This window comes from Spirillospora sp. NPDC029432 (genome assembly GCF_040703975.1).
In the GTDB taxonomy this organism is placed as follows: domain Bacteria; phylum Actinomycetota; class Actinomycetes; order Streptosporangiales; family Streptosporangiaceae; genus Spirillospora.
The window spans coordinates 1-110206 of sequence record NZ_JBEZWH010000018.1; the positions used below are offsets into that span (position 1 = coordinate 1).

The 110206-nt window shown below is 73.3% G+C and carries 114 protein-coding genes and 1 tRNA gene (1 of these 115 cut by a window edge); 44 read left to right on the forward strand and 71 right to left on the reverse strand.

Going from position 1 to position 110206, the window contains the following annotated elements:
- Positions 1-103 precede the first annotated feature (103 nt).
- The 19 genes from AB0881_RS16695 to AB0881_RS16785 form a co-directional block, all read right to left on the reverse strand.
- Complete coding sequence (locus AB0881_RS16695) at positions 104-748, reverse strand: ATP/GTP-binding protein (RefSeq protein ID WP_366617787.1); 645 nt, start codon at positions 746-748, stop codon at positions 104-106.
- Positions 729-1112, reverse strand: a complete 384-nt coding sequence (locus AB0881_RS16700) for a DUF742 domain-containing protein (RefSeq protein WP_366617788.1) — start codon at positions 1110-1112, stop codon at positions 729-731. The genes AB0881_RS16695 and AB0881_RS16700 overlap by 20 nt, the downstream gene beginning before the upstream one ends.
- 6 nt (positions 1113-1118) lie before the next feature.
- A complete protein-coding gene (locus AB0881_RS16705; protein WP_366617789.1) occupies positions 1119-1532 on the reverse strand; it encodes a roadblock/LC7 domain-containing protein in 414 nt (137 codons plus the stop codon).
- On the reverse strand, positions 1529-4237 hold the full coding sequence (locus AB0881_RS16710) for a nitrate- and nitrite sensing domain-containing protein (RefSeq protein ID WP_366617790.1): 2709 nt from the start codon (positions 4235-4237) through the stop codon (positions 1529-1531). Before AB0881_RS16710 ends, AB0881_RS16705 begins: the two co-directional genes overlap by 4 nt.
- 82 nt (positions 4238-4319) lie before the next feature.
- Positions 4320-4667, reverse strand: coding sequence for a hypothetical protein (locus AB0881_RS16715; protein WP_366617791.1), 348 nt, complete (start codon positions 4665-4667; stop codon positions 4320-4322).
- Positions 4668-4818: 151 nt separating this feature from the next.
- Positions 4819-5289, reverse strand: coding sequence for an ATP-binding protein (locus AB0881_RS16720; protein ID WP_366617792.1), 471 nt, complete (start codon positions 5287-5289; stop codon positions 4819-4821).
- Between the two features lie 168 nt (positions 5290-5457).
- Complete coding sequence (locus AB0881_RS16725) at positions 5458-6039, reverse strand: PadR family transcriptional regulator (protein ID WP_366617793.1); 582 nt, start codon at positions 6037-6039, stop codon at positions 5458-5460.
- A 229-nt stretch (positions 6040-6268) separates the two neighbouring features.
- Complete coding sequence (locus AB0881_RS16730) at positions 6269-8125, reverse strand: fatty acyl-AMP ligase (RefSeq protein WP_366617794.1); 1857 nt, start codon at positions 8123-8125, stop codon at positions 6269-6271.
- Positions 8122-9891 carry an acyl-CoA dehydrogenase gene (locus AB0881_RS16735; protein WP_366617795.1) on the reverse strand — a complete coding sequence of 590 codons (1770 nt, stop codon included), beginning with the start codon at positions 9889-9891 and terminating at the stop codon, positions 8122-8124. The genes AB0881_RS16730 and AB0881_RS16735 overlap by 4 nt, the downstream gene beginning before the upstream one ends.
- 115 nt (positions 9892-10006) lie before the next feature.
- The gene (locus AB0881_RS16740; protein WP_366617796.1) at positions 10007-10411 is read right to left on the reverse strand and encodes a nuclear transport factor 2 family protein; all 405 of its coding nucleotides are present in this window, start codon (positions 10409-10411) and stop codon (positions 10007-10009) included.
- Positions 10408-11517 (reverse strand): SGNH/GDSL hydrolase family protein, encoded by a 1110-nt coding sequence (locus AB0881_RS16745; RefSeq protein ID WP_366617797.1) that lies wholly within the window; start codon positions 11515-11517, stop codon positions 10408-10410. The genes AB0881_RS16740 and AB0881_RS16745 overlap by 4 nt, the downstream gene beginning before the upstream one ends.
- Positions 11518-11657: 140 nt before the next feature.
- Positions 11658-12272: an SGNH/GDSL hydrolase family protein gene (locus tag AB0881_RS16750; protein ID WP_366617798.1), complete on the reverse strand. Its 615-nt coding sequence runs from the start codon at positions 12270-12272 to the stop codon at positions 11658-11660.
- Positions 12272-12490 (reverse strand): acyl carrier protein, encoded by a 219-nt coding sequence (locus AB0881_RS16755; protein WP_366617799.1) that lies wholly within the window; start codon positions 12488-12490, stop codon positions 12272-12274. The genes AB0881_RS16750 and AB0881_RS16755 overlap by 1 nt, the downstream gene beginning before the upstream one ends.
- Positions 12491-13133: 643 nt before the next feature.
- Positions 13134-13751: a TetR family transcriptional regulator gene (locus AB0881_RS16760; RefSeq protein ID WP_366617929.1), complete on the reverse strand. Its 618-nt coding sequence runs from the start codon at positions 13749-13751 to the stop codon at positions 13134-13136.
- A gap of 2 nt (positions 13752-13753) precedes the next feature.
- Positions 13754-14071, reverse strand: a complete 318-nt coding sequence (locus tag AB0881_RS16765; RefSeq protein WP_366617800.1) for a fatty acid desaturase — start codon at positions 14069-14071, stop codon at positions 13754-13756.
- 45 nt (positions 14072-14116) lie between these two features.
- A complete protein-coding gene (locus AB0881_RS16770; RefSeq protein WP_366617801.1) occupies positions 14117-15586 on the reverse strand; it encodes an NAD(P)/FAD-dependent oxidoreductase in 1470 nt (489 codons plus the stop codon).
- Between the two features lie 172 nt (positions 15587-15758).
- Positions 15759-16322 carry a hypothetical protein gene (locus AB0881_RS16775; RefSeq protein WP_366617802.1) on the reverse strand — a complete coding sequence of 188 codons (564 nt, stop codon included), beginning with the start codon at positions 16320-16322 and terminating at the stop codon, positions 15759-15761.
- A gap of 53 nt (positions 16323-16375) precedes the next feature.
- Entirely contained in the window at positions 16376-16987 is a 612-nt protein-coding gene (locus tag AB0881_RS16780; protein WP_366617803.1) for an NAD(P)H-binding protein, read from the reverse strand.
- Between the two features lie 14 nt (positions 16988-17001).
- A complete protein-coding gene (locus AB0881_RS16785) occupies positions 17002-18213 on the reverse strand; it encodes an MFS transporter (RefSeq protein WP_366617804.1) in 1212 nt (403 codons plus the stop codon).
- Between the two features lie 80 nt (positions 18214-18293).
- Between AB0881_RS16785 and AB0881_RS16790 the strand changes: the two genes are divergently transcribed.
- Complete coding sequence (locus AB0881_RS16790) at positions 18294-19205, forward strand: LysR family transcriptional regulator (protein ID WP_366617805.1); 912 nt, start codon at positions 18294-18296, stop codon at positions 19203-19205.
- Here AB0881_RS16790 and AB0881_RS16795 read toward each other — a convergent pair.
- From AB0881_RS16795 to AB0881_RS16805, 3 genes are read right to left on the reverse strand one after another with little or no spacing between them, the layout of a single operon-like run.
- Entirely contained in the window at positions 19171-20325 is a 1155-nt protein-coding gene (locus AB0881_RS16795) for an acyl-CoA dehydrogenase family protein (RefSeq protein WP_366617806.1), read from the reverse strand. The genes AB0881_RS16790 and AB0881_RS16795 overlap by 35 nt on opposite strands.
- 26 nt (positions 20326-20351) lie before the next feature.
- Positions 20352-21203: a MaoC family dehydratase N-terminal domain-containing protein gene (locus AB0881_RS16800; protein ID WP_366617807.1), complete on the reverse strand. Its 852-nt coding sequence runs from the start codon at positions 21201-21203 to the stop codon at positions 20352-20354.
- On the reverse strand, positions 21200-22435 hold the full coding sequence (locus tag AB0881_RS16805) for a CoA transferase (RefSeq protein WP_366617808.1): 1236 nt from the start codon (positions 22433-22435) through the stop codon (positions 21200-21202). The genes AB0881_RS16800 and AB0881_RS16805 overlap by 4 nt, the downstream gene beginning before the upstream one ends.
- Before the next feature lie 19 nt (positions 22436-22454).
- Between AB0881_RS16805 and AB0881_RS16810 the strand changes: the two genes are divergently transcribed.
- The 6 genes from AB0881_RS16810 to AB0881_RS16835 all read left to right on the forward strand — a co-directional run bounded on the left by AB0881_RS16810 (position 22455) and on the right by AB0881_RS16835 (position 28427).
- Positions 22455-23159, forward strand: a complete 705-nt coding sequence (locus AB0881_RS16810; protein ID WP_366617809.1) for a GntR family transcriptional regulator — start codon at positions 22455-22457, stop codon at positions 23157-23159.
- A gap of 169 nt (positions 23160-23328) precedes the next feature.
- Entirely contained in the window at positions 23329-23907 is a 579-nt protein-coding gene (locus AB0881_RS16815) for an ATP-binding protein (RefSeq protein WP_366617810.1), read from the forward strand.
- Positions 23908-23918: 11 nt separating this feature from the next.
- Positions 23919-24731, forward strand: coding sequence for an SAM-dependent methyltransferase (locus AB0881_RS16820; RefSeq protein WP_366617811.1), 813 nt, complete (start codon positions 23919-23921; stop codon positions 24729-24731).
- A 209-nt stretch (positions 24732-24940) separates the two neighbouring features.
- On the forward strand, positions 24941-25921 hold the full coding sequence (locus tag AB0881_RS16825) for a hypothetical protein (protein WP_366617812.1): 981 nt from the start codon (positions 24941-24943) through the stop codon (positions 25919-25921).
- A 28-nt stretch (positions 25922-25949) separates the two neighbouring features.
- The gene (locus AB0881_RS16830; RefSeq protein ID WP_366617813.1) at positions 25950-26753 is read left to right on the forward strand and encodes a class I SAM-dependent methyltransferase; all 804 of its coding nucleotides are present in this window, start codon (positions 25950-25952) and stop codon (positions 26751-26753) included.
- Positions 26754-26879: 126 nt separating this feature from the next.
- Positions 26880-28427, forward strand: coding sequence for an AMP-binding protein (locus tag AB0881_RS16835; RefSeq protein WP_366617814.1), 1548 nt, complete (start codon positions 26880-26882; stop codon positions 28425-28427).
- A gap of 31 nt (positions 28428-28458) precedes the next feature.
- On the opposite strand, the gene AB0881_RS16840 is transcribed toward AB0881_RS16835, so the two are convergent.
- The gene (locus tag AB0881_RS16840; protein ID WP_366617815.1) at positions 28459-29727 is read right to left on the reverse strand and encodes an acyl-CoA dehydrogenase family protein; all 1269 of its coding nucleotides are present in this window, start codon (positions 29725-29727) and stop codon (positions 28459-28461) included.
- Positions 29728-29915: 188 nt separating this feature from the next.
- Between AB0881_RS16840 and AB0881_RS16845 the strand changes: the two genes are divergently transcribed.
- Positions 29916-30725, forward strand: a complete 810-nt coding sequence (locus AB0881_RS16845) for an MBL fold metallo-hydrolase (protein WP_366617816.1) — start codon at positions 29916-29918, stop codon at positions 30723-30725.
- A gap of 28 nt (positions 30726-30753) precedes the next feature.
- Here the strand turns inward: AB0881_RS16845 and AB0881_RS16850 are convergent, their stop codons facing one another.
- The 3 genes from AB0881_RS16850 to AB0881_RS16860 all read right to left on the reverse strand — a co-directional run bounded on the left by AB0881_RS16850 (position 30754) and on the right by AB0881_RS16860 (position 33309).
- Complete coding sequence (locus AB0881_RS16850) at positions 30754-31314, reverse strand: hemerythrin domain-containing protein (protein WP_366617817.1); 561 nt, start codon at positions 31312-31314, stop codon at positions 30754-30756.
- Positions 31315-31498: 184 nt separating this feature from the next.
- A complete protein-coding gene (locus tag AB0881_RS16855) occupies positions 31499-31726 on the reverse strand; it encodes a hypothetical protein (RefSeq protein WP_366617818.1) in 228 nt (75 codons plus the stop codon).
- 152 nt (positions 31727-31878) lie between these two features.
- Positions 31879-33309 (reverse strand): prolyl oligopeptidase family serine peptidase, encoded by a 1431-nt coding sequence (locus tag AB0881_RS16860; protein ID WP_366617819.1) that lies wholly within the window; start codon positions 33307-33309, stop codon positions 31879-31881.
- A 79-nt stretch (positions 33310-33388) separates the two neighbouring features.
- Between AB0881_RS16860 and AB0881_RS16865 the strand changes: the two genes are divergently transcribed.
- Positions 33389-33982: a helix-turn-helix domain-containing protein gene (locus AB0881_RS16865; protein ID WP_366617820.1), complete on the forward strand. Its 594-nt coding sequence runs from the start codon at positions 33389-33391 to the stop codon at positions 33980-33982.
- Positions 33983-34003: 21 nt separating this feature from the next.
- Here AB0881_RS16865 and AB0881_RS16870 read toward each other — a convergent pair whose 3' ends face one another.
- On the reverse strand, positions 34004-35548 hold the full coding sequence (locus tag AB0881_RS16870; RefSeq protein WP_366617821.1) for a BBE domain-containing protein: 1545 nt from the start codon (positions 35546-35548) through the stop codon (positions 34004-34006).
- 197 nt (positions 35549-35745) lie between these two features.
- Between AB0881_RS16870 and AB0881_RS16875 the strand changes: the two genes are divergently transcribed.
- The 3 genes from AB0881_RS16875 (at position 35746) to AB0881_RS16885 (ending at position 40336) form a co-directional block, all read left to right on the forward strand.
- Complete coding sequence (locus tag AB0881_RS16875; protein ID WP_366617822.1) at positions 35746-36138, forward strand: nuclear transport factor 2 family protein; 393 nt, start codon at positions 35746-35748, stop codon at positions 36136-36138.
- Between the two features lie 34 nt (positions 36139-36172).
- Entirely contained in the window at positions 36173-39361 is a 3189-nt protein-coding gene (locus tag AB0881_RS16880) for a DUF4132 domain-containing protein (protein WP_366617823.1), read from the forward strand.
- 156 nt (positions 39362-39517) lie between these two features.
- Positions 39518-40336 carry a peptidoglycan recognition family protein gene (locus AB0881_RS16885; protein WP_366617824.1) on the forward strand — a complete coding sequence of 273 codons (819 nt, stop codon included), beginning with the start codon at positions 39518-39520 and terminating at the stop codon, positions 40334-40336.
- Between the two features lie 3 nt (positions 40337-40339).
- On the opposite strand, the gene AB0881_RS16890 is transcribed toward AB0881_RS16885, so the two are convergent.
- Complete coding sequence (locus tag AB0881_RS16890; protein WP_366617825.1) at positions 40340-41845, reverse strand: FAD-dependent oxidoreductase; 1506 nt, start codon at positions 41843-41845, stop codon at positions 40340-40342.
- 105 nt (positions 41846-41950) lie between these two features.
- On the opposite strand from AB0881_RS16890, the gene AB0881_RS16895 reads away from it, so the two are divergent.
- Positions 41951-43087 carry a glutamate--cysteine ligase gene (locus AB0881_RS16895; RefSeq protein ID WP_366617826.1) on the forward strand — a complete coding sequence of 379 codons (1137 nt, stop codon included), beginning with the start codon at positions 41951-41953 and terminating at the stop codon, positions 43085-43087.
- A complete protein-coding gene (locus tag AB0881_RS16900; RefSeq protein ID WP_366617827.1) occupies positions 43084-44061 on the forward strand; it encodes an iron-containing redox enzyme family protein in 978 nt (325 codons plus the stop codon). The genes AB0881_RS16895 and AB0881_RS16900 overlap by 4 nt, the downstream gene beginning before the upstream one ends.
- On the opposite strand, the gene AB0881_RS16905 is transcribed toward AB0881_RS16900, so the two are convergent.
- The 3 genes from AB0881_RS16905 to AB0881_RS16915 all read right to left on the reverse strand — a co-directional run bounded on the left by AB0881_RS16905 (position 44058) and on the right by AB0881_RS16915 (position 45600).
- Positions 44058-44252, reverse strand: coding sequence for a CDGSH iron-sulfur domain-containing protein (locus tag AB0881_RS16905; RefSeq protein ID WP_366617828.1), 195 nt, complete (start codon positions 44250-44252; stop codon positions 44058-44060). The two genes, AB0881_RS16900 and AB0881_RS16905, sit on opposite strands and share 4 nt — an antisense overlap.
- Positions 44236-44907 (reverse strand): HemK2/MTQ2 family protein methyltransferase, encoded by a 672-nt coding sequence (locus tag AB0881_RS16910; protein WP_366617829.1) that lies wholly within the window; start codon positions 44905-44907, stop codon positions 44236-44238. The genes AB0881_RS16905 and AB0881_RS16910 overlap by 17 nt, the downstream gene beginning before the upstream one ends.
- A gap of 75 nt (positions 44908-44982) precedes the next feature.
- Positions 44983-45600 carry a TetR/AcrR family transcriptional regulator gene (locus AB0881_RS16915; protein WP_366617830.1) on the reverse strand — a complete coding sequence of 206 codons (618 nt, stop codon included), beginning with the start codon at positions 45598-45600 and terminating at the stop codon, positions 44983-44985.
- Between the two features lie 92 nt (positions 45601-45692).
- Here AB0881_RS16915 and AB0881_RS16920 point away from each other — a divergent pair, with 92 nt between their 5' ends.
- Positions 45693-46592, forward strand: coding sequence for an oxygenase MpaB family protein (locus tag AB0881_RS16920; protein WP_366617831.1), 900 nt, complete (start codon positions 45693-45695; stop codon positions 46590-46592).
- Between the two features lies 1 nt (position 46593).
- On the opposite strand, the gene mgrA is transcribed toward AB0881_RS16920, so the two are convergent.
- A complete protein-coding gene (gene mgrA, locus AB0881_RS16925) occupies positions 46594-47619 on the reverse strand; it encodes an L-glyceraldehyde 3-phosphate reductase (RefSeq protein WP_366617832.1) in 1026 nt (341 codons plus the stop codon).
- Between the two features lie 12 nt (positions 47620-47631).
- Positions 47632-49020, reverse strand: coding sequence for a PLP-dependent aminotransferase family protein (locus AB0881_RS16930; protein ID WP_366617833.1), 1389 nt, complete (start codon positions 49018-49020; stop codon positions 47632-47634).
- Positions 49021-49315: 295 nt separating this feature from the next.
- Between AB0881_RS16930 and AB0881_RS16935 the strand changes: the two genes are divergently transcribed.
- Both AB0881_RS16935 and AB0881_RS16940 read left to right on the forward strand, forming a co-directional pair.
- The gene (locus AB0881_RS16935; RefSeq protein ID WP_366617834.1) at positions 49316-50683 is read left to right on the forward strand and encodes an MFS transporter; all 1368 of its coding nucleotides are present in this window, start codon (positions 49316-49318) and stop codon (positions 50681-50683) included.
- Between the two features lie 152 nt (positions 50684-50835).
- Entirely contained in the window at positions 50836-51474 is a 639-nt protein-coding gene (locus AB0881_RS16940) for a VTT domain-containing protein (protein WP_366617835.1), read from the forward strand.
- On the opposite strand, the gene AB0881_RS16945 is transcribed toward AB0881_RS16940, so the two are convergent.
- From AB0881_RS16945 to AB0881_RS16965, 5 genes are all read right to left on the reverse strand, one after another.
- Positions 51471-51644, reverse strand: a complete 174-nt coding sequence (locus AB0881_RS16945) for a hypothetical protein (RefSeq protein ID WP_366617836.1) — start codon at positions 51642-51644, stop codon at positions 51471-51473. The genes AB0881_RS16940 and AB0881_RS16945 overlap by 4 nt on opposite strands.
- A gap of 66 nt (positions 51645-51710) precedes the next feature.
- On the reverse strand, positions 51711-52934 hold the full coding sequence (locus AB0881_RS16950; RefSeq protein ID WP_366617837.1) for an ABC transporter permease: 1224 nt from the start codon (positions 52932-52934) through the stop codon (positions 51711-51713).
- A complete protein-coding gene (locus tag AB0881_RS16955; RefSeq protein ID WP_366617838.1) occupies positions 52934-53623 on the reverse strand; it encodes an ABC transporter ATP-binding protein in 690 nt (229 codons plus the stop codon). The genes AB0881_RS16950 and AB0881_RS16955 overlap by 1 nt, the downstream gene beginning before the upstream one ends.
- A complete protein-coding gene (locus tag AB0881_RS16960) occupies positions 53620-54759 on the reverse strand; it encodes a peptidoglycan-binding protein (RefSeq protein ID WP_366617839.1) in 1140 nt (379 codons plus the stop codon). Before AB0881_RS16960 ends, AB0881_RS16955 begins: the two co-directional genes overlap by 4 nt.
- A gap of 5 nt (positions 54760-54764) precedes the next feature.
- Positions 54765-55316, reverse strand: coding sequence for a hypothetical protein (locus tag AB0881_RS16965; protein WP_366617840.1), 552 nt, complete (start codon positions 55314-55316; stop codon positions 54765-54767).
- Positions 55317-55497: 181 nt separating this feature from the next.
- Here AB0881_RS16965 and AB0881_RS16970 point away from each other — a divergent pair, with 181 nt between their 5' ends.
- Positions 55498-56154 (forward strand): response regulator transcription factor, encoded by a 657-nt coding sequence (locus AB0881_RS16970; RefSeq protein ID WP_366617841.1) that lies wholly within the window; start codon positions 55498-55500, stop codon positions 56152-56154.
- Positions 56151-57401: a HAMP domain-containing sensor histidine kinase gene (locus tag AB0881_RS16975; RefSeq protein ID WP_366617842.1), complete on the forward strand. Its 1251-nt coding sequence runs from the start codon at positions 56151-56153 to the stop codon at positions 57399-57401. The genes AB0881_RS16970 and AB0881_RS16975 overlap by 4 nt, the downstream gene beginning before the upstream one ends.
- Positions 57402-57450: 49 nt before the next feature.
- Here AB0881_RS16975 and AB0881_RS16980 read toward each other — a convergent pair whose 3' ends face one another.
- Together AB0881_RS16980 and AB0881_RS16985 are read right to left on the reverse strand one after the other, a co-directional pair.
- The gene (locus AB0881_RS16980; protein ID WP_366617843.1) at positions 57451-58389 is read right to left on the reverse strand and encodes a permease prefix domain 1-containing protein; all 939 of its coding nucleotides are present in this window, start codon (positions 58387-58389) and stop codon (positions 57451-57453) included.
- Complete coding sequence (locus AB0881_RS16985) at positions 58389-58724, reverse strand: helix-turn-helix transcriptional regulator (RefSeq protein ID WP_366617844.1); 336 nt, start codon at positions 58722-58724, stop codon at positions 58389-58391. Before AB0881_RS16985 ends, AB0881_RS16980 begins: the two co-directional genes overlap by 1 nt.
- A 127-nt stretch (positions 58725-58851) precedes the next feature.
- On the opposite strand from AB0881_RS16985, the gene AB0881_RS16990 reads away from it, so the two are divergent.
- Positions 58852-59310 carry a hypothetical protein gene (locus AB0881_RS16990; protein WP_366617845.1) on the forward strand — a complete coding sequence of 153 codons (459 nt, stop codon included), beginning with the start codon at positions 58852-58854 and terminating at the stop codon, positions 59308-59310.
- Here the strand turns inward: AB0881_RS16990 and AB0881_RS16995 are convergent.
- Complete coding sequence (locus AB0881_RS16995) at positions 59307-59996, reverse strand: enoyl-CoA hydratase-related protein (protein ID WP_366617846.1); 690 nt, start codon at positions 59994-59996, stop codon at positions 59307-59309. The genes AB0881_RS16990 and AB0881_RS16995 overlap by 4 nt on opposite strands.
- 53 nt (positions 59997-60049) lie before the next feature.
- Here AB0881_RS16995 and AB0881_RS17000 point away from each other — a divergent pair, with 53 nt between their 5' ends.
- On the forward strand, positions 60050-60643 hold the full coding sequence (locus AB0881_RS17000) for a TetR/AcrR family transcriptional regulator (RefSeq protein ID WP_366617847.1): 594 nt from the start codon (positions 60050-60052) through the stop codon (positions 60641-60643).
- Between the two features lie 2 nt (positions 60644-60645).
- On the opposite strand, the gene AB0881_RS17005 is transcribed toward AB0881_RS17000, so the two are convergent.
- The 4 genes from AB0881_RS17005 to AB0881_RS17020 form a co-directional block, all read right to left on the reverse strand.
- Positions 60646-61110 (reverse strand): hypothetical protein, encoded by a 465-nt coding sequence (locus tag AB0881_RS17005; protein WP_366617848.1) that lies wholly within the window; start codon positions 61108-61110, stop codon positions 60646-60648.
- Between the two features lie 46 nt (positions 61111-61156).
- Entirely contained in the window at positions 61157-61336 is a 180-nt protein-coding gene (locus tag AB0881_RS17010) for a DUF397 domain-containing protein (RefSeq protein WP_366617849.1), read from the reverse strand.
- A gap of 222 nt (positions 61337-61558) precedes the next feature.
- Positions 61559-61738 carry a DUF397 domain-containing protein gene (locus AB0881_RS17015; RefSeq protein WP_366617850.1) on the reverse strand — a complete coding sequence of 60 codons (180 nt, stop codon included), beginning with the start codon at positions 61736-61738 and terminating at the stop codon, positions 61559-61561.
- On the reverse strand, positions 61735-62541 hold the full coding sequence (locus tag AB0881_RS17020; RefSeq protein WP_366617851.1) for a helix-turn-helix transcriptional regulator: 807 nt from the start codon (positions 62539-62541) through the stop codon (positions 61735-61737). The genes AB0881_RS17015 and AB0881_RS17020 overlap by 4 nt, the downstream gene beginning before the upstream one ends.
- A gap of 111 nt (positions 62542-62652) precedes the next feature.
- Here AB0881_RS17020 and AB0881_RS17025 point away from each other — a divergent pair, with 111 nt between their 5' ends.
- On the forward strand, positions 62653-63039 hold the full coding sequence (locus AB0881_RS17025; protein WP_366617852.1) for an ATP-binding protein: 387 nt from the start codon (positions 62653-62655) through the stop codon (positions 63037-63039).
- A 32-nt stretch (positions 63040-63071) separates the two neighbouring features.
- Here AB0881_RS17025 and AB0881_RS17030 read toward each other — a convergent pair whose 3' ends face one another.
- Positions 63072-63962 (reverse strand): NAD(P)H-binding protein, encoded by an 891-nt coding sequence (locus AB0881_RS17030; RefSeq protein ID WP_366617853.1) that lies wholly within the window; start codon positions 63960-63962, stop codon positions 63072-63074.
- Between the two features lie 122 nt (positions 63963-64084).
- Here AB0881_RS17030 and AB0881_RS17035 point away from each other — a divergent pair, with 122 nt between their 5' ends.
- Complete coding sequence (locus AB0881_RS17035) at positions 64085-65311, forward strand: histidinol-phosphate transaminase (RefSeq protein WP_366617854.1); 1227 nt, start codon at positions 64085-64087, stop codon at positions 65309-65311.
- Here AB0881_RS17035 and AB0881_RS17040 read toward each other — a convergent pair.
- A complete protein-coding gene (locus AB0881_RS17040) occupies positions 65255-66178 on the reverse strand; it encodes a PrsW family glutamic-type intramembrane protease (RefSeq protein ID WP_366617855.1) in 924 nt (307 codons plus the stop codon). The genes AB0881_RS17035 and AB0881_RS17040 overlap by 57 nt on opposite strands.
- A gap of 105 nt (positions 66179-66283) precedes the next feature.
- Entirely contained in the window at positions 66284-66622 is a 339-nt protein-coding gene (locus AB0881_RS17045) for a helix-turn-helix domain-containing protein (protein WP_366617856.1), read from the reverse strand.
- Positions 66623-66679: 57 nt separating this feature from the next.
- On the opposite strand from AB0881_RS17045, the gene AB0881_RS17050 reads away from it, so the two are divergent.
- The 3 genes from AB0881_RS17050 (at position 66680) to AB0881_RS17060 (ending at position 69309) form a co-directional block, all read left to right on the forward strand.
- On the forward strand, positions 66680-67435 hold the full coding sequence (locus AB0881_RS17050; RefSeq protein ID WP_366617857.1) for an SDR family oxidoreductase: 756 nt from the start codon (positions 66680-66682) through the stop codon (positions 67433-67435).
- 94 nt (positions 67436-67529) lie between these two features.
- Positions 67530-68096: a peptidoglycan-binding domain-containing protein gene (locus tag AB0881_RS17055; protein WP_366617858.1), complete on the forward strand. Its 567-nt coding sequence runs from the start codon at positions 67530-67532 to the stop codon at positions 68094-68096.
- A 208-nt stretch (positions 68097-68304) separates the two neighbouring features.
- Positions 68305-69309 (forward strand): NlpC/P60 family protein, encoded by a 1005-nt coding sequence (locus AB0881_RS17060; RefSeq protein WP_366617859.1) that lies wholly within the window; start codon positions 68305-68307, stop codon positions 69307-69309.
- A gap of 64 nt (positions 69310-69373) precedes the next feature.
- Here AB0881_RS17060 and AB0881_RS17065 read toward each other — a convergent pair whose 3' ends face one another.
- On the reverse strand, positions 69374-70126 hold the full coding sequence (locus tag AB0881_RS17065; RefSeq protein WP_366617860.1) for an alternative oxidase: 753 nt from the start codon (positions 70124-70126) through the stop codon (positions 69374-69376).
- Positions 70127-70463: 337 nt separating this feature from the next.
- Here AB0881_RS17065 and AB0881_RS17070 point away from each other — a divergent pair, with 337 nt between their 5' ends.
- The 5 genes from AB0881_RS17070 to AB0881_RS17090 are packed head-to-tail and all read left to right on the forward strand — an operon-like array spanning position 70464 to position 76194.
- The gene (locus AB0881_RS17070; protein WP_366617861.1) at positions 70464-72122 is read left to right on the forward strand and encodes an AMP-binding protein; all 1659 of its coding nucleotides are present in this window, start codon (positions 70464-70466) and stop codon (positions 72120-72122) included.
- Positions 72119-73366 (forward strand): acyl-CoA dehydrogenase family protein, encoded by a 1248-nt coding sequence (locus AB0881_RS17075; RefSeq protein ID WP_366617862.1) that lies wholly within the window; start codon positions 72119-72121, stop codon positions 73364-73366. The genes AB0881_RS17070 and AB0881_RS17075 overlap by 4 nt, the downstream gene beginning before the upstream one ends.
- Positions 73367-73375: 9 nt before the next feature.
- A complete protein-coding gene (locus AB0881_RS17080; RefSeq protein ID WP_366617863.1) occupies positions 73376-74146 on the forward strand; it encodes an enoyl-CoA hydratase/isomerase family protein in 771 nt (256 codons plus the stop codon).
- A gap of 24 nt (positions 74147-74170) precedes the next feature.
- Complete coding sequence (locus AB0881_RS17085) at positions 74171-75109, forward strand: VOC family protein (RefSeq protein ID WP_366617864.1); 939 nt, start codon at positions 74171-74173, stop codon at positions 75107-75109.
- Positions 75100-76194 (forward strand): acyl-CoA dehydrogenase family protein, encoded by a 1095-nt coding sequence (locus tag AB0881_RS17090; RefSeq protein WP_366617865.1) that lies wholly within the window; start codon positions 75100-75102, stop codon positions 76192-76194. Before AB0881_RS17085 ends, AB0881_RS17090 begins: the two co-directional genes overlap by 10 nt.
- A gap of 51 nt (positions 76195-76245) precedes the next feature.
- On the opposite strand, the gene AB0881_RS17095 is transcribed toward AB0881_RS17090, so the two are convergent.
- Positions 76246-77052 (reverse strand): SDR family oxidoreductase, encoded by an 807-nt coding sequence (locus tag AB0881_RS17095; protein WP_366617866.1) that lies wholly within the window; start codon positions 77050-77052, stop codon positions 76246-76248.
- A gap of 340 nt (positions 77053-77392) precedes the next feature.
- Between AB0881_RS17095 and AB0881_RS17100 the strand changes: the two genes are divergently transcribed.
- The 4 genes from AB0881_RS17100 to AB0881_RS17115 all read left to right on the forward strand — a co-directional run bounded on the left by AB0881_RS17100 (position 77393) and on the right by AB0881_RS17115 (position 83291).
- The gene (locus AB0881_RS17100) at positions 77393-78544 is read left to right on the forward strand and encodes an ROK family transcriptional regulator (RefSeq protein ID WP_366617867.1); all 1152 of its coding nucleotides are present in this window, start codon (positions 77393-77395) and stop codon (positions 78542-78544) included.
- A 190-nt stretch (positions 78545-78734) separates the two neighbouring features.
- Entirely contained in the window at positions 78735-80153 is a 1419-nt protein-coding gene (locus AB0881_RS17105; protein WP_366617868.1) for a glycogen debranching protein, read from the forward strand.
- Between the two features lie 127 nt (positions 80154-80280).
- Positions 80281-81807, forward strand: coding sequence for a hypothetical protein (locus AB0881_RS17110; RefSeq protein WP_366617869.1), 1527 nt, complete (start codon positions 80281-80283; stop codon positions 81805-81807).
- Positions 81804-83291, forward strand: a complete 1488-nt coding sequence (locus AB0881_RS17115) for a hypothetical protein (RefSeq protein WP_366617870.1) — start codon at positions 81804-81806, stop codon at positions 83289-83291. Before AB0881_RS17110 ends, AB0881_RS17115 begins: the two co-directional genes overlap by 4 nt.
- On the opposite strand, the gene AB0881_RS17120 is transcribed toward AB0881_RS17115, so the two are convergent.
- Positions 83255-83773, reverse strand: coding sequence for a hypothetical protein (locus tag AB0881_RS17120; RefSeq protein ID WP_366617871.1), 519 nt, complete (start codon positions 83771-83773; stop codon positions 83255-83257). The two genes, AB0881_RS17115 and AB0881_RS17120, sit on opposite strands and share 37 nt — an antisense overlap.
- A 172-nt stretch (positions 83774-83945) precedes the next feature.
- On the opposite strand from AB0881_RS17120, the gene AB0881_RS17125 reads away from it, so the two are divergent.
- The gene (locus AB0881_RS17125) at positions 83946-84437 is read left to right on the forward strand and encodes a flavin reductase family protein (RefSeq protein ID WP_366617872.1); all 492 of its coding nucleotides are present in this window, start codon (positions 83946-83948) and stop codon (positions 84435-84437) included.
- On the opposite strand, the gene AB0881_RS17130 is transcribed toward AB0881_RS17125, so the two are convergent.
- On the reverse strand, positions 84388-85203 hold the full coding sequence (locus tag AB0881_RS17130; protein ID WP_366617873.1) for an SDR family NAD(P)-dependent oxidoreductase: 816 nt from the start codon (positions 85201-85203) through the stop codon (positions 84388-84390). The genes AB0881_RS17125 and AB0881_RS17130 overlap by 50 nt on opposite strands.
- Positions 85204-85335: 132 nt before the next feature.
- On the opposite strand from AB0881_RS17130, the gene AB0881_RS17135 reads away from it, so the two are divergent.
- Positions 85336-86196, forward strand: coding sequence for a helix-turn-helix transcriptional regulator (locus tag AB0881_RS17135; protein ID WP_366617874.1), 861 nt, complete (start codon positions 85336-85338; stop codon positions 86194-86196).
- 74 nt (positions 86197-86270) lie between these two features.
- On the forward strand, positions 86271-86858 hold the full coding sequence (locus AB0881_RS17140; RefSeq protein WP_366617875.1) for a dihydrofolate reductase family protein: 588 nt from the start codon (positions 86271-86273) through the stop codon (positions 86856-86858).
- Between the two features lie 55 nt (positions 86859-86913).
- On the opposite strand, the gene AB0881_RS17145 is transcribed toward AB0881_RS17140, so the two are convergent.
- On the reverse strand, positions 86914-87861 hold the full coding sequence (locus AB0881_RS17145; RefSeq protein ID WP_366617876.1) for an AsnC family transcriptional regulator: 948 nt from the start codon (positions 87859-87861) through the stop codon (positions 86914-86916).
- Positions 87862-87946: 85 nt separating this feature from the next.
- Here AB0881_RS17145 and AB0881_RS17150 point away from each other — a divergent pair, with 85 nt between their 5' ends.
- From AB0881_RS17150 to AB0881_RS17160, 3 genes are read left to right on the forward strand one after another with little or no spacing between them, the layout of a single operon-like run.
- Positions 87947-88807 carry a VOC family protein gene (locus AB0881_RS17150; RefSeq protein ID WP_366617877.1) on the forward strand — a complete coding sequence of 287 codons (861 nt, stop codon included), beginning with the start codon at positions 87947-87949 and terminating at the stop codon, positions 88805-88807.
- On the forward strand, positions 88804-90102 hold the full coding sequence (locus AB0881_RS17155; RefSeq protein WP_366617878.1) for a carboxylesterase family protein: 1299 nt from the start codon (positions 88804-88806) through the stop codon (positions 90100-90102). The genes AB0881_RS17150 and AB0881_RS17155 overlap by 4 nt, the downstream gene beginning before the upstream one ends.
- 10 nt (positions 90103-90112) lie before the next feature.
- Entirely contained in the window at positions 90113-90253 is a 141-nt protein-coding gene (locus AB0881_RS17160) for a hypothetical protein (protein WP_366617879.1), read from the forward strand.
- A 35-nt stretch (positions 90254-90288) separates the two neighbouring features.
- Here AB0881_RS17160 and AB0881_RS17165 read toward each other — a convergent pair whose 3' ends face one another.
- From AB0881_RS17165 to AB0881_RS17180, 4 genes are all read right to left on the reverse strand, one after another.
- Positions 90289-90717: a hypothetical protein gene (locus tag AB0881_RS17165; protein ID WP_366617880.1), complete on the reverse strand. Its 429-nt coding sequence runs from the start codon at positions 90715-90717 to the stop codon at positions 90289-90291.
- A 9-nt stretch (positions 90718-90726) separates the two neighbouring features.
- Positions 90727-92598 (reverse strand): potassium transporter TrkA, encoded by a 1872-nt coding sequence (locus AB0881_RS17170; RefSeq protein ID WP_366617881.1) that lies wholly within the window; start codon positions 92596-92598, stop codon positions 90727-90729.
- Positions 92599-92675: 77 nt separating this feature from the next.
- Positions 92676-93263 (reverse strand): TMEM165/GDT1 family protein, encoded by a 588-nt coding sequence (locus AB0881_RS17175; RefSeq protein WP_366617882.1) that lies wholly within the window; start codon positions 93261-93263, stop codon positions 92676-92678.
- A 298-nt stretch (positions 93264-93561) separates the two neighbouring features.
- The gene (locus AB0881_RS17180) at positions 93562-94032 is read right to left on the reverse strand and encodes a DoxX family protein (RefSeq protein WP_366617883.1); all 471 of its coding nucleotides are present in this window, start codon (positions 94030-94032) and stop codon (positions 93562-93564) included.
- Positions 94033-94166: 134 nt separating this feature from the next.
- Here AB0881_RS17180 and AB0881_RS17185 point away from each other — a divergent pair, with 134 nt between their 5' ends.
- Positions 94167-95135, forward strand: coding sequence for a nucleoside hydrolase (locus tag AB0881_RS17185; RefSeq protein WP_366617884.1), 969 nt, complete (start codon positions 94167-94169; stop codon positions 95133-95135).
- A 56-nt stretch (positions 95136-95191) separates the two neighbouring features.
- Here AB0881_RS17185 and AB0881_RS17190 read toward each other — a convergent pair whose 3' ends face one another.
- The 12 genes from AB0881_RS17190 to AB0881_RS17245 form a co-directional block, all read right to left on the reverse strand.
- The gene (locus AB0881_RS17190; RefSeq protein WP_366617885.1) at positions 95192-96097 is read right to left on the reverse strand and encodes a PfkB family carbohydrate kinase; all 906 of its coding nucleotides are present in this window, start codon (positions 96095-96097) and stop codon (positions 95192-95194) included.
- Complete coding sequence (locus AB0881_RS17195) at positions 96094-97050, reverse strand: pseudouridine-5'-phosphate glycosidase (protein ID WP_366617886.1); 957 nt, start codon at positions 97048-97050, stop codon at positions 96094-96096. The genes AB0881_RS17190 and AB0881_RS17195 overlap by 4 nt, the downstream gene beginning before the upstream one ends.
- A 104-nt stretch (positions 97051-97154) precedes the next feature.
- A complete protein-coding gene (locus AB0881_RS17200) occupies positions 97155-98177 on the reverse strand; it encodes a LacI family DNA-binding transcriptional regulator (RefSeq protein ID WP_366617887.1) in 1023 nt (340 codons plus the stop codon).
- Between the two features lie 144 nt (positions 98178-98321).
- Positions 98322-99818, reverse strand: coding sequence for an SPFH domain-containing protein (locus AB0881_RS17205; RefSeq protein ID WP_366617888.1), 1497 nt, complete (start codon positions 99816-99818; stop codon positions 98322-98324).
- Positions 99819-99859: 41 nt separating this feature from the next.
- A complete protein-coding gene (locus tag AB0881_RS17210) occupies positions 99860-101131 on the reverse strand; it encodes an ADP-ribosylglycohydrolase family protein (protein WP_366617889.1) in 1272 nt (423 codons plus the stop codon).
- 25 nt (positions 101132-101156) lie between these two features.
- On the reverse strand, positions 101157-101972 hold the full coding sequence (locus AB0881_RS17215; protein ID WP_366617890.1) for an SAM-dependent methyltransferase: 816 nt from the start codon (positions 101970-101972) through the stop codon (positions 101157-101159).
- 100 nt (positions 101973-102072) lie between these two features.
- Complete coding sequence (locus AB0881_RS17220; RefSeq protein ID WP_366617891.1) at positions 102073-104397, reverse strand: transcriptional regulator; 2325 nt, start codon at positions 104395-104397, stop codon at positions 102073-102075.
- A 1-nt stretch (position 104398) separates the two neighbouring features.
- Positions 104399-104470, reverse strand: a tRNA-Trp gene (locus tag AB0881_RS17225).
- A 58-nt stretch (positions 104471-104528) separates the two neighbouring features.
- Positions 104529-105557, reverse strand: coding sequence for a YihY/virulence factor BrkB family protein (locus AB0881_RS17230; protein ID WP_366617892.1), 1029 nt, complete (start codon positions 105555-105557; stop codon positions 104529-104531).
- Between the two features lie 18 nt (positions 105558-105575).
- A complete protein-coding gene (locus AB0881_RS17235; protein ID WP_366617893.1) occupies positions 105576-105890 on the reverse strand; it encodes a DUF4235 domain-containing protein in 315 nt (104 codons plus the stop codon).
- Positions 105887-106822 carry a DUF3618 domain-containing protein gene (locus AB0881_RS17240; protein WP_366617894.1) on the reverse strand — a complete coding sequence of 312 codons (936 nt, stop codon included), beginning with the start codon at positions 106820-106822 and terminating at the stop codon, positions 105887-105889. Before AB0881_RS17240 ends, AB0881_RS17235 begins: the two co-directional genes overlap by 4 nt.
- Positions 106819-107352: a phage holin family protein gene (locus tag AB0881_RS17245; RefSeq protein ID WP_366617895.1), complete on the reverse strand. Its 534-nt coding sequence runs from the start codon at positions 107350-107352 to the stop codon at positions 106819-106821. Before AB0881_RS17245 ends, AB0881_RS17240 begins: the two co-directional genes overlap by 4 nt.
- A 212-nt stretch (positions 107353-107564) precedes the next feature.
- On the opposite strand from AB0881_RS17245, the gene AB0881_RS17250 reads away from it, so the two are divergent.
- Positions 107565-108329 carry a L,D-transpeptidase gene (locus tag AB0881_RS17250; protein ID WP_366617896.1) on the forward strand — a complete coding sequence of 255 codons (765 nt, stop codon included), beginning with the start codon at positions 107565-107567 and terminating at the stop codon, positions 108327-108329.
- A gap of 45 nt (positions 108330-108374) precedes the next feature.
- A complete protein-coding gene (locus AB0881_RS17255) occupies positions 108375-109115 on the forward strand; it encodes a hypothetical protein (RefSeq protein ID WP_366617897.1) in 741 nt (246 codons plus the stop codon).
- Between the two features lie 65 nt (positions 109116-109180).
- Here AB0881_RS17255 and AB0881_RS17260 read toward each other — a convergent pair whose 3' ends face one another.
- On the reverse strand, positions 109181-109825 hold the full coding sequence (locus tag AB0881_RS17260; RefSeq protein ID WP_366617898.1) for a TetR/AcrR family transcriptional regulator: 645 nt from the start codon (positions 109823-109825) through the stop codon (positions 109181-109183).
- Positions 109822-110206: the end of an SDR family oxidoreductase gene (locus tag AB0881_RS17265; protein ID WP_366617899.1), read on the reverse strand. The gene runs 389 nt beyond the window's last position; only the last 385 of its 774 coding nucleotides appear in the window; its start codon lies off the right edge, out of view — the gene reads right to left on this strand; its stop codon occupies positions 109822-109824. Before AB0881_RS17265 ends, AB0881_RS17260 begins: the two co-directional genes overlap by 4 nt.

Genomic DNA, 110206 nt, shown 5'->3' on the forward strand with positions numbered 1-110206 from the left:
CTCGTCCCAGGAACCAAAGCACGCGCCGCCGTGCATCAACCCCAAGAAGCGACGTGGACGCAAGAGCCGCACGGACCGGCGGATCCAGACTGGCCTGGCGAGGTCAGCCGACCGGTACGCCGCCCCCGCTCCCGCTGTGCTGCGACGCCGAACGCAGCGCGTGCTCCACCAGGCTGACCAGGACCTCCTTCGCCGACCCCGGCCGCCGCGCGTCGCACAGGATCACCGGCACCTGCGGGTCGACGTCCAGCGCCGTCCGGATCTCCGGCTGGTCGTACCGGTCGGCGCCGTCGAAGCAGTTCACCGCGATCACGAACGGCGTGCCGCGCCGCTCGAAGTAGTCGATCGAGGCGAAGCTCCCCGTCAGCCGCCGCGTGTCGGCCAGCACCACCGCGCCCAGCGCGCCGCGCGACAGCTCGTTCCACATGAACCAGAACCGCTCCTGGCCCGGCGTGCCGAACAGGTAGATCGCCACGCCGTCGCGCAGGGTGATGCGGCCGAAGTCCATCGCCACCGTCGTCGTCGACTTGGCCTCCACCCCGCCGAGGTCGTCGACGCCGACGCTCGCGTGCGTGAGCGACTCCTCGGTGCGGAGCGGGCGGATCTCGCTGACCGCGCCCACCAGCGTGGTCTTCCCGACCCCGAAGCCGCCGGCCACCAGGATCTTCAGCGCCACCCGCGGGCCGTCCGGCCGTGCCTCGTCCGGATGGTACGGGTCGTCGTGGGGTTCAGAGCGCACGGAGCTCATCGAGCACCCTCCTGAGCAGGTTCTGGTCGACCTGGGCGGTCGGCGGGGTCCACTGCTGCACGGCGACCAGGCCCTGGTCGAGCAGGTCCCCGGCGAGCACCCGGATCACGCCCAGCGGAAGGCCCGAGTCCGAGGCCAGATCCGCGATGGTGTGCGGCCGCCGGCACAGCGCCAGCAGGCGGCGTTGCTCGCGCGACAGCCGCATGCGCTCTTCGGGAGCGCGGCCGGTCGCCACGATGATGGCCACGATGTCGAGCGGTTCCCCGACCGGGCGGGTCCGGCCACGGGTCATCGCGTAGGGGCGGACGATGGGCCCGGCGGCCTCGTCGATCCACCGCTCCCTGCGCGAACCGTGCGCTTCCATCCCGGTTCACCCTGATCCCGGTCCGCCCGGTCTGAGGCCCGTCGACAACTGCCGGTGGACGCGCTTGACGAGCATCGTCATCTCGTACGCGACGAGGCCCGCGTTCGCGCCCACCCCGCTCAGCAGGGCCAGGCAGCTGTTCTCCCCCGCCGGCACCACGAAGAACAGGCCCTTCTCCATCTCGACGATCGTCTGCCGTATCTCGCCGGACTCCAGATGGGGCTGCGCCCCGATCGCCAGGCTGTGGAAACCGGCCGCCAGCGCGGCCAGGTACTCCCCGTCCTCGCGCCCGATGTCCCGGGACGACCCCATGACCAGGCCGTCGCGCGACAGCACGACCACCTTGAGCACGTCGGGGACCCGGTCCACCAGATCGTCCAGAAGCCAGCCCAGTTCGGCGGTCACTCCCGGCTGGGTCATGACTTTCTCCAATCTCTTCCGTTGTTCCCCGACGGTCCTTCGTCCTCGTCACGGCCGCGCAGCCAGCCCGCCTGCAGCGAGGCGAACAGGTCGCGCGACGCCTCCGCCGAACGGTCCTCGAACGGCGGGCGCGGCGGCTCGGACGGGGTCGCGGCCGCGGGGGGCGGCGGGGCCGCGTTGCGCAGCTCGGGGGCCAGGTTGGCCTGCCGTACGCGGCGCGGCAGCGGGGCGCGGGGGCGCGATCCGGGCGGTCCGGCCGTGCCGGGCGGCGGCTCCGCGGCCACCGGCGGCGGCTGCGGGCGCCGCACGTCGACCGGCGGCAGCGACTCGATCGGCGGCGCGGCGGGTCCGCCGGCCTCCGGAACCGGCGCCGACAGCGTCGCGTCGTTCCCCGGCGCGGCCGGCGGGCCGCCCGTGCCCGGCTCGGCGGCGGGGTTGCGCCACACCTCGGCCTCGATCGTCCTGGCCGGCCGCGACCACTGGCTCCGCTCGGCGGGCGTCGAGATCACCGGGGTGCGCTCCTGCGCGCCGTTCCCGTTCCCGTTGCCGTTGGCCTTGCCGTTGCCGTTGGCGCCGTTGGCCGCCGCGCCGGCGACCGCCTCGTCCTCGGGCTGGTTGACGTCCACGATCAGCTTGCGCGGTACGAGCACCACCGCGCTGACGCCGCCGTACAGCGACGGCTGCAGCGCCACCTTGATCCCGTGCCGGGCGGCCAGCCGGCCCACCACGAACAGGCCCAGCCGGTCGCTGTCGGCCAGATCGAACTCCGGCGGGCGGGCGAGCCGCTCGTTCAGCGCGGCCATCTCGGCCGGGTCCAGCCCGATCCCGCGGTCCACGATGTCGACCGCGAACCCGTTGGCGCCCATCTCGCCCCGCACCAGCACCTCGGTCGGCGGCGGCGAGAACACCGTGGCGTTCTCGATCAGCTCGGCCAGCAGGTGGATGACGTCGGCGACCACCTCGCCGATCAGCGCGGACTGGGCGGACACCACCACGACCTCGACCCGGGTGTAGTCCTCCACCTCCGCGACCGCCGCGCGCAGCACGTCGTCCACGTGCACCGGACGGCTCCAGCCCCGGCCCGGGGACGCCCCGGACAGGATGACCAGGCCCTCCGCGTGCCGCCGCATGCGGGTCGTCAGATGGTCGAGCCGGAACAGGTCCTCCAGCGCCTTGGGGTCGGACGTGCCGCGCTCCATCTCGTCCAGCATGTTCAGCTGCCGGTGCAGCAGCGACTGGCTGCGCCACGCCACGTTCAGGAACACCCGGCTGATGCCCTTGCGCAGGTGCGCCTCGCTGACCGCCGTCTCCAGCGCCGTCCGCTGCACCCGCGTGAACGCGTCGCCTACCCGGCCCACCTCGGTCGTCCGTCCGATGATCAACGGCGGCGCCTCGGCCTGCACGTCGACCTCCTCACCGCGCCGCAGCCGGGCCACCACCCCCGGCAGCCGGTCCTCGGCCAGCCGCAGCGCCGCCCGCTGGAGCCCGCGCAGCTCGCGCGACAGGCTCCGCGCCGCCAGCAGCGACAGCGTGATCGACGCGACCACCGCGAGCAGCCCGAACCCGCCCGCGACCGCGAGCCGCGTCACGACCCGCTCCCCGATCGGCTTGGCCAGCTCGTTCAGCGCCAGACTCGACTGCGTCACCGCCTGCCCCCACGCCTGCTCCAGGCGCGGCAGCGTCGCCGGCCAGTCAGCGGCCGCGGCGGGCAGCCGGTTGTCGTCGGCCCCGGCGATCGCCGTCTCCATCTGGCGGAACTGCTTGTACGCGGGCGTCGCGGCCACCTTGGCCAGCGGCGCGCGCACGTCCGCGCTCAGGTCGGACATGCCGACGTCGAACTCGCGGCGCCCGAGGGCGACCGACTGCACGAACGCGCGGTGCTCGGCCTCGGTCATCTGGCCGTTCTTCGCCAGCGCGGCCGTGACGATCGCGTCCTCGCGCAGCACGAACGCGCGGGCGTTGCCCAGCTGGATCAGCGCGCGGCCCTGCTGGAAGATGTCCAGGTCGTTGACGATCACCAGGCCGCTGAAGACGCGCACGATGGAGTCGAGCGTGAGGCTGTAGCCGTCGATGATGTCCAGGGTCTGGACGTCGCCGGAGTCGACCGCGGCGCGCAGCTTCGGCACCCGGTCGAGCAGCTTGATCGCCTCGTCGAGCCGCTCCAGGCTCTTGGGGTCGGCCGCCTCCTTGGCCTCGGGCGACAGCGCCGAGGTGCGGAACGCCGCCTGCACGCCGTCCACCCGCGCCCGCTGCGCGGCGAGCTTCTGCCGCTCGCCGGCGTTGCCGCCGGCCTGCTCGCGGGTGCTCAGCGCGACCACGCTGAGCTGCCGTTCGGTCTGCAGCTGGTTCACCAGGTAGAGGCCGGGCAGCGTGATCTTCTCGTAGGCGCTGGTGTAGTCGTACTTGTCGAGCGCCGGGCCGAGGCTGCTGCCGGCCGCGAACGCCCACAGGCCGATCAGCGACATCAGCGGGACGAGCAGCAGCGCCGTGATGCGCAGGCGTATCGGGCGGCGCCGGGGGTTCTTCGCCGGCGCCGTCTCCGGCGGGGGCGGGTTCTTCCGCGGCGGCTCCTGCCGCGCCTGCTCCTGCGCGGAACGCGGCTTCGCCTGGTGCGCCTTGTGCGGAACGGCCTTCTTCGCGGTCTTCATGTGGGCCTGGTGGGCGGCGGCTTGGCGGGCCGCGACCTCGCGGCGTCGGGCGGCCATCAGATCACGTCCTCGGGTAGGTGCGGTTCGCCGGTGGCGTTGCCCGCCCGCTCCGCCTCCGCCCTGCGGCGGGCGGCGACTCTCACGGCAGGTCTTCCTCGCCCGGCGATCTCGTGGCCAGGTGCCGCAAGCGCTTGGAGATCAGTACGACAGCTTCGGCGTGCCCCCGCCTGGCCTGCTCCCGCGTCGTGTACTGCCCGATGTCGGCGTGAGTCGTCATATCGGAGACGATGGTCTGCCATAGCAGGGGCCTTCCGTTCGAAGCCAATCCTTGGTCGATCACGGTGAACCAGGTGGAGACGACCACCACTTCGCTGCCCACGTAGATGACGTCCTGCGCGAGCAGGCGTCCCCGTATGTCGAGCAGCAGCCGCTGCGCCTCGTCGGATGTCGCGGGTCGCCCGTCTGCTCGGTACCAGTCAACGGTCATCGGATTCCCCTCGGCGCCGGTCGGAGATCAGGGGATGGGGAAAGTGGATGGGGAAGTGGACGGGGAAGATCGGGCGGATTCGGGCATGCGTGGACCGGCGGCGCCGGCCGTCGGGCCGGGCCGCCCTCGCCGCCGGGGCGGCGGGGGACGGTCAGGAGTGGAGGATCCCGGGGGACGGCCAGGCCATCAGCTCGCACCACACGGACTTGCCGGAGTCGGTCCGGTCGATGCCGTGCCGGTCGGCGATGGCGGCGACCAGGAACCAGCCGCGGCCGGTCTCGTCCAGCAGGTCCACGCGGCGCAGGCTCGGCGTGACCGGGCTCGGGTCGTGCACTTCGATCCGCAGGCAGGTGCCGCGGCGCAGGACGACCAGGCGCAGCGGGTCGCCGGCCGGAGCGTGCCGTACGGCGTTGGTCACCAGCTCCGAGACCAGGATCTCGGCGTCGTCGCGGACGTGCGGAACGCCGCGGGCGCCGGTGAGGGTGCGCACGAAGGCCCGGGCCCGCGGAACGGACTCGTGCGCGGCGGGCAGGGTCAGCTCGCCCAGCTGTTCGCCGGTGGGGACGGCGGTCAGGACCGCGGCCTCACCCGGCCTGTCGATGAAGTGATGTTCGGCCGACATGGTTGTCGTCTCCTCGGCTGAGGTGCGGCGGCGCGGATCCGGCGCGCGCGGGGCGCCGGAACGAGGGGGCCGCCGGGAGGTGTGCCGCTGCCGCGTGCGCTTGCGGCGGCAAGGAGGTCGGTGACAGGGAGTCGGGGAAGGGGGGAAGCCGGGAGGGGAAGAGCGGAGTCATGCGGACTCCTGGTCCTCGGCCTGGAGGGCCGCGCGTTCGCGCAGCACCTGTGCCGTGCGCGTGTAGCAGTCGTAGTTCTCGTATTCGAACCGACGTCCGCGCAAACAGGTGAGGTAGGGGCCGATGGGGCTGCCGTACCGGAGGAAGGTCTCCTCGTCGAGATCTCCCCGGAGCCGCTTCAGCGTGTGCTCGAAGTGCTCCACCTTGGCCTTGGCCGCCTGGGCGCGCTCTTCGAGCTGCGCGATGACGTCCTCCGCGGGAACGTGCTCGACCACCTGCAGCATGACCAGCAGGTCCTCGCGGATGATCCCGGGCTTGGCGGGGAGGGTCGCGAAGCGCTCCAGCTCCTCCAGCCCCGCCGGCGTGACGGTGAAGACACGCTTGTTGGGACGGTCGTGCTGGATGACCTGGCGGCCGGCGATGAGCCCCTCCTTCTCCAGGCGGGTCAGCTCGGTGTAGAGCTGCTGGGGCACGGCGTGCCAGAAGTTCGAGACCGCGATGTCGAAGATCTTGGCCAGCTGGTAGCCGCTGTACTCACCGTCGAGCAGTGCCGCGAGAACGGCGTGCCGTAGCGCCATCGGTCGCACTCTCCCTGCCGGAATCCTTCGTCCGGCGTCCCGGGTAGTGCAAGAGCTTACTAGTCAATGGCGTGACTAGTAAGAGAGTTTCGGGATTCTCTTGAAAAAGGGCAAGATCCACCAAACCGGCGGCGCCCGCGCACGTTGACCGCCCGTTGCCCGTACACGGCGGCGGGGCCGCCCGTACGTGCTGTACGGACGGCCCCGCGGCCGCGGTTCGGACGGTGCCTCAGACGCCCGCCCGTTCGAGCGCGGCGATGTCGGGTTCGAGATCGACGGCCAGCCGCTTGATCCGCCCCTCCAGGAAGTCCTGCCTGGTCAGGCGGCGCTGGATCTTCCCGCTGGTGGTGCGCCGCACCGCCCCGCGGCCGGACAGCACCACGCTGAGGGCCGGCAGCCCGAACGTCCGCGCGACCACGTCGCGGGTGTGCGCGGCGAGCTCGGGCAGCCCCATCTCCTTCACCGCGGCCGGGATCACCTCCTGCACGATGATCACCTGCTCGCGGCCGCGGTCCGGCGGCAGCGCCAGCGAGAAGGCGGCGGACGTGCGGGCGGCCGGATGGGCGGCGCGGGCGGCCTCCTCCAGGTCGTGGGCGTAGATGTTGTGCCCGTTGACGATGATGAGGTCCTTGATCCGGCCGGTGACGTACACCTCCCCGCCGGAGAGGAAGCCCAGGTCGCCGGTGCGCAGGTACGGTCCGTACCCCTCGGCCGTCACGGCCTGGAAGATCTCCCGCGTCTCGGCGGGCCGCTTCCAGTACCCCTGGGCGACGCTGCCGCCGGCGACCCAGATCTCGCCGATCCGGCCGTCCGGCAGCGGCTCGCGGGTGACGGGGTCGACGACGCGCACGTCGAGGGTGACCGGCCGGCCGCTGCTCACCAGCCGGCGCGCGCCCCGCCCCTCGAAACCGTCGCCCGTGCCCGTGCCGGTGCCCGTGCCCGAGAGCGGGGCCGCGGCGGCGGCGCCGCCGGCCGGGACGGCCTCGTTCCGGGTCAGCGCCGTGTAGTCGAACTCGCGGATCACCGGTCCCGTGCCGAGCGGCGCGCCGGAGATCAGCAGCGTCGTCTCGGCCATGCCGTAGCACGGCATCCAGATCTCGCGGCGGAACCCGGCCGGGCCGAAGCGCTCGACCATCCGGTCCAGCGTTCCCGCCAGGACCGGCTCGGCCCCGTTCTTGACGGTGAGCAGGGACGACAGGTCGAGGCCCGCCACCTGCTCGTCGGTGACGCGCCGCAGCAGCAGCTCGTACCCGAAGTTCGGGCCCACGATGATGGTCGCCCGGTGCCTCCCGACCAGCTCCAGCCACAGCGCCGGCCGCTTGATGAACGTGATCGGCGACATCAGCACGTACCGGCCCGCCATGTAGAGCGGGTGCAGGATCTGCCCGACCAGCCCCATGTCGTGGTAGTGCGGGACCCAGCCGATCCCCACGCTGTGCGCGCCGCCCTCGATCCGCGCGTTGATCTCCTGCGCGTTGCGGAGCAGGTTGCCGTGGGAGACGACGACGCCCTTCGGGTCGCTCGTCGAGCCCGACGTGTACTGGAGGAACGCCGTCGCGGACGGGTCGTACGCGGGCATCGTCCAGGCGTCGGGGTCGGCGGTAACGTCGGTGTCGGTGGCCAGGCAGCGGACCGTCCCGGACAGGCCGGACGCCGCGACCCACGTTTCGAGCATCTCGCGGTGGGCGGTGTCGGTGAGTATCCAGCGGATGCCGGCGTCGTCGATGATGCGCCGGGTGCGCTCCGCGCGGCCCGCGTCCAGGTCGGGGAACGGGGCGGGGACGGCGATGACGCGGGCGTACAGGCAGCCGACGAACGCGGTGATGAAGTCCAGGCCCTCGGGGTAGAGGAGCAGGACGGCCTCGTCCCGTACGCCGAGGCCGTGCAGGTGGCCGGCCAGGGCGCGGGCGCCGCGGTCGAGGTCGGCGAGGCCGAGGTCCTCCTCGCGGTACGCGCGGCCGGGGCCGCGCACCTCGGACACGAACGTGAAGCCGCGGGTGTTGCCGTACTCGCGGACGTTGTCGCGGACGATCTGCACGAAGCCGCGCTCGGCGGCGGTGGCAGCGGTGGCGGTGGCGGCGGTCATCGTCCCGGCCTCTCTATCGACTGGTCGCCGTCGGCGAGTTCGACGAGGGAGAACCAGCGGCCCTCGTCGAAGCAGCGGAACATCACGCTCTCCAGGGAGGGCAGGTACTCCTCCGACAGGCCCGTGTCGGGCTGGGCGCGTTCGAGCAGGCGCTCCAGGCAGAGCACCAGCCAGGCGCCGTCGGCGAACGAGCCGCCGAATTCGGCGTGGTTGTGGATCCAGGTGAGCATGACCGACACCATCGCGTGGAGTTCGCAGTACCTCTTGGCGCGCCGGAGGGCGGCCGCCGAGGTGGTGTCCTCGGGGTCGGCGCGCACGCCGGCGAACAGTTCCGAGCGCAGGTCGCCGATGCGCGACACGAGCCCGGCCAGGTCGGCGGCCACGTCGGGGGCCGCGAAGACGCGGGCCGTGGACAGCAGCGTCTCGACGGTCGTGTCGAAGCGGCGGCCGATCTCGTCGTGGCCCTCGTTGGTGAGCTGGAGCCGGCGCCCGTCGGGCTCCCAGACCGGCGGGGTACGGGTCCAGGAGAACAGCTCGTCCAGCAGCTCGTCGGCCGGCTCCTGCGCGGGCGGATCGACGATCAGGAACGGCAGCTGCGCGGCGACGTTCGCGAGGTTGACGTGGGTCGTCCCCTCGAAGATGCTCGCGATCGCGTGGTCGCGCTGGAGCTTCTGGAACACCCCGTGCGCCACGCCCTCGCGCAGGTAGCCGCGCGCGGCGAGGACGGCGCCGATGCTCGCCACGACCTCCTCCCCCATGACGGGGACGAAGTACTTGACCATGGACGACCACAGGCTGAGCCGCCCGGGCGCGACGGTCAGGGCGCGCGCGACCGGCACGGCCGTGCACTCGGCGATCAGCAGGTCCAGGTGCGCCTTGACGAGATGGTCGCGGATGACCGGGATCTGGTAGATGCCCGCCCCGTACAGGGTGCGCTCGTGCGAGTACTCCATCCCGATCCGCACGACCGCGTCCATCGTGCCGATCGACAGGGCCGCGATGGCGGTACGGGTGATCTGCAGGGTCTTGAGCGTCTGGACGAGCCCGGCGCCGCGGCGCCCGACCACGGTGTCGGCCGGCAGCAGCGCCCGGTCGAACGCGATGCCGCTCAGGTCGTGGCCGCGCAGCCCGAGCGTGCGCACGGGCGGCAGCGTCGTGAACGTGTCGGGGTCCAGCTCCTCCTTGTCGACCAGGAGCAGCGAGAAGTCCCGCGCCCCGGTCTTGGCGTAGGTGGTGACGAACCGGCCGCGGGTGGCGTTGCCGACCGGCCACTTGGTGCCCGACAGGACCAGCACGTCCTCGTCGCCGGCGGCCGCGGACTCGCACGACATCACGTCGCTGCCGTGGTCGGCCTCGGACACCGCGAAGCAGGCCAGGTCGCCGCGCAGGATCCCGTCGGCGACGGCCTTCTGCTGCCGGCCGTCGCCCCACATCCAGACCGGGTTGACGGCGAGCAGGCCCGACCCGTACATCACGGCGATCGTCAGGCTGCGCCGGGAGATGCCGCGGGTGACGAAGAACAGCTCCTCCAGCGTGGCGAGGCGGCCGCCCAGCTGGGTCGGCACGAGGTACTCCTGGAACCCCCAGGCCCGGACGGTCTCGACGGCGCCACGGGGCAGCTCGTCGCGCTCCTCGGCCTCGACGATGTCCCGGTACGAGAAGGGGCCGGCGCCGTCGTCCATCGGGTCGCCGAGGTAGGCGTCCAGGTCGGCGGCGATCCGATGGGCAGGGGACAGCTCTGCGCGCGGGGACACTTCGCTTCTCATCGTTCGCTTCCTCTTCACGGCCTTGGCGGCCTCTGGTCCTGCTGGGCAGGGCGCCGCGGGGCGCCCGCCGGTGTGTGCTCGGCGGTTCCCTCGTCCTGTCCCCCGGTTCGCGTCCTCAGGCGGGTGCCGCGAGCTCCTCCATCCGCCGGCCGACCACCCGGGCGAGCGTCATCGCCGCGGGCAGCGGCCGGACCATCACCGTCAGGTCGGCGACCAGCCCGGCGTCGTTGAACGTGATCAGATCGACTCCCTGGACGGCCTTGCCCATGACCCGGGCGCCGAAGACGAGCGCCTGGGCCGGTGGGCCGGTGCGGGCTCGGCCGGCCAGATCGTGGGTGTAGTGGAAGTCCTCGAACGTCTCCAGGAGGACGCCCAGCAGCGTGGTGACCGCGTCCCGGCCCTGGTAGGGCTTCGGCATGACGGGGCTGCGGAACTCGACGGCGGGGTCGAGCACCCGGGTGATGGCGGCCAGGTCCTTGGCCTCCACGGCGGCGCGGAACGTTCCGGTTACGTCGGTCATGCCGGCCTCTTCCTCTGCGCCTTCCGCACGCCCTTCGGAGTGATCGGCAGCCCCACCGCGATTGGGATCCCGGGCACGGGGACGTTGACGGGCTCCCGGAACGCGATCGACCGGACGGTCGTGGACACCACGGCCGCGGGCGCCGCCGGCGCGGGCTCCGGCGCGGCGGGCGCCGGGGCGGTGCGCACGGGTTCCGGCGCGGCGGGCGCGGCCGGCATCGGCGTGACGGGGTTCGGGACCACGCGGGCCGGGGCCGGCACGGGCTCGGGCACGGCGGGCACGGCGGGTGCCGCCGGGACCGGGGCGGCCGGGGCAGGGACCGGGCGGAGGGGGCGGCGGGGACGGGGCCGGGCCGGGACGGCGGGGGCCGCGGGGGCCGGGGTCACGGGGACGGGGACCGGGGGGCGGACGGCGGCGGCGAGGCCGTCCGCCCAGATGCGGTAGCCGTCCGGCGAGGGGTGCAGGCCGTCGGCGGCGAACAGGGCGCGGTCGCCCGCCATCGCGGGGTCCATCGGCACGTGGATCGCGCCGTTGGCGCGCGCGACCTCGCGCGCGATGCGGTCCATCGCGCGGGCCCGGGCGGCCATCACCCGGCGCAGCGGCTGCGGCAGCACGGGGAACCGCTCCACCGGCGGCATCCCGGCGACCAGCAGCTCGGCGCGGCGGAACCGGCGGCGCAGCGCGGCGACCAGCTCGGACAGGTCGGCCTCCCAGACCTCCAGCGGGCGGCGCCGGATCAGGTCGTTGATCCCCACGGTCACCACGACCACGTCCGGGGTCTCGCCGTTCAGGGCCGGAGTCAGCGAGGGGACGACGTCGCGGATGACGCGGCGGGCGGTGGCGCCGTTGCGGCCGGTGACCGTCCAGGCCACGCTGCGGCGCAGCCGCTCGCGCAGGGCGCGGGCGAGGAAGCCGGGCAGCGCCTCGGCGTGCCAGGACGCGCCGACGCCGACGGCGGTGGACTCGCCGATCACGACGACCCGCAGGTGGGGGCCGCGGCCGGTCACGGTGCCGCGGTCGGCGCCGGTCGCGGGGTCGAGGCGCGGGGTGCGGCGCGCCGTGCGGCGGGCCTGGAGCAGGAGTATCGGCCCGAGCGCGGCCGTCATGGCCGCCTGCGAGAAGCCGGAGCGGGATTCAGTGCGGGATCCGGTGGGGGGTTCGATGCGGGATTCGGTAGGGGAGTCGGCTAAGGAGAGCGATCTCTTCATCTGTGCCCCAGACAGTGGTCATCCCGGGCCGGGCCGGGCTATCCCGATGCTGGTATCGCCTGCTCACCGAGCAGGTCCCTGACGATTTCCGTGATCACTTCGGCGACATGGGCATGACCCACCGAGTTGAGATGGATCCCGTCGGAACTCCACAGCGACGGGTCCTCCACGGCGGCCACCGCGGCGGGTTCGAGAAATGTCAGGCCGAATGCCTGCGCGTTGTCCCGGAGCTCCTCGTTGAACTCCCCGATCCGCTGCAGAATCCGTCCTTTCCTGAAGTTCGAGATGATGGTGCGCTCCAACAGCGGCGGGTGCGGGACGGGTGCCGCGACGGCCTGCGCGCCGGCGGCCGCGGCCCAGCCGAACCACTCCTTGACCAGGCCGCCGATCCGGGTCCGGTCGAAGCCGTTCAGCGCGTCGTTCATGCCGCAGTTCAGCAGCGCCAGCCGGGGCCGCAGGCCCTCGACGCGGGGCAGCTGGCCGCCGATGACGTCGGCCATCGTCGCCCCCGGGCCCGCGACGTTGACGACGCTCCCGCGCGGCCAGCGCAGGTTGGCCGCCAGCCGCCCGGCCCAGCCGTTCCAGCCGCCGGCCGGGGCGGGGTCGTCGCGCCCCTCGGCCAGGCTGTCGCCGAACACCACCACGGGGTCCATCAGGCGACCAGTTCCAGCAGGTAGTCGGTGAGGGTGTCGACGGTCCCCCGGCGGCGGGCCTCCGCCACGTCGACCTCCACCTGGAGGTGGTCCTCGATGTCGCTGACGATGCTGATGGCGTAGACCGAGTCGACCCCGTACCGGGCCAGCTCGACCCGCGGGTCGATGCCCTCGGCCGGCTTGTCCAGGTAGAAGGCCACCTGGTCAATCAGCCACATCCTGAGCTCATCCCGGGAAATCATTTGCGCATTTTCCATCGCCTTTACCCTTCTGCTAGGGTGATCTTTCTTCCTGGTGCGACTTCCTGGCCCTTCGTGATTTCCCCGATCGGCCAAACGCATTGAAGGTAACAGCCGGGGCACGGACCGGTCACGGCGGCGGCACGTGAACTATCGGAAACAACTGTATTTCAGACTCATAACGTAAAATCAGACACCCCTGAATGGGACAGTTCAGCCCGCGCCTGATCACGTACATAATGACGGCCGGCCGCCGGCGAGCAAAAACCGGCGCATTTATGGCGGCGCCGGTGATTTTTTCCCGGAGTGCCCCGCCACCTCGCGCGACGCGGGCCCGCCCATGAGAGAACCCGGCAAATCGGACACCCCTGGGGCGCGGGCGACAGCCGCGAGACGGCGCGCGGCCGGGGTATTTGGGACAGGGTTGGTGGGCTTTGTACGAATGACATCCGATACCCGGTGGTATGCACCCACACACGCATCGTCAGCGCCAGATCACCAGGGGCGACGCTCGGCGCGCATCGGACCGATCCCGGCTACCGGACCGCAGTGGCTTTCGTGAATGCGGTCACGACACAACCGCCCAGCCCCGCACGCCCGATTCCCCGCGTCCTGTCCCGTCCTACGTGTCGCGCCCGCCAGGCGGTTCATTCCCGGCGAAGGCGTCCCACAGCAGCGCCGCCGGCTCCGCCACCCCGAACAGCGCCTCCACCCGTGAACGGTCGCCGTCCAGATGCGTGAGGGTCTGCACGCCGAGGAAGAGCGCGACCGCCGCCGACCCCAGCTCGCGCGCCGGGAGCACGTCCTCCAGCGTCGTCCCGGCGACCAGCCGCCGGGCGGCCTCGGCGGCGAAGTCCACCCACGGCTCCACCTGCTCCAGCAGCTCCGCGCGCAGCCGCGGCGACGTGGACGCCGCCGCGAACAGCTCCTGGACGGCGGCGACGTGGCCGTGCTCCGCGATGTCCTCGGCGTACAGCTCCCGCAGCCGCGCGAGCAGCTCGGCGGCGCCGGTGCAGGACCCCAGCGCCTCCCGGTACGCCTCCATCCGCAGCCGGCTCGTGTGCCGCAGCGCGGCCAGCAGCAGGTCCTCCAGGTCCTCGTAGTGGTAGTAGATCACCCCCGGCGCGAACCCGCCGGTACGGGCGATCGACCGCGCGGTGGTGCCGCCGTGCCCCTCGGTGGCCAGCGTCCGGACGGCCGCCCGCAGCAGCCGTTCCCTGGCCTCCTCGCGCCGGGCCATCGTCACGGCACCCGGCGCGGCCGCACCCCGGCGGCGGCGAGGTAAGGGCCCGGCCGCTGGCGCGCCGGCCGGGCCAGGTGGTGGCTGGGCACCCGGGGGTAGAGGTGGTGTTCCAAGTGGTACGTCAGCTCCAGGAAGACGGCGGGAACGGTGCGCACCCGCAGCGTGTGCGTCCGCGTGAGCGGGGTGTCCCCATAGTGCCGGTGCGGCAGGTGCACGGTCAGCAGTGGATACATCCGGCTGCCCACCGTCATCATCGTGGCGTACGCGAGCGGTCCCCGCCAGAACGGCCCGCCCGCCGCCACGGCCGCGAACGGCACCGCCGCCTCCGGCCTCGGCGGGTTCGGCGGCACGGGAGTCCGTGGTCATCGGCGGGCCGCCTTCTTCAGGGCGGCCTCGGCGACGACGCGGCTGCCGAGGGCGCAGGCGACCGTGCCGAGGCCGGGCCAGGTGGAGTCGCCGGCCAGCCAGAGGCCGGGAACGCCGAGGGTGTGCGGGACGGCGTTCTGGTTGGCGTTGCCGGGTGTCTGGCGGGCGCCGCCGACGGCGCCGCGCGGGCGGAACGCGAAGCGCTCGTACGAGCGCGGCGTCCCCACCTGGCACACCCGGGCGCGCTCGCCGAGGTCCGGATGCACGCGGCGGGCGAGTTCGACGAGGCGGCCGCCGATCGCGCGCTTGCGCTCCTCGTACGCGGCGGGCGGGAGGTCCTCCCACCCGGCGAGGCCGGTGTGCGTCGAGATCATCACGGCGCGGTGGCCGGGCGGCGCGCTCTCGGTGTCGCCGGGCGCGGAGACCGAGACGAACATGTTGTTGCCCTCGCCCAGGGGTCGCCGGTAGTCCTCCAGCAGCTGATGGTGGGTGAACTCCTGCCCGGCCACCTCCTCCTCGGGGACGCCGAGGAAGACGACGATCGCGCCGCCCAGGTCCCTGTCGTCGCGCTCGACGTAGGGGGCGAGGCGTGGCGTCAGCGCCGGTACGACGCGGGCGGTCGTGGCGGCGGGCAGCGCGCTCACGACCTGCTCGGCGTGGACGACGCCGCGCTGCGTGTGCACCTCGAACGCGCCGTCCCGGCCGGTGACGCGCCGGACCTGGCAGCCGGTCCGCAGTTCCCCGCCCATGCCCCGGTAGTGGGCGGTGAAGCGGCGCCAGAAGCCGCGCATCCCGCCCTCCGCGCGGGTGAGCCCGGCGCCGCGGATCGTGATCCCGAGGGCGGCGTTGATGTACGGGGCGCGGTCGACCGTGCTGTGCACGGTGTCCTCCACCAGCATCGACAGCAGGCCGGTGAGGGGCGCGTCGCCGCGCAGGCCGTGCCGGGCGAGGGCGTCCCCGAGCGTGCTGTTCAGGTGCCGTACGAGCGGCAGGTTGCGCGGCCCGAGCGCCTTCAGGTCGTGGACGGCGTCGGCGGGCCGGCGCAGCGGCAGCCGGACCCCGGCGCGGCTCGCGTTCCAGAACACGTGCGCGACGCGGTCGAGCTCGGCCCAGAAGGCGCGGTGGCGCGGGGTGTCGCCGAAGGCGCGCAGGCGCTCGCGGTGCCAGGCGTCCGGATCCCGGTGCAGGGTCACCCGGCGGTCGGGAAGCCAGGCGACGTAGCCGGGCAGCGCCTCGCCGGGGACGGGGTCCATGCCGATGGCGTCGAGCAGCTCGGCGCCGACGCCGCCCGGCTCGAAGTCGACCATCGTCGTCGCGCCCACGTCGAACGAGAAGCCGCGCCGCCGGTAGTACCCGGCACAGCCGCCCACGTGCCCGTGCGCCTCGACGACGACCGTGGACACGCCCGCCGCCTGGAGGCGCGCCGCGGTCGCCATCCCGGCCAGGCCCCCGCCCAGCACCGCCACCCGGCACGACAGGGGGAAGCGGGGGCTCCGCGTTCGCCGCGGTTCCTGAACCTCTGTTCTGAACATAGGTTCAAAACTCGGGCGGCGCCCTGCCCCCGGGCAACGGCCGGGCCACATGCGGCCAGGAAGGTTTAGCCGGGGTCTAGCGGGGTTTGGCGGGATCTAGCGGGATCTAGCGAGGTTGGCCCGGCTCGACGTGCTGGAGGAGGCCCCAGACGAAGTGCGCGAGGTACGCCGTTCCGTTCACGGAGAACTCGGCGTGCCACCGGCTCGGGACCTCCCCGGCGAAGTGCTTCACGCCGTCGAAGAGGCGGTCCATGTCCCCCACGACGTACGACCACGGCTCCAGCTCGCCGCCCGCCCGCGGCGGCTCCGGGACGGGGACGCCCTCGGCCCGGACCAGCCACTCCTGCAGGACGATCCCGTTCAGGCCGGTCACCGCCTCGTACAGCAGGCCGGGCCAGAGGGTGAGGGGCCACCGCGCCACCGTCGCCTCGACGTCGCCGGCGCGCCGGACCTCCTCGTCCAGCGGCGGGCCGAGCACCGCCGCCAGCCGCCGCCGGCCGCCGGGGAAACCGGGCGAGCGGACCATGCGCTGCCACCGGGCGTTCACCTCGCGCATCTCCGTCCGGGACGAGCCCAGCCCGGCCGCGGCCGCCTCCACCAGGTCCGGCCGGTAGTCGGCCATCCGCCGGAGCAGGACGAGCTGGAACTCCCGCCGCGCGAATCCCTTCATCCCCCACCTCTACCACCGCCTACCAGGTACCACCGCCTACCGGGTACCACCGCCTACCAGCCGACCGTGAAGCGCGTGCGCGTGTGCTTGGGGCGCTCGGCCTCGTCGAGGAGCGCGACGGCGAAGTCCTCCATGGAGATGGCGGACACGCCGCCGGCGTCCACGACCAGCTCGTCGGCGCCCAGCCGGTAGCGGCCGGTGCGGTTGCCGGGCTCGATCAGCGCGGGCGGGCTCGCGTACGTCCAGTCCACGGCGGTCTCGGCGCGGCACGCGCCGAGCTGGCCGGCGCAGGCGAGCGCGATGGGACGCCACGCGGCGGGGAAATCGGGGCCGTCCACCACCCGCAGGCCGGTGGCGGGATCGGTGAGGGTCGCGGCGCCGCCGACCAGCAGCAGCCGGACGCCGGTGCGCCGCAGCCCGGCCAGCAGGGTCCGGGTGGTGGCGACGAGTTCGGGTTCGCTGCCGGGGGCGGGACGGGTCGCGCTGATGACGAGGTCCTGCCCCGCGCTAAGCGCGATGACGTCGCCGATGTCGGAGGCGTCGCCGGTACGGGCGCCGGGGGCGGGCCGCCTGGTGACGGGTGTGACGTCGTGGCCGCGGGACAGGGCCTCGGTGACGATCCTGCCGCCGATGGCGCCGGCCGCTCCGAAGACGGTGATGCGCATTGGTCGCGTTCCTTTCAGCGGGTGCGGGCGCGTTCGAGGGCCCATTCGAGGACCCAGAGGACGAACGTTCCGGTGGCGAGGGAGCCGCCGAGGACGCTGACGCCGGTCCAGCCCGCGCTCACCCAGAGGATCGAGGTGAGGGCCGAGCCGGCGGCGCCGCCGGCGAAGAACGCGGTCATGAACGCGGAGTTCAGCCGGTTGCGGATCTCCGGGCGCAGCGCGTACAGGACGTTCTGGTTGGCGTTGAGGACGGTCTGCTGCGCCACGTTCAGGACGAGGACGCCGGCCACCAGCCACCACAGGGACGCGCCGCCCGCGCCGATGGCGATCCAGGACAGGGCGAGGGCGGCGGTGCCGGCGCCGGTGAGCCACCGCACGTACCCGCGGTCGGCCAGCCGCCCGGCGGCGAGGGTGGACAGCGCGCCCGCGATCCCGACCAGGCCGAACAGCCCGATCGCGAACTCCGACCAGCCGTACCTTCCGGCGAGCAGGAACGTCACGGCCGTCCAGAGCACGTTGAACGAGGCCAGCGAGAGCGCGCCGATCCCGGCCCGCCGGCGCAGCAGCGGCTCGTGCCGGAACAGGGCGAACGTGGAGCGCAGCAGCGCCGGGTACGAGAGCCCGGCCGGGGTGTGCAGCGGCGGCAGGTGGCGCCAGAGGAGGGCGGCGACGGCGACCATCAGGACGGCGTTGACCCAGTAGATCGTCCGCCAGCCGCCGAGTTCGGACAGCGCACCGGAGGCGGTGCGGGCCAGCAGGCCGCCCAGGAGCAGGCCGGTCATCACGGTGCCGACGACGCGGCCGCGCTGCTCGGGGGAGGCGAGGGTGACCGCGTACGGGACGACGACCTGCGCCGCGACCGAGGTCAGCGCGGTGAGGGCCGTTCCGGCGAGCAGGACGGTGCCGTTGGGGGCGGCCGCGGTCAGCACGAGGAAGCCCGCCGTGGCGCCGAAGAGCGTGACCGCGAGGCGGCGGCGCTCCACCAGGTCGCCGAGCGGGACGAGCAGCATCAGGCCGAGCGCGTAGCCGACCTGGGCGGCCGTGACGACCAGCGCGGCCATCGTCGTGCCGAGGCGCAGCTCGCGGCCGATCAGGTCGAGGAGCGGCTGGGCGAAGTAGTTGCCGGCGACCGACAGGCCGGTCGCGACGGACATGAGGAGCAGCAGCCCGCGGCCGAGCCCGGGCTCGGCGGCCTTCTCGCGGGGCCGTTCGAGTGTGATCGTCATGGCTTCGAGCCTGGCCGGGAACGATCGATGAGTCCAACACATGTTTGTCATCGGATCGATCGTGGATAAAGATGGATCGCGTGGACCTGCAGCAGATGCGTTACGTGGTGGCGGTGGCCGAGCTCGGGAACTTCACCAGGGCCGCCGAGAAGTGCCTGGTCGTCCAGTCGGCGCTGAGCCACCAGATCGCCCGGCTGGAGCGGGAGCTGGGCGCCCGGCTGTTCGACCGGACGAGCCGGCGGGTGCGGCTGACGCCGGCCGGGGAGGCGTTCCTGCCCGCCGCGCGGCAGGCGCTGGAGGCCGCCGACCGGGCCCGCGCCGAGGTGGCCGCGGCGGCCGGCGAGATCCGCGGCCGGCTGGCGATCGGCACGATCCCGACGGTCGCGGCCGTAGACCTGCCGGCGGCTATGAAGGAGTTCCACGACCGCCACCCCCGCGTGCGGATCACGCTCAAGGTCGGCGGCAGCGAGATCCTGGCCGAGGAGGTGGCGCAGGGCGCGCTGGACGTGGCGTTCCTCGGGCTGCCGCGGGACGCGCGCCCGAAGGGCGTGTGCGGCCACGAGCTGGCGCGCGGCGAGCTGGTCGCCGTCGTCCCGCCGGAGCATCCGCTCGCCGCCGAGACCCGGGTGGGCCTGGCGCGGCTGGCCGAGGAGGTCTTCGTCGACTTCCCGGCCGGCTCGGCCGGACGCCTCCAGTCGGACGAGGCGTTCGCGGCGGCCGGGCTGCGCCGCGAGGTCGCGTTCGAGGTGACCATGGTCGACTTCCTGGCCCGGATGGTCCGGGCCGGGCTCGGTGTCGCGATGCTGCCCGCCGCGTTCGTCGGGAAGGTCCCCGACCTGCGGGTGCTGCGGGTCGACGAGGCCCCCGCGCGGGTGGAGCACCTGGTGTGGAGCCGGTTCCGGCCGTCGCCGGCGGCCGGGGCGTTCCTGGACGGGCTCGGCGTCCCCCGCGGCGCCGCTACGGAAGGCCGCCGCGCGCGACCAGCCGGCTGACGATCACGTTGCGCTGGATCTCGTTGGTGCCCTCGCCGACGATCATCAGCGGGGCGTCCCGGAAGTAGCGCTCCACGTCGAACTCCGTCGAGTAGCCGTACCCGCCGTGGATCCGGACGGCGTCCAGCGCGATCTCCATGGCGGTCTCGGACGCGAACAGCTTCGCCATCCCGGCCTCCAGGTCGGCGCGCTCGCCGCTGTCGTACCGTTCCGCCGCGTGCAGCAGCAGCCGGCGCGCCGCGGTGAGCTTGGTGGCCATGTCGGCGAGGTAGTGGCCGATGCTCTGGTGCTTCCAGATCGGCTTGCCGAAGCTCTCCCGCTCCTGCGCGTACCGGAACGCGTCGTCGAACGCGGCGCGGCCCACGCCGGTGGCGCGGGCGGCGACCTGGATCCGGCCGATCTCCAGGCCCTTCATCATCTGCGCGAACCCCCGGCCCTCCTCCGCGCCGAGCAGCGCCGAGGCCGGCACCCGGCAGTCGTCGAACGACAGCTCGCAGCTCTCCACGCCCTTGTAGCCGAGCTTGGGCAGGTCGCGGGAGACGGTGAAGCCCGGCACCTTCTCCACCAGCAGGATGCTGATCCCGGCGTGGGCGGGCACCGCGTCCGGGTCGGTCTTGCACAGCAGCGCGACCAGGTCGGAGCGGCGGGCGTTGGTGATCCACGTCTTGGAGCCGTTGATCACGTACCCGGCGCCGTCGCGGCGGGCCACCGTGCGCAGCGCCTGGAGGTCGGAGCCGCCGCCGGGCTCGGTCAGCGCCATCGTCGCGCGGATCTCGCCGGTCGCCATCCGCGGCAGGTAGTGCCGCTTCTGCTCCTCGGTCCCGAACGCCAGCAGCAGCTTGGACACCACGGAATGGCCGCCCATCGCCCCGGCCAGGCTCATCCAGCCGCGCGCCAGCTCCTCGGCGACGAGCGCGTAGCACGGCGTCGACACCGCCGCCTCGCCGTACGGCTCGGGGATCGCCAGCCCGAAGACGCCCATCGCCTTCATCCGCTCGATCAGCGCCTCCGGGTACGCGTCGGCGTGCTCCAGCTCCCGGACGACCGGCCGCACGTCGCGGTCGACGAACTCGCGGACGGTCTCGACGATCGCGGCCTCTTCGGGGCTCAACTCGTACATGCCTCTGTCCCCTCTGTCGCTTGCCTTCACGGCGCGAACTCCGCCCGCGCGTCGGCGCGGACCGTACCGGCGGCGTCCACGACCGCCAGCCGGGCTCCCGCGTCCTCGGGCTCTCCGGTCACCAGCACCGGCTCCCCCGCGAACACCGGCCGCCGGAAGCGGTAGGCCAGCGCGGACACGCGGCGCTCCGGCGCGTGCGCGCGGGGCAGCTCGGCCATCAGGACGGCCAGCAGCGGCCCGTGCACGACCAGGCCGGGATAGTTCTCCACGTCCCGCGCGTACGGCAGGTCGTAGTGGATGCGGTGCGCGTTCGCGGTGACGGCGCTGAACCGGAACAGCAGCGCGGGGTCCGCCCGCAACGGCAGCCGCCAAGGGGCTCGGGAGACCGGCTCCTCCTGGACGACCTCGTGCGAGGCCGTACCGCCGCCTCCGGACCGGTAGACGAGATCCTGCTCCTCGCTCAGGCACAGCTCGCCGCGCTGGCGGATCTCGTTCCGCACGGTCACGAACAGCAGCTCGCCCGAACGCCCCTGCTTCACCTTCACCCCGGCGAGCGACGACGTGCGGACCGCGTCCGCGCCCACCTCCAGCGGCGCGTCCACCCGCAGCCGCCCCCCGGCGAACATGCGCGTGCGGGACGGGATCGGCGGCAGGAAGTGCCCGTCCGCCGGGTGCCCGTCGGCGCCAAGCCCGGACTGCGCGGGCCAGTCGAGAAAGTACAGCCAGTGCCACAGCGGCGGCAGCGGATCGCCGGCGGCGGGCGCGACGCCCGGCCCGTCCAGGATCCCCGCCAGCCGCGCCGCCGGTGCCGGCGCGATGGTCTCGGACACGGTCAGCTCGCCCGGCCGCCAATCGGCCACATGGTCCGCCAGGCTCACCGGTCCCCCCGTTCCCCGACCACGCCGCGCCCGCGCAGGTCGGCCAGCTCTCCCGCCGGCAGCGCCAGCAGCTCGCCCAGCACCTCGTCGGTGTGCTCGCCCAGGACGGGCGCCGGGCGGGGCACGTCCTGCCGGCCGTCGAAGAGCAGCGGCGGGCCGGGCGCCAGGTGCGCTCCCGCGCCCGGCTGGTCGAGCACCCCCATCAGCGGGTCGGAGCGCAGCGCCGCGGCGCCGTCCGCGACCAGCTCGCCGAGGCCGCCGTAACGCCCGTGCAGCACGGACGTGTCCTTGAGGTCGCGTTCGATCTCCGCGTGCGTCCGGGCCGCGAACCACGGGGCCAGCACCCCGGCGAGGGGCTCGCGGTGCGCGTAGCGGTCGCCCGCGCGGCGGAAGTCGGCGCCGTACGCCCGTTCCAGCGCCGCCACGACCTCGCCGAGACCGGTCACCGCGACCAGGTCGCGCCAGTGCCGCCCCGACAGCGTGACGACCATGACGCGCCGCCCGTCCGCGGTGCCGAAGTCGCGGCCGAAGTCGCCGAACAGGTCGTTGCCCAGGCGCGGCCGCGGCTCCTCGCGCAGCTGCGCCTCGGCCAGGTAGCCGAGATTGCCCAGGGTCGCGAGCGCCACGTCGCGCAGCGCGACCTCGACCCGCCGGCCCTCCCCGGTACGCGCGCGGTGCCGCTCCGCGGCGAGCAGGCCGACCGCGACGTACAGGCCGCACGCGACGTCCCACACGGGAAGCGCGTGGTTGACCGGCCCGTCGTGGTCCTCCGGGCCGGTCAGGTACGGCAGGCCCAGCTCGGCGTTCACCGTGTAGTCGACCGCGTTGCGGCCGTCGCGGTGCCCGAGCAGCCGCAGGTGGATCAGGTCGGGGCGGTCCGCCCGCAGCTCCTCGTACGAGAGGCCCGCGCGCGGCGCCGCGTTCGTCAGCACGATGCCGCCCTGCCCGCCCTGGCCGCCCGTCGCCGCGATCAGCCGGGCGACGATCGCGCGGCCCTCCGGGGAGCGGAGGTCGGCCGTGACCGAGCGCTTGCCCTTGTTCAGGCCCGCCCAGTAGAGGCTCGTGCCGGACGGGGCGAGCGGCCACCGGCCGATGTCGGGGCCGCCGCCGGACTGGTCGACCCGGATCACGTCGGCGCCGAGCTGCGCGAGCGTCATCCCGCCCAGCGGCGAGGCGACGAAGCTGGACAGCTCGATGACGCGCATCCCGGCCAGCGGAAGATCGGAGCTCATCCGCTGTATTCTATAGAATATGGACGATCGCGACCAGGCCGGGGCCGTCCCGGGGCTCGGAGCGGGGCACCAGCTCAGCGAGCGCGTCGCCGCGCACGTACGCGAGGCGATCATGGCGGGCGAGCTGCGCGCGCCCGCCTACGTGCGCACCGAGCACCTGGCCGCCGAGCTGGGAGTGAGCGCCACGCCGGTACGCGAGGCGCTGATGATCCTGCACAGCGAGGGCGCGGTGCGCTGGGAGCCGCGCCGCGGATTCCGCGTGCTGCCGCTGACCAGGCAGGACGTCGAGGACCTGTTCGGCGTGCAGGCCTACATCGCGGGCGAGCTGGCGGCGCGCGCGGCTCACTGCCTCCCGGCCGCCGAGATCGAGCGGCTCCAGCAGGTCCAGCACGAGCTGGAGGCGGCGGCCCGCGACCGCGACGCCGGCCGGGTCGACCGGCTCAACCACGAGATCCACCGCACGATCAACCGGTCGTCCGGCTCGGCCCGGATGGCCACCCTCCTCGGCCTGACCGTGCACTACGTGCCGCTGCGCTTCTTCGGCACGATCGAGGGGTGGGCGGAGGCGTCCGCGCACGACCACTCGGCCGTCTTCGACGCGCTCGCCGCGCGCGACCCCGAGGCCGCCCGGGTAGCCATGTCCGGCCACATCCGGCACATCGGCGCGCTCCTGGTCCGCCACCTGGAGAGTCGCGGCGTGCTCGCCGCCGCACCGGCCCCCTGAGAGCGGCTTTCCGCAGGTCACCGCAGGACGTTTGCACGCATGCAAGGCATGGTGACTCGCCCCGCGCCGCTGCGTAAGAGTGGCTGTCGTGCGGGCGTGGCCGGGTCGCCACCCGGCGTGCCCGCGCGTGGCCCGTCATCTCTGTCCGACTCCCCAGGGTGCGAGGCGCATGTTCGGATACAGCCCTGCCCGGATACGCGACACCGCCGTCGCCATGGACTCGCTCGACGCCTGGCCCGGCACGCCGCCGTTCCGCGCGCGGCGCGCGGCCGAGCCGTCGCTGGAGCTCGGCACGGCCGGCGCCCACCGCCCGGACGCGGCCGGCGGCCTGCTGGGCGAGATCGACCTGGCCTCCACGCCCGCGGCGGTGCGGCCCGCCCGCTCGTACATCCGGGCGCTGGTGGTCGAGTGCTGCGAGGCGAGCGCCACCCTCCTCGACGACCTGGAACTGCTCACCAGCGAGGCCGTGACCAACTGCGTGGTGCACGCCCTCCCCCGGCCGGACGGCACGGTCCGGCTCCGCGCGCTGCGGACCGGCCCGTACGTGCGGGTGGAGGTCACCGACGGCGGCTCGCTGCCCGGCGGCCGGCCGGGCGGCGGCGGCCACCGCGGCACCGGCGACGCGCCGGCCGTGAGCGGCCGCGGGCTCTACCTGATCCAGGCGCTGGCCCGCGACTACGGCACCTACCACGACACCGGCGGAACGACCACGTTCTGGTTCCGGGTCGCCGTCGACGGGATCCGGTAGGGGCCGCCACGGTGGGGATCGTGCTGGGCATCGGCGGCCGGGACGCGTCCCGCGCCGGCGCCGGCCCGTCCGGGGACGCCCGGCCCAGCGCCGCCCGCGTGTACGACTACCACCTCGGCGGCAAGGACAACTACGCCGCCGACCGCGACCTGGCCGAGCGGGCGGTCCGCCGCGCCCCCGTCATCTCCCGGCTCGTGCGGGCCAACCGCGCGTTCCTGCGCCGGGTCTGCCTGCTGCTGGCCGCCGAGGACGGCATCCGGCAGTTCGTCGACATCGGCTGCGGCCTGCCGGCGCGCGACAACGTGGACGACGTCGTCCGCCGCGCCGACCCGTCCTGCCGGGTGGCGTACGTCGACAACGACCCGATGGTGGTCAGCCACGCCCGGGCGCTGCTGGCCGCGGGCGGCCGCTGCGGCGCGTTCGAGGCCGACCTGCGCGATCCCGGCGCGCTGCTGGCGACGCCGGGACTGCGGCGGCTGATCGACTTCCACCGGCCGGTGGGGGTGCTGCTGTTCGGCGTGCTGCACTTCGTCACCGACGCCGAGGACCCGGCCGCGGTCTTCGCGGAACTGCTGGCGGGACTGCCGCCGGGCAGCCGGGTAGCGGTCTCCCATGCCGAGCGGACGCCGGCGCTGGAGGCGGTGGCCGCGCTGTACCGGGACGCCGGCATCCCGTTCACCCCGCGGAGCGCGGCCGAGCTGGACGAGATCACGCGGGGGCTCCGCCCGGCCGGGCCGCCGCTCGGGCTCGCCGTCGCCGGCGGCCGGCCCGTGCTCGGCGCCTCCGTCCCGCTGCTCGGCCGCATCGGCCGGACGCCCGGATGAGCCACCGCGCCGCCGCGGCCGCGTGCACCGCCCGCCGGTGCGCACGCCGGCGGAAGGAACGGAACGGGCGATTGCACCGTTGCGCCGTGACGCGCCCGATTCCCCGGATACGATCGGACATCCGGAAAGGGCCATCAGCAGGGCGACTCATGACAGCGGACAGCGAGCCGAAGTCTCTCTCGGAAATCACCAAGGACCTCGGGCTGAACATGTCCGATGTCGCGATGTTCTCCGGGCTGGACGAGAGCACGGTCTCCCGGCTCTGGGACAACACCGGCTGGCTCGACCGCATCAGCGGGAGGTCGCTGCAGAGCCTTATGTCGTCGGTTCCGGGAATCGCCGAATACTTCATGGCGCATTCGCTCCGGAAACGGCGCGACTCGCTGGTGGCCGGCCTGGAGTCGGCGGGCCTGACCGTCGATCTGGACGCCCTGGAAGGCTCCCCCGTCACCCGGCAGCACCTGCTCAACGCCCTGGAGGCCGCGCTGCACATCATGCGCGGCGACGCGGGGCAGAAGGTCTCGTCCTACCTCGCCCGCTTCTGGGGGCGCGAGCCGGACCGCGCGCTGGAGGCCCTCTACGCCGCCGAGGGCGGCCTGCTCAAGGAGCCGCGCAAGCTCCTGGACGCGTCGGTCGACCTCGCTCCCCGGCTCGACCGCAAGACGTACTCGTTCCATTCGATCCTGGCCCTCAACATCCTCACCCACCAGGTCAGCAAGGTGACCGGCACGCCGGGCGCCGAGCTGGCGGGACGGCCCGCCGGGCGGCAGAGCGCGTTCATGATGCGCGGGGTGGTGATGGGCGCCCTCATCGGCTCCAACGACGTCGAGCTGGCCGAGCGGTACCGGCGCGAGCTCGACCGGACGCCGATGTACACGGCGCTGGAGGAATGGTCGTTCCCGACCTATACCCGGGACGGCCGGATCAGCCCCGACTTCACGCTGCCCAGCTCGCTGCTGCTGCGGAACACGGCGCGCGAGGTGCTGCGGGAGATCGCCAGTTATAACGATGCCTATTTCTATTATTTGGTATCGACCTATATTCCGCTGGCGCTGCGCCGCGATCCCACGTTCGGGCATCGGAGGACCGATCTGGTCGCGGCACTGGAACGGCGCGGAACGCGCTGCGCGGACCGCATGATCCGGTCCGCCTGCGCGGAACTGGTGAAAAAGATCAAGGGCATGCCCTGACACAAAAGAAGAAGGACGAGGGGGGCCGGTGGACGAGGCCACACGCACGGAGACGGCTGGCGCGGGCGCGAAGGCCGCGGGCGCGGAGCTCACGCGGGAGCGGTGGGAGGCGAACGCGGACTACTGGGTGAAGATCATCCGGGAGCGCCGGGACCGGTACCGCACCGAACTGACCGACCAGGCCGTTTTGGACGCCATCGGCCCGTGCGCGGGCCTGCGGATCCTGGACGCGGGCTGCGGCGAGGGCTACCTGTCCCGGCGGCTGGCGGCGATGGGCGCCGACGTCGTCGGGATCGACGCCTGCCAGGGGCTCATCGACGCCGCCGCGGCCGCGCCGGCCGGGAACGGCGGCGCGGGCGGCACCGTGTCGTTCATCCGGGCGAGCGCCGACGACCTGCCCGCCGAGGACGGCGGCTTCGACCTGGTCGTCTGCAACCACCTGTTCAGCCATCTCCAGGACCCGGCGGACGCCATCGGCGAGTTCGCCCGGGTGCTCAGGAGCGGCGGGCGGCTGGTCGTCCTCACCCTGCACCCGTGCTTCTACACCTTCGACGCCGAGCGGGGCGCGGCCGACGCCGTGCCCGCCGAGCGCTACTTCGCCCCGCGCGGCATCGACCAGCGCTTCCTGGTGGACGGGCTGGAGTCGCCGTCCGAGATCACCTCCTGGCTGCGCCCCCTGGAGTACTACTCTGGAACGCTCCGAGACGCCGGCTTCGTGATCGCCGACCTGCGCGAGCCGCACCCGTCCCCCGAGCAGCTCCGGACCGACCCCTGGTGGCGCCAGGGGTTCCCCATCGCCCTGTTCCTGCTCCTGATCGCGGAACGCCGCTGATCGATCGTTCAACGGCGGCGACAGCAGCTCGCCAGGCCCTTGCTCCCGGCCGTTGAACGACCGTACGGTGATTTTCCCCACTAGTCGCAACTGATCGTCGCAACCGATCGCAGCGAGGAGACGCCCGTGGAGGATCCGCTCGCCGCCCATGCCGCCGCAACCCCTGACAAGATCGCCGTCATCGAGGGAGAGCGGCGGGTCGACTACGCCGCGTTCAACGCGATGGCCAACCGGTACGCCCACCTGCTGATCGGCCTCGGCGTCACCGCCGGGACCAAGGTCGTCTGGTGCGGCCGCAACAGCACCGAGGTGCTGGCGCTGATCGTCGCCGTCCGCAAGACCGGCGGGATCGCCGTCCCGCTCAACTACCGGCTCAGCCCCGAGGAGGCCGCGTACGTCGTCGAGAACGCCGACGCGGCCGTCGTCCTGTTCGACATCGAGCAGGCGCCGCAGCTGGAGCAGGCCGCCGCCGAGGTCGCGGCCGTCACGTCCTGGCTGGCGTTCCGCTGCGAGCCCGGCGACGTCCCGTCCTGGGCGTCCCACCTGGAGACCGAATCGGCCGGGAGCCCGGAGACCGAGCCGGTCGCGACCGGCGAGGACGCCGCGGCCGGCACCTCGATGTTCTACACGTCCGGGACGACCGGCAAGCCCAAGGGCGTCGTCCGCGGCGCCCCCGACCCGGAGATCGTCCTCGGGCTGGTGATGACGATCGGCTACCAGCCCGGCGACGTCTACCTCACCACCGGGCCGCTGTACCACTCCGGGCCGATGAGCTTCATGCAGATCGTCCAGCAGATGGGCGGCACGGTCGTCGTCATGCGCGAGTTCGCGCCCGAGCGCTGGCTGGAGCTGGTCGACCGGCACAAGGTCACCACGACGTTCTCCGCGCCGACCCCGATCCGGCGGGTCGTGGACCTGCCGGAGGAGACGTTCGCCAGGTACGACCTGTCGTCCCTCCAGCGGGTGATCGCGAACGCGGCGCCCTGGCCGTTCGAGCTCAAGCGCCGCTACGTGGAGCGCGTCGGGAACGACTCCCTCTACGAGGTGTACGGGTCGACCGAGCTGGGCGTGGACACGATCCTGCTGCCCGAGGACCAGATGCGGAAGCCGGGCAGCTGCGGCCGCCCGGCCCCCGGCATCGAGATCGGCCTGTTCGGCGCGGACGGCGAGCAGATCACCGAGCCGCACGTGCCCGGCGACCTGTACGTGCGCAGCAGCATCGTGTTCGACGCCTATTACAAGGCCGACCAGAAGTACGAGGCGTCCCGGATCGGCGACTGGCTGACCGTCGGCGACATCGCCTACCGGGACGAGGAGGGCTTCGTCTACATCTGCGACCGCCGCTCCGACATGATCATCTCCGGTGGGATGAACATCTACCCGGCCGAGATCGAGGCGGTGCTGACCGCCCATCCGGACGTGGCCGACGCCGCGGTCTTCGGGATCCCGTCGGACGAGTGGGGCGAGTCGGTGCACGCCGCGATCGTGGTGCGGCCGGGCGCCGACCCGGCCGACAGCGCGATCCAGGAGTACTGCCGGGAGCACCTCGCCTCGTACAAGATCCCGCGGAGCTTCGACCGCATCGAAGAGATCCCGCGCAACCCGTCCGGCAAGGTGCTCAAGCGCAGCCTGCGCGACCCCTACTGGGAGGGACGCGACTCCAAGGTCGGCTGAGGCCCGGCCGCACGTGCAGGGCGTCGCCGCGCTATTCGGCGACGCCCTTGGGCGCGCGCTGCTTCATGAAGCCGAACATGTAGCCGGCCACCCGGCGCATCTGGATCTCCTCGGCCCCCTCGGTGATCCGGTAGCGCCGGTGGTGCCGGTAGATGTGCTCGAACGGCTTGTGCCGCGAGTAGCCGAGGCCTCCGTGCACCTGCATGGCGCGGTCGGCGGCCTCGCAGCACAGCCGGTTCGCCCAGTAGTTGCACATCGAGACCTCCTTCGACACCGAGAACGGGCCGGTCCGGTCCATCTGCCAGGCGGTCTTGTGGATCAGCGCGCGCAGCATCTCGCACTGCGTCTGCAGCTCGACCAGCGGGAACTGGATCGCCTGGTTGGCCGCCAGCGCCTTGCCGAACGGCTTGCGCTCCTGCGCGTACGCGACCGCCTCGTTCACGCAGAACTGCGCGGCGCCGAGGCTGGAGGCCGCCTGCCGGATCCGGTTCTCGTTGAAGAAGTGCTGGACGACCTGGAGCCCGCGGCCCTCCGCGCCGAAGACCGCCGAGTCCGGCACCCGCACGTCGGTCAGCGTGATGTGCGCGTGGTCGGTCGGCATGTTGAACGTCCACAGGTACTCCTCGACCTTGAAGCCGGGAGCGTCGGTCGGCACCAGGAACGCGGTGATCCCCGCCCCGTCCCCCGGCTCCCCGGAGGTCCGGGCGAAGATCAGGTCGTGGCTCGCGGCGTGGACGCCGGTGTTCCAGGTCTTCTCACCGTTGATCACCCAGCCGTCGCCGTCGCGGACCGCCGCCGTCTCCATGAACGTCGCGTCCGAGCCGTGCGCGGGCTCGGTGATCCCGAACGCGAACGCGCGGGTCCCGGTGGCCAGGGCGTCCACCCACTCGTCCTTCTGCGCCTCGCTGCCGTAGGCGAGCATGAGCAGCAGCCCGACGTTGTTGCCCACGATCGAGTGCTCGTTCTGCAGGTCGTTGTGCAGGCCGAGGCCCTTGGCGGCCAGATGCTCGCGGATCACCGCCATGCCGAGGTTGGTGCCGTCCATCCCCCCGTACTCCTTGGGGAACGGGTAGCGGTAGAACCCCGCCCGGTCGGCCAGCCGCCGGACCTCGCCCAGCAGCTCCTCCCACTCCCGGGCCGGCAGGCCGCCGCGGTCCCAGTCGGTGCGGGCGTCCTCGCGGCGGTGGTCGAAGAACCGGATGTTGTCGTCGCGCTGCTCCAGCGGCCTGATCTCGCGCTCGATGAAGTCGTCGATCCGGCCGAGGAGGTCGACGAGCTCCTCGGGAAGCGTGAAGTCCACCGTTGCACCCTTCGCCGGCGTTGATGAGGGGGTCTCCTCTGGCGGCCCAGCCTAGGTGACTGAACGATCGTTTGACGAGATGCCCCCTACGTATCCGGCGTCCTGGCCGCGCCGTTCAACGAGCGTTCAGCGGGGCATGCCTGTGCCGCCGAGGGGTATGCGCCCGGCTAGGGACCAAGGGGGACACGATGGGCACGCACGACCCGACGGTGACGTTCGTCGGCAACGCCACCACGATCATCCGGTACGGCGGCTTCACGCTGCTGACCGATCCGAACTTCCTGCACCGGGGGGAGCGCGTCCACCTCGGCTACGGGCTCACCAGCAAGCGGCTCAAGGACCCGGCCCTGACGATCGACGAGCTGCCCGAGCTCGACGCGGTGCTGCTGTCGCACCTGCACGACGACCACTGGGACCGGGTCGCCGAGGACCGGCTGGACCGGGAGCTGCCGGTCCTCACCACGCCGGCCGCCGCCCGCACGCTCCGGCGGCGCGGCTTCGCCCGCGCGCACGGCATGGGGACCTGGCGGCACCGCACGCTGACCAAGGACGACCGCGCCATCCGGATCACCGCGATGCCCGGCCGGCACGGGCCCGCGCCGTTCCACCGGCTGCTGCCGCCGGTCATGGGGACGCTGGTGGAGTTCGGCCCGGCCGACGGCGACCCGGAGTTGCGGCTGTGCATCAGCGGCGACACCGTGATGTACGACGAGATCGCCGAGATCGGCCGCCGCCACCCGGGCATCGACGCCGGGATCGTCCATCTGGGCGGGACGACCCTGCTCGGCATGCTCGTGGTCACGATGGACGGCGCGCAGGGCGCCTCCTGGGTGGAGGCGACCGGCTGCGCGAGCGCGCTGCCGGTGCACTACGACGACTACACCGTCATGAAGTCGCCGCTGTCGGACTTCGAGGACGCGATGCGTGCCAAGGGCCTGCGGCTGCGGCACATCGAGCGCGGCGAGACACTCCCACTGGCACGCACCACCGGCCGCTGAGGCCGGAATAGCGCGCTCGGCCAGGGTGTTAGGCGAGGGCGTCTCTGATGAGGGCGCGGGCACGTTCCAGCACCGCCGCGGGCGGGCCGGCCGGCAGGCCGGCGGGCGCGGTGCCCGGGGCCGGGCGGGGCGGGGCCATGGCCTCGGCCGCCTTGACCGCGCCGGCCAGTGCCCGGCGCTGGGCGTCGCTGAAGGCGTCCCCGAGCCGCGAGAACTCCTCCGCCTCCTCGGCCCGCGCGTGGGCGAGCACGTCCCCGCGCAGCCGGTCGAGCCGGGACGCGAACGCCGGGTCGTCCGGGTCCATCGCGTACAGCTCGGTCAGGGCCCGCCACGCCGCGGCCTCCTCGGCCACCCGCTCGGCGACGACCTCCTCGCCGCCGGGCAGCGCGCGCCGCGCGACCGGGTGGACGATCTCCTCCTCCGCGGTCTCGTGCACGGCCAGCAGCCGCACGAGCCGGTCGAGCGCGTCCGTGCGCGCGGTCCCCGCCGACCGCCCGACGAGGTCGAACAGCTCGCGGATCCGCTCGTGCTGGTGGCGCAGCAGGCCGATCACGTCCTGTACGGGCGCGTTGGCGGTCACGGTGCTCATGGGTCCCCCTGAGAATAGGCACGCGATCATCGCAGGCCCTACCCGTGCGCTGCCCGAATAAGCCGGACCTTTAAAGCCCTACATTTCCCGATAAAACGCCCAGTTCTGATCACGGCGAACGCGGAACGCTCCGCGTCCCCCGCCGCTTTGCGGGAAGACGCGGAGCGTCGGAACGGTCTCGCCGTTACCGCTTCTTCGCGGCCGGCGCCTTGCGGTCGGCCTTCTCGCCGTTCGGCGCGAAGCGGTCGCCGCCCTGGGCCGCGGCGACGGGCTCGGCCCGGTCGGCCCGGTCGGCGCGGTCGGCCTGGTCGCGGTCCGCGGCGTTGTCGCCGTGGGCCTGCCAGCGCAGCTTGTCGCCCGACCGGGGCGCCTGGTCCCGGGGAGCCTTCTTCGCGTTCTTGTTCTTCGCCATGATCAATGCCTTTCTGGTGTATGTACGTTCGGTCCGCCTCGTTGCGCACCGTCGGACATATCCCTAAGTCGTTGGCATTGATCACACTCCCCCGGCTATTGCGTCCTATGGCAACGGGAAGTCCAAGGTTGCCGCCGTACTACCTAAATGGGTCACAGCGCCAGGAGACCCCAGTAGAAGGCCCACGGGACGAAGAGCGTCCCGGCGGTCAGGAGCAGCCCGGCACGGACCCGTTCACCGCCCGGTACGGAGCCGCCGGCACGGCGCCAGGCCAGCGCGGTCGCCGCCGTCGCCACCGCGGCGGCCACCGCCAGCAGCCGCAGGACCAGCCACACCACGGGCTCCGAGCCGAGCAGCGGCCCCGGGTCGGGCCAGCGGCCGGCGGCCATCAGGTAGAAGAGGTAGCCGAAGACGCCGAGGACCGCGGTGAAGCCCGCCGCCGCGGCGAGCCGGGCCCAGCGGCTCAGCGGGCGCGCCCGGCGGCCGCGCAGCCGCCGTACCAGCGCCCACACCGGGTACGCGGCGAACGCGGCCAGGAGGAAGAAGAACACGACGATCTGCGGCCAGGCCGACTCCCACCACGCGGACGGCGGCGCGTCGACGCTCGGGTGGTCCTGCTTCGGGGGCGCCGGGGCGTCGGCGTTCGGCATCCGGCCGCCGGTCACGTCCCGGACCCACGTCCCGACGAGCTCGGCGTACCCGGGGGCGAGGGCCTCGCCGCGGGTGAGCCCGCCGTCCGGGGTCTGGTGCGCCGCGTGGTCGGCGCCCTCGAAGTAGCGGAGCGTGTAGCGGGTGTTCCCGCCGCGCCGGAGCGCGGCGGCGGCCAGCGGCGGGTTGTCGCCGGGCGGCGTCTGGAGGTCGCGGGTCCCCCAGACGCCCAGGAACGGCTGCCGGACCTTCTCCAGCACCTTCCCGCCGTCGAAGTACGCCTCGGCGAACAGCCCCGCGTCCGCGCCCCACCGGGCGAGGTTGCGCTTGCCGCGGTCGAGCAGCGAGCCGTCCGCCCCGGCGCGGCGCAGGCCGGAGTTCTCGTTCCAGAGCTGCTGGCGCAGCGGCGTCATCGCGTTGCCGCCCACGGTGATCACGAACGCGACGTCGGCGGAGCGGGACGCGGCCAGCGGCGCCACCCAGCCGCCCTCGCTGAGCCCCCACAGGCCGACCTTGCGGGGGTCGACGCCCGGCCGGGCGCGCAGCGCGCCGACCGCGCCGAGGGCGTCGGTCGCCAGCTCGGAGTACGAGCGGCGGAAGTCGCTGTAGCCCTCGGACCGCTTGTCGTAGATCAGTACGGCCAGGTCCTGCCGCGCGAACGCGACGGCCTCGGTGAGCAGGTGCTCGCGCGGCACGCCCGAGCCCGATCCGGTGACGAGCACGACCCCGGGACGCGGCGCCGCCGCCTTCGCCCCGGCCAGGACGGAGCCGTGCAGGGTGAGCCCGCCGTGGCCCTTGAACGTCACGTCGGTGGAGGTCAGCCCGGGCGGCGCGGGCACGGCCGGCCCCGCCGCCGGTGCCGCCGCCGACGCGGGCGGGGCCAGGGCGAGCACGGCGAGGAAGCAGGCAAGGAGGGCGGTCATCGCGGTTCTCATGGCGGTGACCCTAGATTGCAGAGAAGTCTTTGCAAAGCTAACTCTGCAAATATGGCTCTGGAGTATTAGGCTGCTCCTCATGGAGGACGAGATCGCACCCGTACTCGCCGACCCCGGCCGGCTCAAGGCCCTCAGCCACCCGCTGCGGCGGCGGATCCTGCACCGGCTCGGCACCCACGGGCCCGCGACGTCCACCACGCTCGGCGCGTACCTGGGCGAGAGCACCGGGACGACGAGCTACCACCTGCGGCAGCTGGAGCGGTACGGGTTCGTCGAGGACGTCCCCGAGCGGTCCGGCGGGCGCGAGCGCTGGTGGCGGTCCGCGCCCGGGCACCGGGACCTGCGGATGCCCGCGCCGGAGACGCTGCCCGAGGAGGACCGTCCGGTCCTGGAGGAGGTCCTGCGGCTCGGCCACGCCGAGGACATGGCGCTGCTGGGACGGCTGCCCGACGAGTACCTCAAGGACCGCGCCTGGGCGCTGCTCTCGCGGGGCTTCACCCGGATGACCGAGCAGGGGCTCGCCGACTTCTTCGAGGCCTACATCCGGCTCCTGCACGAGCACGGCCTGAGCGCCGAGGAGGCGCCGCCCGACGCCCGCCCCGTCCACATCCGCCTCTTCACGGTCCCGGCCGGCGAGGACGATCCGGAGGACGGGACCGACCGGGACGGCTAGGGCGGCCGGCCCGCCGCCCCCTCAGAAGTCCGCCGGCTTGACGGACTGGCGGTGGCGGAAGACGTTGAGCGGGTCCCAGTACCTCTTGACGCGGCGCAGCCTCGGGTAGGCGTCCTTGTAGTAGAGCGTCGGCCAGTCCTGATCGGAGCCGTTCCAGCGGGGATCGTTCAGGTCCACGTCGGGGTAGTTGACGTAGCAGCCGTCGGTCTGCCCGCCGACGACCGGGACGCCGTGGGTGCCGGCGAACGTCGCCCGGTACGTCCGGCGGATCCAGTCCAGGTGCTCGGCCTCGTCGGGATCGTGCCGCGTCCAGTACACCTGGTACTGCATCTTGAGGATGGAGTCGCGCTGCCGGACGGCGGTGTCGTACGGCGGGCTGTTGACGGCGCTCCCGTAGGAGTCGACCTGGATGAGGGCCTGCTTGTTCTGGTAGTCGGTGAAGTGCTCGTTGCCGAGGTACGCCCACATCGCGTCGATCTGCGGCCCGGTGAACGGACCGCGCAGGTAGGCGGACTTGTACTTGCCGCACCGGTTCTCGCCGCTGCCGTTCAGCGCCTGCGTCGCGGTCAGCCACGGCATCACGCGCGGGACGTCCAGATGCGGGACGGGCGGGTGCTCGCCCATCGGGGACGTCAGCGCCCGCGCCGCGGGCCCGATCCGGCCGTCGAGCGCGGCCACGAAGTCGCTCATCGCCCGCGGCCCCTGCTCGTCGTCGGCGTCCACCTGCGCGAGCAGGCCGATCTGCCCGTTGGCGCGGTGGGTGAGCTTGAGCATGGCGAAGAGCCCGCCGGCGGCGGTCGCCGGGTCCTGATGGTCGCGGAAGTACTCGCCGAACGCCGTCACCAGGCGCGCGAAGTCGTCCTTGGTGAAGTCGGACCAGTCCCACGCCAGCCCGGCGAGCATCACCTGGCTCGGCGGCTCGGGCAGGTCGCGGAACCAGAACCGGGTGATGAGGCCGAAGTTGCCGCCGCCCCCGCCGGTGTGGGCCCACAGCAGCTCGGCGCGGGCGGGGTCGGAGTCGTCGCGCCTGGCCACGACGAGCTCGACCGTGCGGTCGTCGCGGACGACCGCGACCTCCACCGCGTACAGGTAGTCGATCGTGAGGCCGTCGCGGCGCGACAGCAGCCCGAAGCCGCCGCCGGGGATGTGCCCGCCGAGACCGACCGAGTAGCAGGAGCCGCCGGGCAGGGCCCGGCCGCTGAGCGGATAGAGGTGGCTGTACGCGTGCCAGTTGGTCGCCCCCGCCTCGACGCAGAACGCGTCCATGTCCTCGTCGTAGGAGATGCCGCACATAGGGCTGATATCGAGGATCACGCGGACGTCGTCGCCGCACACGAAGTTCTCGTAGCAGTGGCCGCCGGAGCGCACGGTGACGCGCCGCCGGTGGCCGCGCGGATCGTCCCGGACGGCCTCGGCGAGGGCGGCGCGGGCCTCCTCCGGGGTCCGCACCAGCCGCACGTAGTCCGGTTCGGCGATCCAGCGCTGGTTGAAGCCGCGGCTCAGGGCGGGATAGCGCCTGTCCTCGGGCCAGATGGTCGTCGTGGGCCGGTAGGGCACTCGGGTCATGCGGACCGCCTTCGCTCCGGAGGGTGTGGCGGGGATCCTCCCCGATGGGGACGGTGCGTAAGCGATCAGATGCACAGTGTTGACCTGGAGGGAAGATGGCGCGAAAACGAATGACGACCTGAGCCGGTCACTGGTTAACGATCGGCGGCGCCGGTACGTTGAACTTCTACTCAACGACTTGAATAGGAGTGGTCCGGATGCACCCGTTCCGTCAGGCCGTCGAGAACGAGACGCTGGACATCGTGCCGGCGATGCTCGCCGACGACGTCACGTTCATCAGCCCGGTGGCCTTCACCCCGTACACCGGGAAGGACCTGGTCCTGGCCATCCTGCACGGCGCGTTCGCGGTGTTCGAGGACCTCCGGTACGTCAAGGAGCTGACCAGCCCCGACGGCGGCGACCACGCCCTGATGTTCACCGCCCGGATCGGCGACCGCCAGGTCAACGGCTGCGACTTCGTGCACCACAACGACGAGGGCCTGATCGACGAGTTCCGCGTGATGGTCCGGCCGCTGTCCGCCGCCAGAGCGCTGTCGGAGGCTATGGCGATCCAGTTCGAGAGCATCCGGCAGGAACTGGGAGTCGCCTGAGAAACGTCCGTGATGCCCCGTACGGTGTGGCCTCATGGAAGATCGTCTCCCTGAGCTCCCCGAAGAGTGGCGCGACGCGGCGCACCCGATGCACGGTGCCGCCGGCGTACCCGAGACCGCGCTCGACGCGGCGGCCGAGAAGCTGAACCCGGCCGCGGCGGCGGAGACCGACCCGGCGCGGGCCGCCGCGGCCGTGATGATGCAGCACGGGTCGGGACGCATGAGGACCTGGCTGCCGGACGGGATCGTGGACGCGCTGGTGGCCGGGCGCGGCCTGGCGTTCGCCGCGTGCGCGATCGTGGAGCTGAGCGGGTTCGACTTCCGGCGGACGGCCGACGGTGCCGGGTTCACGGCGGTTCCGCGCCCCGACGACGACATCCGGATCACCGGGGAGCGCTGCCTGCGCCGCATGCGCGTGCTGCTGGCCGCCGCTGACGGCGCCGAGTACGCGGCGGCCGCGGAACGCCTCGCCGCCCACCGGCGCACGCTCGGGCAGCGGGTCGCGGCGGCCTACCTGGTCCCCACCATGACCGAGTGGGTGGACGAGTGCTGCGCGAACAAGCCCGCGCCCTCCTACCAGGGGCGCGAGGCGGAGAACCTGCTCCTGTGCTCGCTGACCACGTCCCATCAGGTGGATCTGCTGGTAGGGGTCGGCCGGCCCGGCTACTTCGGCCTCACCGACGACATCGTCGGCACGCTGCTCTCGCAGCTCGGCGCGGCGGCGCTCCCGCTGCTGCTGCCGGACCCGCGCGCCCTCGCCGACCAGCGCCGGACGCTGCTGCGCGCGATCTCCCTGCTCCCCTCGGACGCGGCGTTCCGGGCGCTGCTGGACCAGGTCGGCGAGAAGGACGTCCCGCCCGTGCTGGTGAAGACCATGGAGCGCTTCCCGCGCCGGGCGCTGCGGCTGCTCCCCGCGGCCGCCGCCGGCACCACCCGCGCCGCCGGGATCGCCGCCGACCTGCTGCGCGTCCACCTGCGGGCCCACGGCGACCTCGTGGCGGAGGCGCTGCCCGGCCTGCCGGACGAGGCGCGCCGCACCGCCGAGCGGATGCTCGCCGAGACCGGGCGGAGCGCGCCCGAGGCTCCCGCCGGCGACCTGCCCGCCCTGCTCGCCGCGCCGCCGTGGAAGGGAAGGCGCAAGAAGGCCAAGCCCGCCGTCATCGACGGTCTGGAGGCTCCGCCCGCCGCCGTGTCCTGGGAGGACGGCGAGCGCGAACGGTGGGCGGCGGTCCGCCTCCCCTCGATGCGGTGGGTCCGCCCCTTCCCTGACGGCACCGACTGGGACGAGGTCGCCGGGCGGTTCGGCACGCTGGACGTGGAGGCGGCGAGGCAGTTCTTCGTCAACGCCCCCGAACGGCTGGCCCGGCCGCTCCTCAAGGAGTGGGCGCCCGCTCGCCTGTACCCGCGGCTGCACTGGGACGATCTCATGCTGTCGATGTACGAGACGGACGCGCTGCACGTTCCGCTGGCCTACGTCAAGGAGTACGCGGACTACGCCGCCGACCGCCTCGCCCCCTTCCTGGACGCCGAGGTCGCGCTCCTGCACGCGCGCTGGCTCCAGCGCGGCAAGCGGATGCGGGCGGCCGCGGCCGCCTGGCTCGCCCGGCACGGCCTGGCCGCCGTCCCGTACCTGCTGCCCGCCGCCCTCGGCAAGCCGGGCGCGGCGCGCCTCGCCGCCGAGGGGGCGTTGCGGCGGCTGGCGTCCGGGCACGGCGCCGAGGCCGTGGTGGGGGCGGCGCGGTCGTGGGGAGAGCGAGGACGGCAGGGAGCAGAGGTCGCGGACGCGATCGCGGCCATGCTGGCGATCGACCCGCTGGAGGTGCTGCCCGCCACGATCCCCAAGCGGCCCTCCTGGGTGAGCGTGGACCTGCTGCCTCAGATCCTGCTGGCGGACGGCCGGGCGCTGCCGGCGGAGGCGACCGGGCACGTGCTGACCATGCTGGCGATCAGCAAGCAGGACCAGGTCTACGCGGGGCTGGAGGTGCTGCGCGAGGCGTGCGACGCCGCGTCGCTGGCCGCGTTCTCGTGGGAGCTGTTCCGGTGCTGGGACCTGCACGGCGCGCCGCCCGCGGCGAGCTGGGCGTTCCTGCAGCTCGGCTGGATCGGCGACGACACGACCGTCCGCCGGCTCACCCCGCTGATCCGGTCGTGGCCCGGCGAGGGCCGCAAGCAGCAGGCCGCGACCGGGGTCGACCTGCTGGCGGCCATCGGCACCGAGACGGCGCTCTCCCACCTGTACGGCATCTCGCAGAAGGCCCGGTCGAGCGCGCTGAAGAAGCGCGCGGCGGCGCGGATCGAGGAGGTCGCGGCGGATCTGGGGCTGGCCCGCGAGGAGCTCGCCGACCGGCTCGTCCCCGGGCTCGGGCTCGATCCGGACGGGAGCATGGTACTCGACTACGGCCCGCGCCGGTTCACGGTCGGGTTCGACGAGCAGCTCAAGCCGTACGTGCGGGACGAGGACGGCCGGCCCCGCAAGGCGCTGCCCAGGCCGGGCGCGGGCGACGACCCGGCGCTCGCGCCCGCCGCGCACCAGCGCTTCGCGGAGCTGCGCAAGGACGTCGCGAAGGTCGCCGAGGACCAGGTCCGGCGGCTGGAGAACGCGATGGTGCGGGGCCGCGCCTGGCCGGAGCCCGAGTTCCGGCGGCTGCTCGTCGAGCATCCGCTGCTGTGGCACATCGCCCGCCGGCTGGTGTGGATCGACGACTCCGGCACCGCGTTCCGGATCGCGGAGGACCGCACGTTCGCCGACGCCGGGGACGAGCCGGTCGCGCTGCCGGGCACGGCCCGGGTGAGCATCGCGCACCCGGTCCACCTCGGCGACAAGGGCGTGGCCGCCTGGTCGGAGCTGTTCGCCGACTACGAGATCCTGCAGCCGTTCCCGCAGCTGGGCCGGCCCGTGCACGAGTTCACCGCGGCGGAGCGCGCGTCCGGCCGGCTGGAGCGGTTCGAGGGCCTCAAGGTGCCGTCCGGCCCGGTGATGGGCCTGCGGCAGCGGTCCTGGGACGACGTCGACGACGTCTACGCCCTCATCCGTGACGTGGGCGAGGGGGTGCGGGCCGTGATCCGGCTCAGCCCCGGCCTCTACGGGGGCGTCCGGGGCGACGAGGAGCAGGAGATCACGCAGGTCTCGCTCACCTCGGGACGCTGGGGCGATCTCGATCCGGTGGTCGCCGCCGAGGTCCTCGCGGACCTGATGCCGCTGGCCGGCATGAGCCGGGCATGACGCTTGTCAGCGACAAAACCTAACGAACCTGGGCATCCCCGAACCACCAGATGCCCCAAAGGCGTGCTTTAGGCCTATTCACCCCCTCGGGGGCTCCTCTACGGTCCCTCCCGGAGTCGTTCCACCGGAAGATCGATCTCGAGGAGCCCCCCGCTCATGTCCGGAGACACTTCGCACCGCTCCCCTCAGCCGTCCCCTGACTCGTCCACGCACCCGTCCCCCCGAACGCTCGACCGCCGCACCGTGCTGCGCGGCGCGGCCACGGTCGCGGGCGGCACGCTGCTCGGCGTCGCCGCCACCCCCACCGCCGCGACCGCCGTGGCCGCGCCGCGCGCGTACACCCGCGCCGACTGGAACGCGCGCCCGCCCACCACCGCCGCGACCGTGCTCAACCGCGCGCCGGACCGCATCGTCGTCCACCACACCGCCTCGGCGAACTCGACCGACTACTCGCTCGCGCACGCGTACGCGCTGTCGCGCTCCATCCAGGCCCACCACATGGACACCAATGGCTGGGCCGACACCGGGCAGCAGCTCACGATCAGCCGCGGCGGCCATCTCATGGAGGGCAGGAACCGCAGCCTCCAGGCGATCGGCGCGGGCGACCACGTCGTCGGCGCGCACACCGCGAGCCACAACGACCACACGATCGGCATCGAGAACGAGGGCCTCTACATGACCGCGGCGCCGACCGCCGCGCTCTGGGACACGCTCGTCGAGACCTGCGCCTGGCTGTGCGACGTGTACGGCCTGTCCCCCGGCACCGCGATCGTCGGCCACCGCGACTTCAACGCCACCGCCTGCCCCGGCGACGTCCTGTACGCCCGCCTCCCCGACCTCCGGAACGCGGTCGCCGCGCGCCTCGGCACCGCGCCCGTCCACGCCACGGCCGCGCCCGTGCCGAACGGCCACCCGGGGCCGCGCCACCCGTTCGACCACGGTCCCGGCTTCGGCCCCGGCGACCCCGCCCCGTAGCGGCTACTCGTCCAGCGGAGGGAGGTCGCGGGTCGCCGGCCCCTGCAGGACGGCGCCGTCCGGGGCGTACCGGGAGCCGTGGCAGGGGCACTCCCACACCTTCTCCACGTCGTTGAACGCGACGAGGCAGCCGAGGTGGGTGCAGCGTGCCGAGAGGAGGCGCGGCGTGCCGTCCTCCTCCCGGTACGCGGCGCACGCCCGGCCGCCGCGCCTGATCACCGCGCCGGAGCCGGGGCGGACGCCGTCCAGGCCGCCGGCGCGGGCGGCGCGGACGCGGTCCTCGACGAAGTGCCGCGCGTTGGACATGCCGGCGCTGACGATCGGCCGCGCCTCCCGCGCGGCGTGGGCGCGGCGCGGGTCGTACAGGTGGGTCCACTCCGGCTCGTCACCGGTGAGCAGCCCGGCCAGCAGCCGGCCCGACATGATCCCGTGGCTCATGCCCGAGCGGGCGTAGCCGGTGGCGACGTAGAGGTGCTCGTCGAGGCGGCCGACGTACGGGACCTTGTCGGCGGTGTCGAGGTCCTGCGCCGACCACCAGTAGGCGATCTCGTCGGTCTTGAAGTGCTCGCGGGTCCATGCGACCAGCATCCGGTGGTGGTCGGCGACGTCGTCGTGCCCGGGCGCGAACGACTCGCCGGTGATGAGGAGCAGCCGCCGCCCGTCCCGGTACGGCGCCGTCCGCACCGAGCGCGTGTTCTCCTGCCGGGTGATGTACATGGCGCCCGGGTCGTCCTCCTCGGCGATGGGCGCGGCGATCACCAGCTCGCGGAGCGGGGTCAGCCGGAATGACAGCAGCGCGTGCTCGACGATCGGGAAGAGCGTCGCGATCACCACGTCCCGGGCGGTGATCGTCCGGCCGTCCCGCGTGGTCAGCCGGTACGGCGGTCCCTCGTCCAGGGCGACGATCCGGGTGCGCTCGTGGATCCGGCCGCCGCGCCGGACGAGGTCCCCGGCCAGGCCCGTCAGGTAGCGGCGGGGGTGGAACTGCACCTGGTCCTCGACCCGCATCGCCCCGGCCACCTCGTACGGGAGGTCGGTGTCGGTGACGAACGACGCGGGCAGGCCCGCCTCCCTGACGGCTTCGGTCTCCTCCTGGAGCGCCGCCACCCGGTCCAGCGACTCGACGTACACGTGGGACGCGCGGCGTTCGATGTCGCAGTCGATGCCCAGCTCGGCGGCGGTGCGCTCGACATGCTCGACCGCCTCCTGCTGCGAGCGCGCGTACAGGCGGGCGGTGTCCGGGCCGAGCGAGTCGCGCAGCGGCCCGTAGATCCAGGGGTGGGCCGACGACAGCCGCCCGGTGGTGAAGCCGGTGACGCCCGCCGCGATCCGGTCGGCCTCGAACACCGCCGCGGTCCGTCCCGCGCGGGTCGCCTCCCAGGCGGTGGCGAGCCCGGCGATACCGCCGCCGACGACCGCCACGTCCACGTCGGCGTCCGCGTCCAGCGCGGGGTACGACGTCGCCTCCGACGAGGCCATCCAGTACGACTGCGCCCTTCCCTCGATCACCGCGTTCCCTTCCGCCGGATCCTGTTACGCGGTGCCTTGTCCCCGATTAGAGCGGTTTGACGCCGCCTTGACGCATGAGATCCGGGGGACGGGTAGGGCTCCACTGTGCTGGAGGAGAGATCGCCGGACGCCCCCGCCCGGCCGGGGGCGGGCCTGACGCTGGGCGTGGAGGAGGAGTTCCTGCTGGTCGACCCCATGACCGGAACGCCCGTTCCGTACGCCGGGCGCGTCCTGGCCGGCGCCGGCGAGCACCCGTCGGGCGGCCACTACGCCCGCGAACTGCTCAAGAGCCAGGTCGAGGCCGCCACCGGCGTCTGCCGCGACCTGGCCGAGGCGCGCCGCCAGATCCGGGACGCGCGGGCCGTGCTCGTGGCGGCGGCCGGACGGGAGGGCCTGCTCCTGCTCTCGACCGGTACGCCCGTCCGCCCCGGGACGGTGCCCGTGTCCGACCACGACGACCGCTACGAGGCGATCTCCCGCATCTACACGGGCGTGGTCGCCGACTACCAGTCCTGCGGCTGCCACGTCCACGTCTGCGTGGCCGGCCGGGACGCGGCCGTGGCCGTCGTGAACCACCTGCGGCCCTGGCTGCCCGCCCTGCTCGCGCTGTCGGCCAACTCCCCGTTCGACCGCGGCCGGGACTCCGGGCACGCGAGCTGGCGCATGGTCGAGCAGTCCCGCTTCCCCGGCTCGGGCGTGCCGCCGGTGTTCGCCTCGGCCGCCGACCACGACCGGTGCGTGGACCGCCTGGTGGACTGCGGCGTCCTGGCCGATCCCGCTATGTCGTTCTGGCTGGCGCGCCCCTCGCCGCACCTGCCGACCGTCGAGGTGCGGGCGGCCGACGCCGCCGCGACCGCCGGCGAGGCCGTCCTCCAGGCGGCGATCACGCGCGGGCTGGTCCGGACGGCGCTGCGCGACCTGGACGCCGGGCGGGAGGCGCCGCGCGCCGACCCCGCCGTGTGCGCCGCGGCCGTCTGGAACGCCGCCCGGTACGGCTTGGAGGGGCCCGGCGTCCATCCGTTCGAGGAGCGCCAAGTTCCCGTACGGCGCCTCATCGCCGACCTGATGGAGCACATCACGCCCGCCCTGGAAGAGACCGGAGACCTCCGCGAGGTCAGATCCCTGCTGGCCTCGGTGCTGCGCGCGGGATCGGGAGCGGAGCGCCAGCGGCGCGCGGCGGCGGACGGGGCCCCGGCCCTGATCCGGATGCTCGCCCGCCAGACCGAAGGGAAGGACCGATGACCGCGTTCCTGCCGGAGCCGCGCGGCCCGGTGTCGGAGTCCGTCGTGACGCTGCTGCGCCGGGACGCCCGGAGCGCCCCGGCCCCGGTCCACGACGGGTTCGCCGCCGACCCGTTCGGCGAGGACCTGCACCTGGCCCTGCACGCCTGCTACGAGCTGCACTACCAGGGCTTCGAGGGCGTCGACCCCGGCTGGGAGTGGGACCCGGGGCTGCTCGGCCTCCGCGCGACGCTGGAGGACGCGTTCCTGTCGGCCCTGCGCGCCAAGACCCCCGGCGGCGACGTCCACGAGGCGCTGGAGGAGCTCCTGGTGGAGCCCGTCAACGCCGGCGGCGTCTCGCACCACCTGCGCCGCGACGGCGAGCTGTGGCAGCTCAGGGAGTACGTGGCGCACCGCTCGATGTACCACCTGAAGGAGGCCGACCCGCACGCCCTGCTCATCCCGCGCCTCAGCGGCCGCGCGAAGGCCGCGCTGGTCGCCGTCGAGTTCGACGAGTTCGGCGGCGGGCGGGCCGAGCGCATGCACTCGCGGCTCTTCGCCGGCCTGATGGAGGAGCTGGACCTCGACCCCTCGTACGGCGGGTACGTGGACCACGTTCCGGCGCCGATGCTCGCGATCACCAACATGATGTCGCTGTTCGGCCTGCACCGGTCGCTGCGCGGCGCGATGGTCGGCCACTTCGCCGCCGCGGAGATCACCACCGCGCCCAGCGCCGAGCGCTTCGCCCGCGCCCTGCGGCGCCTGGACGTCGGCGAGCGCGGCCTGGTCTTCTTCACCGAGCACGTCGAGGCGGACGCCGTCCACGAGCAGGTGCTGCGCCACGACGTGGTCGGCGGCCTCCTGGAGACCGATCCCGACCTCGCCTCGGACGTCGTCCTGGGCGTCCAGGCGACCGGCCTGCTGGAACAGCACCTCGAAGACCATCTGCTGGGCTCCTGGCGCCGGGGCCGCTCGTCCCTCCGCCTGCCGCTCTAGCGGACGCGCTTGCGATGGCTGGTGTCGCAGAGCGGGTACCGCCCGCTCCGCCGGCAGGCGCACAGGGCCACCAGGAACCGGTCGGACCGGACGACGGTCCCGTCCTCCAGGGTCACCTCCACGGGCCCCTCGACCAGGATCGGCCCGCCGGGGACGACCCTGACCCGCCTCGCCTCATCCGGCGAGGGCACTGTCTCGCGTCGCGATCCGGTCGGCACGGATGACCACCAGTTCCTCGAATCGTTGGCCCGGCTCGATCACGGCGCGCCGCTCCAGCAGCGCCGCCCGCGACCGCATCACGGGCCCGAACGGCTCGGCCCGCCGGGCGGCCACCCGGGCGCGCAGCCCGGCCCGCCGCAGCGCCCGCACGCTGGCGGCGGCCCCGCTGAACGCCGAATGGACGATCAGCAGCGTCCCGCCCGGGGCGAGGTGGCGCGGCGCGTCCGCGCAGATCCGGTCCAGGACCATGCGGCCGCGCGGCCCCGCGTCCCAGGCCCTCGCCCGCCCTCTGGGCGCCGCGGTGCCGATGACGTACGGCGGATTGGCCACGATCACGTCGAAGACCTCCCCGGCCACGGGCGTGAACAGGTCCCCCTGGAGCACCCGCAGCGGCACGCGCCGTACCCGGGCGTTCAGCCGGGCGGCCAGCACGGCCCGTACGGAGATGTCCACGGCGGTCACATGCGCGGCCCCGCCCCGCACGGCGGCCATGGCCACCGCTCCGGTGCCGGTGCACAGGTCCAGCACGCGGGCCCCGTCCAGGACGGCGGCCCGCCCCACGGTCTCGCTCAGCAACGACGTGTCGCCCTGAGGCGTATAGACCCCCGGGGGCCTCAGCAACCACATGAAGACCCTCTACCGCCAGAAAAGGTGTCAAAACACCAGAGATCGGCGCTCGGGGCGGAACCGGCCTCGCCTTGACTATTTGCGGATGTAGCGGATGACCAGCTCGGAGAGTTCGGCCACCATCCGGTCGTGCGGGATGGGCGGGCGGTCGAGGACGTACTTGATGGACAGCTGCCCGACGGTCTCGGCGAGGATCCAGATGGTGGTGTCGACGTCCAGGTCCTCGCGGAAGCCGTCCCGGTTGAGGAGCAGGTAGACGCGGACGATGTCGATCAGCCGCCGCTGGAGGGCGTCGAGCTTGTCGAACGGGCCGAGCCGCGGGATCTGCTCGACGATCAGGCGGAGCAGGTCGGAGTGCTCCTCGAACAGCCGGATCTGCGCGTCCAGCAGCGCCCGGCCGCCCGCCTCCCAGGGCCCGGTCATCGCGGCCTCGATCTCGGCGCCCAGCCGGTCGGCCAGGTGGTCGGCGAACCGGTCCAGGACGGCGACGACGATCGCGTCCTTGTTCGGGAAGTACTGGTAGAGCGAGCCGTTGCTGATGCCGGCGGCCTCGGCGATGCGGTTGGTGGAGGCGCCCTCGTACCCGCGCTCGGACAGAACGCGAGTGGCGGCGTCCAGGATCCGCTCGACGGTGCGCCGCGAGCGGTCCTGCTGCGGGATGCGCCGCGGCGACGCTCCTGGTGGGCGGGGCATCGGACCCCCGTTCCGAAACGCGACTTGTAAGCGACTACTTATTCGCTTTTTACTTTACCTGGGAGAGTCCAGCCGTTGAAGGAGGCACCCGAATGACGGTGATCGAGGAACGCGCCGCCGGGGAGAAGGCGGCGCTGCCCGAGCCGTTCGGCCCCGGCTCGCTGCTGTGGGACCAGATCGGCCTCTACAGCTCGGCGATCGCGGGCAACAGCGTGTTCGTGCTGCAGGTCATGCACCCGGCGATCGGCACCGTGGTCGACAAGCTGTCGTCGTTCCGGACCGATCCGGTGGGGCGCGCCAACCGCAGCTTCGCCTCGGTGCAGACCTGGGTGTACGGCGGCCGTACCGCCATCGACGAGGGCCGCCGGCTCCGCGAGATGCACAAGAACCTCAGCGCCGTGGACGAGGACGGCAACCGCCACCACGCGCTGTCGGCCGAGCCCTGGGCCTGGGTCCACCTGACCGGCTTCTACGCCGCCGTGACGTCCGCCCGGTACTTCTCCACGGAGCCGCTGACGCGCGAGCTGGAGCAGCAGGTCTTCGACGAGTTCATGAACCTCGGCCGGATCCTGCGCGTCCCGGAGCGGATGCTGCCCGAGACGATCGAGGACTACTGGACGTACTTCGACGACATGGTCGAGAACACGCTCGTCCCGCACCCGGTGGCGCACGAGGTCCTGGACGCGATGGACAAGGTGCCGCCGACCGTCCCGGCCCCGCTGCGGCACGCGCTCGCGCCGGTGAGCCTGGCCGGCGGGCGGCTCGCCCGGTTCGTCAGCGTCGGGACGCTGCCGCCCGCCGCCCGCGAGAAGCTCGGGCTCGACTGGACCCCGGCGGACGACCGCAGGCTCAAGAGGATCGGCGGGATCATCGCCCGGACGGACCCGCTGCTGCCCGAGCGCGTCCGCTACATGCCGATCGCCTACCGCGCCCGCCAGGCCGCCCGCGCCCAGGCCCGGCTGGAGCGGACGCTGGCGCACCGCCCCATGTGAGTCAGGACGCGCTGGAGGCGGCCCAGATGTTGATGCCGGCCTCCACCGCGTCGCGGTCGATGGCCGCCAGCTCCTCCGGCGTGAAGTCCAGGTCGTCGACGCAGCCCAGGCTGTCCTCCAGCTGGCCCACGCTGCTCGCCCCGATCAGCACCGACGTCACCCGCCGGTCGCGGAGGGCCCAGGCGAGGGCCATCTGGGCGAGCGACTGGCCGCGCTCGCGGGCGATCTCGTTCAGGGCCCGCACGTGCTGGAGCGTCTCGGCGGTCAGCAGGTCGGGCGACAGCGACTTGCCCTGGCCGGCCCGCGACCCCTCGGGGATCCCGGCGAGGTAGCGGTCGGTGAGCATGCCCTGCGCCAGTGGCGAGAACGCGATGCAGCCGGCGCCCTCCGCCTCGAGCGTGTCCAGCAGGCCGCCCTCGATCCACCGGTTGAGCATCGAGTACGAGGGCTGGTGGATGAGCAGCGGCGTCCCCATCTCGCGCAGGATCGCGGCGGCCTCGGCGGTCCGCTCGGGCGAGTAGGACGAGATGCCCGCGTACAGGGCCTTGCCGGAGCGGACGGCCCGGTCGAGCGCCCCCATCGTCTCCTCCAGCGGCGTCTCCGGGTCGAACCGGTGGCTGTAGAAGATGTCGACGTACTCCAGCCCCATCCGCTCGAGCGACTGGTCGAGGCTGGCGAGCAGGTACTTGCGCGACCCCCACTCCCCGTACGGGCCGGGCCACATGTCGTAGCCGGCCTTCGTACTGATGACGAGCTCGTCCCGGTACGGCCGGAAGTCCTCCGCGAACAGCCGGCCGAAGTTGGTCTCCGCGGCGCCGTACGGCGGGCCGTAGTTGTTCGCCAGGTCGAAGTGGGTGACCCCGAGGTCGAACGCGCGGCGCAGCACCGCCCGCTGCGTCTCCAGCGGCCTGTCGTCCCCGAAGTTGTGCCACAGCCCCAGCGACACCGCGGGCAGCTTCAGCCCGCTCCGCCCGCACCGCCGGTACGGCGTCCTGCCATAACGCTCTTCGTCGGCTCGATACGTCATGATCCGAGTCTGTCAGCCCACGGCGCGGCGCAGGGCGTCCAGGGCGGCGGCGAAGGCGTGGTCGGGGGCGGCGGCGTAGCCGATGACCAGGCCGTTCAGCGCCGGCATGGCGGCCTCGGGGTGGCGGAACGGGCTCAGGCCGTCCAGCGCGATGCCCTCCTCGCGGGCGGCGTCCAGCGCGCGCTTCTCCGCCTCGGCCGGCAGGTTCAGAACGGCGTGCAGGCCGGCGGCGATGCCCGTGGTCGTGTGCGGGGCGAGGGCCTGGACGAGCTGGTCGCGGCGGCGCCGGTAGCGCTGGCGCATCCGGCGCACGTGGCGGTCGTACGCGCCGTGCTCGATGAAGTCGGCGAGGGTGAGCTGGTCCGCGACGCCCGCCCACGCCTCCCGCTCCCCCTTGGCGGCCAGGACGGGACCGACGAGATGGCCGGGGAGGACCATCCAGCCCAGCCGTACGGCGGGAGACAGGCTCTTGCTCACCGAGCCGAGGTAGGCGACGCGTTCCGGGTCGAGGTTCTGGAGCGCTCCAACCGGTTGCCTGTCGTAGCGGAAGTCGCCGTCGTAGTCGTCCTCCAGGACCAGGGCGTTCTTCGTGCGGGCCCAGTCGATGACGGACGCGCGGCGTTCGGGATGGAGCGGGCCGCCGGTGGGGAACTGGTGCGCGGGCGTCAGCAGCACGGCCCGTTCGCCGGCCAGTTCGTCCGTTCGGGCGCCGTGCTCGTCGATCGCCAGGGGACGGGTCCGCACGGAGGCGGCGCCGAGTATCGACCGGTGGAACGGGAGGCCGTACGACTCCACGGCCCAGGGCCCGCGCACTACCCCGCCGGAGAGCAGGCGCAGCGCGTGGGCGACCCCCGAGCAGATGACGATGCGGTCCGGGTCGGCCTGGACGCCGCGGGCGCGCGACAGGTAGGCGGCGAGCGCGTTCCGGAGTTCGGGCCGCCCGCGGGGGTCTCCCGGGCCGAACGCGTCGTTCGGGGCGGCGGTGAGGGCGCGGCGGGCCGAGGCGAGCCAGGCCGTACGGGGGAAGGAGCCGGGATCCGGGAGGCCCTGGCGCAGGTCGTGCCGCACCGGACGGGCCGGGGCCGCCGCCGGGGACGGGGAGGGCGGGCGGCGCGGGGCGGCGGCGCGGTGGGCCACGACGGTGCCGGAGCCCTGCCGCGCGATCAGCCAGCCTTCGGCGACCAGCTCGGCGTACGCGTCGGCGACCGTGTTGCGGGCCAGCCCCAGGTCGGCGGCCAGCGAGCGGTACGGCGGGAGGCGGGTGCCCGGGGCGAGCCGGCCGCTGCGGACGGCCTCGCGGAGCGTCCGGGTGAGGACCGCGCGGCGGCCGCCCGGGCCGGCGAGGTCCAGATGGAGGTCGGCGCCGATCCGCTCGGCCAGATCCACCCATGATCCCGCCATTGGAACGCACTCCGATCCCGGTCGCCGCGCCGCCCGAATTCAAGATCATGAAGGATCCGGGAGCCGAGATCAAGGAACGCCGCGGCCTCCGGCCGGCCGCCGGCCTGGTGTGATCTGCACCAACTTCCCGGTAAGCCGCCGATCGCCCTGCGTGGCGGGCGGATCCGAAGAAAAGAGGACGCTTGAGGCAGGTCGTAGGTTTACCGGATCGCAAAGGTTTTGTTTCCTTTGGTGATCCTTCTTCGGTAAGGTCCCCCGTCTGTTGGGCTCGTCTACCTGGAGGCAACGACGACGCATGGCTTCTGAACCGACTTCAGCGGCGACCGAGGACCCAGCCGAGCACGAGGCGCCGGACCCCGGCACGGTCCGCAAGGCCGTCGCCGCCTCGTCCATCGGCAACTGCATCGAATGGTTCGACTTCGGGGTGTTCAGTGCCGGGGTGATGACCACCATCGTCGGCACCGTCTTCTTCCCGCCGGGCGACGAGGGCTCGGCGGTGCTCCGCTCGTTCGCGCTGATCGCGGCGGCGTTCGTGGCCCGCCCGTTCGGCGGGATGTTCTTCGGCCCGCTCGGCGACAAGATCGGCCGCAAGTCGGTACTGGCGATCACGATCATCCTGATGTCGGGCTCGACGTTCCTGATCGGCGTCCTGCCCGGGTACGACACGATCGGCATCGCGGCACCGCTGCTGCTGCTCGCCGTACGGCTGGTGCAGGGCTTCTCCACGGGCGGCGAGTACGGCGGCGCGGCCACCGTGATCGCCGAGTACGCGCCCACCAAGAGGCGCGGCTTCTTCGGCAGCTTCCTGGAGTTCGGCACGCTGTCGGGCTACATCCTGGGCGCCGGCCTGGTGCTGGGCGTCGACCTCGTGCTGAGCGACGAGGCGCTGCACTCGTGGGGCTGGCGGATCCCGTTCCTGATCGCGCTGCCGCTGGGCCTGGTCGGGCTCTACATCCGCACCAAGCTGGAGGACACGCCGGAGTTCCAGAAGATCGAGCAGGCCGGCGAGGTGGCGCGCTCCCCGCTCAAGGAGACGCTGGTCCACAACTGGAAGATGATCCTCAACCTGATCGGGATCGTCATCCTGCTGAACGTCGCGAACTACACGCTGCTGACGTTCATGCCGTCGTACCTCGCCACGAACCTGCACATCTCCAGCACCACCGCCTCACTGATCACCATCGGGGTGGAGCTGGCGATGCTGGCGGTGATCGTCCCGCTGGGCGGGCTGTCGGACCGGGTCGGCCGCAAGCCGCTGCTGCTCACCGCCGCGGTCGGGTTCATCGTGGTGAGCTATCCGGCGATCAGCCTGATGCAGACCGAGAAGACCTGGGCGATCCTGGCCGGGTTCGCGCTCATGGGCGGGCTGCTGGTGCTGATGCTCGCCGTCATCGGGTCGACGTTCCCGGCGATGTTCCCGACCCAGGTCCGGTACGGGGCGTTCGCGATCGGCTACAACATCTCGACCTCCCTGTTCGGCGGTACCGCCGCGCTGGTCATCGAGAAGCTGATCAAGACGACCGGGACCAACTACATCCCGGCGTACTACCTCATGATCGCCGGGGCGATCGCGATCGTGCCGATCCTGCTGCTGCCGGAGACCGCGCGGGTCCCGATCAGCAAGTGCGGCAAGTCGCGCAAGCCCACGCCGGTCCCCGCCTGACGCGGGTCCCGCCGGTCCGCCGGTCCCCTGGTGCGTGCGCCCCCTGGTGGGGTTAGCACCACCAGGGAACTGGTGTGGGCATCCCTGTGCCGGGCGCCTTTGCCAGGCAGGTTGGAAAGCGTTCCGTTCCGCCTGCCGGGGAGGCGCCCGCGATGCTCGATCAGGCCCTGTCGCTCGCCGACTCGTCCTGGATCTACCTGATCGTGTGCGCGCTCGTCGCCGTCGACGCGTTCCTCCCGCTGGTCCCGAGCGAGACGCTGCTGATCGCGATGGCGGCGCTCGCCCCGACCGGGCGGCCGCATCTCGCCGTCCTGATCGCCGTCACGGTCGCCGGCGCGCTGGCGGGCGACGGGATCTCGTACCACCTGGGACGCCGCCTGCGGCCCCCGCGCCGCCCCCGGATCCGCGCGGCGCACGCGCGGGCCCGCCGCGCCCTGGCGCGCCGCGGCGCCACCGCGATCGTCACGGCCCGGTTCATCCCCGGCGGGCGTACCGCGATCACGCTCGCGGCGGGCGCGACCGGCTACCCGGCCGGCGCGTTCTGGGCGCACGCCGCCGTGGCGTCGATCGCCTGGTCGGTGTACATCACCGGCCTCGGCTTCCTGGGCGGCACGCTCTTCGAGGACTCGCCCCTGATGAGCATCGGCGCCGGCGTCACCCTGGGGCTGGCGCTCGGCGCGGCGATCGAGGTGACCCGTTCCGTACGGCGGCGGCGCCGGCGGCGGCGAGCCCGGCCGGCGGCCGGAACCCGGGCGGAGCCGCAGCCGGCCGTCTGCGCCGAGGCCCGCTAGAGGTCATCGCGCTCGGCGGGCTCGTCCCGGGGGTCCCTCGGTTTCGGGGGCCTGCGCCAGCCGTACAGCAGCTTGCGCATCAGCCACAGGCCCAGCAGCCCGATCCGGTGCAGCAGCCATATCCCCACCGACAGCCCTTTCCACCCGGCGATACCGGCATTCTGGCCCATGCGCGGGCCGGTGGCCGACCGGGACCGCCCGCGGTGAGGGAGGGGTGGACGGTCCCGATCGACCGGTCAGGTGGCGGCCAGCGCCTCCGTCGGCGAGAGGCGGGAGGCGCGGACGGCCGGGTAGAGGCCCGCCAGCGCGCCGATCGCCAGCGTCGCGCCGATCCCGCCCAGGACCGCCCACGCCGGGACGACCGTCGGCCATTCCTGCGTGAAGGCGTACCCGAACGTCACCAGCGTCCCGATGAACGCGCCGCCCGCGCCCCCGAGGGCGGACAACAGCAGGGACTCGGCAAGGAACTGCGTCCTGATCTGCCCCCGGGTCGCGCCCAGGGAGCGGCGCAGGCCGATCTCCGCGCGCCGTTCCAGCACCGAGATGACCATCGTGTTGGCCACCCCGACACCGCCGACCAGCAGCGCCACCGCGCCGAGGCCGAGCAGCAGGCCGGTGAACGCCTCGCCCGCCGCCTGCTGGGCCGCGAGCGCGTCCGACGGCCGCGACACCTCGACCTCGTTGGGCGCCTCCGGGTTCGCGGTCGGCCCCAGGACGGAGCGGACGTCCTCCACCGCGGACTCCGCGGACCGGGTGAAGATCGTCGTGGCATGGCCGTCGAACGCCAGCTCCGACTGCGCGGCCGGCCAGCCGACCAGCGCCGCGGTGTCCAGGTCCGGCGCCAGCGGGGCCGGCTTCAGGATGCCGATGACGGTGAACCACTTGCCGCCGATGTACACCTGCGCACCGGTACGCCCGATGCCGAGCCGTTCCGCCGCCGCGGCGCCCAGCACCGTGGTGGGGAACCGGCCGGTCGCCTCGGTCAGCCAGCTGCCGTGCGCCAGCTCGGCGCCGACCGCGGCGCGCAGGCTCGTCCGCGCGGCGTACGCGGCGATCCCGCCCGTCTCCGCCTCGGGGATCTTGTCGTTGCGGTAGACCTTGGCGTCGTCGATCAGCCCGACCGCCGACACCGAGCTGACCGGCGCGATCCGGTCCACCATCGCCTCCGCGCCCAGCGGCAGCTCCGCCTCCTCACCGGTCAGCGTCGACCCGGGCGCCACCGTGAGCAGGTTGGTGCCCAGCGCGGCGAGCGTCCGGTCCAGATCGGCGCGCGAGGACGAGGAGATCCCGACCACCGCGACCATCGCCGCGATGCCGATCGCGATGCCCAGCGCCGACAGGAACGCCCGCATCGGCCGCGTCCGCAGGCCCACCGCGCCGACCCTGAGCACGTCGCGCGGGCCCATCCGGGCGGGACGCAGCGTGCCGGCGTCGCGGGCGCCGACCGCCGGGGCGGCCATCACCCCACCCCCAGGACGGCGTCCCGCCGCGCGGAGTCCTCCACCGTCAGGCCGTCCCGCATCCGCACCTGCCGGGGCAGCGCGGCGGCGATCTCCCGGTCATGGGTGATGATCACCACGGTGGTGCCGGCGGCGTTCAGCTCGCGCAGCAGGTCCATCACCCCGCTGCCCGACACCGAGTCCAGCGCGCCGGTCGGCTCGTCGGCCAGCAGCAGCGGCGGCTCCCCCGCCACCGCGCGGGCGATCGCCACCCGCTGCTTCTCGCCGCCGGACAGCTCGTGCGGCTCGTGCTCCATCCGGTGGCCGAGCCCGACCCGCTCCAGCGCCCGCGCGGCGCGGCGGCGGCGCTCGGCCGGCCGGTGCCCCGAGTACAGGAGCCCGTCGGCGACGTTGTCGAGCGCCGTGGTCCCCGCCGCGAGATGGAAGTGCTGGAAGACGAACCCGATCCGGGACGCCCGCAGCGCCGACAGCCGCGAGTCCGGCAGCGCGCCGACGTCGTACCCGTCCACGTGCACCGTGCCCGAGGTGGGCCGGTCCAGCGTGCCGAGCACGTTCAGCATGGTCGACTTCCCGGACCCGGACGGCCCCACGATCGCGACCAGCTCGCCGGCCGCGATGTCCAGCGACACCCCGCCGAGCGCGGTGACCCCGCCGGAGTACACCTTCGTCACGTCCCGCAGGGAGATCACTTCGGCACCCCCACGACGGTGCCCTCGGCGATGCCCTGGCCGGAGATCTCCACCCGGCCGCCCGCGAACAGGCCGGTCTCGACCGGGACGTACGACGTCGTGGTGCCGTTAACCACCTCCACGCCGAAGCCGCCCTCCTGGAGCGCCAGCAGCGCGGTGACGGGCACGGTCAGCACGTCGGCGCGGGTCTCCGAGGTGAACGAGACGTCCACCGCGGCCGACGACAGCTTCTCGACGGCCTTGCGGGCCTTGGCGCCGGTCATCCAGATGACGACCTCGATCGTGGTGGACGCCTCCTCGCCCTGGGTCGCCGGAACGATCTTCGTCGACACCTCGTCGATCTTCCCCTGGACGGTCTCCTCCCCCGGCAGCGTGACGTCCACCGTCGCGCCCTCCTTGGCGAGCCGCTGGTCGGACGTCTCCAGCTCCACCGTCACGGCCCGGTCGGTGCCGGTGTAGGAGTACAGCTTCTTGCCGGGCGAGATCGGCTCCCCCTCGCCGATCTCCAGGCCGTCCACGCGGATCGCGCCGGGCGCGAACACCACGCTGCCGAGCTCGACCTTCCCGGTCTCCTCCAGCCCGCGGTCGTCCTGCCACTCCAGCACGGCCTCGTACGTGTCGTACGTGAACTCGTCGTCCACCGTGAACCCCGTGTACCCGAGCGCGCTGAGGTTCTCCTCCAGCTGCTTCACGTCCTTGCCCTCGGTACCGATCTCCATGGGGCGGTACGCGGGCTGGGTGCCGTACATCAGCGTCACCGGGTCGTTGTCGACCTCGTACATCGCGCGGCCCCGGGAGACGGTCGCGCCGCTCTCGGGCAGCGCGGTGACCGTCCCCTTCTGCCGGCTGGTCGCCGACGACGACGGGCCGTAGCCGAGCTCGCCGTCGGCGTCCTGGGTGTCCTTGAGCGTCTGCTTGGTCACCTTGGTGGTGTTCGGCGGCAGCGTGCTCGCCGCCGGGTCCGCGCCCGAGCCGCCGCCCAGCCCCAGCGTCGCGGCGACCGCGACACCGCCGGCCGCGACCAGCGCGGCCGTGCCGAGCGCCCACCGGCGGCGGGAGCGCCGCCTGCGGCGCGCGACCCGCTGCTCCTCCTCCGGCGGAGCGGCCTCCGCCCGCTCCTGCCTTCCCTCCTCCACCGCGGTCACTTCTGGCCGCCGCCCGGGCCGCCGCCGGGACCGCCGAGCAGGTCCTGGCACTTCTGCTGCGCCGTCCGGAGGTCCGGGTCCTTGGTGACCTCACCGGTGATCTTGATGCCGCGCTGGCCCGGCTGCGGGTCCGGGAAGTTCTCCACACCGTTCTTGCGCATGCACTCGGCGAACTTGCGGCCGCGCTCCTCGGCCTGCTTGTCCCCGCCCGGCCCGGCGTTCTGCGGCGGCGCGTACTGCTTGCACGCCTGCTGGGCCTTCTCCACCGTCTCGCCCTGCTTCGGACCGCCGGTGACCATGATCCTGGGCCCCTGGCCCGGCTTGGGGTCCTCCATGTCGACGCCGTTCTTGCGCATGCACTCGGCGAACTTCACGTTCCGCTGGTCCGCGGTCAGCCCGTCGGCGCCGGCGCCGCCCGCGGCCTGGGTCTGCTTGCCGCCGCTCACCGTGGCGACGCCGCTCTCCTTCTCCTCCCCGCCGCAGCCGGCCAGGGCGAGGGCCAGCACCAGCGGGAACGCCGCCAGCACGCCTCGGGTACGCAGTCGCATCGTGTCCGTCACCTGTTTCTCCGTGTCTCTCGTCCGGACCGGTTCCGTTCCGGCCCGACGGGGACCGATGCAATCCGCTCCCCTGTTTCCCCCTTGTTTCCGCTGTCCCGCCGCCTCCGGCTAACGGTGAGGAAACACGTGATCCGCCACGCTGTACTCGGGCCCGGAGGAGGAGGAACGGATGCGAGTACTGGTGGTGGAGGACGAGCCGCTGCTCGCCGACGCGATCGCCGAATGGCTGCGCGCGGAGGCGCACGCCGTGGACGTCGCGTACGACGGCGGCGCGGCGCAGGAGCGCCTCGCGGTCAACGACTACGACATCGTCGTCCTGGACCGCGACCTGCCCGTCGTGCACGGCGACGACGTCTGCCGCGGGATCGCCGCGGCCGGGCTGCCCGCGCGGGTCCTCATGCTGACCGCCGCCGCGGAGATCACCGACCGGGTGGACGGCCTCGGGCTCGGCGCCGACGACTACCTGACCAAGCCGTTCGCGTTCCCCGAGCTGGCCGCCCGCGTCCTGGCCCTCGGCCGGCGCAGCCGCCCGGCCGCCCCGCCCGTCCTGCGCCGGGCCGGCATCACGCTGGACCCGGCCCGCCGCGAGGTGTTCCGCGACGGCCGGTACGTCCCGCTGCCGAAACAGCAGTTCGCCGTGCTGAACGAGCTGCTGCGCGCCGACGGGGCCGTGGTGTCCGCCGAGCAGCTGCTGGAGAAGGCCTGGGACGAGCACGCCGACCCGTTCACCGGCGCCGTCCGGCTCACCATCCTGAAGCTGCGCCGCAAGCTCGGCGACCCGCCCGTCGTCGAGACCGTCACCGGAGTGGGGTACCGCATCCCATGAAGAAGCTCCTGCCGCACCGGATGCCGCTGCGCGCCCGGCTCACCCTGACCTACGCGGTGCTGTTCATGCTCGCCGGGATCGTCCTGCTGGGCGTCACGTACGCGCTGTTCAGCCAGCAGATCAACCGCGGCGGCGTCAAGGTGCTGGCCCGCACCCTCGACCCGCCGCCCGCCGCCACCGCCGACCCGTCCCCCGCCGACCGGGCGTTCGCCATGAACGACCGGGGCGACGTGCTGACCGGCGCGGAGGCCGAGAAGCTGATGCGGGACCAGAACCGGCAGCTCCGCGAGGCCGCCACCACCTCGCTGATCACCCAGGGCGCCATCGCGCTCGTCGTCGTCGGCGGCGCCGCGACCGGCCTGGGCTGGCTGATCGCGGGCCAGATGCTCGCGCCGCTGCACCGCGTCACCGACACCGCCCGCCGGATCGCCGCCGCGCCCGCCGCCGACCGCGGCCTGCACGAGCGCATCGCCCTGGCCGGCCCGCACGACGAGGTCAAGGAGCTCGCCGACACGTTCGACACGATGCTGGAGCGGCTCGACCGCTCGTTCGACGGGCAGCGCCGCTTCGTCGCCAACGCCTCCCACGAGCTGCGCACGCCCCTCACCGTCGGCCGCGCGCTGGTCGAGATGGCGATGCACCGTCCCACCGCGTCCCCCGACGTCAAGCAGCTCGGTGAGAACCTCCTGCAGATCAACGTCCGGCACGAGCGGCTCATCACCGGCCTGCTCCTGCTCGCCGGCTCGGAGACCGAGATCACCGACCCGGCCCCGGTGGACCTCGCCGACATCGTCGGCCACGTCGCCGCCCAGACGTCCCTGGAGGCGGGCCGCGCCGGCGTCACCGTCCGCGCCACCGCGGGCGAGGCCCCCACCACGGGCGACGCGATGCTCCTGGAACGCCTCGTACAGAACCTGGTCGAGAACGGCATCCGGCACAACACCGGCGAGGGCGGCTGGGTGGAGGTCACCAGCGGCACCCGCGGCGGCCTCGTCGAACTCCGCGTCGCCAACTCGGGCCCGCCGGTCGCCCCGTACGAAGTGCCGTCCCTCTTCGAGCCGTTCCGCCGGCTGGGCCCCGACCGCGTCATCACCGCCAAGGGCGCCGGCCTCGGCCTGTCGATCGTCCGCTCGGTAGCCCGCGCCCACGGCGGCGAGGTCACCGCCCACCCCCGCCCCGAGGGCGGCCTGACCGTGACGGTCACCCTCCCCACCGTCCCCGACCTGTACGCCCTGGAACCCACCTGACACGCCGAAGCCCCGGCCGGGAGGGCCGGGGCCGTGGGCGGGGGTGGGGTCAGGCGCGGGCCTCGCGGAAGCGCTTGACGATCTCGCCGGCGCTGATCGCGAGGACGACCAGGATGGTGACGGTGTAGAAGGAGTCGGGGATCGTCCAGTCGTCGCCGTTGACGGCCGCGAGGAAGTCCGGGTTGAAGAGCATCTGCTGGTGGAGGACCCAGGCCAGGGGGAGCGCGAAGAGGATCTCGGCCAGGGCGTACGGGAGGGCCAGCGGCAGCGTCCAGCGGCCCTTGCCGGCGCGGACCAGTTCGAGCACCACGACGCCGGCGAGGCCCGCGAGGATCGGCCAGATCCAGCCCGCCCACAGGTCGGGGTCCAGCACCTGCATCCGGTCTCCGCCGTGCTGGTACGGCTCGGCGGTGCGCTGCCAGACGATCAGGCCGATCAGCGCGAGGTTCCACACCGCCGACGCGAGGGCGCCGACGACCCGCTTGTCGGCGGCACGGGGCGTGTCGGGCAGGTCGTCGGGCGTCCACTTCGTGGTCTCGGCCACCCCGGCGCGTCCCCGGGAACGGTCGATCAGCGCGAACACCACGGTCAACCAGGCGATCATCTGCGCGCCGACGGTGAGCACCGCGCCGATGCCGCTGCCGATCGCCGAGCCAATGTCGTTGTTGTCCAGAACGTCCAGGACCACCACCACGGCGGTGACCACCGGCAGCACCGTGACCAAGAGGAGCCTGAGCAAGCGGATGTAGGTCGGGTAGAACTCCGGGCCGATCAGCGCCAGCGGGCGGTCCGCGTACCGGGCGGCGAGCCGGATCGGGTCGCCCATCTCGGTGATCACCGCGCGCTCGGCCGCGGCCGGGTCCGCCGCGTCCCGCGCCTCGACGGTGTCGGCGATCGTCGTGCGCAACTCGTCGGCGATGTCGTCGCGCTGGTCGGCCGGGACGCGCCGGACGACCTCATGCACATAGCGTTCGGTCAGCGTGTTCATCAAATCTCCTTGGTCAGTCGCGCGATCGACGCGACCAGGTCCTGCCACTCGCGCATGAGGCCGTCGCGCACTTGGGCTCCCTGCGGGCTCACCCGGTAGAACTTCCGCGGCCGGGACTCGTCGGTGTTCCACTCGCTGCCGAGCAGGCCCTGCTTCTCGAGCCGGCGCAGTAGGGGGTAGAGCGTGTTGCCGTCGACGGTGACCCCGGCCTCGTTCAGCGTCTCCAGGAGGGCGTAGCCGTACTGCGGCTCGTCCAGCAGCGCCAGGCAGGCCAGCACGACGGTGCCGCGCCGCAACTCCTGCGCCTGGCTGAGGATCAGCTCTTCTGAGGTCACGCGTCACACCATAGTGTGCGCCGCACACTAATGTCCAGCGCCCATCAATGGCCCGCGTACCGGGCGACGTTGACCAGCGTGTTCACCCCGCCGCGGTTACAATGTGCGCCCGCGACAGGAGGTCTGCGTGACGTCACGGCACGGCGAGGGCATCCGGGACGGCGCCGGCCTCGGCCTCTACATTTCGGCGTTCGCGTCGGTGTTCGTGATCCCGATCGGCATCGCGCTGCGCTCGTGGGAGGTCCCGGCCCTCGCCTACCTGGCCATCATGGCGGTGTGCGCGGCCGGCGGCTGGATGCGGGCGTACGGCCCGGCGACCGCGGCCCTCGCGTGGGCGGTGGCCTGGTGCGCCGGGGCGGCGCTGGCCGTCGCGCTCATCGCGTTCGGGATCCACGCGATCGTGGCCTTCGAGCCGCACTGCCAGACGACGGACGTGTACGTCTGCTTCGACACCGTGGGAGAGCAGCGCGGCGCCAACAACCGCGCCGCGCTCCTCCCGATCATCGGCGGCGCCGTCCTGCTCACGGTCCTGCTGGTCGTCGGAGCGCGAGCCGCCGTGAACGCCCACCGCGACCGCTTCTTCTAAGGCCGGAGGGCCAGGCGCGCCTCGTTACGGACGGCCTCGCCCTCCGGGAGCGACCACTGCTCCAGCACGGAACGCCGCGCGGCTTGGAGCGCCCCCTGCGGCAGGGCCGCCACGGCCTCGGCCAGCGCCAGCGCCTCCTTGGCCGCCTGCCCGGCCTCGACCAGGCGGCTGACGAGCCCGTACGAGAAGGCCTCCTCCGCAGGGACGCGGCGTGCGGTCAGCAGAATGTCGAGCGCCCTCCCCTGGCCGACCAACCGCGGCAGCCGCACGGTGGCCGCGTCCAGGCAAGGAAGGCCCTGCCCCAGGTTGAGGGTCCCGAACTCGGCGGTCCTGGACGCGACACGTATGTCGGCCCAAAGCGCCAGCTCGAAGCCTCCGCCGAAGCAGTAGCCCTCGATCGCGGCGATGACGGGCTTGGCCGGGGGCGTACGGGTCACCCGCATGGGCGGCGGCCCGTCCACCGTGGGAACGGGGAAGTCCCCCGCGGCCATGGCCTTGAGGTCGTTGCCGGCACAGAAGGTGCCCCCGGCGCCCGCCAGCACGACGGCGCGGACCTCCTCATCCCGTTCGGCGGCGCCGACGGCCTCGGCGAGGCCCTCGGCCATGGGACCGTCCACGGCGTTGCGGCGTTCGGGACGGTCGAGGGTCACCAGCTGGACGGCGCCACGGCGTTCGGTACGGATCATGCCGCGGATACTAGATAGATCGATCTAGTGAGGGCAAGGGCTAAAGTACCCGGATGGGATCCGACACCCGAGCGCGCCTGCTGGAGGCCGCGGCCCAGCTCTTCCGCGAACAGGGCTACGCGGCGACCGGCCTGAAGCAGATCACGGGCGCGGCGGGCGCGCCGTGGGGCTCGCTCTACCACTTCTTCCCCGGCGGCAAGGAGCAACTGGGCGCCGAGACCGTCCGCCACTCGGGCGGCCGCTACCTGCGCCTGTTCGACCTGGTGTACGGCCGCGCCGAGAACGACCCCGCCGACGCCGTACGGGACTTCTTCCAGCTGAGCATCGACGCCCTGGAGAAGTCGGAATGGGCCGACGGCTGCCCGATCGCGACCGTCGCCCTGGAGGCGTCCACGACCAGCGAGCCGCTACGGCACGCCTGCGCGGAGGTCTTCACCGCCTGGCGCGAGGCCACGGCCCGCCGCTTCGCGTCCGAGGGCGTCGAGCCGGCCGGGGACCTGGCCGTCTACGTCCTCTCGGCGTTCGAGGGCGCCCTCATCCTGAGCCGCACCGCCCACGACACCACGCCGCTCCGAGTAACGGCCGACATCGTCGCCCGCACCGTCCGCGATCATCACCCTGGAGCCACGAACAACCCGCCGACGTGACCTCACCGACCACCCGGCACGGCTCGAATTCCCGCCCTCAACGTCCACCCGGCATCAAGCAGACGGAGGAGTTCGCCGGCCATCGACCGGTGTCCGCCCTCGCCCGAAGGGTCCTCCGCCACGGCGCGAAGCAGCGGCTCCGCGTTCCGGACTCGCCGTACGATCGCGTCCACCAGAGGGACCTCGCCGCCCTGCCCGTCCTCGTACGCCTCATGCCCTGGCTCGGCCCGGAAACATCCCCACCAATCCAGGATCGCGCCCAGAGCCTCTTCCCGCGCGCGACCGGGCCGTTCCGCGACGACCTGGAGAAAGAGTTCTACCGCCGGCACGGCCGCCCGGTAGAGAGTGCCCGCATGGTCGTTGCTGACGGCATACCGCAGCTCGGCGACCGACCGCGCCGCCCGCGCAGGAGAGAGAACCCCAGCCAACTCCTGCTCTGCGGCCCGCACCGCCTCCTCGCCGCCCAAGCTCACCCGAACCCCTGTACGGACGCGTTGCCAGGAACGTAGAGGGTCACTTCTTGAGCGCCGCCGAAAACTCCTTGAAGGCTTCACGGCTCAGCAGAAGCCTGGGGCCATGCGGGTCCTTGCTGTCTCGTACGCCGATGCCGTCCGCAAGCTGCGCGACCTCCACGCACTGCTCGGACGTGCCCTGAGAGGACCGGGTCGCCTTGCGCCACGCGGGACTCGTCATGTCAGCCCTCCATCAGCAGCAGCAATCCTTTTGCTGAATTCCCAGACGCAAATTCTATTAAAGCTTACTGCGAGCACCCTGATTGCGTGGCCGGCTAGCAAGGAGTCTCGGACCTTTCGGCTCCTTGCCGCCTCCTATTTCCACCGCTCGCCCAGGACATGCGGGTTGAACGCGCGGGAGCCCGCGCGTTCAATGCCTGGACGAACTACCTATGCGGGTTGATCACTTCTTCAGGGTCGCCGCGAACGCCCGGAACGCATCGTGGCTCAGGAGAAGGTTGGGGCCGTCCGGGTTCTTGCTGTCTCGTACGCCGATACCATCGGCAAGCTGCGCGATCTCCACGCACTGCTCGGATGTGCCTTCTGTAGAACGGGTCGACTTCCTCCACACGGGACTCGTCATACCATGCCCTCCATCAGCGACCTGATCAGCTTTCGAGAAGATTGTACGGGCAAGGCCACATGCCCGATACGTTCAAACCTCGCATGCAGTTCACGCACCTCGTCCGCTTCTGGAACGAGTCGTCCCCCGGTCGGGGCCTCCACGAACCCGACGTCCCCCTCGCGAACCCTGAAGATCTTGAAGGGGCCGTCGAGCCCCTCGTGCGCGCCTGCTTCTCGTGGCACCACGCGTACGACGATGCCGAAACGCTCGGACATGTCGAGCAGGTGCTGGAGTTGCGCCCGCATTACGGCCGGGCCACCGATCGGAAGATCCAGAACGCTCTCCGAGAGCAGGACCGACAGTTCAGGGGGATCGGGCCGCTCCAGTAGAGCCTGGCGGCCCATCCTCTTCGCGAGCGTGCCCTCCAAGTCTTTAGGGCGACCTGCCATAAGGACGGCTCGAGCGTAGTCAGGGGTTTGGAGCAGGGCGGGAACGAGTTGGCCGGAGTAGGTGTAGACGGCGGTCGCACGCCGTTCGAATTCGCCGAAGCTCTTCATCCAGTTCGGGTCGTGGCCGAGGCGGGCGTACCAGAGGGCGATGGTGAAGAAGCCGCCCGTTCGCCAGAGCTTGTCGATCTTTGCGGCCTGGCCGTCGGCGAGCTTCGCCTCTCCGGTCTCCAGTCTGGAAATCGTGGACCGAGCGCAGTTGAGGGTCTTGGCGAGGGTGTCGCCCGTCTCGCCGCGCTCTACGCGGTTCCAGCGCAGCGCGTAGGCGATCCACGCCCACATTGACGATCTCGGGTCGGGGGGTTCGTTCGTCATCGGGCCTCGCAATTCATGATCGCGAATTTTCCGTGGCCTGCTCGGTACCGCGACAAGGTTACTCCGTGTCATGGATGCTGCGCGGTAAGTCACAAGAAATCGGGAGGCGTTATGGGTGAGCCGCCGACGATCGTGTTGAAGGCCGTACCGGAGGCGATCAAAGAGGCGCGGGACTTCGTCGGGATGGTGCTCGGGGCGTGGGGGCTGGAAAGTTACGTCGCCCGTACGGTCATCTGCGAACTGGCCACCAATGCGATCAAGCACGGGTCCATGGAGGACGGCGTCATCGTCGTACGGGCCTACCTGCGGGACGGGCGGCCCGTCGTGGAGGCGTGGGACCTGTCGGACGATCCGCCGGTCGTGCGGGATGCCGGGGAACTCGACGAGTCGGGGCGCGGGCTCCTTCTCGTGACGCGAATGGTCACGCGGTGGGGGACGCGGCCGCTGGCGAGCGGGGGAAAGATCGTCTGGGCGGAGCTGGCCACCGTTCCCGGGTGACCCGCCGGCCGGGATGCCGATCCCCGGGTGGGTCAGGGCGCGTCTGTGCGGAAGTCGGTGGCGTGTTCGGCGGCCCACTGGTCGAAGGGGATGCCGGGACGGCCGAGGATCTTCTCGACCTCGCCGCTGACCAGGTCGTGCTGGAGGTAGGAGCGTTCCTGGAGGCGCAGGAAGCCGTCGGCGAGCGCGGCGGGCATGCCGGAGCGCACCATGCCTTCCCGGGCCGCCTCGGGCGGGGCCTCCTCGAAACGCAGCGGGCGGCCGATCGCCGCGCCGATGAGTTCGACCATGCGCGGCTGGGTCAGGGCGCGCGGGCCGGTGAGGACTGGGCGCCGTCCGGCCAGGTCGCCGGTGAGGAGCGCGCGGGCGGCGACGGCGGCCAGGTCGCGTTCGTGGAGGGGTGCCCAGGACGCGTGCGCGTACGGGCCGCGGACGGTGTCGCCGGCGGCGATCTGGGCCGCCCACGTGCCGATGGTGTTGGTCGCGAAGTAGCCCGAGCGCAGGGCGGTCCATTCCAGGCCGGACGCCGCGGCGGCGGCCTCGACCTCCTTGTTGTACTCGCCGCGGAGGCGGGAGGGCTGGTCGGCGGGGTCGTGGTCGACGTTGAGCGCGGAGAGGGCGACCACGCGCCGGACGCGGCGCTCGCGGGCCAGGCCCAGCAGGCGGGTGGCGGCCGCGGTGACAGGGCCCGGGTCGGCGCCCTGGCCGACGGCGCGCGGGTTGAGGAAGAGGGCGGTGACGCCGTCGAGGGCGTGGGCGATCGTGTCGGGCCGGGCGGGGTCGCCTTCGATGGTGTGCACGGCGGCGGGCAGGTTCGCGGACGCCGGGTCGCGCGTCACGGCGCGTACCTCGGCGCCGCCGTCCAGGAGGAGATCGAGCAGGGGGCGGCCGACGGTACCGGTTGCTCCGGTCACAAGGATCATATGGGAACCATATCAACTCATATGGAATCCATACAATATGAGGCGGATGTGATCTGGGGGCGCTGAACCGGGGCGGGCGCGGGTTCGTATATCCCGGCGGTGCCCATTCCCAGGAGGTCGAGGTGGCCGGATCCATCGACGCGCTGCTGCGGCAGAACGCGCACAGCCCGTCGTACTTCGCACTCGCCCGCGCCGATGGGGGCCGCCAGGCCGACCTCATCGACTTCTGCATCCCGTGCAACCCGTACTTCCCGACACCGGAGATGTTCGGGCGGCTCCGGGAGACGATGGAGACGATCCTCAAGTACTACCCGAGCGGTGCGGACACGATCACCGCGGAGCTGTGCACGACGCTGGGGCTCAACCCGCAGACCGTCGCGATGGGGAACGGGTCCACCGAGCTCATCACGTGGATCGACCACCTGCTGGTACGGGAGAGCCTCGCCACGCCGATCCCGACGTTCGGGCGCTGGACGGACCAGCCGCTGGAGACGGGCAAGCGGGTCGACATGTTCCCGCTGCCGGAGAGCCGCGACTTCGCGTTCGACCCGGAGGCGTTCATCGGGTTCGTCCGGGAGCGCCGGTCGCGGGTCGCGGTCATCTGCAACCCGAACAACCCGGACGGCGGGTACGTGCCGCGCCAGGAGGTCGTCCGGATGATGGACCGGCTCGTCGACCTGGACCTGGTGGTGGTCGACGAGTCGTTCATCGACTTCGTGGACGCCGAGCAGGTGACGAGCGTGGCGGAGGAGGCGTCGATCCGGCCGAACGTGATCGTGCTGAAGAGCCTCGGCAAGAACTTCGGGCTGCACGGCATCCGGTTCGGGTACCTGGTGGCGAACCCGGCGCTGGCCGGCATGGTCCGCAAGGCGCTGCCGAAGTGGAACCTGAACTCGTTCGCCGAGATCGTGGTGTTCCTGCTGAAGGAGCACCGGGCGGAGTACCAGGCGAGCCTCGCCCGGCTGGCGCTCGACCGGCGGTCGATGCTGCAGCAGCTGTCGTCGCTGCCGGGGCTGAAGGTGTTCCCGTCGCAGGGCAACTTCATCCTGATCAAGCTGCCGAACGACCGGGACGGCGTGCAGCTGCGCGACTACCTGCTGTCCGAGCACGGGGTCTTCGTCCGCGAGTGCGGCAACAAGCTCGGCAGTTCGAGCCGGTTCCTGCGGCTGGTCGTACGGCCGCCGCAGGACGTCCACCGGCTGCTGACCGGGCTCGGGGCCTTCCTGTACGGGCGGGACCGGGCGCCGCTGATCACGTCCGTGCCGGAGCGGACGGGCCAGTTCGAGCAGGCGTCACCCCGGCTCCAGGTCACGCCGATCGACACCATCTACCACACGCGGGCCAGCTGACCCGGCGGCCAGTGTCCACAGCCACACCAGGGCGACCAGGGAGATCAGGACGAGGCCGCCCCAGTCCAGCGCCGTGATCAGGTGCCCCTGCGCGGTCGTCGCCTCGGGCATGTGGCCGTGCGTCAGCAGGCGCGTCTGCCACGGGCTGCCGGTCAGGAAGAGCGTCAGCGCGATGGCGATGCCGTGCATCGAGTCCCACAGCGCGTGCAGGAGGGAGACGCCGAGGTAGGCGCCGACCAGCGGTGGGGTGACGCGCCAGCGCCGGTCCGAGGCGGCGAACGCGACGCCGCCGAGGATCGCCGTCCACAGGCCGTGCCCGACCGGGGCGAGCAGGCCGCGCAGCACCTCCGTCTCGACCAGCGCGCCGAGGCTGAGTCCCTCGACGGTGAGCATCGCGTTGAACGCGTACCCGGAGCTCTCGAACGCCGCGAACCCGAACCCGACCGTCGCGCCGAGGACGAGGCCGTCCCGCATCGTGCGCGGGTGCAGGTTCCTGGCCACGACCAGGAGCGCGGCGAGCTTGGCGGCCTCCTCGATCAGCCCGACGCCCACGTACATCCAGAGCGAGGGCCGCAGCAGGTACGCCTCCAGCAGCGCCGCGCCGAGCACCCCGAGGACGCCGCCGACGACGAACGCCCTGAACAGCATCGGCACGGTGACCTGCGGGGACCTGCCGTGCTCGTATGCCCACACCACGAACGTGACCGGCACCAGGAAGCTGCCGAGCAGGATGACGGTCGGGACCAGGTTGGTGTTGGCGGTGAGCAGCGTGACCACGACCGTGGCCGCCCACAGCGTCAGCCCGATCCACAGGATCCGCTGCCAGTTCTGGGACGTCCCCGCCTCGCGGGACCCGATCCTCACCATTCGCCGTCCCTCCCCTCCCTGGACCGCCCCGTACCCGAGCGAAGCCCCGCGAACCGTCGGCCGCCCCTGCCGTGATCACGTCGGGGCGCGTTGGGGAGGGCGAGGTCAGGCGGTCAGGCCGACCTGGTCGCCGACGTCCTCGGCGGCGGCGGCGTTCAGTACGGCGTCGAGCAGGCCGGGGAAGCGGGCGTCGAGTTCGCTGCGGCGGAGCTCGACGTAGCAGCGGGTGCCCTCCTGGCGGGTGCGGGTGATGCCCGCGTCGCGCAGCACGCGCAGGTGGTGGCTCAGCGTCGACTTGGCGACGGGGGCGCGCAGCTCGCCCCAGCCGCGTTCGCGGCCGTCGGACAGGACGCGGAGCAGTCCGACCCGGATCGGGTCGCCGAGCGCTCCCATCACTCCGATGAGGGTCATCTCCTCCGGTTCCGGATGCCGCGCCTGCTTCATGAGCCCATGGTACTTTGTTCGATGTTCTACGAACATCGAACATTAGGGAGGCGCGGGATGACCGCCGGATCGCTGCGGGGCAAGGTCGTCATCGTCACCGGGGCCGGGTCGGGGATCGGGCGTGCCGCCGCGGTGGCGTTCGCGGAGGCGGAGGCGCGCGTGCTGGGCGTCGGCCGCCGCAAGGAGCCGCTCGACGCCACCGCGGGACTGCATCAGGGGATCGCCGTCCGTTCCGCCGACATCACGGCCGAGGGCGTCCCCGACGAGATCGTCGGGGAGGCGGTGCGGCGCTGGGGGCGCGTGGACGTGCTGGTCAACAACGCCGGCGCGACCCGCGTCATGCCGCTGGCCGAGACCACCGCCGCCGGCATCGCGGACCTGCTCACGCTGAACGTGACCGCGCCGAGCCTGCTCTCGCGTGCGGCGCTGCCGTACCTGCGGGAGGCGGAGGGCTCGATCGTGAACGTCTCCAGCACGTACGGGCACCGGCCGCTGCCGGGCGGGGCGCACTACGCCGCGTCGAAGGCGGCGCTGGAGCAGCTCACCCGCAGCTGGGCCCTGGAACTGGCCCCCGAAGGGGTGCGGGTGAACGCGCTGGCGCCCGGCCCGACCGAGAGCGAGGCGCTGGCCGCGGCCGGGCTGTCGCCGGAGGCCCTCGACGCGATCAAGCGGGACGAGGAGGCGCGCGTCCCCCTCGGGCGCCGCGGCGAGCCCGGGGAGGTCGCGGCGTGGATCGTGCGGCTGGCCGACCCCGGCTCGACCTGGCTGACCGGCCAGGTCCTGACCGTGGACGGCGGGCTGGAGCTCACCTGAGGCGGTGGTCGCCCCCGGACGGCCGCGAACATTTGGGACGCCCGCCCCATCAGATAAGGCACGGAACAAACCGAGTGAGATAGGGGGTCTCACGATGAGGATGATCCGAATCGCCGCCGGAGCGGTCGCCGCACTGGCCCTGCTGGTCATGGCCGGTGTCGCGGGGGCCGGCGTCGCCGCCGCGGACGGGCCGGACACGCCGCCGGGCGTGAAGGCCAAGGTCGAGGCGCTGGACTGGCCGGTGCTGACCGAGGGCGCGGCGCGGTGGGAGGTGATCCCGGTCAAGTTCCTGCTGGACCAGTACGGCTACATGGACGTGGGCACCGGCACGCCGAACAACGTCTATGACGCCGCGATGGCGAAGGCCGTCACCGCGTACCAGAAGGACAAGGACCTCGCCGAGCGCAAGAAGGTCGGCCCGGAGACGTGGGAGCACCTGCGCCTCGACTTCGGCGAGATCGGCCCGGGCAAGGCTCCCGCGCTGAAGACCAAGGCGGTCCAGCGGGCCCTGAACGAGTACGGCAACGAGCTCGTGCTCGACGGGGTGTACGGCACCGGCACGAAGAACGCCGTGGTCGCGTTCCAGAAGAAGGTCGGGATCGGCGCCGACGGATGGGTCGGGAAGATCACGTTCCGGGCGCTCATCTGCGGCGGCGTCTGACAAATCAGGCGAAAAGCCTTTCACCAGAGGGGTCCGGCGGAGCCACCGCCGGGCCCCGTTTCATGGATGATGCGAACTCTGCCCATTTCGCGGGCAATGACGCTCTTGTTCGGACTCCTAGCGGCGCGACGGTCAATCGGCGCGCATGGCGATTCCACGGCCCCGCCATGATCACCTAAAGTCTGCGGGTTTCCCGAATAGCGCGGCGATGCGGGCGGGTAGTCGTTTTCTCGGCAAACGAAACGATCACTCGTCGACATCGGAGGGGTTTGCTATGGGCATCCAGCATCAGAAGCGGGATGCGTACGCACCGGGCCGCATGAGGCGGACCGGACGAATGGCACCGCAGGCGGCGGGGTGCCTGCTCGCCGCGACAATGTTAGTGACGATTCCATCGGCCGCCGAGGCGGCCGCGGCCGAGCCGGCACCGCAGGCTCCGGAGGCCGGGGAGCCGCGGCCGAAGGATTCCTCGGCGCGGCGGCTCCGGATCGACCCCGCCTCGATGAAGCAGGTGCGCGCCTACAACCGGTACCAGAGCAAGATCGCCAGGCAGCGGGAACGGGCCAGAACCGCGCTCCGCTTCGCCCGCGCGCAGATCGGCAAGCCGTACCGCTGGGGGGCCACCGGGCCGTACGCCTACGACTGCTCCGGGCTGGTGCAGAAGGCGTGGCGGCGGGCCGGCGTCAAGATCCCGCGGGTGACCTACTCGCAGTACAGCAACGTCCGCCGCAAGGTGGGCTGGAGTTCGATGCGGCCGGGCGACCTGATCTTCTTCCGCGGCCGCGCCCATGTCGGGATGTACGTCTCGAAGAACCGGTTCATCCACGCGCCCAACAGCGGTTCGCGAGTGCGGATCAACAAGCTTTCGGGTCATCGGAAAAGACAGTTCGCCGGGGCGGTACGGCCAGGCGCCCCGGCAGTGAAGAAGTGGCCCGATTCGATCCCGCGGCTCGCCGAGCGGCTCGAAGAGATGAACAGGCAGGACCAGCAGCACCCGCCGGCCGCCGAACAGGCTCCACCGGCACCGAAGACCGCGAATTCCGGGAACGATTCCCCCGCACCGAATTCGCCGGCGATCTCACCGCAGAACGAGGCTCCCCCGGGTCCTCACCAGGGTCCCGCACCGGACCGCCCGAAGCCGGAATCACCGCCGGGCTCCAGCGACCCTGACCACATCCCCGACATCGCCGTCCCAGGCCGCGAAGAGGGGTGATCCATACCCGCGACGGCAGAGCCCCAGAGTGTGCGACCGCGCACTCTGGGGCTCTTCTCGTGGGTCACGGCGCCTGGTGGAAGCGCGGCGCCCTGATGTGGACGAGGCTGTCCTGCTTGTGCATGCGCTCGTCGTGGCCGATCTGGCGGAGCAGGTCGGCGACCGAGGCGTAGCGGCCGTACTCGGCGGCGTAGGTGCCGGGGTCGGGCTCGTCCTCCAGCTCGGGGTGCTCGGCGACGAAGGTCATGTACTCGTGCTCGGCGTGGTCCTCGAACTCGGCGTTCAGCCGGTAGCTCCACTCTGGCCTGAGCACGAACAGCAGCCACGAGACGTGGTAGTAGAAGAACGCGATCAGCCAGGGCAGCGCCTTGTGCAGCACCCGGCTCTGCTTCGCGCCGGTCCGCTGCACCAGGTCCTGCATGATCAGCAGGTGCCACTGCTCGTTGTCCTGGTCGGCGCGGGCCTCGACGATGCGGTCGAAGACGCGGCGGGCCAGCGCGGAGCGGCCGTGGTGGCGGTGCAGCGCCCAGTAGCCGGTGCGCTCCCAGGCCTGGTACGGGACGCGGGCGATGATCTCCAGCATGGCGAACTTGGTGTACGAGCCCTTCCGGCCGTAGACCAGGTCGACCGGCACGAACATCATCTTGGCGAGCAGGCTGTATTTCATCCGCGGCGCGTCCAGCGTCTCGTTCCACGCGCGGCGCAGCGCGTCGCGGTCGAGTTTGGGCGGGCCGGCCGGGGCCTCGGGGCGGTGGGCGGGAACGCCGGGGCTCGGGGTGACGGGGATGTCGGGGCGGGTGAGCGTCGGGGTGGCCATCTCAGGATCTCCTCTTCGTGCTTCTCGCGTCCGGTGCACCGAGCATGCGGAGGCGGTCCGGTCCGCGGCGTCCACCGGAGGAGGGCACTTGCCGTGCGCCGCCGGGTGTACGGCGGCGGCCCGGAGGCGGCGTTCCGGCGTACGGGAGAACCCTGAGACCCGTCCCGGGGGCGGTCCCTGATCACGCGAGTGCGCGGGAGCCCCATGCAACCCTTAGGTAACCCTTTTAATCCCTTTTATCACTATTGCCGCTTTTCTTCTTTCATGTTCGGATATTTAGGTCAATGTCCAGTTTGTAGCGGCCGCCCAGCGCGGCAGCGGAGGTTCGATGCCTCGGGTGGGAGAACAGACACGGGTCGGCGAACGAGCACTGGAAAGCCTGGTCATCGGGGACGTCCTCCGGTCCCAGGCCCGAGCACACCGGACGGACCCCTTCCTCAAGTTCCGGGACGGCGAGGTCACCTACGGCGAAGTGGACGCGACGGCCGACCGGATGGCGCGCGGGCTGGCCGCGCTCGGCGTCGGCCGCGGCGACCACGTCGGCGTGATGCTCCCCAACTGCGCCGACCTCGTACACCTGGTGTTCGCGCTGGCCCGGCTGGGCGCCGTGGCCGTGCCGATCAACATCGCGTACAAGAGCGAGCTGCTGCGGCACGTGCTGTCCAGCTCCAAGTCGCGCTTCCTCGTCGTGGACGGCCCGTACGCCGAGCGGATCCCCGCCATCGCGGACCGGCTCCCCGACCTCGGGCTCGTCGTCGTCCGCGACGGCGCGGCGGCCGGCGTGCCGATGGGCGCGCTCGGCCGGCCCGCCCTCGACATGTCCGCGCTGATGGCGCACGGCGCCGACCCCGTCGAGGCGGACGTGGGCTTCGCCGACCTCCAGGCGATCATGTACACCTCCGGGACGACGGGCCCGTCCAAGGGCGCGATGGTGCCGCATGCGCTCGCGCTGGCGTGCGCGTACGACTCGCTGGACTTCCTCGACCGGTGGGGCAAGACGATCTACTGCCCGCTGCCGCTGTTCCACGCGGCGGCGCTGTGGGACGGGATGCTGTCGGCGCTGCTGGGCGGCGGGTCGATCGCGATCGTCGAGCGGTTCAGCGCGTCCCGGTTCTGGGACGACGTGCGCCGCTTCGACGCGCAGGTGACGATGAGCGTCTTCTCGATGATCCCGATCCTGCTCAACCAGCCGCCCTCGCCGCGCGACCGCGACCACCCGATGCAGACGTTCTACATGGGCAAGTCGAGCCTGGACGAGCCGCTGCGCGAGCGCTTCGGCGTGCGGTCGGTGGAGACGTACACCAGCACCGAGGCGGGCATCGCGACCGGCAGCCCGTACGGCGAGTGGCGTACGGGCTCGTGCGGCACGGCGCACGAGGAGCGCTTCCATGTGGCCGTCGTGGACGAGCACGACCGCGAGGTGCCGCCCGGGGAGCCGGGCGAGCTGGTGCTGCGGCCGAAGCAGCCGTTCGTCCTGACGACGGGCTATTACGGAGATTGGGAGGCCACGACCCGCTGCTTCCGGAACATGTGGTTTCACACCGGAGATCGGGTATGGCAGGACGACGACGGCTACTTCTACTTCCTCGACCGTATGAAGGACGCCATCCGGCGCCGCGGCGAGAACATCTCGGCGTTCGACCTGGAGTGCGAGATCAACATGCATCCCTCGGTGCTGGAGTCGGCGGCCATCGGCGTCCCGTCCGAACTGGAGGACGAGGACATCAAGGTCAGCGTCGTCGTGCGGCCGGGCACCGGGCTGGATCCCGAGGAGCTGGTCGCGTTCTGCGAGGAGCGGCTGCCGCGCTCGATGGTGCCGCGCTACGTCGAGTTCGTCGAGGCGCTCCCCCGCACCCCCACCGACAAGGTCGCCAAGTACCGGCTGCGCGCCGAGGGCGAGAACGGCCTCACCCCCGGCACCTGGGACCGGGAGGCCGCGGCGCCCGGACCCGAACCCGAGCCGCCCCTCACCTGGGAACGGGAGGGCACGGCGTGAACTGGGACGACACCCCGGAAGAGGCGGCGTTCCGGGACGAGGTCCGCGCGTTCGTCCGCGACCGCTTCCCCGCGTCGTACCGGCCCGACCCGGACGGCGAGCAGAGCCTGGAGCCCGAGGACGTCCGCGGCTACAACTGGCCGGCCGACCGCGTCAGCGACGACGCGGAGCGCCGGGAGGGGGCGCGCGCGTGGGCGGCGGCGCTCGCCGAGCGCGGCTGGATCGCGCCGCACTGGCCGCGCGAGTACGGCGGCGCCGGCCTGTCGGCGCTGGAGGAGTTCATCCTGCACGAGGAGCTGATGCGGGCCCGCGTCCCGACGGTGAACGGCATCGGCGCGTTCCTGCTCGGCCCGACCCTGCTCGTCCACGGCACGGACGAGCAGAAGGCCGCGCACCTGCCGCGCATCGCGCGCGGCGAGACGACGTGGGCGCAGGGCTTCTCGGAGCCGGGCGCCGGGTCCGACCTCGCGTCGCTGCGCACCCGCGCCGTCCGGGACGGCGACGCGTACGTGGTCGACGGGCAGAAGGTGTGGACGTCGCTCGGGCAGTACGCGGACTGGCTGTTCGTGCTCGTCCGCACCGATCCCGACGCCGAGCCCAGGCACCGCGGCATCACGTTCCTGCTGGTCGACACGTCGCTGCCGGGCGTGACCGTACGGCCGATCACCGATCTGCGCGGCGCCGCGCCGTTCTGCGAGGTGTTCTTCGAGGGCGTGCGGGTGCCGGTGGCGTGCCGCGTCGGCGACGAGAACCGGGGCTGGTACGTGGCGATGAGCGCGCTCGGGTTCGAGCGGGCCGGCATCGGCGCCACCATCAAGTACGAGCAGGCCCTGCTCGACCTGGTCGGCTATCTGCGGTCGGCGGAGGGGCGCGGGCTCGTGCGGGCCGACCGCGGCGCCTCGTACCGCCGCGAGATCGCCCGCCGGTACGCCGAGATCCGCGTCCTCTACAACCTGGCCCGGTACACCGTCTCGGTCCAGGCCGCGGGCCCCGAGGGCACCGAGCCCGGCTACGAGGCGTCCGTCAACCAGCTGTTCGGCGCCGAGCTGCACCAGCGGCTGGCCCGCACGGGCGCGAAGGCGTTCGGCCGGGCCGGGACGCTGTGGGCGCGCGACGGCGCCCCCCTGAACGCCGCGTTCACCCACATGACCAGGGACGCGGTCGCCGCCACCTTCCTCGGCGGCGCGTCCGAGATCCAGCGCAACGTCATCGCCACCCGCGGCCTGCACCTGCCCCGAAGCTAAGGAGCCCGCATGACGGACCATTCCTCCGGCCACCCTTCCTACGAGACCGTGGACCTGCACATCGAGGAACGCGTCGCCTGGCTGACGCTGAACCGCCCGGCCAAGCTGAACGCGCTCACCCCGACGACGATGGCCGAGCTGCGGAGCATCTTCACCGCGATCGACGACGACGAGGACGTCTGCGTGGTGGTGCTGCGCGGCGCCGGCGAGCGGGCGTTCTGCGCGGGCATGGACCTCGGCTGGTCGGAACAGCTCACCAAGAAGGAGCGGATCGAGCAGGGGCGGCTCGGCGAGAAGACGTTCGCGATGATGGAGCGGCTGTCGGTCCCGGTGATCGCGGCCGTGCACGGGTACGCGGTCGGCGGCGGGCTGGAGCTGGCGCTGGCGGCCGACTTCATCGTGGCCGCCGACGACGCCAAGCTCGGCCTGGTCGAGATCACGCTGTCGGCGCGGCCCCCGTACCGGCCCAAGATGACCGAGGACGGCGACCCCGACCAGCCCGAGTTCGGCGGCTCCGCCCCCGGCTGGGGCGGGGTGAAGCGGCTGCCGCAGCGGATCGGCAAGGCGCTGGCCAAGGAGCTGCTGTTCACCGGCGCCCGGATCGACGCCGAGCGGGCCATGCGGCTCGGGCTGGTGAACGACGTGTACCCGGCCGAGGAGTTCGACAAGCGGGTCGGCGAGCTGGCCGAGCGGATCGCGGCGATGAACCGCTACAACCTGCGCCTGGTCAAGGAGCTGGTCACGTACGGCTACGACTGGATCGAGCCGCACCCGAGCTGAGCCCCGGAACCTGAGGAGAACGCTGTGCTGATCTACCGGATCGATCACGTCGCCCAGGTGACACCCGACCTGGACGCGCAGGTGGCGCTGCTGGAGGGGCTGTTCGGCTTCCGGCGGGTGCGGAGCTGGGACTGCCCGGACGAGGGCTGCCGCGGCGTCCGGCTGGAGGTGCCGGGCAGCTGGGGGCAGGCCTGGGAGGTGCTGGAGCCGGCGGGCGAGGGCTCGGCGCTCCAGGCGTGGCTGGACGACCACGGCGGCCGCGCCGGGCTGCACCACGTGGGCGCCGAGGTGCCGGACGTGGACGCGGTCCGCGCCGACCTGGAGACGCGCGGGATCAAGCCGACCGGCGGGGTCCGGGGCCGCTGGCTGGAGGCGTCGCTGTCGCCGCCCGAGCACGGTCCCGGCGTGCTGTTCCGGCTGCGCGGGCCGGGCGCGCTCGGGATGTGCGGCGACGACGAGGCCGTCCCGGCCGCCACACCGGACGAGAGCGCCCCTTCACTGGGGATCGTCGCGCTCGACCACATCTGCCAGGCGTTCCCGGACCGGGACGAGCTGGCCCGCTGGTACGCCGACCTGGCCGGGTTCGTCCCGATCTGGCGGACGCCCATGGAGGAGCATCCCGACATGGCGGACCTGGTGCTGAACATCCCCGGCTCGGCGATCTGCTGGGAGATCATCATGCCGCGCGGGGAGGACTCGTTCATCGAGCGGTTCTGGAACCGCAACGGCGCCGCCGCGCACCACGTCACGTTCGAGGTCGCCGACTGGGACCGCGCGATGGCCGCCTGCGCGCACCACGGCGTCCCCACGTTCGACGACGAGGAGGGCACGACCGACGGCGCGGCCTGGCGGCACACGTTCGTCCACCCCAAGCACACCGGCGGCATCCTGGTGCAGCTCTTCTGGGAGGAGCGGCCGGGCGTGTGGGTGCGGTCGGACAAGATCCCGGCGCCATGGACCTGACGCCGACCGAGGACCAGCGGCTCGTCACCGAGACCGCCCGCGAGCTGCTGGCCTCCCGGACCGCGAGCGCGGGCGCGCGGGCGATGGCGGACGACCCGGCCGGGCACTCGGCCGCGCTGTGGAAGGAGATGGTGGAGCTCGGCTGGACCGGGCTCGCGCTCCCCGAGGAGCACGGCGGCGTCGGCGGCGACTTCGTGGACGTGTGCCTGCTGTTCGAGCAGCTCGGGTACGCGCTCGTCCCGAGCCCGCTGCTGGCGACCGTCGCCTGCTGCGCGCTCCCGATCGCCCGGCACGGGACGGAGGAGCAGCGGTCGCGGTGGCTCGGCGCCGCCGCCCGGGGGCAGATCATGAGCTACACGCCCGTCCCGTGGGACCGTCCCGGCGAGGGGCCGGTGGCCGCGGCCGCGCCGGACGGCTTCGTGATCGACGGGACGGCGGGGTTCGTGCCGTTCGCCGGCAGCGCCGAGACGCTGCTGGTCGTGGCGGAGCTGGACGGCGAGCCGCGGGCGTTCCTGACCGACGCCCGCGCTCCCGGCATCACGCTCCGGCCGGCCGGGACGGTCGGGCTCGACCGCCCGTGCACCGTCGCGTTCGACTCCGTCACCGTGCCGCGCGACCGCGCCTTGGGCGAGGACCGATCGGCCGTGGACGCGATCTCGGCGTACGGGGCGGCGGCGACGTGCGCCGAGATGGTCGGCGGGGCGCAGCGGGTGCTGGACCTGACGATCGAGTACGCGTCGGGGCGGGAGCAGTTCGGGCGGCCGATCGGGGCGTTCCAGGCCGTCCAGCACCACTGCGCCGACATGGCGATCGCCGTGCTGGGCTCCCGGTTCGCGGCGTACGAGGCGATCTGGCGGCTGGCGGCCGGGCGGGACGCGGCGGCGGAGGTCGCGGCGGCCAAGGCGTGGGTGAGCGAGGCGTACGAGCGGGTCTGCGCGCTCGGCCACCAGGTGCACGGCGCGATCGGCTTCACCTGGGAGCACGACCTGCACCTGTTCTCCCGGCACGCGATGGCCGCCGCCGCGTCCTTCGGCGACGACGACCTCCACCTGGACCGGCTGGCCGACCACCTCGGAATCCCCTGACGTACGGAACCGCGCCCGCCGCCCCTGACCCGGCGGCGGGCGCGGGCGCCGTCACAGCTCCTTCAGGAACCCGGCGTCGACGACGAAGTCGGCGCCCGTGGTGCTGCCGGAGCGCGGCGAGGCCAGCAGGACGACCGCGTCGGCGATCTCCTGCGGCTCCACCAGCCGGCCGGTGGTGAGCGCCATCATCTCCGGCGCCACCTTCTCGATCACGGCCTGCCGGTCCGCGCCCGCCTGGGCGCCGATGACGTCGGCCGCGCCGCCGTCCTTCGTCCACCAGTCGGTACGGACCGGGCCGGCCGAGATCGTGTTCACCCGGACCCCCTGCGGCCCGAACTCCTCCGACAGGGCCTTGGTCAGGTTGTTCACGCCCGCCTTCGCCGCGTTGTAGTCGTGGTTCATCGGCGCCGGGCGGCGGGCGTTGCCGGACGACACGTTCACGATCGCGCCGCCGCCCCGCTCGATCAGGTGCGGGACGGCGGCACGGGTGGCCCGTACCAGCGCGAACAGGTTGAACTCGAACATCTCCCGCCAGTCGTCGTCGGTCGCGTTCAGGAACCCGAACCGCGGCAGGGTCACGCCGGGCGGCGGGCCGCCGGCGTTGTTGACCAGGACGTCCAGGCCGCCGAACTCCGCCACGGCCCGCTCGACGACGCGGGCGGGGGCGTCCGGGTCCATCAGGTCCGCGGGGACGTGGACGAGGTCCGGCCCGGCGAGCGCGTCCAGGCCCGGCCCGGCCGTCCGGGACGCGGCCACGACGCGGGCGCCCTCGTCCAGGAGGGTGCGGACGACGGCCAGCCCGATCCCCTTGGACGCCCCGGTGACGACGGCGACCTTGCCGGTCAGCTGCAGATCCATGTGCACGACCCGTTCTCTAGGAGGTTGATCCTTGATCGATCTCGACTCCTGAACCCCGGCGGCGATCGGACGGTTGCAGTGGGGAATGATCCGCAGTGCCGGATTCATCCGCGATCTTCACGGCGGGCTGCGGCCTGTCCGCCGCATCCCAGCGCCGCCGGGCTGCTGGCCGCCGGTGCCGGGGCGGGCGGCGTCCTGGCCGCGATCGCGGTCCGCCTCGGCCGCGCCGGCGTCGCCGCCCGCCGGCTGCCGCCCTCCCCGGCGGACGCGAGATCATTGGACCGGGAGGCGCGGCCGTAGCGCCGCGCCGGGCGACCCGGACGATCCAGAGGAGGGCGGCATGCCGCAGGTGAGCGCGCCCTCGGCCGGGCGGCTGCTGCAGCTGGTCCGGCAGGGGCGGGCGCGGACCCGGCGCGATCTGATGGAGATCACCGGGCTGTCCCGCTCGACCGTCGCGCAGCGGGTCGAGCAGCTGGTGCACGCCGGGTACCTGCGCGAGGGCGGCGTGGACGTCTCGACCGGCGGGCGGCGGCCCAGCCTGCTGCGGATCGACGAGGGCTCCGCCGTCGTGCTGGCCGCGCACCTGGGCGCGACCCACGGGCGGGCGGCCGTCGTCGACCTCGCGGGCCGCACCCTCGCCGAGTCCGCCGGGCCGCTGGACGTGGCCGACGGCGCCGCGCCCACGCTCGCCCGGACCGCCGCCCGCTTCCGCGACCTGCTCGCGGCGGCCGGCCGTTCCCCGACCGAGGTCTGCGGCGTCGGCATCGGCCTGCCCTGCCCGGTCGACCGGCGCACCGGCCGGGTGATCCCCACCTCCGCCGTCGCCTCCTGGCGGGACCACGACGTCGTCGCCACCCTGTCCGCCGAGTTCCCCGGCCCCGTCCTGGCCGACAACGACGCCAACATGATGGCCCTCGGCGAGTACGGCGCCGCCGGCTGCACCACCCTCGTCCTGGTCAAGGCCGGGACGGGGATCGGCGCCGGGATCGTGGAGGACGGCCGGATCCTGCACGGCGCGGGCGGCGCGGCCGGGGAGATCGGGCACGTCCGGCTGTGCGGGCACGGCGACGCCGCCTGCGCCTGCGGGGCGTACGGCTGCCTGGCCGCCGTCGCCGGCGGCGCCGCGCTGGCCCGGGCGCTGGGCACCGCGGACACGGCCGGCGTCGTCCGGCTGGTCGAGGCGGGCGACCCGGCGGCCGTACGGCGCGTCCGCGAGGCCGGGCGGGTCCTCGGCGAGGTGCTCGCGACGCTCGTCAGCGTGACCGATCCCGGGGTGCTGGTGGTCTCCGGCGGGCTGGCCCGTACCGGCGAGCACCTCCTGGCGGGCATCCGGGAGGTCGTCTACCGGGACGCCCGGTACCCCTCGGCGCGCGACCTCCGGATCGTGGCGGGGCGGCTGGGCGAGCGCGCCGGGGTGATCGGCGCGGCCTCGATGGTGGTGGACCGGGTGCTGGCCGCCGAGGCGGTCGATGCCCGCATCGCCCGCGGGTAAGAGTGCCCTCACCCGCCTTTGCCCATGTCAGGCGCCTTCACCCCCTGTCAGGCACCCTGACTTGGCGGGTATGTTGCATGAGTGTTACGTGCGGGTTACGGGCCCGGGCCTTGCGCCCGCTTCCGTGCCCGGGAGACTATGTCCTGCGTCGCGGACAAAGTGTCCGATTCAGCGGACGAAGTGGAGCACCGTGACCGCAACCCCCTGGGCCGGAGCCCGCATCCGGCCCGCGCAGACCGGGCCGGCCCCCCGGCGGCGCGGCGCGCTCACGGACATGGAGACCGCCGCCCGCGCGGCGTACGCCCTGCGCGGCAACGACCGCGGCCCCCACACCGTCGCCGCACCCGGCCTCTACCCCCACATGTGGAGCTGGGACGCAGCGTTCATCGCCATCGGCCTCGCCCGCCTCTCCCCCGCCCGCGCGCTGACCGAGATGGAGACCCTCCTCGCCGCCCAGTGGCGCACCGGGATGGTCCCGCACATCGTCTTCTCCGACGGCTCGGACGGCGAGGGCTCGTACGAGCCCGGCCCCGCCCGCTGGGCCTGCCGCGACGTCTGCGCCGACGCCCCCGAGGGCCCCGCCACCAGCGGCCTCATGCAGCCGCCCGTGCACGGCGCCGCGATCCGCCGCATCCTGGACGCCGCCCTCCGCGCCGCCCCGACCGAGCGCCGCGCCGCCACCGACCGCATCCGCGCGCTGTGGCCCGCCCTGCTGGCCTGGCACCGCTACCTCGCCGACCGCCGCGACCCCGACCGCCGCGGCCTGCTGACGATCTACCACGGCTGGGAGAGCGGGCTGGACAACTCGCCGCGCTGGGACGCCCCGTACGCGGCCGTCGTCCCGCCCGCCGCGTTCACCCCGTTCCGGCGGGCCGACGTGCACGCCCTGGACGCCCTCGGCGGCGGCGCCGCCCAGCGCCCCACCGACCTCGACTACAGCCGCTACCAGTGGCTGATCGAGGAGCTGCGGGAGGCCCGCTACGACGACGCGCGCGCCCGCGAGTCCCTCAGCTTCCGCGTCGCGGACGTCCTGTCCAGCGCCATCTTCGCCGCCGCCGCCGAGGAGCTCGCCACCGTCGCCGACGAGCTGGCCCTCCCCGGCGTGGACGAGCTGATCGCCCACGCCGACCGCTTCCGCCGCGGCGTCGCCGCCACCACCGACGACGACGGCTTCGCCGCCGACATCGACCTCCGCACCGGCCGCACGCTCCGCACCCGGACCGTCGCCGGCTTCGCCCCGCTCCTCAGCGGCGGCCTGGAGCCCGCCCGGCGCCGGCGCCTCGTCGACACCCTCTTCTCCCCCGACTGGTGCGGCCACCCCGCCCTGGCCACCGCCCTGCCGCCCAGCACCAGCCCGTCGTCCCCGGCGTTCGACCCGGCCCGCTACTGGCGCGGCCCCCAGTGGCCGCCCATGACCTGGCTGCTGATCTGGGGCCTGGAGCGCTCCGGCGAGCCCGAGGCCGCCGCCGTCCTGCGCGCCTCCGCCCTGGACCAGCTCTCGGACGGCCTCTTCGCCGAGTACTACCACCCGTTCACCGGCGAGGCCCTGGGCGCCCGCCCCCAGTCGTGGACCGCCGCCGTCGCCCTGGACCTGGCCTTCACCGGCTGACGCGCGGCCGCGTTCGTGTGTACGTTGAACACTTCCGCGCGAGTCGAATCCACGTGAGTCGAATCCACGTGAGTCGAATCCGCGTGACTCGAACGTCCGGTCCGGCACCCGGTCGGGAGGTGGGGCGGTGGCCATTCGCAGCATCCTGTACGGGGCGGCCGGACCGCCCGCCGGGCCCGCCGGCACCGCCGAACCCGGCCATTTCCGGGACCTGAACCTCGACCAGGTCGTCCGGGAGGCGGCGCGGGCGGGCGGCGTGCCGGACCTCGCCGCCCACTACCACCGGCCGCTGCGCGACCCGGACCTCGTCGCCTTCCGCCAGCGGATCTTCCACGACCTGGAGGACCCGGCCGTCCGCGAGGCCGCCGTCCGGTTCACGGCCGCCATGGAACGCACCCGGCGGCGGCTGGCGGCCCTGGAGCGCCGGAAGCACCCGCCGCAGGCGCACCGCTGGTTCCTGGAGATCGCGCTCGACCACACGGCCGCGGTGATCGCGTTCGCGGAGGAGCTGGGGTCCGTCCCGCTGACCGCCCCCGGCCTGCTGGCCCTGCGCGACGACGTGACCGCCCACACCCGTTCCGCGGCGTTCACCGGGTTCCGCGAGCGGGCGGCCTGGCTGCGCGACCGCCTCGGCGACGTCCGGTACGACCTGTTCCTGCGCGGCGACCAGATCACCGTCGCGCCGCCCGACCCGGACGCCCGCCCCGACTTCGCCGAACGGGTCCTGGCGACGTTCGAGCGCTTCCGCCAGGACCCCGCGCCCGCGCCGCGCGACGACGCCCCGCCCGAACTCGGCCTGGACGACGTCGAGGCCGCCGTCCTGGACTTCGTCGCCGAACTGCACCCCCGCGTGTTCCGGGACGTCGCCGCGTTCTGCGAGAGCAACGGCGGCTTCGTGGCGGACGGCCTGCTGCGCGCCGAGCACGAGCTGCGGTTCTACCTCGGCTACCTGGCGTACCTGGCACCGCTGCGCGAGGCCGGGCTGCCGGTCTGCCTCCCGGCGGTCTCCGCCACCGACCGGACCATGGCCGCCCGCGACGTGTACGACCTCGCGCTGGCCGCCAAGCTGGGCGGCGTGGGCGTCGTGACCAACGACATCGTCCTTGAAGGAGACGAGCGCGTCCTCGTCGTCTCCGGCCCCAACCAGGGCGGCAAGACGACGCTGTCGCGCACGTTCGGGCAGCTCCACCACCTCGCCGCCCTCGGCTGCCCCGTCCCCGGCCGCGAGGTGCGGATCTTCCTCCCGGACCGGATCCTCACCCATTACGAGCGGGCGGAGGGGCCCGACGACCTGGCCTCCAAGCTGGAGGAGGAGCTCCTCCGGATGCGGGCGCTGCTCGACCGCGCGACCCCCGACAGCGTCATCGTGCTGAACGAGATCTTCACCTCCACCACCGCCGGCGACGCCTGGACGCTGGGCGAGACGGTCCTCGCGGAGATCACGCGCCTGGACGCGCCCTGCATGTGGGTCGGCTTCATCGACGAACTCTCCCTGCTGAGCCCCAAGGCGGTGAGCATGGTCGCCACCGTGGCCGGCGAGGAGCGCACGTACCGGATCGTGCGCCGCCCCGCCGACGGCCGCGCCCACGCCCGCGCGATCGCGGAGCGGCACGGCCTGACGTACGCCCAGATCATCGACCGGGCGCGCCGGTGAGGCCGCGGCTGCTGGGGGCCGCCGGCGACCCGGCGCGAACCGGCGCCGATCTGGCCGAGGACCTGGCCGATGACCTGGCCGAGGACCTGCGGCTCCACCACCTGTGGACGGCCATGGCCCGCGGCGACGAACGCCTGTACGCCCTGGCCCGCGCGGCGACGCTCGCGCCCCTCACCGACCCGGCCGCCATCGAGCACCGCCAGCGGGTGCTCAGCGACTGCCTGCGGAACCCGGGAACGGTGCGCGCCCTCCACCGGCTCGCCGCCGAGGCCGTCGACGCCGAACAGAAGATCTTCCGGGGCGGCCGTCCCGAGGCCCTCCTGAACCGCTCGGTCCGGACGCTCGAACTGGCCTGCGAATCGCTCCGGGACCTGCGCGACCTCGCGGCCGAGCGCGCCCCCGCGTTCCGCTCCGCGGGCTTCGCCGAACTGTTCGGCTCGCTCCGCGCCGAGGTGGACGAGGACTACCTCCGCACCGCGGAGGCGCTCCTCGGGGACCTCCGGTTCGACCACGGCATCATCGCCGCCGCGCGTCTCGGCCCGGGGAACAAGAGCACCGACCTGCGCCTGTACGCCCCTCCCGGCAAGGGCCGCGCCCCGCGCCGCTTCCGCAGGACCGGGCTGACCCACACCGTCCCGTCCGAGCACGAGGAGAACTGGCGCGCGCTGCCCGCGTTCCGCGACCTCGTCCTCGCGGACGTCGCCCGCGCGACCGCCGAGTCGGCCGACCACGTCCGCGGCTTCCTGCGCGCCCTGCGCGACGAGCTCGGCTTCTACGTCGGCTGCCTCAACCTCGCCGAGACCCTCACCGGCCTCGGCCTGCCGGTCTGCCTCCCCGAACCCCGGCCTGCCGGCGACCGTACCCTCGCCGCCCGCGAGCTGTACGATCCCGGCCTCGCCCTGCGGCAGGGGCGCGCCACCGCCTGCGACGTCGCCGCCGCCGGCACCGGACTCATCGTGATCACCGGCGCCAACCGCGGCGGCAAGTCGACGTTCCTGCGCGGCGCCGGGACGGCCCAGCTCATGATGCAGTGCGGGATGTTCGTCCCCGCGCGCGAGTTCGCGGCCTCGGTCGCCGACGGCGTCTTCACGCACTTCAAGCGCGCGGAGGACCGCTCGATGACCAGCGGCAAGCTGGACGAGGAGCTGGCCAGGATGAGCGCCGTCGTCGACCGGATCCGTCCGGGTTCGCTCGTCCTGTGCAACGAGTCGTTCTCCTCCACGAGCGAGCGCGAGGGCGCCGAGATCGCCGCCGAGATCCTCCGCGCCCTCGGCGACCTCGGCACCAGGACGATCTTCGTGACGCATCTCTACGACCTGGCCCGCCGCCTGCACGACGACCCGCCCGCCGGCACCCTGTTCCTGCGCACCGAGCACGACGACACCGGCGCCCCGACGTACCGCCTCGTCCCCGGGGCCCCGTCCCCCACCGCACGGGCCATGGCCATCTACGCGCGGGTATTCGGCGCCCCGCCGCCTCCGTGAACGGCGCCGGTCTTCGCCGCCGCGCCGCGGAGTATCCCGGGGACCAGCCGGCGGTGGACGGCCGACAGCGGCGGCCACACGACCCGGCCGAGGCGCCGGTCGTAGTGCAGGAAGGTGCTCAGCGACACCTGCCCGTCCGCCGCCTGGACGAGGAGGTTCCCGGACAGGAACCAGGACGCGGCCTCGAGCAGGATCCAGCCCTCGCCCCGCGCGGCGACGCGCCATCCGGCCACGGTGTCCGGCGACCGCCCCCGGGCGAGCCGCAGCCCGAGGAGCCCGCGCCAGACGAACCACTCGCCGGGGGTGGGAACGTCGCCGAACATCGCCCGCGCCCACCGCTCCGGGCCCGCGCCCGTATCCGCGGCGAGGGTGAACCGGTCGGCGTAGTCGATGGCGGGCAGCGTGCTGAGAGCACGCGCGGACTCGGGCATCTCGTGCGGCCCCACGGCACTGCCGACGGCCCCCGCGCGAGGATCGCTCATGGCCACGGCCCCTTCCCTGCTCTGGGACGGCACCCGCCGCCCCGAATATACGGTTACGTATAAACCTGAGGCTAGACCGCTTATACGGTTCCGTATATTCGATGGCGGGGTGAGCTGAGCCACACCTCGCGACGTCCGCGAGAGCGGGACCGCGGAACCCTAGGCTGCCGGAATGGACAGCGATGAGTTCGTCGGCGGCTTCGACTACCCGATGTTCGTGGTGACCACCGCCGACCCCCGGACGGGGACGCGCGCGGGCTGCCTGGTCGGATTCGCCACGCAGACCAGCATCGAACCGTTCCGGTTCCTGGTGTGCCTGTCCCGGCTCAACCACACCTACCGCGTCGCCGCGGCGGCGGACCTGCTGGCCGTGCACGTCCTCGGCCGGGACCGCGACCAACTGAAGCTGGCGGCACTGTTCGCGACGGAGACCGGCGACGAGATCGACAAGTTCGGCCGCTGCTCCTGGCGGCCGGGCCCCGAAGGCGTGCCCCTGCTCGCCGCCGCCCACCGCCGCCTGATCGGCCGGATCGTGGAACGGGCCGAACTCGGCGATCACACCGGCTTCCTGCTGGCCCCGGTCGACGTGACGGTCGAGACCGGGAGCGCGCCGCTCAACTTCCGTTCCCTGCCCGACCTGGAACCGGGCCACCCGGCCGGCTGACGTACCGGGTGGCGAGCCGGGGACTCTGCGCCCCGAACGCGGCGAGGTCGGCGTCGAAGACCGCACGCAGCAGCCGCTCGTCCTCGACGCCGGGAGCGCAGACCACCTCGCCGAGCTCCAGGCCGCGCAGGCAGGCGGTGACCACGTCCTCGGCGGACATGCGGGGCGTCCCGCCGAGGTCCATGCCCTGCCGCTCGTGGAACTCGGTCGCCACGACGCCGGGGCACAGGGCCTGGACCCGTACCCCGGTCCCGGCCAGTTCGGCGGCCAGGGTCTGGGACATCGCGACCAGGTGGGCCAGGGCGCCGGTGTACACCGCGCGGCCCATCTGCGCGGCCGGGTCGGGACCGCCGAAGGCGAGCATCCCTGCCACATTGACGATCGTGCCGCCGCCGCGGGTGACCATGCCCGGCACGGCGGCGCGCGCCAGCATCGTCGGAGCGGCCACCTTGACGCCGACCACCTCCCGCGCCTTGGCCTCGGGCAGTTCGGCCAGCGGCATGTAGTGGGCCACGCCCGCGTTGTTGACCAGCAGATCCAGCGGCTCGGCGGCGCACATCCGCGCGACCGCGTCCACGCCCTCGCCGGTGGCCAGGTCGGCGGCGAACGGCCGCACCCTGCCGCCGGGGAACCCGGCGGCGACCTCCTCCAGGCGCTCCGCGCGGCGGGCCACGGCGATCACGTCGTGGCCGTCGCCCGCCAGCCGCCGGGTGAACGCCCGGCCGATGCCCGACGAGGCCCCGGTGACCAGAGCGAGCATGTTCATGTTCCTCTCCTTCGTACGGCGCGTTGCTCGCCGCCATCGTCGAAGGCCGCGCCTCCCCGCGGCAGGGCTCCCGCGATCCTGGGGGTGACGGGACCAGGCACGTTCCCGGACGGCCCGCCTACGCTGGGGGACATGTCGGACGGCACCAACACGCTGGGCGAATACCTGCGAGCCCGCCGCGCCCTCATCTCACCCGGCAGCGCCGGCCTCGCCGAGCACGGCGTCCGCCGCGTACCGGGCCTGCGCCGCGAGGAGGTCGCGATGCTCGCCGGCATCAGCGCCGACTACTACCTCCGCCTCGAACAGGGCCGCGACCGCAACCCGTCGGTCCAGGTGCTCGAATCGCTCGCCCGGGTGCTCCGGCTCGACGACGCCGGCACCGCCTACCTGCTCGGCCTCGGAACCGCGAAGCCGCGCCGGGCACGCCGCCGTCCCCGCAGGGAGACGGTGCCGTCCGGCATCGGCGGGCTGCTCGGCTCGCTGGCGCTGCCCGCGTTCGTCGAAGGCCGCTGCTTCGACGTGCTGGCGGCCAACCCCCTGGCGACGGTGCTCTCGCCCCGCCTGGCGACCGGCCGCAACCGCCTTCGCGACGTGTTCCTCGACCCCGCCGAGCAGGCCCTCTACCCCGATTGGGAACTCGCCACCGCCGCGCTCGTCGCCGGGTTCCGGGAGTCGGTCGGCACCGACACCGACGACCCCCGGTTCATCGAGCTCGTCGGCGAGCTCTCACTCGCCAGCGACCGCTTCCGCCGGCTCTGGGCACGCCACGACGTCAGGCGCCGCGCGGGCGCGGCCGTCACGCTCGCCCATCCCCAGGTCGGCGAGATCACGCTGAACCGGGAGAAGCTCGCCGTCAGCGGTACGACCGGCCTGCTGCTCGTCGTCTACCACGCCGAGCCCGGCACCGACGACGCCGACAAACTCGCCCTGCTGGCCTCCTACCAGGCCGAAGCCCGCGTCCCGGACCGTACGGCCGCCCACCCCGCGCACTGAAATCGGTCCCTGGCCGTCCGGCCGCTACCGTGGAGCGCGTAGCGGGGCGGCAGGAACGAACCCAAGGAGCGGTGATGGGCGAGCTCGTGGTGGTCAACTTCGTGTCCCTCGACGGCGTGATGCAGTCGGTGCTGTCACCCGAGGAGGACCCGGAGGGCGGGTTCGACCGCGGCGGATGGGTGCCTCCCTACGTCGACGCCGCGGTGGAGAAGTTCATGAGCGACTCCACCGCCGGGGCCGGAGCGCTGCTGCTGGGCCGCAGGACCTACGAGATCTTCGCCGGCACCTGGCCGTACGCCGACCGGAGCGATCCGGCGGTGGCGGCGATGAACGCCATGCCCAAGTACGTGGCGTCCCGCACGCTCACCGACCCGCGCTGGGAGAACTCCACCGTGCTCGGCGCCGACCTCCCGGCCGAGGTGGCCGCGCTCAAGAAGCGGACCGACGGGGAGATCGTGCTCCTGGGCAGCGGCGGGCTCCTGCCCACGCTGGTCGAGCACGACCTCGTCGACGAGTACCGCCTGCTGGTCTTCCCGCTCATCCTGGGCGGCGGCAAGCGGCTGTTCGCCACCGGCACGGCGCCGCGCGACCTCGTCCTCACCGCTTCCACGGCGTCCACCACCGGCGTCCTCATCACCACCTACCGGCGCGCCACCGGCTGAGCCCTCGGGGCCCGCGAGCGAAGCCGCCGCATCACGACCGCACGCCCCGCCGGCCTCAGTGGGCGGGGGCGACGCGCTTGCTGTAGGAGGTGACCAGAGCGGTCTCGACGCGTTCGATGCCGTCCAGCGCCGCGAGCCGCTGGCTCATGTAGGCGTACAGGGCGTCGTCGTTGCGGCAGACGGCGATGGCCAGCAGGTTGTGCGTGCCGGTCACCGCTCCGATGAACGCCGTCTCGGCGTCCCCGGCGAGGTCCCGCACCGTGCCGGCCAGCCGGGACGGAGGGACGGTCAGCCACAGCAGGCACTGGGCCGCGTAGCCCAGCGCCACCGGTTCGACCTCGACGTCGAACCGGAGCGTCCCCGACCGGCGCAGCTCCTCGACGCGGCGGCGGACCGCCGACTCCGACCAGCCGGTGCGCCGGGCCAGATCCGGGTACGGGGCGCGGCCGTCGGCTGCCAGGCTCGGGATCAGCCGCCGGTCCAGGTCGTTCAGGGCGATCGGGCCGGAGCCTCCGGGGTCCGGCGGCCGCAGCGCGCCGATCTCCCCGGCGGTGAGGGCCGAGGTGCGGCCGGGCCAGCGATGGTCCATCAGGTGGCGGAGCAGCCGGTGCGCGTCCACGTCCAGGATGCGCGGATGGCGGGCCAGTTCCGCCAGCGGGGCGGGCCCGCCCGCCAGGGCGCGGAGCACGCAGACGATCTCGGTACCGCTCGACAGGACGGTCACCCAGGCGGTGTCCGGGCGGCGCGCCAGCGCGCGGGCCAGGTCGGCGGCGCCGGGCCGGACCCGCAGCCGCACCAGCCATTCGGCGTGACCGGTGCTGCGGGTGCTGACCGTCGCGGTGACGCGGGCGGTGCCGGTGGCGCGCAGCCGCGCGTACCGGCGGGCCAGGGTCCGGTCGGAGACGTCGAGCACCTCGGCGATCCTGGCGAACGGCGCCCGGCCGTCCAGATGCAGCGCGTGCAGGAGCCGCAGGTCGAGGGGGTCGAGCATGACCGAATCCACCCGAACATGGTAGGCCGGTGTCGGATCGCGGCGTTTCCGGCGGCCGGAGGGGACCGGGCGGGCACCGCCACCGCATGATCGGGCCATGCCCGACGACATTCTCGGTTTCCACCACACCGGCGTCCTGACCCGCGACCTGGACGCCCTGGAGCGCACCTACACCGCGCTCGGCTTCACCCTGAGCCCCCGCTCCCGCCACCTCCTGAACGAGCGCCCCGGCGAACCGCCGGTCCCCGGCTGCACGGCCAACCGGTGCGCCCTGTTCGGCGGCGCCTACATCGAGCTGCTCGGCATCGTGGACGACGCGGCGCCCGACCCCTGGCACACCAGGGAGATGGCCGACGGGTTCCGGCTGCTCAACTTCGACACCCGCGACGCCGCGGCGACCGACCGCCGGCTGACCGCCGCCGGGCTGCGCACCTCCGGCGTCCTGGACCTGGAGCGCGACGTCGACACCGTGGACGGCGCCCGCACCATGCGCGCCCGCGCCGTCCATCTGGACCCGCGCGCGACGCCCGAGGCGTACGTCGGGATCGCCGAGCACCTCACCCGCGACTACGTCCACCAGCCGCGCTACCTCACCCACCGCAACGGGGCACGGGCCCTGGAGGCGGTCCTGATCGTGGCCGCCGACGCCGATCACGACGCGATGGCCGCCCGGTACGCCCGGATCCTGGCGAGGGAGCCGCGGCGCGAGGGGCCGCGTACCGTACTGGACCTGCCGGCCGGGCGGCTGGAGATCGTCCGCGCCTCGGACTGCGCGGCCGTCCTGCCCGGCGAGCCCGTACCGGACACGTCCCGCCTGGCCGCGATGACGGTCAGGGTCGACGACGTCGCCGCCGCCCGCGCGGTCGTCGAGGACGGCGGCGTCCCGGCGCGGACGGCCGGCGGCGGCTTCCTGGTCCCGGCCCGCGACGCCCACGGCGCCGCCCTGCTCTTCGCATGATCGCCGAAACCACCGCGGGTCCCGTCCGCGGCGTTCCCGACGGGCCCGTCACCGCCTACCTCGGCATCCCGTACGCGCGCGCCGGCCGGTTCGCCGCGCCCCGCCCCGTCCCGGCGTGGAACGGCGTGCGGGACGCCTCGTCGCCCGGCCCCGCCGCGCCGCAGCCCCCGTCCCGGCTGGAGCGCGTGATGGGCGCCTTCCACGTCCCGCAGGCCGAGGACTGCCTGTCCCTGAACGTGTGGGCGCCGCCCGGCGGCGGTCACCCGGTCCTGGTCTTCGTGCACGGCGGCGGCTTCACGAGCGGCTCGGGCGGCCTGGCCTGGTACGGCGGTGCCGAACTCGCCGCCGGCCTGGTCGTCGTGACCGTCAACTACCGGCTCGGCGTGCTGGGCTTCCTGCGCGCACCGGGCGTGAGCGACGGCAACCTCGGGCTGCACGACCAGCTCAGCGCCCTCGCCTGGGTCCGCGACAACATCGCCGCGTTCGGCGGCGACCCCGGCAACGTCACCGTGGCGGGCCAGAGCGCGGGCGCCCAGTCGATCCTGGCCCTGCTCGCGGGCGGCCGCGCCCGCGGCCTGTTCCGGCGGGCGATCCTGCAGAGCACCCCGGCCGGGATGGCCCCGGACTCACCGGCCGACGCCGAACGCAACGGCCGCCTGCTGCTGGAGCACCTCGGCACGGACCCGTTCGACGCGCCGGTGGACGACCTGCTCGCCGCCCAGGGCGCCGTGGCACGCGGCACCGCCGCCCCGCTCAGCCCCGTCCCGCCGTTCCAGCTCGTCGCCGGCGGCCTCGTACCCGAGGACCTGACGGCCGCGCCCGGCGACGTCGAGATCCTCATGGGCACGACGCGGGACGAGGCCGCCGCGTTCTTCGCCGGCGACCCGCGGGCGGCCGCGATGCGCCCCGACGAGCTGGAACGGACCGCCGCCCGCTGGTTCGGCGACCCCGGACGCGCGACCCCAGGCGGCCGCACCGCCGACCGGATCGCCGCCGACATGGTGACCGACCACATGTTCCGCGAACCGGCCCGGCGCCTGGCCCGCACCCTCACGGACAGCGGCAACGCCCCCTGGCTGTACCGCTTCGACTGGGACCCGGGCGGCCCGTACGGGGCCTGCCACTGCATCGAGCTCCCGTTCGTCCTCGGCACGGAAGCGGCCTGGCGCGACGCCCCGATGCTCGCGGGCACCCGCCCGTCCCGCCTGGTCCGCGAGGTGCGCCGCGCCTGGACCGGCTTCGTTCGCGACGGCGACCCCGGCTGGCCGCGCGGCACCACCCGCCACTTCTCCTGAAAGGACGGTCATGCTCGACACCCTGATGCTCTTCACGGTCCCGTGGCTCGCCTTCCGCCTCCTCGGCGCGCTCGGCGTCACCCGCTTCGCGACCTGGCGCACCAGCGCCGCGCACGGCCTCGCCTCCAGTCGGGAGCCGCGACCCTCTTGATCGCCGGCCTTGCCGTCGCGCGGCCCGATACCGCGCTAGTACGCGGCGGCCTCGTCCGCCCAGGCCGCGGCGGCTCGGGTCAGGTCGGCGGCGCGGAGGCGCGTCACGATCAGGAACGGGTCGCCCGCCCGCGTGTGCTTGCGCCAGGGCGGCGAGAACTCCAGGTCGAGGCCGATGCGCAGAGTGGCGTGCTCCCGCGTCCGCGCCAGGAAGGTGAACGACAGGTTGGGTTCGGTGAAGTCGAGGGTGCCGCCCTCTTCCGCGTCCCGCAGCCAGACGGCCAGGTACGCGGCGTCGTCGGGGGTCAGGGCCTGCCAGCGGAAGTCCCACACGCCCTCGGGGCTGTGCGCCGTTCCCGCGATCATGAGCCAGCTGGTGCGGAGGTCCTCGTCCTCGGCGTCGGGGAACTGGTAGCCGTCGATGCGGAGGTCGATTCCGTGGCCGTCACGGCCGATGAGGCGCATCGGGCGATGCTAGTCCTCGGCAAGGACGATCACGTGGTCCTCGGCGGTGAGGGTCAGCGGGGCCGTCTTCGCCGGGTTGAGGACGACACCGTACGCGGGCGGCTCGTGGAACCGCTCGTGCAGGCGGTAGCCCAGCGCGGTCTCGCCGCGGCGGCGGGCGGACTCGATGACGGTGGCGAAGTCGGCGGTGGCGCCGGGACGCAGGTAGTCCGAGGCCGGTTTGAGGTAGAGCTCGGAGCCGGCCGGGTCCAGCAGGTCGGTGAAGACGTCGTGGAGGTGGCGGTTCTCGCTGAGCTGGGTGAGCATCAGGCTGATCAGCTTGTCGCTCACCACGAAGTCGTCGGCCTTGGTGACCTGGGCGACCTCGCGGTTGGCGTCGTCGTTGATCTCGCTGACGATGGAGAACGGGTCGCCGAGGCTCTCCTCCATGTCGCGCAGGTGCAGCAGCGTGACCAGCGTGCGGGCGTCGGCGTGCTGCGGGTCCTGGCCCTCGTCGCCCAGGACGATGATCTTCTGGTACGAGCCGACGTCCAGGGCCTCCAGCTGCGTGCGGTCGGTGGGGTCGCAGCGGACGTAGCCGACCTTGATGTTGTCCAGGCCGCCGAACGCACCGCTCGGATCGTCATGGCGGGCGGCGATCACGAGTTCGGACCCCGGCTCGACGAACGCGTCCAGCAAGCGGATGATCTTGGAGGCGCGGCCGTTCCAGCCCACCAGAAGGGTGCGCTCGGGGCCCTGGAAGCGGGGCGCGGCGGTGCTGATCGCGTCCTCGGTGACGGGCGCGGGCGTCTCGGCGAGGCGGATCAGCAGATCGTCCTCGGCGAGCAGGATGATCTCGTCGTCCGCGGCGATGACCGTGTCGGCGGGCGGGTTGACGGCGACCGCGCCGGCGCGGCGCAGGCCCACGGGGATGCCGAGCTCGTAGGCGGAGAGGGCCTGGCCGTACGTCATGCCGGTCAGGGCCGGCTCGGGCCGCATGTAGAACTCGTGGCCGCGGTAGTTGAGCAGATCGGTGCAGACCGTGGACAGCCCGGACTGCCGGTGCGACTGGACGATCAGCTGGATGGCGATGTCGTCGGCGTCGATGACATGCGCGGCGGGCCCGCCGGCCAGCCGCGCAGCCGGCAGGTTGGCCGAGTCGTGGACGGCGGCGACGACGTGCGGGCGCGCGTCGTCCCAGTCGCGGGCGCCCAGCGACAGCAGCACCTTGATCACGTGGTTGTCGGCGTCGGCGACCGGCGGCGACACCACCATGATCGAACGGGCCGTACCGGGGCTGACCAGTTCGAGGTCGGCGACCTTGAGGGGGTCGCCGCGGCGGCAGACGACGCGGGTACGGCCCAGGTCGCCGACCGCGGCGCGGATCGCCTCCTCCATGTCGATCTTGTCGCGGTCGGCGAGGATGGCCACGCAGGAGCGGCGCCGGCTCTGGTTGGCCTCGACCAGTTCGGCGATCACCGTGAAGACCTGGTCGGACCAGCCGAGGACGACCGTGTGGCCGCGCTCGACGATCCGGGAACGGCCCTTCCGCAGCTGGGCGATCTTGGCTTCCAGGCCGGTGGTGAGCACGCCGATCAGCGCGCTCACGATGAAGATCCCGCCGATCGTGGCCAGCAGCATCAGGCCGAGGAACGGCGCGGTGCCCTCGTCGTCCCCCATCGTCCCGGGGTCGAGCGTCCGGAGGAGGCTGCGCCACACCACCCCGGGCCAGCTGCCGTTGCGCGCGGTGTCGCCGGGGGCGAGCAGCGCGGCGAGAACGGTGACCACCAGGATGAGCGCGCCCGACGCGAGGCCGAGCCAGCCGATCAGCGCCGGGGTGCCCTTGGCCATGGTGTTGTCGAACCAGTAGCGCACGCGCTCCCGGCGGCTGACCCGCGCCAAATGGACCTCCCCCGTGTCGATCCTCCGGCCATCTTGCCGGAATCCCCTGCAATACGGGCGAGGTTCGCGGGAGCCGGTCAGCCGAGGACGGCCTCGCTCAGCGACCAGATCGCGAGCCCGGCCATCACCAGTCCGCCGATCCGCTGGACGATCTTCAGCGGGACGCGCTCGGCGATGAACCGTCCGGCGACCAGCGCCAGCGCCGAGACGCTGACCAGCGCCAGAAGCGCGCCCAGAGCGACCGGCAGGGCCCCCTGGGTCGCGGCGAGGTTGGCCGTGGTGATCTGGGTGAGGTCGCCCCACTCGCTGATGAAGACGACCGTGAACGCGGTCAGGTAGGTCGGCCAGAGCCCGGTGACCTTCTTCCCCGCGCCCTCCTCCTCGCCGCCGTCATCGTCCCCTCCGCGCAGCAGCGTGTACGCCCCGAACGCGAACAGCACCGCGGCGACGACCTGCACCAGCGGCTTGGGCAGCAGCGCGAACACGCTCCCCGCCGCCACCGCGACCAGCACATGGACGACGAACGCGCTGGACGTGCCGAACCACACGTACAGCGGGCGCATCCGCGTGCCCATCGCCAGCGAGGCGAACATGGTCTTGTCCGGCAGCTCGGCCAGGAAAATGACGGCGAACGCGGTCAGGAACGTGGTCACGCTGAAAGACATCAGGGCCCTTCCCCTTCAGGGCCGGGCCTCGACGGCCCTGTGGCGCGTACCCGGGGGGACGCACCCCCTGAGGGAGAGGACCGCTCGGCCCGGCATGACGGATGCGCCCGAAATACGGGCACGCCTTACCAGACCGAAGGTCTCGTCCACCGTGACCAGGTCACGGCCTGAGGGCCGGGCTCGCGCCAGTATGTCGACCACTCAGCGGATCGGGACTACTCCCCTTCGCCACGGACCAGGGTACCTGAACGGATCAAGCCCCCGCCGGAGCGGGGGCTCGATGATCCGGTACGGCGCGTCAGCGCTTGAGGCTCCTCAGCAGGTCCCGGGTCTCGGCGCGGCGGTCCCAGGCCACCAGCGCGAAGATCACGCCGAGCACCGCGGGGAACAGCGCCCAGGCGGGCTCGATGACCAGGATCTGGGTGAGCGCGGCGCCGACCATGAGCCCGATCAGCCCGGTGGCGGCGGCGCCGGCCAGCCGCGGGATCACCAGGCCGATGGCGCCCGCGGCCTCGACCGCGCCGACGAGGTAGCGCATCGCGTCGTTCCAGCCGAGCTTGACGAACGTCTCGACCGCGTCGGCCTGCCCGGCGAACTTCGGCATCGCCGAACCGAACAGCAGGAACGCTCCGATGAGGATCTGGAAGCCCCAGAGCACCCGCCGCAGAACGGAGGTACGCCCCGTGTCCGAGGCGACGGCGGAAGAGGAACGCCGGGCGTTCTTCCGGGTGTTGGTGACGGTGGCGGTGTTCTGCACGGAGGCGGTCATCGGATTCTCCTTCGTCGGTGTGCCTTCACCTACGCGTCGAGCGACCCCGCCCCAGAACGACATCCCGCCCGAACTTTTTTCAAAGAACCTCGTCCGCGCAGGTCAGCCCCCCGAAACCCCGCATAATGGGCACCATGGCCGACACACTCCCGGCGCCCGTGCCCCTCCTGCTCGACTGCGACCCCGGGCACGACGACATGTTCGCGATCCTGCTGGCGGCGGCGCATCCCGCGATCGACCTGCTGGCCGTGACGACGGTGGCGGGCAACGGCCCGCTCGAGGCGGTCACCGACAACGCGCGCCGGATCTGCACGCTGGCCGGCCTGGACGGCACGGTGGTGGCGGCGGGCGCCGACCGGGCGCTGCGCGGGGACTGCCGTACCGCACCCGACATCCACGGCGAGACGGGCCTGGACGGCGCGCCGCTGCCCGACCCCACCGTCCCGCTGGCGGACGAGGACGCGGTCACCCTCATGGCACGGCTGCTGGCGGCGTCGGAACGGCCCGTGACGATCGCCGCGACCGGCCCCCTCACCAACGTGGCGACGCTGCTGGAACGCCACCCCGAGGTGAAGCCGCGGATCGAGCGGATCGTGTTCATGGGCGGCAGCGCCGGCCGGGGCAACACGACACCGCTCGCCGAGTTCAACATCCATGTCGACCCCGAGGCCGCCGACCGCGTGCTGCGCTGCGGACTGCCGCTGCTCATGTGCGGGCTGGACGTGACGCACCAGGCGCTGGCGACGCCTGAGATCTTCGACCGGCTGCACGCGATCGGCGGGCTACTGCCGGCGACGCTGGGCGGACTGCTGCGCTTCTTCGCGGGCGCGTACGAGAAGGTGTACGAGATGCCCGCACCGCCCGTCCACGACCCGGTCGCGATCGCCGCGATCATCGACCCGGACGTGGTCCGCCTCGTGGACGCCCCGGTCGCCGTCGAACTGACCGGCGAACACACCCGCGGCGCCACGGTCGTCGACCTGCACGGCGTGACCGGCGCCGAGCCCAACGTCCAGGTGGCACTGGACCTGGACGCCGCCCGATTCTGGGACCTGATGCTGAACGCGATCCGCGACCTGACCAACCGCGGCCCCCTCACCTGACCGACAGCAGTGACCGGCGGCTGAGCGGTGAGGGGAGCTGACCGCTCGTCGTGGGTTCAGTGGTCGTGGGGTGGGGGGTGAAGGGTGACGGGTGGGCGGGCGCCTACGGCGGCTATCGCGGTCGCGGCGGCGGAGAGGCCGTTTCGGGCGCAGGTCTCCAGGGGGCGGGACTCGGCCCAGGCCGTGAGGAAGCCGGCGCAGAAGGCGTCGCCGGCGCCGGTCGGGTCGACGACCTCGGCGGGGGCGCTGGGCAGGCGCAGCCGCGTTCCGTCGTCGGCCGCGACGAGTACGCCGTCCGCGCCTAGTTTGAGGGCCACCACGGGATGGTCGGCGGTGAGGGCCGTGGCGATGTCGGACGGGTCGCGCAGGCCCGTCAGCAGGCGTCCCTCGTCCAGGTTCGGGAAGATCAGCCGGGCGCCGCGGGCCCAGGCGCGGAACGCCTCCGGGCCGGACGCGGCGAGGAACGCGGCCGAGCCGGGGTCGACGGAGACGGCCACGCCGCGCTCGCGGGCGCGGGCCATGAGGCCGCCGACGGCGTCGCGCACGCCGGGATGGAAGAGGGAGTAGCCGGAGACGTGCAGGAGCCGGACGCCGTCGAGGAGTTCGTCCGGCAGGTCGGCGGGCGAGAGGTTGAGATTGGCGCCGCGGTCGGTGTACATGTCGCGGCGCCCGCCCTCGGCGAGCACCACGATCCGGCCGGTGGCCGCGCGCGGGTCGGCGGCCAGCCGGGCATCCACCCCGGCCGCGGCGAGCGCGGCGGTGTGCGACTCGACGTCGGCGGCGCCGGCGCGTCCGGCGAACCGGACGTCGGCGCCTAGCGCGCCGAGCCAGGCGGCCTGGTTGGCGCCCGAGCCGCCCGGGCAGGCGGTGATCGTGGAGGGGGTGTCGCTGTCGGCGGTGACCGGGCGCTGCGGCCGGACGACGATGTCGTCGATCACGTCGCCGACCACGAGCACGGTCATCGGCCGGGCGACCAGGCCAGCGCGATGCGCGCCGCCAGGGCCACGTTGGACCGTACGGCGCGGATGTTCGCCTCCAGGCTCGCGCCCCGCGAGGCGCGCTGGAAGTAGTCGAGCAGGAACGGCGTGACGGGCTTGCCGTGCAGGCCCCGCCGGTCGGCCTCGGCCAGCGCCTCCGCGAGGATCCGGTCGTGCAGCGCGGGGTCGAGCTGCTCGGCGGGCGGCAGCGGGTTGGCGACCACGATCGCGGACGTCAGGCCGAGGCCGTCGGCGGCGGACATCATCCCGGCGACGGCGGCCGGGTCGGCGGCCTGCCAGTCGATCGTGTGCCCGGACTCCGACAGGTAGAAGCCGGGGAAGCGGTCGGTGCCGTACCCGACGACGGTCACGCCGAGCGTCTCCAGCCGCTCGAGCGTCGCGGCCACGTCCAGGATCGACTTGACGCCCGCGCAGACCACGGTGATCGGCGTACGGGCGAGCGTGGGCAGGTCGGCGGACTCGTCGAACGTGCCGGCGGCGCCCCGGTGCACGCCGCCGAGCCCGCCGGTGGCGAAGACGCGGACGCCGGCGCGCCGGGCGAGGTACGCGGTGGCCGCGACGGTGGTGGCCGCGTCGGCTCCGGTGGCCATCGCGACCGGCAGGTCCCGGACGCTGGCCTTGGCGACGCCGTCGCCGGTCGCCATCCGTTCCAGGTCGGTCGGCGACATGCCCACCAAGGGGCGGCCGCCGACGACACCGACGGTCGCGGGCACGACGCCGGCGGCGCGGAGGACGTCCTCCAGTTCCCGCGCGACCTCCAGGTTGCGGGGGCGGGGCAGCCCGTGGGCGATGATCGTCGATTCGAGTGCGACGACCGGCCGCCCGGCGGCGAGCGCGTCGGCGACCTCGGCCGACGCGATCACCTGCTCGTCGCCGTTCCGGCCGTTCATGACACCATCAGCTGCGGGAGCGCTCACCGGCCGCACGCTAGCCGTGCGAACGCCCTGGAGTAAAGCGCTTGACGAGGCTGACATGATCGCGTGACCGAACGGCCGGTTCGTTGTTACGCAACGCCCGCGGATCAGGCGGCGGACTTCGGCGGGGCGGTGGTGGCGCGGATCTGGAGCGGGGCCGGGAGGGGCGGGGTCTCGGTGACCGGGGAGCGGCCCTCCATCAGCTCCAGGAGGAGGCCGGCGGCGCGGTGGCCCAGGTCGAACGCCGAGAGCGTCACCGTGGTCAGGGGCGGGCTGACCAGGGCGGAGAACGGCAGGTCGTCGAAGGCGGCGACCGACAGCTCGCCCGGTACGGCCACGCCCAGCCGGCCGGCGGCGCGCAGCACCCCGTACGCGTGCACGTCGGCCGCGCAGACCAGCGCGGTGATGCCCGCGGCACGCCAGCCGTCCCAGCCGGCGGTGAAGGCCGCGGCGGCGGCGTCGATGTCGGTCCTGGCCTGGACGGCCGGGCCCGTGAAGCCGTGCCCGGTGACCTCGCGCAGGCGGGCGTCCATGCGGGCGCGGCGGGCCTGGAACGTCGGCACGCCGATGTCGGCGTCGAGGTAGCCGATCCGGTCGTGGCCGAGGTCGAGCAGGTGGTCGATGAGCGCGGTCGCGCCCTCGTCCAGGTCGAACCCGACGTACGGGGAGTCGGACTCCGGGGACGGCCGGTCCAGCACGACCAGCGGGGTACGGCCGTCGAGCTTGCGGATCAGGTCGACGGCGGGCGCCTCGGCGAGGATGCCGTCGACCCGTTCGGCCACCATCCGGTCGAGCCCGGCGGAGGTGGGGTCGTGGGCGGGGTCGGCGATGACGAGGCAGAGCTGGTAGCCGTCGAGCCGTCCGGCCACACCCTGGGTGAGCTGGGAGAAGTACGGGTTGGCGATGTCGGGGACGACCAGCGCGACGCTGTGCCTGCGGCCTGTGGCCAGGTCGCGGGCGAGGGCGTCGACGCGGTAGCCGAGCTCGTCGATGGCGGCGAGCACGCGTTCGCGGGTGCCGGCCGAGACGCGGCCCTCGGCCTTGCCGTTGACGATCAGCGAGACCGTCGCGGTGGACACCTGCGCCAGGCGGGCCACATCGGCCGCTGTGGTCCGCTTCGCCGCCCGCACAGCACCTCCTGCCACGGCCCGGTCAGGGCGCAAGTCAGCCCGGTAAGGCCCGTTGTCCAGCGGTTTCACCCGCCGGACCCCGCGATGATAGCCGCTGGCGCGGGCCGCGGGCGGGGGAACGGAGCGCCGCCGCGGGTCCGGCGGTCAGCAGTCGTTCGCGCCGTCGCCGGCGGCCTCGCGCAGCGCGCCGACGACGGCGGTGAGCTGCGCGACGAGCCCGGCCACGCTGGTCTGGTCGGCGCCGCCGATGGTGACCGAGCGCAGCTCGGCGGGCGCCGGCAGCCGCTCCACGATCCCGGGCAGCGCGCCGATCAGCTCGGCCTGGACGCTGGCGGGCGTGCGGGCGTTCTCGATGGCGGCCCTGGCCTGGTCGCGCTCGACCTCCATCATGGCCTGCTCGTGCCGGAGCGCGGCGCGGGCGCGGGCCGTCTCCAGCTCGCCGTCCAGTTCGAGCCGCTTCAGCTCCCGCTCCCGTTCGATCCGCAGCCGCCCGGTCTCGGCCTCCTCGGCGTGCCGGTCGCGTTCCATCCGCAGCGCGTGCCGGGTCGTCTCGGTCTCCAGTTCGGCGACCTCGCGGGCGTCGTCGTGCTCGCGCCGGGTGCGCCGCAGCCTCTCGGCGACCTCGGTGTCGAACCGGCCGGCCTCGTTCCGCGCGCGCAGCTCGGCCAGCTCCTGCTCGTGCTCCAGCCGCCGGGTCTCCTTGAGCCGGCCGGCCGCCATCTCGCGCTGCGCGATGGCCTCCTCGGCCTCCAGTTCGGCGAGGCGGGCGAGCTGCGCCTGCTCGGAGCGGTACGGCTTCTGGAGGTTCTCCCAGAGCCGGGACGAGCTGACGACGGCCTCCTTGATCTGCACGGTGACGATGCGCAGCCCGAGGCCCTGGTCGCCGCCGCCCGTGCCCGCCGCGTCCGCCTCGCCTTCGGCGACCGCGCGGAGCCGGGCGGTCAGCTCCTCGATGATGGGCTGCTTGTCGCTGAGGACGTCGCGGACGCCCATCGTCGACACCTTGTCCTTGATCGCCGCCTCGGCCTGCTCCTTGAGCTGGAGGTTGACCAGCCGCATCGGGTCCTGGTCGTCACCGAAGTCGAGCTTGCGGTAGGCGATCGCGAAGTCCTGGATGATCCACTGCACGTATCCCTGGACGAGGACGCCCTGCAGCTCCTTGCAGATGCAGTACGCGTTGATCAGGATCGTCTGCGTCGCGCCCGGCACCACCAGGAACGAGTCGGTCGAGGGGTTGAACCGGAACGAGACGCCCAGCCCGATGTGCAGCGGCCGCTCCCGGCCGCGCCGGGTGTGGACGACGAACGCGTTCGGCGGGACGAGCACGTTCTTCCAGCGCCAGAAGCCGCTGATCCGCACGTCCACCGGCCCGGGTCCGCGGCCGGGCGCGGGAGCGTCGGCGCCGAGCGCCCGCTGCCGCTTGCCGAGCGGGCCGGGGGCGCGCTGCGCGGGCGCCGCGGCCATGGGGGCCGGCGCGCCGGGTGCGGACGGGCCGCGCCGGGCGCGGAGATCGCCCTCCAGTTCGGCCTGCTGCGCGACGACCTGTTCGAGATAGGTGTTGCCCTTGCCGCCGTCGCTCATCGGCCGCTCCTCGCGCTCGCCCGCCCGGTCGGCGCCGAGTCTGGCCGAGCCCGCTCGCACGGTGCAACCGCTTTGCCCGGCTTCGTACGGCCGGCCGGGTCTCAGGCGTCCTGGGCGGAGGGCGACCAGCCCATCGGCGGATGCCCCTGCCCCTCGGGGTCGATCGGCGGCTCCACGCCGAACTCCAGGACGATGTCGGCGGCCAGGACGAGCAGGCTGTGGCGGTTCTCCAGCTCGTACTGCCAGTGGCCGGGGAACGCGGCGGAGCCGTACCGGGCGCCGAGGAGGTGGCCGGCGAGCGCCCCGGTCGCGTCGCTGTCGCCGGAGTGGTTGACCGCGCGCAGCATCGCGTGGCGCCCCTGGAGCGCAGGCTGCCGCCAGGCGTTCCACTCCTCCCGGGGCGGGTCGCTCTCGGCGCGGAGCAGGAGGTAGACCGCGATGGCCAGGGCTTCGGGCGCTGTGTGGCCGCGGCCGAGCGACTCCACCCGTTCCGGGGTGGACGGCCCGTGCGTGGCGAGACGGGCGGCGTCGTCGAGCGCCCGCGCGGTCTCCTTGTGCCCCTTGCGGCGGACGAGCTGTGCGCGCGCGAGCGCGAGCGACTCGTCGAAGCCGGCGCCGCGGACCAGGCCCCGGACGAGCGCCGCCAGGACGCCCGCCGGGAGGAAGCCGCTCGGATGCCCGTTGGTGAGCGCGGCGACCTTGCAGCCGAGCTCGAACGCCCCTTCCTCGCCGCCCGCCCCGAAGCCGCACGGCGCCGCCCGGAGAAGCCCGCCGCATCCCTTGGAGTCGTTGACGGGCTCGTCGGGCGTGCCCAGGGGAGGGCCGGGCCTGCCGCGCGCGGCCGCCGCGCGCAGCGCCTCCATCGTGCTGCGCCCCACGCCGCCGCGGCGCCCGCCGGTCAGGGCCGGGCCGGACGGCATCCGCGGGGGCACCGGCGGGATGTCGCCGAGGCTCCACGACGGGAACGGCGCCCCTGGCGCCCCTGGCGGCATCGGCGGCGGCGCCGAGGTGTCCGCCGGCGGGGGCCCGGGTGGGGGCGGCGGGAGGATCTCCGCCTCCGGCCGTCCCAGCCAGCTCAGGTAGGACGCCTGGACCATGCCGATCACGGCGCCGCCGATCCCGCGGTCGCGGGCCCGGACGGACGCCTGCGCGATGGCCGCGGCGGTGCGCGCCATCAGCTGCGTCTCGCCGGTGATCCGGCCGGTCCCGAACTCGCCGGCGGCGTACTCCCGCAGCCCCTCGGGGCCGTGCTCGGCGCGGATCTCGTCGAGCGTCAGCCGCTCGACCGGCGCGCCGAGGGCGGCGCCGATGGAGCCGCCGAGCAGGCAGCCGAACAGGCGGTCCAGGTCGGGGTACGAGGAGGCGGCCGTCACGCGGCCACTGTAACGGCCGCCCCCGTCACTTCTTCTTGAGCGCGATCCCGGCCATGCCGAGCTGCTCGCCGGGCTCCAGGTTGTCCGGGTCGACGGGGCCGTCCGGCCGCCACAGGGCCGTGTACGTGACGCCCGGCTCGACCAGCTCGAAGTCCCCGAAGTGGTACTCGATCTCCGCCGGCGTGCGGGCCCAGCCCTCTTCGAGGTTCTCCCGGGTGATGCGCGCCAGCTCCTGCTGCTGCGGGAGGCCGGTGTCGACGAGCGAGGTCATGAAGAGGTAGCTGCCGGGCGCGAGCGCGTCCCGGTACGCGGAGACGACCCCGTCGGCGACGTCGGGCGACAGGTAGTGGAGCATGCCGACGAGCATCAGCGCGACGGGACGCTCGAAGTCGAGGAAGTCCGACACGTCCTCGTGCGCGAGGATCTCGGCCGGCTCCCGGACGTCGCCGACCATCACCCGCGTGTACGAGTTCTCGGCGAGGATCGCGCGGCCGTGCACGCCCACCAGCGGGTCGATGTCGACGTAGACGACCTTGGCCTTCGCGTTCCGCGCCTGCGCGACCTCGTGGGTGTTCTCGACGGTGGGCAGGCCGCTGCCGAGGTCGAGGAACTGGTCGATCCCCGCCTCCCCGGCCAGCCAGCGGACGCCGCGCACGAGCACCTTGCGGTTCTCCACCGCGGACTCGCGGAGGCCGGGAATGAGCAGGGCCGTCTGGTCGGCGAGCTCGCGGTCCACCGCGAAGTTGTCCTTGCCTCCCAGCAGGGCGTCATAGGCGCGCGCGATGGTGGGCTTGCTGAAGTCCAGTTCCGGCGGGGGCCATTCGGGCCGCTCTTCTGTCATCGGGTGATCCTGGCCAATCCGGGTGCGGGGCTGAGGTCAAGCGGACAACGAGAACGGTGTTCAGCCTAGCCCCGCAGTGGTCCAATTTCCCGAATAAAGCTCACAATTCGACTTTTTCGTCGGGCGTGACATCGCGCATCCAGTGCCGTTCCGCGTCCCAGCCGAGGAACCGGCGCGCCCCCGGCACGGCGGTGCCGTCCAGGCTCCCGCGGCCGAGCAGCACGTGCCGGAGCCCGGCCAGCACCGGCGCCAGCCGCGCCGCCGCGTGCCCGGGCCGGCGGTCGGCCTCGTCCTGCATCCACGCGGCCACCGCGACCTGGTCGCGCGGGCCGCACAGCGCCAGGAAGAACACCGCCTGCCGCCACGCGTACGCGGCGTCCTTGATCGCGCCCAGCGGCCGCGGGTCGCGCTCCACCCGCTCCACCCGCCGGCACACCGTCGCGAACGCGCCGCGCGCGAGCTCCGCCCAGCCGCCCTCCGGATCGACGCCGATCGGGTGGACGAGCGCGGCGAGGTTGTGCGTGGTGAGGATCTGCGCCTGCTCGATCACCATGCCGTTCTCGGCCGCACGGTACGAGCGCAGGCTCGTGGCGCCCGCCCGCTCCGCGCACAGCTCGGCGAACGACCGCGACGTGGGCGTGGCGAACCGCCCCCGCCACCGGGTGTCGCCGATGCTCCGGACGGCCGCGTAGTCGATGCCGTAGTACCGCTCGTACAGCGTCCCTTCGAGCAGGTCGGCGGCCAGCTTCGCCGCGTCCAGGAACTTGCCGGAGAACGCGCCCATGAAGATGTCGGCCGCCAGCTCCTCGGTCAGCGGCACCTGGATGGACGCGCTCCTGGCGAGCGCGTCCAGCTCGCGGACGAGCGGGTTCGGCAGGATCGTCCCGGGGAAGGCGCGCAGGGCCAGGTCGCCGAGCCGGACCAGCGCGTCGCGCGCGCCGGCGTGGGCGCCGCCGCCGGGCAGCCGGTGCTCGTGCGCGGCACGCACCCAGGGCAGCTCGGTGAGCTTCACCTGGCCCTCCAGGTTGAGCAGCAGCAGCGAGCGACGGTCACGGAACGCGCGGTAGACGGCCGCCATGAGCGTGCGCAGCGGCGCGTCGGCGTACGACTGCGCGGTCGTCCAGGCGACCAGCTGCGGGACCAGCTCGGCCATCACCTCCGCCGAGGGCACCACGCCGCGCTCCACCAGCGTGCCGATGGGCGCCGCCAGCGCCGACTCCACGATCTCGCGGAGGGGCTCGGGGACCTCGCCGCCCGCCGGCACGCCCGTACGGCGCTCCTCGTCGGCGGTGACCGGAGCCAGCAGCGGCTCCAGGTCGAGGATCCCGGCCTCCTGGACGAGCGGCGCCAGCCGCTCGACGAGGATCCGCGCGAACGCGCCGTGCGTCGGCCGCCGCGCGATCCCGGCCTGGCGCTCGCGGAGGGCGCCGTGCCCCGCCGAACCGGGCGCGCCGCGCCGCCGCACCATGGAGTCCACCGCGTGCTGGAGCAGCCCGGGCCGCGCCGGGCCGGAGCCGGTGACGGTCTCCTCCAGGGCGGTCCGCAGGATCGCCAGGTTCTCCTTCGGCCGGCGGTGCTTGGTGCACAGCGTGTGCTCGGCGGCGAGCCGCTCGTACCGCGCGAGCAGCTCCTCGCCGCGCGCCAGCCACGCGCCGGTGATCCGGCGGCCGGCGCGGCCGTCCTCGGCGGTCTCCAGCCAGTGCGCGAGCAGCTCGTCCGCGAACGGGTTCCAGACGGACAGCGCCTCGTTCATCGCCGCGACCGCCGCGCTCGGGCGCCGGACGGCGAGCGCGCCGCGCGCCTGCCCCGCGGTACGCCGGTGAACGATCTCCGCGTCGCCCGGCGCGGTCGCGCTCGGGCGCGGGAGGAACCGCAGCAGGCCGGCGAACGGCTCGATCCGGTCCAGCAGCGACAGCGCCGCGCCGGGGTCGCCGGCGCGCAGCAGCCACGCGACGGTGAGCAGCGCGCCCTCCTCCGGGACCACGACCTGGTAGCGGCCGCTGTCCAGGAGCGCGCCCAGCTCCGCGAGGCCCGCGTCGGTGAGGTGGTAGTAGAACAGCGCGCGCCGGTCGGCGGGGACCCCCGCCCGCTCGGCGGCCTCGATCTCGTACGGCAGCAGCGGCCCGCCCGACGCGGCCTCGCCGGTCGCGAACCCGCCGCGCACCACTTCGAGCGTCACCCAGGACGGCAGGTCCCGCACGGGCGCCGGCGAGCCGATCTCCAGCGTGCCGTCGGCCATCCCCTGGAGGACGCGCTCCCAGCTCACGGCCCGCTCCTCGGCGCGCCGCCGGGTCTCCGCGTCCTCGTGCGCCAGCGCCGTCCGGAAGGCCCGGGCGAGCTGGGCGCTCGGGTAGCCGGCGCCGATCACGACGCCGTGCTCCCTGCCGTTCCCGTGGACCGCGTACCGCTCGTCACCGCGCTTCATGCCGGCATGGCAGGTCCCGCCCCTGCACCCTCCGGGTATGGAGCCCGGCGCTCTGCTGTTGAGCTACATGCCGTTGCGCGAATAACGGTAAGAGCCCATCAATTCCGTCCGCAAGGGAATTAAACGGCGGCCTATCGCCCCTCGTTCCGCTCGGGAGCGCCGCGGGACCGCTCGTTCTCCTCCAGTACGGGATCCACGGCGGCGTGCTCGTCGTCGTCGAAGGCGCGGGTGTCGCGCGGCTCCACGTACGGCTCTCGCTTCTCGGGGATTCCGGCGGCGATGGCGCGGCCGCGCTCCAGCTCCGCGTTCAGCTCGGCGCCGAGCAGGATCGCGATATTGGTGATCCACAACCAGACCAGGAAGATGATCACACCGGCGAGGCTGCCGTAGGTCTTGTTGTACGAGGCGAAGTTCGCCACGTACAGGGCGAACAGCGCCGAGGCGACCAGCCACAGCAGGATCGCCAGCAGCCCGCCCGGCGTCACCCACCGGAACCCCTGCCTGGCGTTCGGCGACGCCCAGTACAGCAGCGAGATGAGGAACGCCGCGATCAGCAGCAGCACCGGCCACTTCGCGATGTCCCACGCCGTGACGGCGGCCGAGCCGAGGCCGAGGAGGTCGCCGGCCTTCCGCGCCAGCGGCCCCGACACCACGACGGCGACCGCCGACAGCGCGAGCAGGACGAGCGTGACCACGGTGACCGCCACCCGGATCGGCAGCGTCTTCCAGATCGGACGCCCCTCCGGCACATCGTAGATGGCGTTCGAGGCGCGCATGAAGCCCCCGACGTAGCCGGACGCCGACCACACGGCCGCGGCCAGCGAGAACAGCGCGATCAGGCCCGCGCCGCCGCCGCTTCCCTGGAGCTCCTTCAGCACGTTCACGAGCACGTCGCGGACCGCGCCGGGCGCCAGCCCGCCCAGATTGTCGATCATCGACTGGGTGGTGCCGCGGCCCGCCAGCCCGACCATCGAGACCAGCACCAGCAGCGCCGGGAAGATCGACAGCACCGCGTAGTAGGTGAGCGCGGCGGCCCGGTCGGTCAACTCGTCGCGCTGGAACTCGCGGACCGTGCGCTTGAGCGCGTCCTTCCACGAGGTCCCCGGCATGTCGGTGGGGCCCTCGTACCGCCGGCGCGGCGCGCGCGACCTCCTGCTCATGGCATCAGCCTCTTCCGGTCAGGCGGTCACTTTCCGCCGCCCGCGAGCGCGCCCGCGGCCGGACTCCTCGTCGTCGTCGCCGGGCCACGTGCCGGTCGCCTTGAGGACGCTGCGCGCCGCGTACCGGTGGGTCACCGCCTTGACGAAGCCCACGATCGCGCCCTGCAGCATCGCCGCGACCAGCACCTCCCGCCACGTGCGGTCGAAGTCGTCGGCGTCCGGGGCGTCGTCCTCCCCGGCCACCACCCGCCAGAGCTGCTTGAAGATCACGCCCGCCAGCAGCGCGCCGAGCACGCTGATCAGGACCGACCCCAGCTTGAACAGCAGCTTCATCGGCGCCCCGCCTTCTCCTTCGCCATCCTGTTGGCCATCCTGCCGATGTCCCTACTCTTGGCCGCGGCCATCCCCTTCGCCGCGCCCATGCGCCCGGCCATGCCGGCACCGCTCTTCATGCCTTCACGGCGGCCCTGCATCATGCCCTTGGCCTTCTCCACGGGTCCCGCCATGGACGCGCCACTGCGCATACCTTGGCGACGGCCCTGCATCATGCCCATGGCCTTGCCCATCGGTCCCGCCATGGACGCGCCACTGCGCATGCCCTGGCGACGGCCCTGCATCATGCCCTTGGCCCGGCCCATGGTCATGCCGCTGCGCATGCCCTGACGGCGGCCGCGCATCATGCCCTTGGCCATGCCCATCGGACCCGCCATGGCCGCACCGCTGCGCATGCCCTGGCGACGGCCGCGCATCATGCCCTTGGCCATGCCCTTGCGCTCGGCCAGCATCGCGCGCGTTCCGGTACGGCGGCCGCCGCGGAACATCGACGTGCGGCGATGGGACCGGCGGCGGCGCCGCAGCACCACAAACACCAGCAGCGCGCCCGCGAGGCCCACCGCGGGGCCGGCGCCGCGCCGCGCCATGTCGGCCGTGTCCTGCGACCGCGCGGTGTCGCGGGCCTGCCGGGCCGTCGACTCGGTACGGCTGCGGGCCTGCTGCGCCATGCCCTTCGTCCGGGACGACACGTTCGCCTTCATCCGGTCGGCGGACTCCTTGGCGCGGGCCTTGACATCGGCCTTGGCGGCGAGCGCCTCCACCGTGTCGCCCAGCTCGCGGCGGTGCTGCGCGATCTCCTCGCGCAGCTCCTCCGTACCCTCGTGGCCCTCGTGGCCCTGCTCGCCGTCGTGGCCCTCGCGGCCCTGCCCGGCGTCGCGGGCCGTGCGCCCGGCCGCCCCCGGCTCGGCCGCGTGTCGCGGTTGGCTCGTCATCGGTGTGCTCTCTCCTTGATCTCGGTGACGTCCTGGCGGGCGCTGTCCATGGCGTCCCGCGGCATCGGCGGTACGGCGCGCTTGGTCTGCCCGCGCCCCATCAGCGCCAGGATCCCGGCGACCGCCAGCAGCACCACGCCGACGATGAGCGCCGACACCCACACCGGCATGGCCAGCGCGAGTACCGCGATCACCGCCGCCACCAGCGCCCCCGCGCCGAACAGCGCGACCAGCCCGGCGGCGCCGAACAGCCCGGCCCCGGTGCCGGCGTGCTTCCCCTTGTCCTTGAGTTCCGCGACCGCGAGCCGCAGCTCGGCCCGCACCAGGTCGGACAGCTGCTGCGTGGCGCGCGAGACCAGCTCGCCGACGCCCTCGTCCTGCCCGCGCCGGTCGGCGGCCTGCTCGCGCCCGCGCGGCTGCGCCGGAACGGACGCGTCGTAGGCGTAGGCGCCGCCGTGCCCGCGGGCGCCCGCGCCGGCGGTGCCGCCGGGCTCTGTCCTGCCGCTCTCCGGCGGCCGTACCGTGCTCATGAAACTCAGCCCCTCCCATGGTGTTGGCCGAGGTCGGCGCGTTCTCCGGGACCTGGAATCCCCCGTTCCCCCACAGCCCGTACTAAACGCGTACGGACGGGTTTGAAGAGTTCTTGAGGAAGCGTGCAACCCCCCGCGCCGCCCGCGCGTATGTGTCGGTCACAGAGCCGCCGGGAGAAAGGGCGCAGATGATCACACCTGGTCGGAGACTCATGACGGCCGCCGCGGCGGGCACGGCCGCGGCCGCGCTGGCGGCCGGGTGCGGCGGGCAGGACGGGCGGACCGCCGCGTCGGACGCGGCGCCCGGCGGGAACGGGAAGAAGCCGCCGCAGGCGACGACGTACACGACCCTCCAGGGCCTGCCGGCCGATTCCGACCCGTTCGGGAAGAGCAGCGGGACGGTCGTCCGCCCGAAGGCGGCGCTGCCGGTCTCCGCCCAGCCGGGCGGGACGCCGGTCGCGACGCTGCCCGCCGAGCAGCTGGGCGGCCCGACGTGGGTGCCGGTGGTGGAGTCCAGGCCGGGCTGGCACCGCGTGCTGCTGCCGAGCCGCCCCAACCGCGTCACCGGCTGGATCCCGGGGACGGCCGACAAGGTCGAGACCGCGCGCAGCTCCCACCAGGTCAAGGTGGACCTCAGCGACCGCCGCCTCACGCTCACCGACAAGGGCCGCAAGGCCGGTACGTGGAGCGTCGCGATCGGCGAGGGGAAGACCCCCACCCCGACCGGGCGGACGTTCCTGCTCGCGCTCCTCAAGCCCGCCAAGCCGACCTACAGCCCGCTGATCCTGCCGGTCGGCGCCCACTCCGAGACGCTGGACACCTACGGCGGCGGGCCCGGAACGGTCGCCTTCCACGGCTGGCCCAGCAAGGACGTGTTCGGCAAGGCCGTCACCCACGGCTGCGTCCGCGTGCCGCCGGACGCGCTGGACCGGCTCTCCAAGGTCCCGCTCGGCACTCCGGTCGAGATCGTCGACTGACCGGAACGCCCCATCCCCATCCCCCCGACACAGCAGGAGATGACCATGCGTCTGAAGCATCTGACCCGGGCCGCCGCCGTCGCGGGCGCGGTCGCCATGCCGCTGGCCGCCGCCGTACCGGCCGCGGTCGCCGCCACCCCGGGCGCGGCCGGCGCGGCCGGCTCGGCGTACGCGCTCGCCGCCACCGGCCCGGTCGCCGTCCCGGCCACCCCGTCCGTCACCTCGGCCGCCGCCCGGCCCGAGCGCAAGAGCGTCGCGGAGCTGCCGGCCAACCCGCTCATCCGGGCCGGGGTGCTGAACGCGGCGGCGGGCGCCGGGCACGCGCGCGCCTCCGTGGTGGACCTCGCCGTTCCGCGGGCGAAGCTGACCGCGAGCCTGGTGGCGGCCAAGTGCCACAACGGCAAGGGGTCCTCGCACCTGGTGAAGGTGACGCTGGACGGCCGCGTCATCAAGGCGTCGGCGACGCCCGGCAGCACCGTCACCGCCCGCGTGGACGGGCTGGGCACCGCGTCGCTCGTCCTGAACAAGCAGTCGCGGACGTCCGACGGGCGGCTCACGGTCACCGCGATCGAGCTGACGCTGCCGCTGCCGCAGGGCAAGACCGAGACGATCAGCATCGCGTCCGCCACCTGCGGGCCGAAGGGCGGCGCGGGCGACCCGGGCGACCCGGGCGACCCGGGCAAGCCGGAGGACCCGCGGCCGTCGCCGAGCGCGCCGCCGTCCGCGCCGCCGAGCGCGGCGCCCGCCCCGACCCCGGTCACCGGCGACCTGCCCGTCACCGGCTGATCCGGACCTGACCGACGAGGGCCCGTGCCGCACCCGGCACGGGCCCTCCGGCGTCCGGCCGCGGCTCAGCCCGGTCCCGCCTCCAGGACCTCGGGGCCGCCGTTCCAGTTGAGGATGCGCAGGGCCAGGTCGGCGTACGCGCGGGCGATCTGCTCGGGCCTGCGGCGGCGCTGGACCGGGTACCAGCGCGCGACGTCGACCGCCAGCGACATGATCGCCAGCTCGCCGGTCGGCGCGGCGGCCGCGTCGAACCGGCCGGTGCGCACGCCGTCGTCGATGGCCTCCCGCAGCACCTCCTCGGTACGGCGGCGCAGCGCGACGATCTCGCGCCAGTGGCCGGGCGACAGCGACGCGTGCTCGTACTGGATGATCCGCGCGACCGTGCAGTGCTCGGCGTGCCAGCGGACGAGGGCGGTGACGATGGCGTGCACCCGCTCGGCCGGGCCGTCCGCCCCGGCCGCCGCGTCCCGGACGAGCTCCAGCGTCAGCTCGTGGCCGGTCCGGCTGATCTGGTAGAGCAGGTCCTCCTTGGTGGGGAAGTGCATGTACATCGCGGCGGGGCTCATCCCGGCGCGCGCGGCGACGGCGCGGGTCGAGGTGCCGTGGTAGCCGTGCTCGCCGATGACCTCGACGGCGGCGCGGAACAGCCGCCGCGCCCCTTCCGGCCGCTCGGCCCAGGCCCGCGCCAGCGCGTCGTCGGCCGCGGTCACGTGGCGGTCAGGCCGCCGTCGACCGGGATCACCGTCCCGGTGACGAACGCCCCCGCGCGGCTGGCGAGGTAGACCGCGACGCCCGCCATGTCGTCGGGCCGGCCGATCCGCCGCAGCGGCACCGCGGCCGCGATGGCGTCGCCGAACGCCTCCAGCGTGGCGGCCATCATCTTGGACTCGAACGGGCCGGGCGCGACGGCGTTCACCGTGATCGCCTCGGGGCCCAGCTCCTTGGCCAGCACGCGGGTGAGCTGGTGCAGCCCGGCCTTGCTCGCGGTGTAGGAGTAGCGGTCGCCCGGCGTCATGATCCCGTCGACCGAGCCGATGTTGATCACGCGGGCCGGGTCGTCGGGGACGGCGGCCTTGCGCAGCAGCGGGAGC

Excerpts from the sequence above, each read along its gene's own strand:
- AB0881_RS16845 (WP_366617816.1), top strand. The coding sequence starts at position 29,916 with ATGGGCACGCACGACCCGACGGTGACGTTCGTCGGCAACGCCACCACG.
- AB0881_RS16995 (WP_366617846.1), bottom strand. The coding sequence starts at position 59,996 with ATGATCCGTACCGAACGCCGTGGCGCCGTCCAGCTGGTGACCCTCGAC.
- AB0881_RS16805 (WP_366617808.1), bottom strand. The coding sequence starts at position 22,435 with ATGAGCTCCGATCTTCCGCTGGCCGGGATGCGCGTCATCGAGCTGTCC.
- AB0881_RS16815 (WP_366617810.1), top strand. The coding sequence starts at position 23,329 with ATGTTCGGATACAGCCCTGCCCGGATACGCGACACCGCCGTCGCCATG.
- AB0881_RS16980 (WP_366617843.1), bottom strand. The coding sequence starts at position 58,389 with ATGAACACGCTGACCGAACGCTATGTGCATGAGGTCGTCCGGCGCGTC.
- AB0881_RS17125 (WP_366617872.1), top strand. The coding sequence starts at position 83,946 with ATGGACAGCGATGAGTTCGTCGGCGGCTTCGACTACCCGATGTTCGTG.
- AB0881_RS16945 (WP_366617836.1), bottom strand. The coding sequence starts at position 51,644 with ATGGGCCAGAATGCCGGTATCGCCGGGTGGAAAGGGCTGTCGGTGGGG.
- AB0881_RS16900 (WP_366617827.1), top strand. The coding sequence starts at position 43,084 with ATGACCGCGTTCCTGCCGGAGCCGCGCGGCCCGGTGTCGGAGTCCGTC.
- AB0881_RS16720 (WP_366617792.1), bottom strand. The coding sequence starts at position 5,289 with ATGTCGGCCGAACATCACTTCATCGACAGGCCGGGTGAGGCCGCGGTC.
- AB0881_RS17060 (WP_366617859.1), top strand. The coding sequence starts at position 68,305 with ATGCGGGCGGGTAGTCGTTTTCTCGGCAAACGAAACGATCACTCGTCG.
- AB0881_RS17055 (WP_366617858.1), top strand. The coding sequence starts at position 67,530 with ATGAGGATGATCCGAATCGCCGCCGGAGCGGTCGCCGCACTGGCCCTG.
- AB0881_RS17045 (WP_366617856.1), bottom strand. The coding sequence starts at position 66,622 with ATGAAGCAGGCGCGGCATCCGGAACCGGAGGAGATGACCCTCATCGGA.
- mgrA (WP_366617832.1), bottom strand. The coding sequence starts at position 47,619 with ATGACGTATCGAGCCGACGAAGAGCGTTATGGCAGGACGCCGTACCGG.
- AB0881_RS16755 (WP_366617799.1), bottom strand. The coding sequence starts at position 12,490 with ATGTGGCTGATTGACCAGGTGGCCTTCTACCTGGACAAGCCGGCCGAG.
- AB0881_RS16970 (WP_366617841.1), top strand. The coding sequence starts at position 55,498 with ATGCGAGTACTGGTGGTGGAGGACGAGCCGCTGCTCGCCGACGCGATC.
- AB0881_RS17245 (WP_366617895.1), bottom strand. The coding sequence starts at position 107,352 with ATGAGCACGGTACGGCCGCCGGAGAGCGGCAGGACAGAGCCCGGCGGC.
- AB0881_RS17140 (WP_366617875.1), top strand. The coding sequence starts at position 86,271 with ATGGGCGAGCTCGTGGTGGTCAACTTCGTGTCCCTCGACGGCGTGATG.
- AB0881_RS16975 (WP_366617842.1), top strand. The coding sequence starts at position 56,151 with ATGAAGAAGCTCCTGCCGCACCGGATGCCGCTGCGCGCCCGGCTCACC.
- AB0881_RS16725 (WP_366617793.1), bottom strand. The coding sequence starts at position 6,039 with ATGGCGCTACGGCACGCCGTTCTCGCGGCACTGCTCGACGGTGAGTAC.
- AB0881_RS16760 (WP_366617929.1), bottom strand. The coding sequence starts at position 13,751 with ATGGCCCGGCGCGAGGAGGCCAGGGAACGGCTGCTGCGGGCGGCCGTC.
- AB0881_RS16915 (WP_366617830.1), bottom strand. The coding sequence starts at position 45,600 with ATGCCCCGCCCACCAGGAGCGTCGCCGCGGCGCATCCCGCAGCAGGAC.
- AB0881_RS16785 (WP_366617804.1), bottom strand. The coding sequence starts at position 18,213 with ATGACGATCACACTCGAACGGCCCCGCGAGAAGGCCGCCGAGCCCGGG.
- AB0881_RS16795 (WP_366617806.1), bottom strand. The coding sequence starts at position 20,325 with ATGTACGAGTTGAGCCCCGAAGAGGCCGCGATCGTCGAGACCGTCCGC.
- AB0881_RS17095 (WP_366617866.1), bottom strand. The coding sequence starts at position 77,052 with ATGGATCTGCAGCTGACCGGCAAGGTCGCCGTCGTCACCGGGGCGTCC.
- AB0881_RS17000 (WP_366617847.1), top strand. The coding sequence starts at position 60,050 with ATGGGATCCGACACCCGAGCGCGCCTGCTGGAGGCCGCGGCCCAGCTC.
- AB0881_RS16940 (WP_366617835.1), top strand. The coding sequence starts at position 50,836 with ATGCTCGATCAGGCCCTGTCGCTCGCCGACTCGTCCTGGATCTACCTG.
- AB0881_RS16825 (WP_366617812.1), top strand. The coding sequence starts at position 24,941 with ATGTCCGATGTCGCGATGTTCTCCGGGCTGGACGAGAGCACGGTCTCC.
- AB0881_RS16865 (WP_366617820.1), top strand. The coding sequence starts at position 33,389 with ATGGAGGACGAGATCGCACCCGTACTCGCCGACCCCGGCCGGCTCAAG.
- AB0881_RS17190 (WP_366617885.1), bottom strand. The coding sequence starts at position 96,097 with ATGACCGTGCTCGTGGTCGGCGACGTGATCGACGACATCGTCGTCCGG.
- AB0881_RS17120 (WP_366617871.1), bottom strand. The coding sequence starts at position 83,773 with ATGAGCGATCCTCGCGCGGGGGCCGTCGGCAGTGCCGTGGGGCCGCAC.
- AB0881_RS17050 (WP_366617857.1), top strand. The coding sequence starts at position 66,680 with ATGACCGCCGGATCGCTGCGGGGCAAGGTCGTCATCGTCACCGGGGCC.
- AB0881_RS17250 (WP_366617896.1), top strand. The coding sequence starts at position 107,565 with ATGACGGCCGCCGCGGCGGGCACGGCCGCGGCCGCGCTGGCGGCCGGG.
- AB0881_RS17015 (WP_366617850.1), bottom strand. The coding sequence starts at position 61,738 with ATGACGAGTCCCGTGTGGAGGAAGTCGACCCGTTCTACAGAAGGCACA.
- AB0881_RS17130 (WP_366617873.1), bottom strand. The coding sequence starts at position 85,203 with ATGAACATGCTCGCTCTGGTCACCGGGGCCTCGTCGGGCATCGGCCGG.
- AB0881_RS17175 (WP_366617882.1), bottom strand. The coding sequence starts at position 93,263 with ATGTCTTTCAGCGTGACCACGTTCCTGACCGCGTTCGCCGTCATTTTC.
- AB0881_RS17180 (WP_366617883.1), bottom strand. The coding sequence starts at position 94,032 with ATGACCGCCTCCGTGCAGAACACCGCCACCGTCACCAACACCCGGAAG.
- AB0881_RS17100 (WP_366617867.1), top strand. The coding sequence starts at position 77,393 with ATGCCGCAGGTGAGCGCGCCCTCGGCCGGGCGGCTGCTGCAGCTGGTC.
- AB0881_RS16875 (WP_366617822.1), top strand. The coding sequence starts at position 35,746 with ATGCACCCGTTCCGTCAGGCCGTCGAGAACGAGACGCTGGACATCGTG.
- AB0881_RS16880 (WP_366617823.1), top strand. The coding sequence starts at position 36,173 with ATGGAAGATCGTCTCCCTGAGCTCCCCGAAGAGTGGCGCGACGCGGCG.
- AB0881_RS16775 (WP_366617802.1), bottom strand. The coding sequence starts at position 16,322 with ATGAAGGGATTCGCGCGGCGGGAGTTCCAGCTCGTCCTGCTCCGGCGG.
- AB0881_RS17030 (WP_366617853.1), bottom strand. The coding sequence starts at position 63,962 with ATGATCCTTGTGACCGGAGCAACCGGTACCGTCGGCCGCCCCCTGCTC.
- AB0881_RS17090 (WP_366617865.1), top strand. The coding sequence starts at position 75,100 with ATGGACCTGACGCCGACCGAGGACCAGCGGCTCGTCACCGAGACCGCC.
- AB0881_RS17040 (WP_366617855.1), bottom strand. The coding sequence starts at position 66,178 with ATGGTGAGGATCGGGTCCCGCGAGGCGGGGACGTCCCAGAACTGGCAG.
- AB0881_RS16700 (WP_366617788.1), bottom strand. The coding sequence starts at position 1,112 with ATGGAAGCGCACGGTTCGCGCAGGGAGCGGTGGATCGACGAGGCCGCC.
- AB0881_RS17025 (WP_366617852.1), top strand. The coding sequence starts at position 62,653 with ATGGGTGAGCCGCCGACGATCGTGTTGAAGGCCGTACCGGAGGCGATC.
- AB0881_RS16745 (WP_366617797.1), bottom strand. The coding sequence starts at position 11,517 with ATGACGGCCGCGCTCGGGCCGATACTCCTGCTCCAGGCCCGCCGCACG.
- AB0881_RS16965 (WP_366617840.1), bottom strand. The coding sequence starts at position 55,316 with ATGCGACTGCGTACCCGAGGCGTGCTGGCGGCGTTCCCGCTGGTGCTG.
- AB0881_RS16810 (WP_366617809.1), top strand. The coding sequence starts at position 22,455 with ATGGACGATCGCGACCAGGCCGGGGCCGTCCCGGGGCTCGGAGCGGGG.
- AB0881_RS16710 (WP_366617790.1), bottom strand. The coding sequence starts at position 4,237 with ATGGCCGCCCGACGCCGCGAGGTCGCGGCCCGCCAAGCCGCCGCCCAC.
- AB0881_RS17255 (WP_366617897.1), top strand. The coding sequence starts at position 108,375 with ATGCGTCTGAAGCATCTGACCCGGGCCGCCGCCGTCGCGGGCGCGGTC.
- AB0881_RS16740 (WP_366617796.1), bottom strand. The coding sequence starts at position 10,411 with ATGACCGACGTAACCGGAACGTTCCGCGCCGCCGTGGAGGCCAAGGAC.
- AB0881_RS17150 (WP_366617877.1), top strand. The coding sequence starts at position 87,947 with ATGCCCGACGACATTCTCGGTTTCCACCACACCGGCGTCCTGACCCGC.
- AB0881_RS16735 (WP_366617795.1), bottom strand. The coding sequence starts at position 9,891 with ATGAGAAGCGAAGTGTCCCCGCGCGCAGAGCTGTCCCCTGCCCATCGG.
- AB0881_RS16950 (WP_366617837.1), bottom strand. The coding sequence starts at position 52,934 with ATGGCCGCCCCGGCGGTCGGCGCCCGCGACGCCGGCACGCTGCGTCCC.
- AB0881_RS17010 (WP_366617849.1), bottom strand. The coding sequence starts at position 61,336 with ATGACGAGTCCCGCGTGGCGCAAGGCGACCCGGTCCTCTCAGGGCACG.
- AB0881_RS17065 (WP_366617860.1), bottom strand. The coding sequence starts at position 70,126 with ATGGCCACCCCGACGCTCACCCGCCCCGACATCCCCGTCACCCCGAGC.
- AB0881_RS16750 (WP_366617798.1), bottom strand. The coding sequence starts at position 12,272 with ATGGACCCCGTGGTGGTGTTCGGCGACAGCCTGGCCGAGGGGCGCGAC.
- AB0881_RS17160 (WP_366617879.1), top strand. The coding sequence starts at position 90,113 with ATGCTCGACACCCTGATGCTCTTCACGGTCCCGTGGCTCGCCTTCCGC.
- AB0881_RS16855 (WP_366617818.1), bottom strand. The coding sequence starts at position 31,726 with ATGGCGAAGAACAAGAACGCGAAGAAGGCTCCCCGGGACCAGGCGCCC.
- AB0881_RS16850 (WP_366617817.1), bottom strand. The coding sequence starts at position 31,314 with ATGAGCACCGTGACCGCCAACGCGCCCGTACAGGACGTGATCGGCCTG.
- AB0881_RS16730 (WP_366617794.1), bottom strand. The coding sequence starts at position 8,125 with ATGACCGCCGCCACCGCCACCGCTGCCACCGCCGCCGAGCGCGGCTTC.
- AB0881_RS16930 (WP_366617833.1), bottom strand. The coding sequence starts at position 49,020 with ATGGCGGGATCATGGGTGGATCTGGCCGAGCGGATCGGCGCCGACCTC.
- AB0881_RS16910 (WP_366617829.1), bottom strand. The coding sequence starts at position 44,907 with ATGTGGTTGCTGAGGCCCCCGGGGGTCTATACGCCTCAGGGCGACACG.
- AB0881_RS16715 (WP_366617791.1), bottom strand. The coding sequence starts at position 4,667 with ATGACCGTTGACTGGTACCGAGCAGACGGGCGACCCGCGACATCCGAC.
- AB0881_RS16780 (WP_366617803.1), bottom strand. The coding sequence starts at position 16,987 with ATGCGCATCACCGTCTTCGGAGCGGCCGGCGCCATCGGCGGCAGGATC.
- AB0881_RS16920 (WP_366617831.1), top strand. The coding sequence starts at position 45,693 with ATGACGGTGATCGAGGAACGCGCCGCCGGGGAGAAGGCGGCGCTGCCC.
- AB0881_RS16705 (WP_366617789.1), bottom strand. The coding sequence starts at position 1,532 with ATGACCCAGCCGGGAGTGACCGCCGAACTGGGCTGGCTTCTGGACGAT.
- AB0881_RS17020 (WP_366617851.1), bottom strand. The coding sequence starts at position 62,541 with ATGACGAACGAACCCCCCGACCCGAGATCGTCAATGTGGGCGTGGATC.
- AB0881_RS17240 (WP_366617894.1), bottom strand. The coding sequence starts at position 106,822 with ATGACGAGCCAACCGCGACACGCGGCCGAGCCGGGGGCGGCCGGGCGC.
- AB0881_RS17155 (WP_366617878.1), top strand. The coding sequence starts at position 88,804 with ATGATCGCCGAAACCACCGCGGGTCCCGTCCGCGGCGTTCCCGACGGG.
- AB0881_RS17220 (WP_366617891.1), bottom strand. The coding sequence starts at position 104,397 with ATGAAGCGCGGTGACGAGCGGTACGCGGTCCACGGGAACGGCAGGGAG.
- AB0881_RS16870 (WP_366617821.1), bottom strand. The coding sequence starts at position 35,548 with ATGACCCGAGTGCCCTACCGGCCCACGACGACCATCTGGCCCGAGGAC.
- AB0881_RS16860 (WP_366617819.1), bottom strand. The coding sequence starts at position 33,309 with ATGAGAACCGCGATGACCGCCCTCCTTGCCTGCTTCCTCGCCGTGCTC.
- AB0881_RS17215 (WP_366617890.1), bottom strand. The coding sequence starts at position 101,972 with ATGACAGAAGAGCGGCCCGAATGGCCCCCGCCGGAACTGGACTTCAGC.
- AB0881_RS17235 (WP_366617893.1), bottom strand. The coding sequence starts at position 105,890 with ATGAAGCTGCTGTTCAAGCTGGGGTCGGTCCTGATCAGCGTGCTCGGC.
- AB0881_RS17230 (WP_366617892.1), bottom strand. The coding sequence starts at position 105,557 with ATGAGCAGGAGGTCGCGCGCGCCGCGCCGGCGGTACGAGGGCCCCACC.
- AB0881_RS16935 (WP_366617834.1), top strand. The coding sequence starts at position 49,316 with ATGGCTTCTGAACCGACTTCAGCGGCGACCGAGGACCCAGCCGAGCAC.
- AB0881_RS17185 (WP_366617884.1), top strand. The coding sequence starts at position 94,167 with ATGGCCGACACACTCCCGGCGCCCGTGCCCCTCCTGCTCGACTGCGAC.
- AB0881_RS17135 (WP_366617874.1), top strand. The coding sequence starts at position 85,336 with ATGTCGGACGGCACCAACACGCTGGGCGAATACCTGCGAGCCCGCCGC.
- AB0881_RS16885 (WP_366617824.1), top strand. The coding sequence starts at position 39,518 with ATGTCCGGAGACACTTCGCACCGCTCCCCTCAGCCGTCCCCTGACTCG.
- AB0881_RS17080 (WP_366617863.1), top strand. The coding sequence starts at position 73,376 with ATGACGGACCATTCCTCCGGCCACCCTTCCTACGAGACCGTGGACCTG.
- AB0881_RS17165 (WP_366617880.1), bottom strand. The coding sequence starts at position 90,717 with ATGCGCCTCATCGGCCGTGACGGCCACGGAATCGACCTCCGCATCGAC.
- AB0881_RS16695 (WP_366617787.1), bottom strand. The coding sequence starts at position 748 with ATGAGCTCCGTGCGCTCTGAACCCCACGACGACCCGTACCATCCGGAC.